This is a genomic window from Hydrogenophaga sp. (genome assembly GCF_036675665.1).
Classification (GTDB): Bacteria; Pseudomonadota; Gammaproteobacteria; order Burkholderiales; family Burkholderiaceae_C; genus Hydrogenophaga.
In genome coordinates, this window is sequence record NZ_JAKFEO010000030.1 from 1 (window position 1) to 111,257 (window position 111,257).

The window sequence follows — 111,257 nt, forward strand, 5'->3', positions numbered from 1 at the left end:
TGCGCGGTCTCAACATCAGCATCACGACGACCGCCAAGAACGACGAAGAGTGCAAGGCTCTTCTGGCTGGTTTCCGTTTCCCGTTCAAGAACTGAGGTGGCGCGTGGCTAAACAAGCACTACTGCAACGTGAACTCAAGCGCGAGAAACTCGCCGCCAAGTTCGCCAAGAAATACAACGAATTCAAAGCCGTCGCCAACGACGTCAAGAAGACCGACGAAGAGCGCGATGCGGCCCGCCTGGGGCTGCAGAAGCTGCCCCGCAACTCGAACCCGACCCGCCAGCGCAACCGCTGCGAGATCACCGGTCGTCCGCGTGGCACCTTCGCCCACTTCGGCCTGGCTCGCGCCAAGGTCCGTGAAATGGCGTTTGCCGGAGAAATCCCCGGCATCACCAAAGCCAGCTGGTAAGCCCTAGGAGAACCACAAATGAGCATGAGTGATCCTATCGCCGACATGTTGACCCGCATCCGCAACGCGCAGATGGTCGAGAAGTCCACCGTGTCGATGCCGGCCTCCAAGGTCAAAGCCGCGATTGCCCAGGTCCTGAAGGACGAGGGTTATATCGACGGATTCCAGGTCAAGAACAACGACGGCAAGAGCGAACTCGAAATCGCCTTGAAGTACTACGCTGGCCGTCCCGTGATCGAACGCATCGAGCGTGTGAGCCGTCCTGGCCTGCGCGTCTACCGCGGTCGCAACGCCATCCCCCAGGTCCAGAACGGTCTGGGTGTGGCCATCGTCACCACGCCCCAGGGCGTGATGACCGATCGCAAGGCTCGCGCCACCGGTGTCGGCGGCGAAGTCCTGTGTTACGTCGCCTGATGCGGGCATTGAGGAGCAATTAATGTCACGTATTGGAAAACTGCCGGTCTCCATCCCTGCCGGGGTCGAGATCGCCGTCAAAGACGACCTGATCAACGTCAAGGGCACGCTCGGTGCCCTGGCGCTGGCGCAAAACGCGCTGGTGAAGGTCGAAAGCAACAACGGCGCGCTGACCTTCGTTCCCGTGAACGAGTCCCGCGAAGCCAACGCCATGTCGGGCACCATGCGTCAGCTGGTCAACAACATGGTCAACGGCGTCAGCAAGGGCTTCGAGAAGAAGCTCACGCTGCTGGGCGTGGGCTACAAGGCCCAGGCACAAGGCACCAAGCTCAACCTGACGGTGGGTTACTCCCACCCGGTGGTGATGGACATGCCTGCCGGTATCAAGGTGGAAACGCCGACGCCGACCGAAATCCTGATCAAGGGTTCGGATCGTCAGCGTGTTGGTCAGATCGCTTCCGAAGTGCGGGCCGTGCGCCCCCCCGAGCCCTACAAGGGCAAGGGCATCCGCTATGCGGATGAAAAGGTCGTGATCAAGGAAACCAAGAAGAAATAAGGATCAGGATCATGTTGACCAAAAAAGAGCAACGTCTGCGCCGCGCCCGCCAAACGCGCATCCGCATTGCGCAGCAGGGCGCCGTCCGCCTGACCGTGAACCGCACCAATCTGCACATCTACGCCAGCGTCATCTCCGACGACGGCGCCAAAGTGCTGGCCTCGGCCTCCACGGCCGAAGCCGAAGTGCGTGCCCAGATCGGTGGCGCCGGCAAAGGCGGCAACGCCTCTGCTGCAGCCCTGATCGGCAAGCGCATCGCCGAGAAGGCCAAGGCCGCCGGCATTGAAAAGGTGGCGTTCGACCGTTCCGGTTTTGCCTACCACGGTCGGGTGAAAGCCCTGGCAGACGCCGCCCGCGAAGCCGGCCTGCAGTTCTGATCAAACGGAAACCACAAAATGGCTAAATTTACGGCAAACATCAAGAACGAAGCGAACGAAGACGGTTTGCGCGAAAAGATGATCGCGATCAACCGCGTGACCAAGGTGGTCAAGGGCGGTCGCATCCTCGGTTTCGCAGCACTGACCGTCGTCGGCGACGGCGATGGCCGCGTGGGCATGGGCAAGGGCAAGGCGCGTGAAGTGCCGGTGGCCGTGCAGAAGGCCATGGAAGCGGCCCGCCGCAACATGATCAAGGTGTCGCTCAAGAACGGTTCGTTGCACCACAGCGTGCATGGTGAGCACGGCGCTTCCAACGTCATGATGCTGCCCGCCTCCAAAGGTACCGGCATCATCGCCGGCGGCCCGATGCGCGCCGTGTTTGAAGTGCTCGGCATCACCGACGTCGTGGCCAAGAGCCATGGCTCGAGCAATCCCTACAACCTGGTGCGTGCCACGCTGGACGCACTGAAGAATTCAACCACCCCGTCCGACGTGGCTGCCAAGCGTGGCAAGTCCGTCGAAGACATTCTGGGTTGATTGGAGCGATCATGACCACTCAAAACACCGTCAAGGTTCAGTTGGTGCGCAGCCCCATCGGAACCAAGCAATCCCACCGCGACACCGTGCGTGGCCTGGGTTTGCGCAAACTCAACAGCACCAGCGAGCTGCAGGACACGCCTGCCGTGCGCGGCATGATCAACAAGATCAGCTACCTGGTCAAAGTACTCTGATCGGAGTCACGGACATGCAACTCAACACCATCAAGCCATCTGAAGGCTCCAAGCACGCCAAGCGCCGCGTCGGTCGCGGCATCGGCTCAGGCCTGGGCAAGACTGCCGGTCGTGGCCACAAAGGCCAGAAGTCCCGTTCGGGTGGTTACCACAAGGTGGGCTTCGAAGGCGGTCAAATGCCTCTGCAGCGCCGCTTGCCCAAGCGCGGCTTCAAGTCGACCCAGCTGCAGTTCAATGCTGAAGTGACCCTGACCGACATCAGCGCACTCAACGTCGCCGATGTGGACATGCTCGTGCTCAAGCAGGCCGGCCTGGTTCCTCATCTGACCAAGCGCGTCAAGGTCATCAAGACGGGCGAACTCACGCGCGCCGTGTCCTTCAAGGACGTGACGGCCACTGCGGGCGCCAAAGCTGCGATCGAGGCCGCTGGCGGCTCCGTCGCCTGACCGGACCCCTACGGAAACAACCTGTGGCAACTGGATCCACGTCCCTGGCCAAAACCGGCAAGTTCGGCGACCTGCGTCGTCGGCTGGTTTTCTTGCTGCTCGCCTTGGTGGTGTACCGCATTGGTGCGCACATCCCGGTGCCGGGCATCGACCCTGCGCAACTTGAGCAGCTGTTCAAGGGGCAGGCGGGTGGCATTCTCAGCCTCTTCAACATGTTCTCGGGCGGAGCGCTGTCGCGCTTCACCGTGTTCGCGTTGGGCATCATGCCGTACATCTCGGCATCGATCATCATGCAGCTCATGACTTACGTGGTTCCCACGTTCGAGCAGCTGAAAAAAGAGGGCGAGGCCGGTCGTCGCAAGATCACGCAGTACACCCGCTACGGCACATTGGGCTTGGCGATTTTTCAGTCGATGGGCATTGCGCTCGCGTTGGAGGGCTCTGCCGGCTTGGTGATCGATCCCGGTATGGGCTTTCGTCTGACGGCCGTGGTCAGTCTGGTAGCAGGCACCATGTTCCTCATGTGGCTTGGCGAGCAGATCACCGAGCGCGGACTGGGCAACGGGATCTCCATCCTGATCTTCGCCGGCATCGCCGCGGGCTTGCCCAGTGCGGTGGGTGGTTTGCTGGAACTGGTTCGCACCGGTGCCATGAACATCCTGATCGCCATCTTCATCATTGCGCTGGTGGTTCTGGTGACCTACTTCGTGGTGTTTGTGGAGCGCGGCCAACGCAAGATCCTGGTGAACTATGCGCGCCGCCAAGTGGGCAACAAGGTCTACGGTGGCCAGTCGTCGCACCTGCCGTTGAAGCTGAACATGGCCGGCGTGATTCCACCCATCTTTGCGTCGTCGATCATCCTGCTGCCCACCACCGTGGTGAGTTGGGTGAGCACTGGTGACTCCACACGTTGGTTGCGCGACATCGCTTCTGCCTTGTCGCCGGGTCAGCCGATCTACGTGGCCTTGTACGCGGCTGCCATCATTTTCTTCTGCTTCTTCTACACGGCGTTGGTGTTCAACAGCCGCGAGACCGCGGACAACCTGAAGAAGAGTGGTGCATTCATTCCCGGTATTCGCCCTGGCGACCAGACTGCGCGCTATATCGACAAGATCCTGCTGCGTCTCACGTTGGCCGGTGCCGTCTACATCACTGCGGTCTGTCTGCTGCCTGAGTTCCTGATCCTGAAATACAACGTGCCGTTCTATTTTGGCGGCACCTCTCTGTTGATCATTGTTGTGGTCACCATGGATTTCATGGCGCAGGTTCAGAACTACATGATGTCGCAGCAGTACGAATCACTGCTCAAGAAGGCAAACTTCAAGACGTCACCTGGTAGTTGAGTTTTTGTATGTCCAAGGACGACGTGATCGAGATGCAGGGCGAGGTGGTTGAAAACCTCCCCAACGCGACCTTCAGGGTCAAACTCGAAAACGGTCATGTGGTGCTGGGGCACATCAGCGGCAAGATGAGGATGCATTACATCCGCATCCTGCCTGGCGACAAGGTCAAGGTAGAGCTCACGCCCTACGACCTCACCAGGGCGCGAATCGTTTTTCGCTCGAAGTGAGTGGTTGGTTGTTGAATATTTTTGGAATATCTAGGAGAAGACTATGAGAGTTTCGGCTTCGGTCAAGAAAATGTGCCGCAACTGCAAGATCATCAAGCGGCACGGTGTTGTGCGAGTCATTTGCACCGATCCGCGTCATAAGCAGCGTCAAGGCTGATTGAAGTTTAGAGGACCATCATGGCTCGTATTGCAGGCATCAACATTCCGCCGCACAAGCACGCTGAAATCGGCTTGACGGCAATCTTCGGTATTGGTCGCACCCGCGCTCGCAAGATCTGCGAAGCATGCGGTATCGACTACACGAAGAAGATCAAGGACCTGAGCGACGCGGAACTCGAAAAAGTTCGCGATCAGGTCGGCACGTTCACGATCGAAGGCGACCTCCGCCGTGAAACGACCATGAACATCAAGCGATTGATGGACATCGGTTGCTACCGCGGTTTCCGTCACCGCCGTGGCCTGCCGCTGCGTGGTCAGCGCACGAAGACCAATGCGCGTACGCGCAAAGGTCCCCGCAAGGCAGCCCAGTCGCTGAAGAAGTAATCGGTTCGAAGGATTCCCATGGCCAAGTCACCCTCCACCAGCGCATCCGCACGCGTTCGCAAGAAAGTCCGCAAGAACATTGCCGACGGCATTGCTCACGTGCACGCCTCGTTCAACAACACCATCATCACGATCACCGATCGCCAAGGCAATGCGTTGTCCTGGGCCTCGTCCGGTGGCCAGGGCTTCAAAGGCTCGCGCAAATCCACACCGTTCGCTGCCCAGGTGGCATCGGAAGTGGCCGGTCGCGCTGCCATCGAGCAAGGCATCAAGAACCTGGATGTCGAGATCAAGGGCCCGGGTCCTGGTCGCGAATCCTCGGTGCGCGCCCTGGGCGCCCTGGGCATCCGCATCAATTCCATCTCTGACGTGACGCCTGTGCCGCACAACGGTTGCCGTCCGCAGAAACGCCGCCGCATTTAAGGCGGTACCGCGCACGCGGTATAATGGAAAGCTTTTTTTCGAGCGCCACCGCAGTCGCCTGCGGTGGCATTTTTTGCTAAGCCCACCGCCACTTCATTCGAGGAGTGGCTCCCGCAATGACATCGATTGATGTCGGTTGCGGCAGAAACACAAGGACATCAACGTGGCACGTTACCTCGGCCCCAAGGCCAAACTCTCCCGCCGTGAAGGCTCCGACCTGTTGCTCAAGAGCGCCCGCCGCTCGATCAGCGACAAGGCCAAATTCGACTCCAAGCCTGGCCAGCACGGCCGTACCTCGGGTCAGCGCACCTCCGATTTCGGCGTGCAGCTGCGCGAGAAGCAGAAAGTCAAGCGCACGTATGGCGTGCTTGAGCGTCAGTTCCGCCGCTACTTCGCAGAAGCCGACCGCCGCCGTGGCAATACCGGCGCCAACCTGCTGTTCCTGCTGGAAGCACGCCTGGACAACGTCGTGTTCCGCATGGGCTTTGCATCGACCCGCGCCGAAGCCCGCCAGATCGTGTCTCACAAGGCGATCCTGGTGAATGGCAAGTCGGTCAACATCCCGTCGTATTCCGTGAAAGCTGGCGATGTGATCGCCGTTCGCGAGAAGTCGAAGAAGCAGGGTCGCGTGCTTGAAGCCATGGAACTGGCCAAGCAGATCGGCTTCCCTGCATGGGTGGATGTGTCGGTTGAAAAGGTCGAAGGCGTGTTCAAGAAGTCGCCTGACCGCGACGAGTTCGCCTCCGACGTCAACGAATCGTTGATCGTCGAACTGTATTCCCGTTAATTTCGTTCCCGGCATGCACCTTTGCGGGTGCGGTCGGGCCATGCTCCATCTGCCTTATCGGTGTAACGAGCCGAGGGTACTGAAGGAAGTTTGAATGCTGAACAATCTGCTGAAGCCCAAAACCATCAATGTCGAGCAAACCTCGACCAACCGTGCCAAGGTCACGCTCGAGCCTTTCGAGCGTGGTTACGGCCATACGCTGGGCAACGCCCTGCGCCGGGTTTTGTTGTCTTCCATGACCGGCCATGCGCCGACCGAAGTCACCATTGCCGGTGTCGTGCACGAGTACTCGTCGATCGACGGCGTCCAGGAGGACGTGGTCAACATGCTTCTGAACCTCAAGGGCGTGGTGTTCAAGCTCCACAACCGCGACGAAGTCACGCTGAGCCTGCGCAAGGACGGCGAAGGCCTCGTGACGGCCGCTGACATCCAGACCCCGCATGACGTTGAAATCGTGAACCCCGGTCATGTCATCGCCACGTTGTCTGCGGGCGCCAAGCTGGACATGCAGATCAAGGTTGAAAAAGGTCGCGGCTATGTTCCCGGTAGCCTGCGCCGCAATGACGATCAGGCCCGCTCCATCGGCCGCATCGTTCTGGACGCGTCGTTCTCGCCGGTCAAGCGCGTGAGCTACACGGTTGAGAGCGCTCGCGTCGAGCAGCGCACCGACTTGGACAAGCTGGTGCTCGAGATCGAAACCAATGGTTCCATCGGTCCTGAAGAGGCGGTTCGCGCCTCGGCCAAGATTCTGGTCGAGCAATTGGCTGTGTTTGCACAACTCGAAGGCGCTGAGCTCAACTTCGAAGCGCCTGCACAGCGCAGCTCGCAGCAGTTTGACCCGATCCTGCTGCGCCCTGTGGATGAGCTTGAGCTCACCGTGCGTTCGGCCAACTGCCTCAAGGCGGAGAACATTTACTACATCGGTGATCTGATTCAGCGCACCGAGAATGAGCTGCTCAAGACCCCCAACCTGGGTCGCAAGTCGCTCAACGAGATCAAGGAAGTGCTCGCGTCGCGCGGCTTGACCTTGGGCATGAAGCTTGAAAACTGGCCGCCCGCCGGCTTGGACAAGCACTGAAATTCCGCAAGCTGGCATGCAGCCGGCCACGGACGAACTCGCAGTACCTGACACGGCTGCGGGCAAAACAACTGAAAGGATGAAAAATGCGTCACGGACACGGACTTAGAAAACTCAACCGCACGAGCGAACACCGCCTCGCGATGCTTCGCAACATGATGAACTCGTTGCTGACGCACGAAGTCATCAAGACCACAGTGCCCAAAGCCAAAGAGCTGCGTCGCGTCGTGGAACCCATGATCACGCTGGCCAAGGTGGCCACCGTGGCCAACCGCCGCTTGGCATTTGACCGCCTGCGTGATCGCGATGTGGTCGTGAAGCTGTTCAACGAGTTGGGCCCGCGATTCGCAGCTCGTCCCGGCGGCTACACCCGTATTCTGAAGATGGGATACCGCGTGGGTGACAACGCCCCCATGGCACTCGTCGAGTTGGTTGATCGTGCAGAAGATGCTGCACCGGCCGCCGAAGCCGACAAAGCGTGATAGAATACAAGGCTTGACGCGCGGTGGAGCAGCCTGGTAGCTCGTTGGGCTCATAACCCAAAGGTCGCAAGTTCAAATCTTGCCCGCGCAACCAACCAAATCAAGCACTTGCTTGTCATTGAAGCCCTCGGAAACGAGGGCTTTTTTGCTTGTGACGAGGTTTGTGACGAGGTCTGTGTCGTCACAAAAATCGAGACTTGCGTTTGTGACCGTTGGGCAACTTGTCGACTCACTAGTCAACACTTCTTCGTGCTGCTTCTTGCGCAACGTCCGTTGTGCAGCGGTTTCCGTCAGTCGGTATGAAGAGCCGAGCCCGCAGCGCTTGCTGCATCGCGGTCATTCAGTTCCTCCAGATCGCAGGAATCGAACATCAGCTGCCGGACGTGCTGCAGACATTGCAAGCATATGTGTGGCGCGGACACGGCGTTGTGACGCACCTAAGCGTACCGGTTGTACGCCTGCGGGTTGTTGAAACTAGGCACAGTGGGACCAGCCGACAGGAACCACCCGATGTCCGGGTCGTAGACCCGGGCATTCCTGTGGATGATGTCCAGCTCATCGAGGTGTTCGTGGCCGGTGAACCCCCGGTTGGTGCTGGTCGCATCGACGTTGCCGGTCTGGTCAAACGCCTGATTGATGTTGCGCCGCTTGCCAAACGGGTCCTAGGCCATGCGAATTCAACAGCCTGGCCATCGAGGTCAACAGCATCATGAAGATGCCCCGACGTCCTTGGACGTCGCGGGCATGGCGCAGCCGCAGTTCGCCGCCATCGTGAACGAAGACTTCAAGCGCTGGGCCGACATCATGAAGAGGGCGGGCATCAAGCCAGAGCATGCGTTCGCGGGCAGGCCTGCACCCACATGCTGGGGCGCACGCAGCGCCCCGAGCAACGCTCTCAGAAGCCACCGTCCACGCTGGACGCCAGCGTCACGGCTTCGACCAGCGCGGAGAGCTGAGCCGAATGCTGTGCCGCCAGTCGCGCCATCTTGCGCCGGGCGGCGGGCAAGAGATGCACCTCGACCTGGCGACGATCGCGTTCGCTGGGCTTTCGTCGCACCAGGCCGGACTCTTCGCAGCGTGTGACCAGCGCCACCGCGCCATGCACCTGCATCTGCAGGCGCTCTGCAATCTCGGAGATGCTGGCCCAGTTGCGGCCCTCAAAACCTTGCGTGTGCAGCATGAGCTGGTACTGCAGCGCTGTAACGCCTTCCTCGCGTGCCGCGTCCTCGCTGAAGCGCAGAAAGCAGCGCAGCATGTAACGGAAGTTGGACAGCGCTTCGTAGCGGCGCTTCTCGTCCGACTCTGTTGTCTTGGTCATGTCGCATTTCCCCCTCATGACGCCATGAGGCAGAGGGACTATATCAGCGCGCCCGGTTCTCCTAAATGATTCTTATCATCAGGGAAATTACTCATGTCATGATCTAATTTACTTCATAACATGATGCATCTGATCGGCAACCGATCCCTCTCGGACCTTCTCCCTGTGCCGGTCATGTCCCGTGAATTTCTTGCCCGTTGATGGGTGAGAGGTTTTGTCATTTCCGCTTCACCCCCACCTTCACGATGCAGATCAAGAGTCGCAAGGATTTTGTTTCCGGATTGATGTTCATGGCGATCGGCACGGCCTTCGCCGTGGGCGCAACCAACTACACGGTGGGCTCTGCAGCCCGAATGGGGCCCGCCTACTTTCCGCTGATGCTCGGCATCCTGCTGGCCTTGATGGGGACGGGTGTCGTCGCCTCTTCCATGGCCAGCGGCCGGCCCGATGGCGGACCTATCGGGCGCATCGCCTGGAAACCGCTTCTGTTCATCGTCGGCGCGAACCTCCTCTTCGGCATCTTGCTGGGCGGTGTGCAGACACTGGGCGTGCCGGCCATGGGGCTGATCGCGGCCATCCTCGCGGTGGTGGTCATTTCAAGCATGGCCGGCACCCAGTTCAGGTTGCGCAGCGCGCTGATCCTCGCGCTCATCCTCGCGGTGAGTAGCTACCTCGTTTTCGTCCTTGGCCTAGGCTTGCAGTTCCAGGTCTGGCCCACCTTCATCGGCAACTGAACCACCATGGAACTACTTGACCATCTGAGCCTCGGCTTCGGCACAGCGTTCACGTTGCAGAACCTGCTCTACGCCTTCATCGGCTGCATGCTGGGCACGCTGATCGGCGTGCTGCCGGGGGTTGGCCCGACGGCGACCATCGCGATGCTGCTTCCCGCCACGTACGGGCTGCCGCCGGTGGCCGCACTGATCATGCTCGCAGGCATTTACTACGGTTCGCAGTACGGCGGCTCCACGACCGCCATCCTGGTGAATTTGCCGGGTGAAGCGTCGTCCGTGGTGACGGTCATCGACGGCCACAAGATGGCCCAGAACGGCCGCGCGGGGGCCGCGCTGGCGGCAGCGGGCCTGGGCTCGTTTTTTGCCGGCAGCGTGGCTACGCTGGTGCTCGCGGCATTCGCGCCGCCGCTTACCGAGATCGCCCTCACATTCGGGCCCGCCGAGTATTTCTCCCTGATGATCGTTGGCCTGATCGGCGCAGTGGTGCTGGCCTCGGGCTCGCTCCTCAAGGCGCTGTGCATGGTGGTCACCGGCCTGCTGATCGGGCTGGTGGGCACGGACGTCAATTCCGGTGTGGCGCGCTTCTCGTTCGACATCCCCGAGCTCACCGACGGCATCAGCTTCATTGCGATCGCGATGGGCATCTTCGGCTACGGCGAGATCATCGCCAACCTGGCCAAGCCGGACCAGCACCGGGAAGTGTTCACCGCCAAAGTCAGCGGGCTGTGGCCAACAGCGCAGGACTTCCGCGACATGACGCCCGCGGTGCTGCGCGGCACTGCCCTGGGCTCGGCGCTGGGCATTCTTCCGGGCGGGGGCTCGCTGCTGTCGGCTTTCGCGTCGTACACGATCGAGAAGAAACTCAAACCACGGCCAGGGGAAGTGCCGTTTGGCCGCGGCAACATTCGAGGCGTGGCGGGCCCAGAAGCGGCCAACAACGCGGGCGCGCAGACCTCGTTCATTCCGCTGTTGACGCTTGGCATCCCTGGCAATGCGGTCATGGCGCTGATGGTCGGCGCGATGACCATTCACAACATCCAGCCGGGTCCGCAGGTCATGACCAGCAACCCCGAACTGTTCTGGGGGTTGATCGTCTCAATGTGGATCGGGAATCTGATGCTCGTCATCCTGAACCTGCCGCTGATTGGTCTGTGGATCAAGCTATTGACCATTCCGTACCGCTGGCTCTTCCCGGCCATCGTGCTGTTCTGCGCCATCGGCGTCTATTCCACGAACAACAACACCTTCGACGTCTGGATACTGGGGTGGTTCGGTATCGTGGGTTACATCTTCCACAAGCTGGAATGCGAACCGGCACCCTTGCTGCTGGGTCTGATTCTGGGTCCGATGATGGAGGAATACCTGCGCCGCACGCTGCTGATTTCGCGGGGCGACTGGGGCGTCTTCGTGTCACGCCCGATCTCTGCCACGTTGCTCGTTGCGGCCTTGGTACTGCTGGCTGTTGTGTTGCTTCCAACTGTGAAGAGGGGTCGCAAGGAGGCCTTTGTCGAAGAAGGCTGATGGTGCGCCTGTTGGCTTCCGTTGAAATCTGTCAGTGCGGCACAACGAAGAGCAACGGCCGCAGCATAGTCCAGCGCGAGAAAACGAAGCGCACCTTCTTCTATGCCAGACCGTTCGTTCATTGACGGACTGAGTGCGTGGTTCGTCGGACACCTGGTCTTGTGAGTGAAGCGGTCCTAGGAGGCGCCGACTGGCGTTTCATTTCGTTGCTGCCACGGCTTCCACCTCCAATGCAAAGCCGTGGTGCAACTCGGGCACCGGTACGACCGCCCGTGCGGGCATGGACTGACCAGCCCATGCCATGTACAGCTGATTGAAGACAGGCCAGTTGTCGATGTTCGTGATGTACACGCGCACCTGCACCAGTTGTGCCACGCTGCTGCCGGCGGCCTCCAGTGCGGACTGCGCGTTGGCCAGGGTTTGGCGGGTCTGCGCTTCAAAGCTGGCCTGATGGAGGCGCTCGCCCGACGGTGTGATGGGCAGTTGACCGGAGACAAACACGAGGCCGTTGGCGATCGTGGCGTGGCTGTAGTGGCCACCAGGTGGGGCCATGTCGACAGGACTGATCTGGCGAATGCTGTTGTTCATCGTGGAGTGCTACCAGCCATAAAAACGTTGCCAGATCGAAGCGGCTTCTGGCTCGCTTCCGGCGGTGGCAACCACCGTGTGGTATTCGGGGAACTGCGCGCCGGTAGCGCACGCGTGGTTGGGCAAGATGCGAAGCTGCGTACCGATGGGAAACCGGGTGCTGATGGCGTGGTCGGGTTCCGGGCCGGTGCGGCTCAGGATGCCGTGCTCCTGGTTGGCGCTGGTGAGCTGGTAGCCGTCCAGGGGCTGACCATCAGCGTTGCAGACCTGGCGTATCTGAAGGTGCACGGTGAGCCAACGCATCCGCGTGAACTCGTGTCGCACGCGACCATCTGCATCCGGGAAAACGACGAAGACGTGAGCCTGTGGCACTACCGAAAGGGCAGCACGCGCAGCGCCATACGGGTGTCGCCCACCATGGTCAGCAACGATGGGGAGGTGGCGCGCACCTGGGCGCAGGCGGGCCTTGGCGTGGTGCTGCGATCGCAATGGGATGTCGAGCACCTGGTGGCGCAGGGCAAGCTGGTGCGTTTGCTGGCCGACTGGCAGTTCGACCGCGCAGACATCGTTGCCCTGGTGCCTGGTCGACGCGGCAACACCCAGCGTGTGCAGGCCTGCGTGGAGCACCTTCGAGCGGCGTTTGCGAAGCCCGTGTGGCAGTTCAATGCGGTCCAAAAGCGATGAGCCAAGGCGTGTAGCACTCGGGTTTTCTAGAGACGATCTGCAAGACATTTGCCTGTGGTGTCGCCAACGTATGTCGGTTTCTTGGTACGGCCGCCACTCGTTGTTGAGGCGACAACTGGCTGTTTTCAACCGCAACGGTCGCTCAACGGCCCAAGGCGACGGACAGCAACCCGTCGAGGCTGTGTGAAAACTCACCGCGGTAGGCACCAGTCCGAAAGTCGACCTCCCAGATGGGCCCAGGTTGCGTTTTTGCGCATGTGCCCAGGGGCCATGGAGCCCTGAAAACGTGACTCAACGGAGTTTTCACACAGCCTCAGTCTCTCCCTGACATTCCACCGGACATCCCTTCACTCGACGGTGAGCCTCGCTGCTTGCCGGTCGGCGTCAAACACCAGCCGATTCGGCCATGCGGGCCAGTGTGTTCCCAGGAGGGCGGTGTTGGGGTCACCCTGGCGGGCGAAGGCACCGAGGCTTTGCATCATCCTTGCCGACAAGGCCAGCCGGCCGGCCGCGTTCGCCTGGCTGAACGAGATGTTGGCGTAGAGCGAAGGCCCGAAATTGCCGAAGATGAACGGCAAGTCAAAGCTGTGCGCCGCTCCATAGACCACATCAAAGGGTGGGGGCAATTCGTCCCAGTCGAAGCGGTAGTGCCACACGTCAGGCTGGCGCGACTTGAGCGCGTTGAGCACGTCGTCGCGGAAGGCGAAGAACCAGATGCGGTCGAGCTCGGCAATGCGTGCATTCAGGCCGGTGGTCGGCGCATTGACCGGCAGGTACTGCGGTGGAATCCAGTCCTCGACACGGCTGGCGGGTGGTGCGTCAGGCTTGTAGTCGTGGACCAGCTTGAACACCGCTGCGTCATCGAGCAGGCGCCCGCTGGTGCCCCCGAGTGCGGGCCGCAGCGCCAGCAGGCCAGGGAAGAGCTTGCTCTCGTCGCGCGTGTTGCCCGTCAACACCGGCACCTTGAGGTACCGACCGGCCCGGATGGCAGCGATGGGATCGGCCGGCACCACGTGTCCATCGGGAATCGGGTTGGCTGCGGCCAACCCCAGCGGTGCAAGGCGCGTGCGCACGGTGTTCAACAGGGCATTCGCCGAGATGCCACGCAGGTAGGCGGCCAGCTGCTGCGCCGTGCGCGAAGCGATGTGCGCTTCTGCGGCGGCCCGGTCGACCGCGGTGCCGTCGGCAATGAGGGAATGGATCAGCAAGGCGTTGCCGCGCGTGGCCCAGACGCTGCGGGGAAGGATGGTCGAAAGAGAACCGGGTGGCAGCGTGGCGGCCGAAGAAATGCCTCCGCTGAGCGCCACCAGCCGATGGAACAGGGGCGCGGGCCTGGCCACCACCATGGGTGAGGTGAGCAGCGCGTACACATTGACCGCACCGGCAGACTCGCCCATCAGCGTGACCCGGCCCGGATCACCGCCAAATGGGGCGATGTTGCCCTGAACGAACTCCAGCGACTTGACGATGTCGAGCAGCGCGAAATTGCCGGAGTCGGCCGCGGCGTCACCGGTTTTCAGCGGCGCGAGATCGAGGAAGCCGAACACGCCGAGCCGGTAGGCGACCGACACCACGACCGAGCCAGTGGTCCTGGCCAGCGCGGCACCGTCGTAGACGGGGTCGGCGGTGTAGCCGGTGATGTTGCTGCCGCCATGCACCCAGACGATGACCGGCCTGGGTGTGGGCGACGGCTCGGCCGGCGCCCAGATGTTGAGGTAGAGACAGTCTTCCGAACCCAGTGTCTGGCCGAGCGAGCTGCCGATGGTGGCGTCGTGCCGGTTGTTCAAGCCCGGTCCATACAGACGGCCGGTCTGCACGCAGGCGGGAGCGAACGCCGTCGCCCTGCGAGGCGCCGTCCACGCCGGCGGGTCCACCGGTGCCTGCCAGCGGCGTTGCCCCACTGGCGCTGCCGCAAAGGGAACGCCTTTCCAGCTGTGGACGCCGCTGGCAGCGGTTTCGTCGGCGCCCACAACGGGGCCGAACGTGGTCTGTCGTTGCAGGCCGTTGCGATCGAGGGGCGCGTGCGTGCAGGCGTTGAGCATCAGCAGCGTGCCGATGGCGAGAGCGAGGCAGGTCGTGGCGGCTTTCATCGAGTGCTCATTCGATCTTGATGTTGGCCTTGCGAATCACGTCGGTCCACTTGCGCGTCTGGCCGTCGATGAACTGGGCGAACTCCGCACCCGGGGCTCCGCTGGCCTCCAGACCCATGTCCAGCAGCTTTTGCTTGATGGCTGGGTCGTCCAGCGCACGCAGTGCAGCGGATTGCAGCCGCGCCATCACTTCCAGCGGTGTGGCGGAGGGCACCATGAACCCGTACCACCCGGAAGCGACCACGCCAGGGAAGCCTTGTTCGCGGATGGTGGGCGCCGACGGATACAACGGGCTGCGTGCCTCGGACGCCACGCCGATCACGCGCAGCTTGCCGGCCTCGATGTGCGGCAACGCCGAGCTGATCGCCGTCAACGTGGCATCGATGCGTCCGCCCAGCAACTCGGAATACGCCATGGCGTCGCCTCGCATGTGCACGTTCAGCCCCTCCATGCCGGCCTCCCGCAACAGCAGTTCGGCGGCCAGGTGTGGCTGTGATCCGGCACCGGGCGAGCCAAAGTTGAGTCCCCCCGGGCGTGTCTTCGAGAACGCCACGAGATCGCGCACGGTCTTGACCGGGCTCTGCGAATTGACGATCAGAAACAACGGTGCATGCATCGCCATGGCGAGGGGGCGCAGTTGTTCGCGCTGGTAGCTCAGGCCTTTTCCGTACAGCGCTTCGGCTGTGGCATAGGGCGCAGCGACATAGAGGACGGTGTAACCATCGGCAGGTGCACGCGCCACGAGTTCGGTCGCCAGCCGGGTTCCCGCCCCGGGCTTGTTCTCCACGACGATCTGCTGGCCCAGGTCCTTCGCGAGATATTCGCCCAACACGCGGGCCGAGAGGTCACTGGCCCCGCCGGCACCATATGGCGAGATCAGCCTCACCGGCCGCGAGGGCCAGTCCGACTGGGCGTGGGCGGGAAGGCCCGATCCCGAGGCCAGGCCGGCGGCGAGCGTGATGAGCACCGTGCGGCGCCGGGGTCCTGTTGGGGGAATGCTTGTCGAAGGTCGGTGGCGCAATGTCATGTCGGTCTCCTGTTTTTGGTGTGGTGAAGGCGCGCCCGTGTTACCGGCGGCGCAGGGGGGGATACGGAAACTGGAATTCGAGGTGCCGGCGCCGGGGTTGGTAGAGCCGAAGCACGACATAGAAGTCCTCTCCAGCGGGTGCGGGCAGCCAGTTGTGCGCCGGACCGGGGTCCTCGGCCTGGATCCGGATCGACAGACTGCCATCGGCCCCCGTCAGCAGACCCGGCAGGCGGTCTCCCACCGAGTAGCGGTGAATGGGATTGGCCACGAGCAGGCAATCGCTTCGCCGGTACAGCGTGAGCGACCAGAAGGCGCCAACCTCGGGTGTGGCGCCGGGCGGAAACTGCAGCTCGTAGGCGTGCGAACCATTCAGCAGCAGCCCTTCGGCGTCCACCTCCGCAGTGGGGTACATGGCCTCTTCGATGCCCAGTGCACCGATGAAATTGCGCGCGACGCGGGCGCGCATGCTCACGTCCTGACCCCAGTGAGTGCGTACCGCGACCGGCAATGCCCAGCCACCCCCCAGCGCGTGCGGCTGGGCCTTCTGGCGAAGCTCCTCGAACACCAGCGGCAGCTCGGCCGCCAGTGCGGCATCGTCCACTGGCCAGAACGAGGTCTCGCCGTGCGGCACCGGATTGCGCGCCAAGGCCTCGTCGACCGTGGCGCGGTAGATCGCGGCAGCGGGGGTGTCCACCGAGCGACCGTCCAGCCGGGTGTCCACGCGCATCGCGGCATCGCCGCCGTCCAGGCGATGCGCCGATATGCCGCGTTGCAGCGCGCCGGCCTGTTCCAGGTTGCCCGGTCTGTCGTCCACCAGGATGCGGCCGATGACCCAGACGTCGTCGCCCGGCGATGCGATCACGTTGTCCACGCCGCCGGGCACCTCGCCTGACCATGCCGGCCCGTGCACGAGCGTGCGTTGGCGCCGGTTGCCGGTGGTGCGGCGTCCCACGTAGGCAAACGGGTTCGTCCATGCGTCCAGCAGGCCCAGCGTCCAGTAGCGTTCACCCATGTCGGGCGTGTCGATCAGCACCGGCCCTTGTGACAGGTCCAGCCAGGCGTTGCTGAAGACGGTGTCGTTGTTGGGGCTGACCACTTCGCGGTCGTCCGGTCCGATCCGGCGGTGGGTGTGGGTGAACTGGTTCACCCAGCGCATGCGGGACGCGCGGTCCTCGCTGGCGAAGCCGAGAACTGCATGGCGCCGGGCCGTGGTGGCGGCGCGCATGCGCATCATCTCGAACAGCGGCAGGGTCTGCAACACGGCGGCGCGAGCGCTCTCGCCGGAAGACCTCACGGGGGTTGGCATGGTTGGGCCCATGTTCAGACCACCACGCGAGCTTCGCGCAGCGCGGCGATGTCTTTGGCCGAGTAGCCGAACTCTGCGAGCAGGTCGGCGCCGTCCGCACCGCAGACGGGCGCGGCGGCTGGCGTGGGCCTGCGGCCATTGCCGATGCGATAGGGCAATCCCACCGCCCGGTAGTGGTCGCCGTCCGCTGACGCGGCGTCCACCAGAATCCCGCTGGCGATGACGTCCGCGCTGGTCAAGACATCGCGGTAGCGGCGCACCGCGCCAGCCACGATCTGGTGCTGGTTGAGCATGGCAACGCAGGCCTCGCTGGTGTAGCCCGAGAGGCATTGATTCAACACCTCGCGCAGCTCGGCTCGGTGGGCGACGCGCCCGTCGTTGCTGGAAAAGCGCGGGTCATGCACCAGCTCTTCACGGCCGATGGCACTGCAGAAACGCTTCCAGTGGTCCTCTGCGTAAGCCGACAGCACGATGTGGCCATCGAGCGTGGCCACCACTTCGGCTGCAGGCGCGTTGTGAGGCTGCCCATGTCCGATGCGGGTGGGTTCGGGGCCGCCCCCCAGGTATTCGCACCAGGTGGCAGCCTGCAGGTGAAGTGCCGTCTCCAGCAGCGACACCTCCAGCGTCTCACCCATGCCACTGCGTTCGCGCCCGTACAGGGCCGCCAGGATGGCCTGCGCGCCCAGGTCTGCGGCGGCCGCATCGACGATGGGCACCCCCACCTTCTGCGGCGGCCGATCGGCCTCACCGGTGACGAACATGAGACCACTTTCCGCTTGCGCCGCGATGTCGTAGCCGGGACGTTCGCTGGAAGGTCCGGCGCCACCAAAGCCCGAGATGGACAGATAGATGACACGCGGATGTCTGGCCCGCACCTCCGAGGGCCCAAGGCCCAGCTTCTCGGCCGCGCCCGGGCGCAGGTTCTGCACGACGACGTCGCACTGCGCGATGAGCCGCCACGCAATCGCCCGGCCCGCCTCGCTCTTGAGATCCAGGGCGATGGATCGCTTGCCCCGGTTGTAGGCCCGCACCATGGCTTCGCCGTAGCGACCGACATGGCGGGCCTGGTCGCCGGCCAGCGGCTCGACCTTGATCACCGTGGCGCCGAGTTCCGCCAGCGTCATCGCGGCGCCGGGGCCTGCAATGTACTGACCGAAATCGATGACCTTGACCCCGGCCAGGGGAGTGGCGGGAGCGAGCGAGGCGTTTTCTTGGGGATGCGACATGGGGTGCAACGATAGTCGTCATCTCGATTCCTGAAAAATCCATAATCTTGATGACCTGATCACCATGAGTGATCACTGTCCTTTCGCATTTCTCTCTGGAGCACCCCCATGTCCTTCCACTCCGACTACCTCGTCAGGCGGCTGCGCCTTCGGCATCTGGAACTGCTGGTGGCCCTGGCCGATGCGGGAACGATGCGCGCCGCCGCCACACGACTGAACCTGAGTCAGCCCGCGCTGAGCAAGATGCTGGGCGAGATCGAGACAGGCTTTGACGCGCGCCTGTTCGAGCGAACGGCACAGGGACTGGTGGCCAACGCAGCGGGGAAAGCCGCGGTCTACAGGTCGCGGGTCATGCTGGGCGAGCTCTCGCGCAGCAAGGACGAAGTGGATGCCCTGCGAACCGGCGCTGTCGGCTTGCTGCGGCTGGGCACCTTGTCTGTCACGGCCACCGTGCCTCAAGCCGTTGCCCAGCTGCGACGGTGCTTGCCCCGAGCCAGGGTGCAAGTGCAGGAAGGCCGGGTGCGCGAGATGATCCAGCGGCTCCTCAACGGCGAGCTCGACTGCGTGTTCGGTGCCGTCACACCCGAATTGCTCACAAGCGACCAGCTCTCGCTGCTGCAACCGGAAGTGCTTCTGAAGGACGAACTCTGTGTGCTGTGCGCGGAGGGACACGTTCTCTCGCGCAGCCGGCGATTGACCTGGGCCGGTGTTCACACCCAGCCGTGGGTAGCACCTCCAAGAGACACGCTGGTGCGCCAGGCATTGATGACCGCGTTCCTCAACGCGGGCCTGGAGCCACCGGAGCCCTCCATCGAAGTGCTCTCATCCGTCACCCTCGGAAGCGTGCTGCGTCTGGATGGCGCGTTGCTGGGCGCGGTGCGATTTGAACAGGCGCGAGACGAACTCGCGCGCGGTGGCATCGTTCGCCTGCGGATCACTCCACCAGTGTTGCTGCCGTCGCTGGGCCTGTACACGCGGCGAGCCGCTGAAGGCCCGCCCCCGGTCGTGCAAGCCTTCGCCGATGCGATACGCCAGGTCAGTGCGCGCACCCGAATACAAACGCCCTCAAAAAACCGCCCGTCTTGAAGAGGTGTGTCACCCCAGCTGGCGATCAGAGACACGCGGCTCACGATCCAACATGGAGTCGATGAACGCACCCAATGCCGGCGATGGGTGGCGCCGATTCGAGTAGTACAGAAACAGCCCCGGCCGTGTGATCGACCAATCGCCGAGGACCTGGATCAACCGCCCCTGGGCGAGATGCTCATCGACTTGCTCACGGTCAAAGGCATAGGCAATGCCCAGTCCCTGCACTGCGGCTGCAACGCCGATGTCCGAGTGATTGGTGACCAGAGGCCCTTCTGCCGCGATCTCCAGTCGCTTTCCCCTCTTCTCGAACGCCCAGCGCCAAGGCACACCGTCCACCTGGAGCCGCCAGTTGATGCAGGCGTGACCATGCAGGTCGGCCGGTGCATGGGGGACGCCGTGATGCGCCAGGTAGTCCGGCGATGCCACCGCGATCATTTTCAGGTCGGACGTCAGGCGCACGGCGATCATGTCCTTCTCCAGTCGCCCACCCACGCGGATGCCGGCATCGAAACGGCCCGCGACGATATCGCTCAGCCCGTCGTCCACCACGATGTCCAGTACGACATCAGGGTGTGCACGGTGAAACTTGCCCAGCCGGGGGGCGATGATCTGTCTGGCAGCCATGCCCAGCGTATTGATGCGCAGCGTTCCGCTCGTCTGGCCCGCAGCCGCGCTGGCTTCGGCCACCGCGTCAGCCATGTCCCGGAACAGCGGTGCGATGCGGGAATACAGGTGCTCCCCGGGGGCTGTTGGCGCCACGCTGCGTGTGGTGCGGTTGAGCAACCGCGCGCCAAGGCGGTCCTCGAGTTGACGAATGGTCTGGCTGAGCGCTGAAGGCGAAAGCCCCAGATGCTCTGCAGCGCGCGCAAAGCTCGCGCGCTCGACCACCGCGACAAATGCCTTCAGTTCAGCATATTCCGATCCGCGCATTCTGTATTGATTTCTAAACAAGCCATTCAAATTCTAGGCCATTCTCTTATTTCTACCTGGGCCGCATCCTGTCGACTTCATCACAAGGAGTTCACCATGACCGACCTGACTCTTCCCGATCCGATTGCCGCCTACTTTGCGGCAGACAAACAAGCCCCCGACGACCTTGCCCAGTGCTTCACGCCACAAGCTGTGGTGAAGGACGAGGGGCACACCCACACTGGCCTGGACGCCATCAAGGCGTGGAGGGAGGAGGCTTCGGCCAAATACGCCTACACGACAGAACCGTTCGCGATGGAGCAAATGAACGGGTATTGCGTGGTCAGCAGCCATGTGGTGGGCGATTTCCCAGGCAGTCCGGTCGATCTGCGATATCGCTTTCGCCTTGAACGCGACCGCATTGCCCTGTTGGAGATCAACACATGAGCTTTGATCTTCAACTGGAAGGTCTCCGAGCGCTCGTCACGGGCGGCACCCAGGGCGTGGGTGCCGCCGTCGTACAAGGTCTGCGCGATGCCGGTGTGCAGGTGATGGCCACGGCGCGCTCCGTGCCTGCGACTTCAACCGAAGGCGTGTTCCATGTCGCCGCAGACCTCTCGACCGCCGAGGGTGCCGCCGCGGTGGCGCAGTCGGTGCTCCAGCGGTGGGGCGGCGTTGACATCCTGGTCAACGTGCTGGGAGGCTCCAGCGCGCCGGGCGGTGGCTTCGCAGCGCTGGATGATGCGCAATGGTCCACCGAGCTGAACCAGAATCTCATGCCCGCCGTGCGTCTTGACCGCGCACTGCTGCCGGCCATGCTGGCCAAAGGCTCGGGCGTCATCGTCCACGTCAGCTCGATCCAGCGCCTGCTGCCGCTGCCCGAGTCGACGACTGCCTACGCGGCGGCCAAGGCGGCCTTGTCCACCTACAGCAAGGCCTTGTCAAAAGAGGTGACACCCCAGGGCGTTCGCGTGCTGAGCGTCGCGCCTGGCTGGGTGGAAACCGATGCCGCCATGGCGCTGGCCGAGCGCGTAGCCGCCAAGGCCGGCACGGACTACGAGGGAGGCAAGCGGATCATCATGCAGTCGCTGGGCGGCATTCCGCTAGGAAGGCCCGCCAAGCCGAAGGAAGTCGCCGACCTCATCGTCTTTCTTGTGTCACCACGGGCGGCTTCGATTTCGGGCTCGGAGCACGTGATTGACGGAGGCACGGTTCCGACTGTCTAGAGGAACCGCTGCAGTCGGTCGGCCGGCAGCATGGTGCGCCGTGAGCCGAGCTGGTGTCGTTGATGGCCCCGCACGCGCCAGTCTGTTGGAGAGGAACCGGCTGGGCCTGCAACTGCTGGCTACCGCCAACGCCACGCTCGCGGCCAAAGAGCTGCTGCTCAAGAGCGCCACGGTGGTCGATGCCACGCCGCTTGCGGTACCCAGCTCGACCAGGAACAGCAGCGGTGAACGTGACCCCGAGATGCATCGCGCCGCGGCTGCCGACATCTGAAATCTCGCGCATCGACTCTCGTCGCGACGGGTATTGTGCAGACCTTCCTTGGTGGCTTGGATCCTGTCGTTGGCCAGTCCTGGTGACCCACGGCCGGCACAACTTGTTCCGCACTGCGCTCTGTGATTTAGTGCCAACTGGAAACATTGTTTCTGCCATTCGCTCCTTCAAACGTGCTCCCTAGACTTCGCTGAGACAGGCGCGCCGCACATGCGGCAGCGGCATGCACAGGAGACAGAATGAAATACGACGGATCGAGCGGGCAGCGGCGAGCCGCGCCACTGCTGCAAGTGCGAGACGTGACGCTTCACTTCGGCGGCGTGGTCGCGCTCGATGGCGTGTCGTTCGATGTCGAGCAGGGCGAGATCTGCGGTCTCATCGGTCCCAACGGCGCCGGCAAGACGACGCTCTTCAATTGCCTTTCTCGCCTGTATTCGTGCGAGGGCGAGATCCAGTTCGAAGGGCGCATTCTCGCGCAGCTGCCGCGGCACCGCATGGCGGACGTGGGCATAGGACGCACCTTCCAGAACTTGGCGCTGTTTCGCAGCCTCACGGTGCGCCAGAACATTCTGATGGGCACCCATTGCCTCCGGCGTGCGGGCTTCCTGGCGCACGCCCTGCGCCTGCCCATCGTGGCGCGTGAAGAGGCAGCGCAGGGGCAGCGTGCCGACGAACTGATCGAACTGCTGGCACTCGGCGACGTCGCACAAGTCGCGGTGGCGCAGCTGCCATTCGGCACGCAGAAGCGCGTCGAGCTGGCGCGTGCGCTGGCCGCCTCGCCCAAGCTGCTGCTGCTCGACGAACCGGCATGCGGTCTCAACCATGAGGAGGTGGAGCAGCTGGCTGCGCTGATCCGCCAGCTGCGCAAGCGCTTCGCCCTCACGGTGCTGCTGGTGGAGCACCACATGGGCCTGGTGATGGCGTTGTCGGACAAGATCGTCGCGTTGAACTTCGGCCGCAAGATCGCGGAGGGCGCGCCGCGGGATGTGCGCCGCGAGCCCGAGCTGATCAAGGCCTACCTGGGAGCACCGGCATGAGCGTCGCGCCGGGCCGTTCCCAAGCAAGCTCGCACCGCAGCCCGAAGGGCGAAGGTACACCAGTGAACGAGTTGCTGCTGGATGTGCGTGGCCTGGAAGCGGGCTACGGATCGACCCGTGCGCTGTTCGGCATTGACTTGCAGGTGAACGCAGGCTCCATCACAGCGCTGCTGGGTGCGAACGGAGCCGGCAAGACCACGACGCTGCGCGCGTTGTGCGGACTGATCCGGCGACAGGGTCATGTCACGCTGGAGGGCCGGCGCATCGACGGCATGGCGACGGAGGACATTGTGCGGCTGGGCGTCGCGCATGTGCCCGATGGGCGCGGCACCTTCACGGGGCTCACGACCGAGGAGAACCTGCGGATGGGGGCCTGCACACGGCGCGACAAGGCCGGTGTGCGTGAGGACTTCGAGCGCTTCTACGAATACTTCCCGCGACTGAAGGAGCGGCGGCACCAGCAGGCCGGCACGCTGTCTGGCGGCGAGCAGCAGATGCTGGCCATCGCACGTGCGCTGATGCTGCGGCCACGGCTGCTGCTGCTGGACGAACCGTCCTTCGGGCTGGCGCCGCTGATGGTGCAAGAGATTTTTCGCATCATGAGGCGCATACGCGAAAGCCAGAACGTCGCCATCCTGCTGGTGGAGCAAAACGCCTCGCTCGCGCTGGAACTGGCCGACACGGCCTATCTGCTGGAGACCGGCCACATCGTGCTCGCCGGAACAGCCGCGGCGGTGCGCAGCAACGACGCCGTGCGAAGCGCCTATCTGGGTGGAGATCAGACCATATGAACGCATTCATTTCGCAACTGCTGGCGGGTCTCGCCACCGGCGGCATCTACGCCAGCATGGCGCTGGCCCTGGTGATGATCTACCGCAGCACGCACCATGTGAACTTCGCGCAGGGCGAGATGGCGATGTTCTCGACGTTCTTCGCTTCCATGCTGATTCAGGTCGGCTGGCCGTACTGGGCGACCTTCTTCGCGACGGTGATGTTCGCTTTCGCGATGGGCGCGGTGATTGAAATGGCACTGATCCGGCGCCTGCGCAACGCCCCGGTGTTGTCGATCGTGGTCGTGTTCGTCGCGCTGCTGGTCATCCTGCACAGTCTGGCGGGCTGGCTGTTCGGCTACACGATCCGGCCGTTTCCGAGCCCGTTCGCGGAAACCGCGTGGTATGGCAGCACCCTGCTGTCGCCACACCAGATCGGCGCCATCGGCATCACCCTGCTGATGCTGGCACTGGTCTACGTGTTCTTCCGCTTTTCGCCGCTGGGTCTCGCGATGCGGGCCACCGCGGAGAACCCCGTGTCCAGCCGCCTTGTTGGCGTGCGAGTCAATCGCATGTTGGCCCTCGGCTGGGGACTCGCCGGTGCCATCGGCGCTGTCGCCGGGATGATGATCGCGCCGGTTGTGTTCCTGGATGTGCACATGATGTCTGGCGTTCTGATCTACGCATTCGCTGCGGCCGTGCTGGGCGGCATCGCCAGTGCGCCGGGTGCCGTTGTCGGCGGCTTCATCGTCGGGGTGCTGGAGAACTTGCTGGGCACCTACGTGGTGGGCTCGGAGCTCAAATTGTCCGTGGCGCTGGTGCTGATCATCGGCGTGCTGGTGGTGCGCCCGTCCGGCTTGTTCGGCAAAGCCGTCGTGGTGAGGGTCTGAGCATGGGACAACGAACCCTTCTGATCGCGTTGGTCGGCGCGGCCTGCGTGCTGCCTTTCGTTCTGCCCAGCTACATGGTGTTCCAGCTGACCATGGTGCTGGTCTATGCACTGGCGCTGCTGGGGCTCAACCTGCTGGTCGGGTTCAACGGCCAGATCTCGCTGGGCCACGGCGCCTTCTTCGCGCTGGGCGCCTATACGGCTGCCATGCTGATGGAACACGCGGGCTGGCCCTACTGGGCGACGATTCCTGCCGCGGCGCTGGTCGGTGGCATCGTCGGTTATCTGTTCGGCCTGCCTGCCCTGAAACTCGATGGCGTGTACCTTGCGATGGCGACCTTCGCGCTGGGTGTCGTCACGCCGCAATTGCTCAAATACAGGGGCCTGGAGACGTGGACCGGCGGCTCGCAGGGTCTGGTGCTGTTCAAGCCCGACGCTCCCTTCGGCTTGCCGCTGAACCCGGACCAATGGCTGTACTTCTTCTGCCTGGGTGTGGCAATAGCGATGTTCGTGATCGCCCACAACCTGCTGCGCGGCGCCATGGGGCTGAACCTGGTCGCGGTGCGTGACCACCCGATTGCGGCCGAGGCCATGGGCGTGAACAACGCGCGCATCAAGAGCATCACCTTCGGCATCTCGGCTCTGTACACCAGCGTGGGTGGCGCCCTCTCGGCGATCGTGGTGCAGTTCGTCGCGCCCGACAGCTTCAACGTGTTCCTGTCGATCACGCTGTTGGTCGGGGCCGTGGTCGGCGGGCTGTCCTCGCTGTCTGGCGCCCTGTTCGGCGCGGTGTTCATTCAATTCGTTCCGCGCTTCGCGGAACTGGTGTCCAAGGCCGCGCCCTGGGCCGTGTACGGCGCCATCCTGCTGGCGCTGATGCTGCTCTGGCCGAGCGGCGTGGCTGGCGGCATCGCGCGGCTGCGCACCTGGTTTTTTTCAAGGAGACAAGCATGAAGACGATCGTTCTCGCACTCACGGCGGCCCTGGCTTTGGCTTGCAGCAGCGCCTCGGCCCAGAAGAAATACGACCCCGGTGCCTCGGACACCGAAATCCGCATCGGGCAGACCATGCCCTACAGCGGGCCGGCCTCGATCTACGGTGAAGTTGGCAAGACCCAGGCGGCGTACTTCCGCATGGTCAACGACCTCGGCGGCGTCAATGGCCGCAAGATCAACTTCCTGAGTCTGGACGACGGCTACTCGCCGCCCAAGACGGTGGAGGGTGTGCGCAAGCTGGTCGAGCAGGACGAGGTGCTGCTGCTGTACGGCATGTTCGGCACGGCCACCAACAGCGCGATACATCGGTATGTCAACGCCAGGAAGGTCCCGCACCTTCTGCTGCTGACCGGTGCATCCAAATGGAACGACCCGGCGAAAAATCCCTGGAGCATGGGCTTCTACCCGGACTATCCGTCCGAGGCAAAGGTCTATGCGCGCCAGATCCTGGAGAGCAAGCCGAATGCCAGGATTGCCGTGCTGTACCAGAACGACGACTACGGGCGTGACTACCTCAAGGGATTCAAGGAAGGCTTGGGCGCCAAGGCCAGTGCAATGATCGTGGCCGAGGCTTCGTACGAACTCACCGACCCCACGGTCGACTCGCAGATCGTGCAGTTGCGCGGATCCGGCGCGGACGTGTTGGTCAGTTTCAGCACCGCCAAGGCGGCGATCCAGACGCTGCGCAAGGTGCACGACACCGGCTGGAAGCCGACCCACTACCTGGCCCAGGGTGCCGCGCTGATCGGCGCCGTGTTCAATCCCGCGGGGCCGGAGAAAGCCGCCGGTGTCATCTCCACCGCCTACTCGAAGGATCCGAACGACAAGCAGTGGGAAAACGATGCAGCTTTCCAGGAGTGGCTGGCCTTCATGAAGAAGTACCGGCCCGAGGCAGACCTGCGCCTGGGCTCTCACGTCTATGCCTACTCCAGTGCACGGCTGATGGTGGACATCCTGCGTGCCTCCGGCGACACCCTCACGCGTGAGAACGTGCTGAAGCAGGCCGCTTCCATCAAGGCCGTGCAGTTGCCCATGTTCCTGCCCGGCGTGGTGGTCAGCAGCTCGCCGGACGACTACCGCCTGATCAAGTCCCTGCAGCCCGTCGTCTTCGACGGCACGCGCTGGAACAAGCTGGGCAGCTTTGTCTCGATCAACTAGAAAACCCCCATGCATCCTTCATTCAATGCCCTGCGGCTACCGGTGATTGCCGCGCCGCTGTTCATCATCAGCACGCCGCGCCTGGTGATTGCGCAGTGCAAGGCCGGCATCGTCGGCTCGATGCCGGCACTCAATGCCCGGCCTGCCGAGCTGCTGAACGACTGGCTCGCCGAGATCACCGAAGCGCTGGCTGCGCACGACCGCGCCAACCCGGACTCGCCGGCAGCGCCGTATGCCATCAACCAGATCGTGCACAAGAGCAACGACCGGCTGGAACACGACATGGAGGTTTGCGCCAGGTACAAGGTGCCTATCGTCATCACCTCGTTGGGTGCACGGCCCGAGATCAACCAGGCGGTGCACGCGTGGGGCGGCATCGTGCTGCACGACGTGATCGATGACCGCTTCGCGCGCAAGGCCGTGGAGAAGGGCGCCGATGGCCTGATCGCCGTGGCGGCCGGCGCCGGGGGGCACGCGGGCACCATCAGCCCGTTTCCACTGGTGCAGGAAATCCGTCGCTGGTTCAAGGGGCCACTGGCCTTGAGCGGCGCCATCGCCTCGGGCGACGCCGTCCTGGCCGCGCAGGCGGCTGGCGCGGACTTCGCCTACATCGGATCGGCCTTCATCGCCACCGAGGAGGCGCGGGCTGATGAGGCCTACAAGCAGATGATCGTGGAGAGCAGCAGCCGCGACATCGTGTACAGCAACCTGTTCACCGGCGTGCACGGCAACTACCTGCGCGGGTCTGTGGTGCGGGCAGGGCTGGATCCCGATGCACTCCCGCACAGCGACGCCAGCCAGATGAACTTCGGCAGCGACCGCGTCAAGCCGTGGAAGGACATCTGGGGCTGTGGCCAGGGCGTGGGGGCGATCGAGGCGGTTTTGCCGACCGAGGATCTGGTGGCGCGGCTGCAGCGTGAATACCGCTCGGCGCGCGAACGCCTGAGCCTGGAGACACTGGCATGTACTTGACGCAGGGCCTGCACCGCACGCTGCAGCAGCGCCCGGACGCCGTGGCAACGGTGTTCGGCCGGCGCCGCAAGAGCTTCTCGGTGCTGGTGGACCGTGTCGCCCGGCTGGCCGGCGCGCTGACGAAGCTCGGCGTATCGAGCGGCGACCGCGTCGCGCTGCTGGCACAGAACAGTGACCACAATGTCGAGTGCCTGCTCGCCGCGTGGTGGCTGGGTGCGGTGGCCTGTCCGCTGAACACGCGCTGGAGCGCGCCTGAGATCGCTTACGCCCTGAACGACTGCGGAATACGCGTCCTGGTGGTTGACGACGCGTTCGTGCCGCTGGTGCCCGAACTCAAGGCACTGGCACCGGAGCTCGGCCCGGTCATTCACGCTGGCGAACAGATCGCGCCTGAGGGACTGCTGGCCTGGGAAGACCTGGTTTCCGCTGGCGAGCCGCTGGAAGACGCCCGCCCGGCCGGGGACGCGATGGCGGCCATCCTCTACACCGGTGGCACCACCGGCACGCCCAAGGGCGTGATGCTGTCGCACGCGAACTTCTGGGTTTCGTCGGTCGCGCGCATGGCCGAAGTGCCGAACTCGACACACGCCGTGACGCTGCTGGTGGCACCGCTGTTCCACGTGGCAGGCCTGGGGCGCGTGGTGTCGCAGCTCGTGACCGGATCGACCAGTGTGCTGCTGCCGGCGTTCCGCGCCGAAACCGTGCTGGCGACGCTGCAGGACGAGCAGGTCACCGATGTCGTGCTGGTGCCCAGCATGTTGCAGATGCTGCTGGACCACCCGTCCTTTCCGTCGTGCGACTTGCGCCACCTCGATCGCATCATCCACGGCGCGTCACCGATCTCGCCTGGACTGCTGGAGCGCGCCATGAAGGCGTTGCCGAATTGCGGATTCCAGAGCGCCTATGGCATGACCGAGACCGCAGCCACGGCCTGCAGCAACGGGCCGTACCGCTGGAGCGAAGGCACCACGCTGGGACCGCACCAGCTGGCGGCCGGGCGGGTGTGCTATGGCAACGAAGTGCGCGTGGTCGATGCCGACGGGCGCGAAGTGCCGCGCAACACGGTGGGCGAGATCACCATCCGCGGCGCCAACGTCATGCAGGGCTACTGGAACAAGCCGGCCGAAACCCGTGCGGCCCTGCGCGGTGGCTGGCTTTTCACGGGCGATGGTGGCTTCATGGACAACGCGGGCTATGTCCACATCGTCGACCGCGTCAAGGACATGATCATCAGCGGCGGCGAGAACGTGTATTCCGCTGAGGTCGAGGGCGCGTTGTCGCGCCATCCTGCCGTGGCTGCCTGCGCCGCCATTGGCATTCCGAGTGCCGCCTGGGGCGAGGCCGTGCATGCCGTGGTCGTGCTGCGGCCGGGCGAGTCGGCCAGTGCCGAGGCGCTTCGCGCTCATTGCCGAAGCGCTCTGGCGGGATACAAGTGCCCCAAGACGATCGAGTTCCGGGAAACGCTGCCGCTGTCGCCGGCAGGAAAGGTGCTCAAGACCGTGCTGCGCGAGCCGTTCTGGAGCGGCAACGCGCGACAGGTCAACTGACACATTGTCTTTCAGGGCTACCTGCGGCTCGTACTTCCTGCTTCCCAGTACAGCACCTGGGTGCTGGGCTGCGATCTCGGTTCCATTGTCTGGTGTGACCACGGTTCCGTCCGTGCACGATCTGGTCAGGGTTTCACACAGCCTCGCTGCGGAGCGAGCCTGTTTCAGAAGCGTCTTCCAGGCGCAGAGCCATGAGTGCCGCCAGCCAGGTCATGAACACCTGCGCTCGCATGGGCAGGTGGCGGCGATGGGGGTACACCAGAGAAACAGGCATGGAAGGCGGGCGCCAGGCCGCGAGAACTTCGACCAAGGTACCAGCAGCACAGTGCTCGCGCACGCCCACCTCGGGCACCTGGATGATGCCCAGCCCCGCCAGCGCCGCACCTTCATAGGCGATGGTGCTGTTGACCGTGAGCGCGCCCGGCATGACCACCGTGTGCAGCTTGCCTTGGGCATCGACGTATTCAAATCCGGTGGAGCGCGCGCCCAGGCTGGGCACGTAGTGCACCAGCCGATGGCGGACCAGGTCGTCCAGTGAGCGGGGCGTGCCATGGGCCGCCAGATACGCCGGACTGGCGCAGTTGACCATGCGGTATTCGCCGAGCGGGCGTGCGATCAGGCTGGAGTCGGTGAGCTTGCCCACGCGCAACACGCAGTCGAAACCCTCGGCCACCAGATCGACCCGGCGGTCGACACAGGACAGTTCGATGTCCAGTGCCGGGTGGTCGGCCAGAAAGGCGGGCAGTGCGGGCAGCACCACGTCGCGCGCGATGGCTTGCGGCATGTCCACGCGAAGGCGTCCGCGCAGCTGCGCCGGGTTGGCGCGAAACAAACCACGCAGATCGTCCAGATCGGCCAGCAGATCTTGCGCGCGTTCATACACCACCTGCCCGTCCTGCGTCATCTGCACCTGTCGCGTGGTCCGGTGCAGCAGGCGCACGCCCAGCTCCGCCTCCAGCTGGCGCACCGCCGCCGACACGCTCGCCCGTGGCAAACCCAGCTGTTCGGCGGCCGCGGTGAAGCTGCTCAGCTCGGCCACACGCACAAACACCTTCATCGCCTCCGGCAGGTTGATGCTCATGGGATTGTTCGATTTCTCTGGATGGTTTGATCAGATATTGGTGGTTTATGGATCTTATTCCGATCAATAGACTGCGTTCCTGTTCTTCAATTTCACCACCTCAGGAGTTCCTCATGAACCGCAAGATCGCCCTCATCACCGGTGCCAGCCGCGGCCTCGGCCGCAACGCCGCCCTGAAACTCGCCGCCCAAGGCACCGACCTCATCGTCACCTGGCACAGCCAGTCCATTGAAGCCGACGCCGTGGTGCAGGAAGCGCAGGCGCTCGGTGCGCACGCCGTCGCCCTGCGGCTCGACGTGGGCGACAGCACCAGCTTCGCTGCCTTTGCCACGGCGGTGCGCGAGGCCCTGCGCATGCACTGGCAACGCGAGCGTTTCGACTTCCTCTTGAACAACGCGGGTGTGGGCATGCATGCGGGCTTCGTCGACACCACCGAGGCACAACTCGACCAGATGTTTCGCGTCCACCTCAAGGGGCCGTTCTTGCTGACACAGGCGCTGGTGCCCCTGATGCAGGACGGCGGGCGCATCCTCAACGTGTCCTCTGGCCTGGCCCGTTTTTCGATGGCAGGCTATTCAGCCTATGCGGCCATGAAGGGGGGTGTTGAAGTGCTCACGCGTTACCTTGCGCTGGAACTGGGGCCGCGCCGCATCTCGGTGAACACCATTGCGCCAGGCGCCATCGCCACCGACTTCGGCGGTGGCACGGTGCGCGACAACCCCCAGATCAACAGCTTCATTGCTTCACAGACGGCGCTGGGCCGGGTGGGCGAAGCCGACGACATCGGCAAGGTGATGCGCGCGCTGCTCTCCGACGACATGGGCTGGGTGAACGGACAGCGAATGGAGGTGTCTGGCGGCATCCATCTGTGATGCGGCACTGAAACACCCGATCGCTTTGGAAGCATGACACCTGGACAACTGCCCCAGCGGTGCGATGAGCCCGTCCAGCGGCGTTCCGTGATCACCCACCCGCAGGGGCGCGGGTCGAGAATCCAGTGATGGTCGCCCACACCGCTTCAACAACCAGGCAACCCGCCCAACGCGTGGCCCTGGGCGGTGTCTTGCTGTTCTGCGCAGGTCTGTGGGCGCACCCCCCCGCGCGCAGCCAGGAGCCGGACTTTGCCCGGGCCTGCCTGCGGGTGGTGGCAGGCGGTTTGACCCTGGAGAGTTCCCCCGCGTGTGTGAACGCATTTCGCCGCCAGCCGGCCGCCCGCGCCCAATTCGTTCAGACCCTGCAGGACACCTTGGCGCAAGCCGAGGCGCTCTCTGAACCCGCCAACCCGAATGCGGCAGCGCGCTCGCTCAAACGCCTGCATGAACGCGCAACGTCCGAAGCTGGCCGCTGGGCTGGCGGCGGCACCTCCTACTACGGGGCTCACCACTGACGCAGTGAGCCGATCGCGCCCGCGCTCATGGGTGCAGGACTTCCTCACGCACTTTCAAGCCGTCCAGCAACTCGCCCCCGAGGAGTCTGACGCGTAAACTCGCTCGTCAACTCAAAGGAACATGGCCATGGGCGCGCAGTGGAAAGCAAAACACAAGGATCTGGCGGCCAACGCCAAGGGCAGGCTGTTCGGCAAGTTGGCCAAGGACATCATGATCGCCGCGCGCCACGGCGCCGACCCGGCGGCGAATTCGCGGCTGCGTCTGGTGGTGGAGCAGGCGCGCAAGGTCTCCATGCCCAAGGAGACGCTGGACCGCGCCATCAAGAAGGGTGCCGGCCTCACGGGTGAGACCGTGCACTTCGAGCACGTGGTCTACGAAGGCTTCGCGCCGCACCGCGTGCCGGTCATGGTCGAGTGCCTGACCGACAACGTGAACCGCGCCGCCTCCGACATGCGCGTGCTGTTTCGCAAGGGCCAGCTGGGCACCTCGGGCACGGTCGCGTGGGACTTCGACCACCTGGGCATCATCGAAGCCGAAGCCAGCACCAAGGGCGCAGACCCGGAGCTCGCCGCCATCGAGGCCGGTGCGCAAGACTTCCACCCCGCCGACGACGACGGCGTGGTGTTGTTCCTCACCGATCCCACCGACCTCGATCTGGTGAGCCGCGCGCTGCCGGCGCAGGGCTTCACCGTGCTGTCGGCCAAGCTGGGCTACAAGCCCAAGAACCCGATCGACCCCGCCAGCTTGAGCGCCGAACACCTGGAAGAGGTGGAGGCGTTTCTCGCCGCGCTGGACGCCAACGAAGACGTGCAGAACGTGTTCGCCGGTCTCGGCGGCTGAGGGCCCGCTCAGCCGCGCAACAAGGCTTCGTAGTCCCTGCGGGTGGCCGGTGCGACCGAGGCCACCAGTTGTGCGTAGGGTGTCTGGTGGCGCACGAGGGTGCGCGCGGAGGCAGTGGCCAGCGAGCGGCAGAACCAATGGCAGGTGTGCTGCATCAGCAGCAGCTCGGCCGACATGGTGAAGGCCTTGTCCCGCGGTGATCGGTGGAGCTCGTTGCTGGCGGTGTCCGCCAGGCCGCGAGCGTGAATGCGGAAAGCCTCCCGCACGTCGAACGTGGCCTTGGGAAACAGGCGATCGGCAAATGGCAGCGCCACGCCCAGCTTGCTCACCCGTGTCTGCGCCTCGTCGAGCTGTGAAAACTCGGTGGCGAAGCTGCCGAACTGCTGCGCCACCGACTGTTCGGCCGTGTTCAACATGTTGAGGATCTGCTCGCGCCGCGCCGGGTCGTCTTCACCCAGCGCGCGCAGATAACCTTGCGTGAGGTTCTCCATCAGCACCTCGATCTGGTACTTGCCCAGAAAACTGCCCAGCAGGGCAATGCGGCGCCGTTGTTCGCCCGAGCGCAAAAACCACACACCCACGGCCACCAGCGTCACCAGAATCAACACATCCATTGCAAGTCCATCACCATCTTGTAGGCCTTTGGTAGGCATTTTTGCGATCAGTCCCGTGCGGCCCATGGCTCACATGGCGAGGGGGAGAGTGTAGTGACGCAATCCACAACCTTGATGCGAGAATGCAAAGTCCAGCGGACAGGGCAGGCGATTCGCCTCTCCCGCGCCGGTCACACTCCTCGGAAGATACAAGTTTCACTGTCCATGCTGCGCTCCCTACCGTACATCGTCCTCACAGCCGCGAGCATCGCTGTTTGTCTGCTGGCCTTCTCCTGGCTGATGTCGGTCTGGTTGGGTCGTCACCTCGGCTGGGGCGAACTGTTGGCGGCCAGCCTGTTGCTGCTGGTGGTGTTGGGCGTCGGGCGCAGCGTCTGGCGCAGCCGCAGCCGCCGCAAGATCGAGGACATGCGCGACTCCGCGCTCTGGTGATGGGTGGGGCCGGGTGGCCTCAGGTGTGTTCCGTACCGTACATACGGGCAGGCCGTTCCTGACTACAGTCGCGTCAGCCTGATTCGACGCCCTGGCCCAGGAAACGCCGTGAGCGGGTTTCCATCCGAGGCCGTCATGTCCACCCGCCCACCGTCCAGAAGGACTGCCTCTGTCCGCACGCCCAGTCGCACGCCTGAATCAAGCACTCCGCTGCCCAACACCAGCGAAGTCAAGCTCAACGACCTGCTCTCGGCATTGCCCGACGAAGACATCAAACGCTGGCTGCCGCACCTGGAACTGGTGGACCTGCCCTTGGGCTGCGTGTTGTACGAGTCGGGCGAGGCGGAAGGGCATGCCTACTTTCCCACCTCCGGCATCGTCTCGTTGCTGTACGTGATGCAGAACGGCGACTCGGCCGAGATCGCGGTGGTGGGCAACGAAGGGCTGGTGGGTGTCTCTCTCTTCATGGGCGGCAACACGACCACCAGCCGCGCCGTGGTGCAGAGCGCGGGTCGCGGTTACCGGCTCAAGGCGCGGCACCTGATCGAGGCCTTCAAGCTCGGGGGGCCGGTCATGAACGTCTTGCTGCGCTACACGCAGGCCCTGATCACCCAGATGGCGCAAACCGCGGTGTGCAACCGCCACCATTCGCTGGACGAACAGCTCTGCCGCTGGCTCCTGCTCAGCCTGGACCGCCTGCCCGGCAACGAACTGGCCATGACGCAGGAACTGATTTCCAACATGCTGGGTGTGCGCCGCGAAGGCGTGACCGAAGCGGCGTTGAAGATCCAGGCTGCTGGGCTGATCAGCTACTCGCGCGGGCGCATCAAGGTGCTTGACCGCGCGGGCCTGGAGGACCGCTCGTGCGAGTGTTATGCGGTGGTGAAGGAGGAATACGACCGGCTGCTGCCGCACCAGATGGCGGTCTGAGGCATCGGCTCCCGGTGTCAATGCGTTGCCCCGCACACACAATGCAGACACACTCCCGGCGCACACTGAACGCTCTGGCAAGTTGGAGGTCTACATGGGTGCGCAGATTCGCATGGGGGTGTTTGCGGCGGTGCTGCTGCTGCAGTCGTTGCCGGCTCAGGCCGAGTCGCTGCGGTGCGGCGGCGGCACGGTGGAAGAGGGTGATTCGCGCGTCTCTCTGCTGCAGAAGTGCGGCCCGCCTCAGTTGCGAGACAGCTTCTGTGCGCCGGTGTTTCAGAACAAGTCCCTGGTTCCCGTGCCCGAGCCGTTTGCCAGCGACGCCGTGCCGTGCCAGCAGATCGACGACTGGTTCTACGAACGTGGCCAGGGCAAGCTGACGGCCACGGTGCGCATCCGCTCGGGCGCCGTGCAATCCATCCGCATCCAGCGCCAGCCGCGCTGACTCAGTCCACCAGCGCCGGGTCCTGGAAGCAGGCCATCGGCAGCGCATCCTCAAAGCCTGCCAGGGCGCCGCATTGCACGTGAAGCATTGCGCAGGCTGCGTTTGTGCACCGGTGGCTTTCGCCGCGACGAAAACGCCGCCTTGGCTGTCGCTTCAGTGGCTCGCCTCCCGCATCGTGCCCCGCAAAATGCCGGGGTGACGGGCCGGCTGTTCGGCCCACATGATGAAGGCATGGGCATGCAGAAGATCGAAGACGGGTCCGCGCGCGAGATCGCCGCGCGTGTGGCGCGGCGCGAGGTCAGCGCCGAGGCGGTGGCGCGGGCGTTGGTCGAGCGTGTCCAGGCGCTGGAGCCCGGCATCCTGGCGTGGCAACATTTCGACGCCGCGCAGGTGATCGCGCAGGCGCAGGCACTCGACCGTGCAGGCGCGCAGGGCGTCCTGGCCGGCGTGCCGATCGCCGTGAAGGACCTGATCGACACCGCCGACATGCCCACCACCTACGGCTCGCCGATCTACGCGGGGCACCGCCCGGTGGTGGACGCGGCCGTGGTCGCCAGCGTGCGCGAGGCCGGCGGGGTGGTCATGGGCAAGACAGTGACCACCGAGTTCGCCACCTTCAAGCCCGGTGTCACGCGCAACCCGCGCGCCAGCGCCGATGCTCCGCGCACACCGGGCGGCTCCTCCAGCGGCTCGGCCGCGGCGGTGGCCGCCGGCATGGTGCCGCTGGCCTTCGGCACCCAGACGGCTGCCTCGGTGATCCGGCCCGCGGCTTACTGCGGCGTGGTCGGCTACAAACCCACTTTCGGGCTGCTGCCGATGGCAGGTATCAAGTCGCTCTCGCCCACGCTGGACACCGCTGGCGTGTTCGCCCGCTCGGTGGACGATGCCGCGTTTTTCGTCGGCACGCTCTCGCGCATCGAGCTGGCGCTGAGCCCGGTGACGGGCTGGCGCGTGGGCATCTGCCACACCCCGCACTGGGACCTCGCATCGCCCGATGCGCGCCGCGCGTTGCAGCACGCCGCGCGGCACTTCGACAAGCTCGGTGCGCGCGCGGTCGAGGCGGTGGTGCCCGGCGCCTGGGTGGGTCTGGCGCAGGCGCAGATGGACATCATGGGTTTCGAGGCCTGGGCCGCTTTCGCGCCCGAGCGCAACAGCCATGCGAGCCTCTTCAGCCCGGCGTTTGCCGAGGTGCTGGCCAGCGGTGCGGCGGTGACCGGCGAGCGCCTGGCAGCAGCCCATGCGCTGGCCCTTCACGCGCGCGGCGAGATCGAGAACCTGCTGCAGCAGGTGGACGTGTTGATCGCGCCGAGCGCCACCGGCGAAGCCCCGCTGGGGCTGGAGGCCACCGGCAACCCGATCTTCAGCCGTCTCTGGAGCCTGCTGGGCGTGCCTTGTGTGCATGTGCCCACGGGTGTGGGCGAACACGGCATGCCGGTGGGCGTGACGGTGGTCGGGCCGCGCTGGCGCGATGCGAAGGCGCTGAGCGCGGCGCTGCATCTCGAAGCTGCCGTTCGGGGCTGAGGCTCAGACGGCGCCGGTCGGGTGCGTGGGGTCCACCCACAGCACCTGCTCGGGCTTTTCCACCGGCTCGATGTCCAGGTTCACCGCCACCGCCTGGCCGTCGCTGCGGCACAGCACGCACTCCAGCACCTCGGTGGCGCTGGCGTTGATCTCCTGGTGCGGCACGAAAGGCGGCACATAGATGAAGTCGCCTGGCCCGGCCTCGGCGGTGAATTCCAGATGCTCGCCCCATCGCATGCGCGCCCTGCCTTTGACCACATAGATCACGCTCTCCAGCGGGCCGTGGTGGTGGGCGCCGGTCTTGGCATCGGGGTGGATGGTGACGGTGCCGGCCCAGAGCTTCTGCGCCCCCACGCGCGCGAAGTTGATGGCCGCCTTGCGGTCCATGCCCGGGGTCGAGGGCACGTTGCCATCCAGCTGGTTGCCGGGCACCACGCGCACGCCGTCGTGCTTCCAGGCCGGGGCGTGTTCGTGGGGATGGTCGTGATCGTGTGACATGGCGTGTCTCCGGGGCGATGGAAGGTTCAGTGTGCCACCGCGCTCAATGCCCGAAAATCAGGGCATTGAATCGCCCCTGTTGGAGAAACCGTTTTGCCCTTGCCCCCACCCCAGCCCCGCACCCCCATGCACACCCGCCGCGTTGAATACCGCGGCTTCCATCGCGATGACGGCTTGTGGGACATCGAAGGCACGCTGCACGACAGCAAGCCGCACGACTTCGAGATCGAGGGCGAGCGCCGCTGGGCGGCGGGAGAGCCGGTGCACCACATGCACATCCGCGTCACGGTGGATGAATCGATGGTGATCCGCGAGATCGCGGTGGCCATGGACGCCCATCCGCACGGCCCGTGCCCCGAAGCCATGGTGCCCATGCAGCGCATGGTGGGTGAGGTGCTGGGCAAGGGCTGGCGCCACACCATCCAGCGCCACCTCGGCGGCATCCAGGGTTGCACCCATTTGCGCGAACTGCTGTTCAACCTGGCCACCGCCGCGTTCCAGACCCGCTCGGCCTCGTTCGCACCCCCGGCCGACGGCAGCCCGCCGCCTCACCTCGGTCAGTGCCTGGCCTGGGACTTCAACGGCCCGGTGGTGGAGAAGGTCCACCCGGTGTTCTTCCGCTGGCAGCCACCGGCACGGGCCTCGTAGCCGAGGTGACGCAAATGGGGGAGTCCCTATGCGACTTTTTGGACGTCATCGCTGACCGCCGAGATTGAGCATGACGACGCCGGCAGCCACGCAAACCAGGCCCAGCGCCTTGACAGTGCCCATGTGCTCCCCGAAAAACGCGATTCCAACCAGAGCAGTGGCTGCCGTACCGCTTGCGGCCCAGACTGCATAGGTGATTCCCATGTCGAGCTGCCGCATGGCAACAGCCATGAGCCAGATTGCAAGCGCGTAGCAAGCAGCCGCTGCGCCCGACGGGAGGAGTCTGGAGAAACCATCGGAGTACTTCAGCGCGACGGTTCCGACAACTTCTGCGATGACGCTGATTGCGACCAGCAGCCAGGCCAACAGGCTTGGGTTCATGAGGCACCTCCTCCGGACTTGCGCGTTTGTCACTTGTACCGAGTGACACGAGCAGTGCGGTGGAGCGGTACCTGCAGAAGGTTTTCAGTGTAGCAAGGCGGCGGACAGAATGGACTGGCGTCAGGCCTCCCTGCGGGCTGGCTCGCTCTGGTGCAGGAACCTGGTGCAGAGATCACGCGGCGGAACTTGAGCACTGACCCACGTTTCCGCGGTGATAGGCGCCGTGAGGCCGGCGACGTGGTTCACGTACCAGGCATCCGTTGTCGCGACATCGCTGCGCAGCTGGCTCAGCGATGGGGTCTCCTTGGTGTTGGTTGCGCCAAACTTCAGAATTTCATGTCCGGATCTGGCGAGCCAGGTTGTCCAGGTTCGCGTGAAATGCTCCCCGGCGTCCACGCAGGTGTGGCGCAAACCATGGGGAAATTGACATGAAGTTGCTGATCAATGGAATCCCGACGGCGTTCGTGCAGGGCCTTCGTGAAGGAGGGCTGGATGCGAACGGGCAAGCGCCAGTGGTTCGAACAGCCGAGGGTGCTGGCAATCCCTGCCGTCACTGTCTTGGATTGATTGCGCCGGGTGAAGACAAGCTGGTCCTTTCATACCGTCCCTTTCCGGTCGCGCAACCGTACGCGGAGACGGGTCCGATCTTTCTGCATGCGAGTGACTGCATGCGCTACGAGAGCGATCAACTGCCGTTCTGGTTCTCATACCTGCAGCCGGCCCTCGTGCGCGGATACGACCGGAACGACTGGATCGTGTACGAGACTGGCGAAGTCGTGGAGGGCACGGAGCTTGAACAACACTGCCGGAGGATTCTTGAGCGTGAAGACATCGAGTACGTTCACATCCGGTCCAAGTTCAACTGCTTTCAGTGCCAGGTGGAACGAGGCTGACGCGCCGAGAGCGCGGGACGAGAATGGCGCCGCCCGTCGTGGCGGGACTTCTGTGACGGTTAAACGAGCACGTCGCGGATGGATGCGTCCTTGTCGAACTGAGCCTTGGCGAAAGGGCAGAGCGGGACGACCTTCGTGCCTGTGGCGCGAACCCAATGGACAAGAGCGTCGAGCAGCTTTCGACCAACGCCCTGGCCGCCGAGCGAAGCATCGACCTCCGTGTGGTCAACAATGATCATGGACGGGTTGGTGCGGCTGTAGGTCATCTCGGCAAGGCACTGACCGTCCTTCTGAACATAGAAGGCGCCCTTCGCGCCGCTGTCCTGGTGTTCGATGAGGTATTCCATTGGAGTGGGTCCGGTTGAGTGGGAGGGTTGGACAACACCGTCAGTCAACGATGAAGATCTTTGCCCCAGTTTCTGTCCTGGATCGGTGAGGCTCGGCGTTGTCGGCAACCTGGTAGCTCATGCCTGGCTTGAGCGTGAAGGTTCTTCCATCTGCCAGTTCGGTGTGGAGTTCCCCGTCGGTGCACAGAAGAATGTGGCCCTTCACGCACCAGTGATCCGCCAGGTAGCCCGGCGTGTATTCGACCATTCGAACCCGGATGGATCCAAAGTGGCACGTTTGCCAGTAGGCCTTTCCAGTATCACCTGCATGTTCGGTCCGGGGGATTGAGGCCCAGTCTGTCGTTCCGAACGGGATTCCTTGCATTTCCACAGTGTGTGTCCTTTGTGCTTTCACGCCGAGACGTGCCGACGGGCCAGCGACGCCAGACAGGTGGATTGCCACGAGAACTCGGGTTCGAAGGACTCACGATCCGCCACGGCGCCATAGCCGCCTTGCCCATAGACCGCCGCATAGGCAGCGTACTCGGCGGCCTGGCATGCCTTGCCCGCGAGCGCGTTGGCCACCGCATAGGTCGCCGACACGGCGGCGTGGCCACACCCGTCAATGGACTTGGAGCCCTGATGTTGGTTTGCGAGGTGAGCGGCCTGCGCCGCGAGGTGTTCGAGGTGGGCTCGATCGACAGTGCCGTCGAGGTACTGGCCCAGACCCGAGAGGCACGCCAGGACCGCGGGCTCTTCCAGAAGATGCTTCACTCGCAGCGTGCAGGCGTAGCCAAACTCAAGTCGCAAACGCTCATGGACGGAAGAGTCGAGGTCCAGTTCCCTGGCGAGGCGATCGAGGGCTTCGTTCATGGATATCTCTGCGACGGCTGGTTGCGAGGCCAGACGTAATGTATCCCGTGGAAGGCGCAACAGCGGTGCTTGACACCGCCCCGCCCGCTCGCGTGAAATGCCGCCGTGGTTTCACCACAGGAGGCGGAACGATGAACAAGAGAACATGGCTGCGGGCGCTGCTCGCGGGACTGGGCGCGCTCGTGTTGCTGGCCGCCCTCGCGCTCGGTCTGGGCGTGCTGCTGGCCGAGCGCAAGATGCAGCGCACCGTCAGCGTGCAGGTGCCCACTGTCGCGCTGCGCGATGACGCGGCCTCGGTCGAACGCGGCAAATACCTGTTCGCGTCGCGTGGCTGCGTGGACTGCCACGGCAGCGCCGGCACCGGTCGCACCTTCGTGGACGACGGTGGTCTGGTGATTGCCGGCCCCAACATCACCACCGGGCCCGGCGGCGTCGTGGCCGCCTACCAGCCGGTGGACTGGGTGCGCGCCATCCGCCATGGCGTGAGCCCGCAAGGCCGCCCGCTGATGATCATGCCCAGCGAGGACTACAACCGCTTCACCGACGATGACCTGGCCTCGCTCGTGGCCTACGTGCGCTCGCTGCCGCCCGCCAGCGGACAAGGCGCGGTGGTGAAGCTGCCGCTGCCGGTCAGGGCGCTCTACGGGTATGGCGCCATCCTCGACGCGGCCGCGCGCATCGACCACACGCTGCCACCGCAACAACCCGTGCCCGAGGGCGTGACGCTGGCGCACGGAGCCTATGTGGCCAACATGTGCATCGGTTGCCACGGCGTGGGGCTGGTGGGGGGCAAGATTCCCGGCGGCCCACCCGACTGGCCGCCCGCCGCCCAGCTCACGCCCGGCGATGGCAGCGTGATGGGTCGGTACCTGAGCGCCGAGGCCATGATCGCGATGTTCCGCAGCGGCAAGCGGCCCGATGGCACGGCGGTGCAGGTGATGCCCTTTGAGTCGCTGCGCGAGATGAGCGAAACGGATCTGCGGGCCCTGTATCTGTATTTGAAGGCCTTGCCGGGGAAGGGGTGAGGCCAAACCCAAAGTGGACGCCCAATCGATGGATGGCTAAGCCGCACTGTTGCCCTGTCTGGGAGGGAGTTCCGTGGGGTCGCCCAGCGAGAGGTTGAGAGCAACGGCCTCATGGACCAACCGGATCACGGTTGCTCGTTCGAGGGGCGTTCCTTCAACGAGCTCGAGCGTGGCCATGGTGTATTTGCCGCCAGGACGAAGCCTCGGCTCGATGTGCCGCAGATTCTTGCCGCGCCAGAAGCCGAAGAGCACGCGGTGATCCTCGGCGCGAATGAGCAACACGGGCCCATTGACCAGATACACGAGATGACCCCACTTGACCGTCTCGGTGATCTGCGGGGCTGCGCCCACAACAGCGGCGCGCAGCGCCTCCACGTACGTGCGCTGCCAACCATCCAACGACGCGACGTACCCGTCTGGTGTGGACGCAGGAACGGACTTTTTCATGGGCGCGGCAGTTTTGAGATGAGGCTCGTCTCGGCCGAAGGCTTGGGCCTCACTCGATGCGCCACACCATGGGGAGCGCGTACCGACCGGGTGGAAGTGGGTCTTCGGCTTGGGTACTGACCGAGGCGATGCATTGGTTCAGGTGCGCCAGAGCGGCGCGGTCCAGTGTCTGATGCCCGCTCGATCGAAGAAGGCCTGGGTTCTGAATCGGCCCTGCGGCGGCAACGGTGAATGCGACGACGGTCTGTCCTTCTTGCTCGTCCCGCAGAGCTGCAACCGGGTACGCCGGCTGTCGCCTGAAGCAGGCGCCCAAGGGAGATGCCGCGACCATTCGAGCCGCGGCAGCACCTGTTGGTGTTGCCGCTTGTGAGGCATCGGCGGTTGGCGCAGAGGCCTGCCCTTGTGCTGAAGCGTGACCTGCGAGCGCAGTGACAAGAAGTGCAATCGGGATGCGTGACATCGGAACCTGTTCGTGGGGCCTGGCGAATGAAAGGGATTTCCTCTTCCCCGGCGATCCGCGAAGTTGGCGGGCACGGCAAGGCGGTTGCCTCAAGTATCGAGCGTGTAGATCTTCGCCGTGGCGCGCTCTTCGGCGCTGTACCCTGCAAACAGTCTGTCCCATTCAGCCCCCGCAGCGCCCACCGTGGGTACCCGGTCCATGATCATCGCGGTCACTTCTTCGGTATTGGCATCCAGCTCGGCGACCTGCTCCCGATCAGGAAGAAGCAGTTTGGCGATCGGACCTTCCGGCGCTGCAATGACCACCAGATACTTCGTTACCGCACGATGCTCGGCTTGCACATGGGGCGTCGGCACTTGGCCACCAAATACTTGGCTCATGACTTGTCTCCAATGCGTCGTTGGACGCTGAGTGCATTCTGCACCTCACATCCGAAAACGGCGTTGCGACTTCACCCCACCACCGCCGCATACACCAGGTTCCGCATCATTGACCGGTAATGCACCCGCTGGTTCGGCGCCTGCGCCATGAAGATGGCAAACAGCTCCTGCGCCGGGTCGACGAAGAAGTGGGTGCCGCCGATGCCGCTCCAGTGGTAGGTGCCCACCGAGCCCGGCACGGGCGCCACACCCGCCTCGGTGCGCACGGCAAAGCCCAGGCCGAAGCCGTGGCCGGGGGGCAGCAGCGGGTTGTCGGCGTGGTTGATGGCGCTGCCGAGATGGTCGGCGGTCATCCAGGCCAGGGTGTGCGGTGACAGCAGGCGCTGGCCGTTGAGTTCGCCGCCCTTGAGAAGGCATTGCAGGAAGCGCGCGTAGTCGTGCGCGGTGGACATGAGGCCGCCGCCGCCCATTTCGAGCGCGGGCACTTCGCGTGGGTCGTGCATGGCCATCTGCACGCCGCCGTCGGGGTCGTGTTCGAAGGCCTCGGCGATGCGGTGGTGCTGCGCGGGTGGCACGAAGAAGGCGGTCTCCAACATGCCCAGTGGCTGCAGGATGGTCTCGCGCAGGAAGGCGCCCAACGGCTGGCCGGTGACCACCTCGATCACGCGGCCCAGCACATCGGTGGCGCGGCTGTAGGCCCAGGCCGTGCCGGGCTGGTGCGCCAGCGGCAGTGCGGCCAGGCGCTCGCACAGTTCGGCATTCGTCTGCTGGCGGCTGCCCAGGCCGGCCTGCGCGTAGAGCTGGTTCACGTGTTCGTTGCCGGTGAACTCGTAGGTGAGGCCGGCCGTGTGGCGCAGCAGATCCTGCACGGTGCTCGGCTGCATGGCGGGCACCAGCGACACGCCCTGCGGCCCGTGCACCGCGACCTGCTGCTGCAGGAAGCCGGGCACGTACTGGCCCACCGGGTCGCTCAGCAGCAGCCGGCCCTGTTCCACCAGCATCATGGCCGCCACCGAGACGATGGGCTTGGTCATGGAGTAGATGCGGAAGACCGCGTCCGTGCCCATGGGCGCTTCGTGCGCCGGGTCGAGCCGGCCCACGGCGGTGTCGAGCACCACGCGGCCGCGCCGTGCAATCAGCACCGCCACGCCAGGCAGGCGACCACGGTTCACGTCGCGCTGCAGCACCTGCACGATGCGCTGGGTACGTTCGGGGCACAGCCCCACCTCGGCCGGCGCGGCGGTTGGCAGTCCGTGCGTGGTCATGCCGAAACCTCGGCGCAATGCGCTGCGGCGCTCATGCGCCGTAACGCTGGCGGGCGAGAGCGGCACCCTTGGCCAGCGCGTCGAGCTTGGCCATGGCCACCGCGCGGCTCATGGGCGCGAGGCCGCAGTTGGTGCAGGCGATCAGGTGCTGCTTCGGCACGTACTGCAATGCCAGGCCGATGGTGTCGGCCACCTGCTCGGGTGTTTCGATCACGTCGCTGGCCACGTCGATCACGCCGACCATCACGTCCTTGCCTTCGAGCAACTGCATCAGCTCGGGCGGCACATGCGAGTGGAAACACTCCAGGCTGACCTGCTGGATGCTGCTTCTGGCCAGCGCCGGAAACACCTGCTCATACTGGCGCCACTCTTCCCCCAGCGTCTGCTTCCAGTCCACGTTGGCCTTGATGCCGTAGCCGTAGCAGATGTGGACCGCCGTGGTGCAGGTGAGGCCGCGCGCGGCCACTTCGAGCGCGGCCACGCCCCAGTCGGACGCGTCCTGCATGTAGACGTTGAAGGCCGGTTCGTCGAACTGGATGATGTCCACGCCATCGGCCTGCAGCGCCAGCGCTTCCTGGTTGAGCAGCTCGGCGAAGGCCATGGCCATCTTGACCTTGTCACCGTAGAAGCGGTCCGCCACGGTGTCCACGATGGTCATGGGGCCGGGCAGGGTGAACTTGAGTTTCTTTTTGGTGTGCGCGCGCGCCAGTTGCGCCTCGAAGGCGTGTACACGGCCCTTCAGGCGCAAGGGTGCCACCACCTGCGGCACCTGCGCGTCGTAGCGGTTGTTGCGGATGCCCATCGTCACCTTGTGCTCGAAGTCGATGCCCTCGACCTGCTCCACGAAGCCGTGCACGAAATGCTGGCGCGCCTGCTCGCCGTCGCCGATCACGTCCAGGCCCGCGTCTTCCTGCGCCTTGATCCACAGCAGCGTGGCGTCGGCCTTGGCCTGCTGCAGCTCGGCGCCCTGCGACTTCCACTGCGGCCAGAGCTTTTCGGTTTCGGCCAGCCAGGCCGGTTTGGGCAGGCTGCCTGCGATCGCGGTGTCGAACATGGTGTCTCCGGGTGTTGTGGGTGGCTCCGGAATCTTACTCAGCCCATGGCGTTGTCGCTGTCGCGGGGGCTTGGCCCCCCCGTTGTTCTCAGCGCGGCGCCACGCGCTCGGCCAGCGCGCGCAGCGCCACCAGCTGCTCGCCGATGAACTTGGCCGTGGTCTCGTCGGTCAGTTCGCCCTCGGCGTTGAACTTGCTGCCCGCGTGGCTGATGAAGACCTCGGGCTTGTTGAGCGTGAAGGCGTTCAGGAACACCATCACCTGGCGCAGGTGGTACTGCACGCGGGCGGTGCCCACCGGGCCGGGGCTGGCGCCGAGGAGGGCCACCGGCTTGCCGTCGAACGGGGGCGCGGGGGGACGCGACATCCAGTCCAGCGTGTTCTTGAGCACGCCGGGGATGGAGAAGTTGTACTCGGGTGTGGCGATCAGCACCGCGTCGGCGGCGGCGATCTTTGCCTTGAGGGCGCTCACGGAAGCCGGTTCACCGGCCGCGCGCACGTCCTCGTTGTAGAGCGGGATGTCGGCGATGTCGACGATCTCGATCGCCATGCCTTCTGGCGCCAGGCGCTGCGCGGCGCGCAGCGCCATGGTGTTGGTGGAGCTTTTGCGAAGGCTGCCCGAGATGGCAACGACTTGAAACGTCATGGGGTGTCCTGAAAAAGAAAAAACGGGATTGGGGCCTGTGAACAGGCCCTAGTCGAGCGAGATGTTGGCCGCGCGGATCAGCGCGGTCCAGCGCTCCACATCGCGCTTGAGCATCGCAGAAGTCTGCTCCACGCCGATGGTGAGGGGTTTTCCGCCGGCCTTGGTGAAGACCTCGCGCAGTTCGGGCTCGGCGATCACCGCGGCCAGCTCGGTGCGCAGGCGCTGCAGGGCTTGGGGTGGCGTGCCGCGCGGCGCGAAGAACCCGAACCACGACTCCAGGTCCAGCCTGGCCACGCCGGTCTCGTTGAGGGTGGGCACGGTGGGTTGCAGCGCGTTGCGCTCGGCACCCGAGACGGCGAGCGGGAACACCTTGCCCGACTCGATGTGGGCGCGCGTGGTGGGCGTGAGATCGAAGAACATGTCGACCCGGCCACCGAGCAGATCGGTGTACGCGGCCTGCGCGCCGCGGTAGGGCACGTGGGTGATTTCCACGCCGGCAAGCTGCCAGAGCGCGGCGGCCAGCACGTGTTGTCCCGAGCCGTTGCCGGCCGAGGCGCAGGTCAGCTTGCCGGGGTTGGCCTTGGCGTGGGCCACCACCTCGGCCAGCGTCTTGAACGGCAGGTCGGCACGTGCGATCAGCGTGTAGCTGTAGCTCACCGCCAGACCCACGGGTTCGAAGTCGCGCAGGCTGTCGTACGAGAGCTTTTTGTACAGGCCCATGTTGAGCACCATGTTCGACACCGAACCGGTGAGCAGCGTGTAGCCGTCGGGCGCGGCCTTGGCCGCCGCGTCGGTGCCGATCAGCGTGCCCGAGCCGGTGCGGTTTTCCACCACCACCGGTTGGCCCAGGCGCCTGGCCAGGCGCTCCCCCAGCGCACGCGCCACGAAGTCAAAACCCCCGCCGGGCGGCTGCGGCACGATCACGCGCAGCGCGTGCGAAGGGAAGTCGGCCTGCGCCCAGGCCGAGGGAGTCAACGCGCTGAGCAGGCAGGCGGCGGGGAGGGCGCCCACCAGGTGGCGGCGCGAGGTCGAGAAGGTGTTGTTGTCGTGCATGTCTGTCTCCTGTCTTGTTGTGAAGCGAACCGGCGGGTGCGTGACTCAAGCAGGGTTGATCTCCCGCTCCAACGGCCCACCGGCCAGCCAGGCCGCGCCCCGGAGGTAGAGCGCCTGCACCTCGGGACCCTTGAGCATCGGCATGTCGAGCTTGACCGTGTAGCCGATGCGGGTCTGGATGTAGGCCAGGTGGCGGTAGCCCTCGGGGAAACCGGCCAGGGCCTGTTGGTCGAGCGAGAGTTGCGCCGCCGGGTCGACCGCGTCGATGCGATCCTTCTCGTAGATCGGCTGGCGGTGCAGCAGCTTCCACTGGCCATCGACCTTCACCACGAAGTCGTAGAAGCGGCCGGTGCACACCACGTCGCACAGCACCGGGCCGTGTTCACCCTCGACCATGCCGCGCTGAGAGATGGTCATCTTGGTCTGCGCGATGGCGCGGTCGCCCGCCACCTCGATGGCCGAGCCACCCAGGAAGTGCAGGATGCTCACGCCCTTGGACCAGCCCTCTTGCGTGACGCGGATGAAGTCGGCAAACGGGCCCTGGAACCAGGTGGCCATCATCACGCCCTTCGGATGCCAGACGGTGGCGAAACGGTGCCAGTCTCCAGCGTCGCGCCACACGGCCCATCGCTCCACCATCTGCCGGATCAGCAGTTGCTCGTTCAGGTCGTCGTTCATCGGGTGTCTCCTCGTGTGTGATGGGTGCATGCGGCGGCGCGCACGCAGGCCCGGACCGACGCCGGGCGTGGGCGCACTCTATGTCGATCACAACGAGGAATGAACCCCCGGGCTGGAAATCAAATTTGCAGAAACTGCAAAACCAGGGGTGCAGCGGTGGAGCGTGGGGGCACGAAGATCCGGCGCCGGGCCGCCCCAAGGCGGATCAGCCCCCTCGGGGGGCAGCGACCCGCGCAGCGGCGGAGCGTGGGGGCACGAAGATCCGGCGCCGGGCCGCCCCAAGGCGGATCAGCCCCCTCGGGGGGCAGCGACCCGCGCAGCGGCGGAGCGTGGGGGGCACGAAGATCCGGCGCCGGGCCGCCCCAAGGCGGATCAGCCCCCTCGGGGGGCAGCGACCCGCGCAGCGGCGGAGCGTGGGGGCCAGAAGCTCTTTAGACGGCGCTGGTTTCGCGGTCGCTCAGGGTCACCAGCAACTGGATGATCTCGGCACATTCTTCCTCGATGCGCGCGATGCGCTGGGACACGGCGGGCGACAGGCTTTTCTGGTCGGTGTGGCGTATCGACTCGGTCTGCTCCAGGATGGCCGACATGCGCTCGAACAGCTCCGAGGTGATGTCATCGGCGCTGGTCGCGCGCAGGACAGGGTTCGCGGGCACGACCGCAGGGACACTGACTGCGCTGGCCTTTTTGGGGAGCGGAGGGAACTCCGCGAAGATCTGCGTTTCCGCAAAACCGTTTTCCAGCTCAACCCGGGAGTGGCCGGGGGGTTTGGGACCCCTGGGGTCGGACACCTGCGCGGTCTTGCTGGTGAAGTCGCCTTGGGACGAAAAACTCAGTTCGATCGACTCAACGTCCTGGTTCAGCAGCTGATCCACCCGCTCGCGCACTTCCTCGCGGTTGATCGGCTTGTGGAAGAAGTCCACCGCACCGAGTTCCATCGCACGGCGGCGGTAGCTCTCCTCGGTGTGTGACGTGACCATGATCACCTGGGTATCGCGTGTGGCGGGGTTGTGCAGCATGCGCTGCATCACCTCGTAGCCGCTCAGGTCGGGCATGTCGACGTCGATCAGCATCAGGTCGGGCCTGTGCGCCTCGAGCTTCTTCAGGGCATCTTCACCACGCACCGAAAAGTACAACTGGGCGCAGTCCATCAGCGTGCGCGCAAGCACATGCACCATGGTCGGGTCGTCGTCGACGATCAGCACCCGGCGTCGATCGGGCATGGCTTGGGAGGTGGAAGTGTTCACTGGTTGCTCCAGTTGGGTGATGGTGTGATGTTCCGTGTTTCCGCGCCACGGCAAACCCCGGAAAAGCGGCACCGACCACCCGCAGATCCCCGCATCGGCGTCCCGATCGCCGCAACTGGCCGGTGGTGCTGCCGCTTATCAAGGGCTTGCCTGCGGGCATCGGCAAGACACTTGGGTGTCCTGCCCCTCAGAGATCGCACCCATGAACTCAGACCTGCCTCCTCCCCAGCGCACGCTGGCCAGCTTCAGCCTGACCGTGGCGATCGTGTGCCTGGGTCTGGTGGCCAGTGTCCTGGGAGCCGGGTCCCTGGCGCGCCGCGTGCAGGCCGATGCCCAGTCCGAGTTCGCGCGCAAGAGCGAGCTGATCACCACGGAGGTCACCCAGCGCCTGTCGGCCTCGGTGTACGGGCTCAAGGGCGCGCGCGGGGCCTATGCGGCCAGCGCGCAGGTGGACCGCCGGGAGTTCAAGGCGTTCGTCGATTCGATGGATCTGCAGCGCGAGTTCCCCGGCAACCGGGGCTTGGGCCTGGTGGACCGCGTGCAGCGCACGGAGCTGCCCGCCTACCTCGATCGTGTGCGTGCGGGCGATTCGCCGGGGCTGGTGTTGCGGCAGTTCGGCGACAAGCACCACGACACGCTGTACATCATTCGCTACGTCGAGCCCGAGGTGCTGAGCCCGGGCTCCATGGGCGCCGACGTGGGCAGCGATCCTCGGCCGCGGGCCGCGATCGAGCACGCCATTGCCAGTGGTGAGACCACGCTCAGCCCCGCCGTGCCCTTGGTGCGCGATGGCCAGACCTCGCCCGGCTTCTTGATGTTCTTGCCGGTCTACGCCGCTGGAAAGCTCCCCTCCACCGCGGAGGAACGGGAGGCCCAGCTGCTCGGTGTTCTGTATGCGCCGCTGATTGCCCGCGATGTGCTGTCCGGTGTCACCGCCGTCACCGAAGACCTGGTCACGTACCAGCTGTATTCGGGCAAGGGCGAGCCTGCGCAGGAGAACTGGATCGCCGGCGTCCACGTCATCGAAGGCGGCAGAGGCATCACCCGCACCAGCGAGCCCCGGCTCGCACCGCCCGCCACGTACAGCCAGCAACTGCGCTTTCAGGTGTATGGGCAGAGTTTCATCCTCCACACCAGCAGCACATACGCCTACGAACAGTCGATCACGCAGCTGCCCGCTTTCGTGGTGCTGGGCGTGGGCATTCTGCTCACCCTGGCGCTGGCCTGGATGTCGACCCAGTCGGTGCGTGCGCGTCTGAGAGCCGAGGCGCTGGCGCGCTCGATGACGATCAACCTCGAACGGTTGGCGGTGGTGGCACAACGCACGTCCAACGGGGTCGTGATCACGGACACCCAGCGCCGCATCACCTGGGTCAACGACGGCTTCGAGCGCATCACCGGCTACAGCATGGGTGAGGTGATGGGACGCCGCGCCGGCGAGTTCGTGCAATTCGAAGGGACCGATGGGCGCGAGCTGAAGCGCATCCGGGAGACCCTGGACGCGCGCCTGCCGTTTCATGGGGAACTGCTCAACCGCAGCAAGGCCGGACGCGAGTACTGGATTGAACTGGAAATCCAGCCGCTGAAATCCGACGCGGGTGAATTCATGGGATTCATGGCAATCCAGAGCGACGTCACCGAGCGCCGCCAGAACGCAGAGGCGCTGCAGTCGAGCCAGGCCTTCCTGGACCGCACCGGGCGCATCGGCGGCATCGGCGGCTGGGCCATGGACATCGCGACACGGCAGATCCGATGGACCGATCAGACCTGTCGCATCCACGACCGGGAGCCGGGACACCTGCCGACGTCGAAGGAGGCCTTGTCGTACTTTGCGCCCGAGGCCCGTCCTCTCATTGAGGCCGCTTTCAGAAGAGGTTTCGAAACCGGCGAGGCATTCGATCTGGAGTTGCCCATGGTCACCGCCAAAGGCCGCGCCATCTGGGTGCGCGCGTTGGGCGAGCTGGATGTGCGTGATGGCGTGGCACGGGGCCTGGTCGGCGCGATCCAGGACATCACCGCGGCCAAACAGTTGAAGGAAGCGATGGAGCGCAGCAACGAGCTGCTCACCAACGTGATCGAAAGCCTGCCGTGCGCGCTCAGCGTGATCGGCGCCGACGGCGTCCTGATGGTGGCCAACACCGACTTCGGCCGCCTCTTTCGCCTGCCTGCCCACCTGTGCCAGCCCGGTGTGAGCCGCTTCGAGGACATGGTTCGCTTCAGTGCCGAGCAGGGCGACTACGGCCCCGGCGATGTGGAGCAGCAGGTGCGCGAGATCATCCACGCGGCGGTCACCGCTGGCCGCAAGCAGCAGTTCGAGCGCACCATGCCGGGCGGGGAAGTGATCGAGCTGCGCCGGGGCCAGCTGGACAAGGGCGGCTTCGTGACCACCTACGTCGACATCTCCGCGCGCCGCGAAGCGGAAGCGCAAGCCCGCCGCTCCAACGAGCTCATGTCCAGCGCACTGGAAGTCACGGGCGCCGGCGTGGTGATCTTCAACGCCGACGACGAACTGGTGTTCTGCAACGACCGCTACCGCGAGCTCTACAGCGAGATCAACGACCTGCTCAAGCCGGGCGCGAAGTTTGAAACCATCGTGCGCGCCAGCCTGGCCCTGTACGAGCCGCCCGGAGCGCGTGGGCGCAACGAGGAGTGGGTCGCCGAGCGGGTGCGGGACCACCGCCAGGGCGGCGACTGGGAGCGCCGCATCCCCGACGGCCGAACGCTGCGCGTGGTCGAGCGCGCCATGCCCGACGGGCACGTGGTGAGCTTTCGCTTCGACATCACCCAGGTCATCCAGGCGGCGGAGGTGGCCGAGGCGGCTTCGCGCTCCAAGAGCCAGTTCCTGGCGAACATGAGCCATGAGATCCGCACACCGATGAACGCCATCCTGGGCATGCTCTCGCTGCTGCAGCGCACGGGGCTCACCTCGCGACAGCTCGACTACACCAGCAAGACCGAGAACGCGGCGCGCTCGCTGCTCGGCTTGCTCAACGACATCCTGGATTTCTCCAAGGTCGAGGCCGGCAAACTCACGCTGGACCCCCATCCCTTCGAGATCGATCGCCTGTTCCGCGACCTGGCGACGGTGCTCTCGGCCAGCGTGGGCGAGAAGGAAATCGAAGTGCTGTTCGACATCGACCCCACCGTGCCGCCGGTGCTGCTGGGCGATGCGTTGCGCCTGCGCCAGATCCTGGTGAACCTGGCGGGCAACGCGATCAAGTTCACCAATTTCGGCGAGGTGGTGATCTCGCTGCGGGCGCGGCGCACCAGCGCCACGCAGGTGATGCTGGACGTGGCCGTGCGCGACACCGGCATCGGCATTGCTCCGGAGAACCAGGCCCGCATCTTCGAGGGCTTCACCCAGGCCGAAGCCACCACCACACGCCGCTTTGGCGGCACCGGCCTCGGGCTGGTGATCTGCCAGCGTCTCGTGGCCCTGATGGGCGGCGAGCTGGCGCTGGACAGCGAGCTCGGTCGCGGCACGGTGTTCCGGTTTTCCGTTGCGCTGGAGGTGCCTGCGCTGCTGCAGGAGGAGCGCGACCCCAGGCCCGGTGCGCCGGCGCTGGATGTGCTGATCGTGGACGACAACGACATTGCGCGCGACACGCTCGCCGTCATGGCGAAGGCCAACGGGTGGCGGGTGGAGGTGGTGTCCAGTGGCGAAGCGGCCATCGAATGCCTGGCGCAGGCCCGCCGTGACGGGCGGCGTTTTGATGCCGTGTTCATGGACTGGCACATGCCGGGTCTGGACGGTTGGGAGTCGGCGCGCCAGCTCAAGTCGCCGCCGCTCAGCGAAGCCCTGGACCTGCTGATCATGGTCACGGCCCACGGCCGCGAACTGCTGGAGAGCAAGGACCTCACCGAAAAGAGCCTGCTCGACGGTTACCTGATCAAGCCCGTGACAGGCTCCATGCTGGTCGATGCCGTGAAGGCGGCCCGCGATGAGCGGGACGGCGTGCTGGCGCCCGCCGCCCGCGCGCAACGCCGCGGTGTGCTGGAGGGCGTTCGCATCTTGCTGGTGGAGGACAACGAGACCAACCAGCAAGTGGCCTGCGAGCTGCTCGCCGGCGAGGGCGCGCGCATCACGGTGGCGGGCAACGGCCAGATCGCGGTCGACATGCTGGCGGCCGACAGCGACGCATACGAGTTGGTGCTCATGGACGTGCAGATGCCCGTGATGGACGGCTACACCGCCACGCGCTGCATTCGCGGAGAGCTCGGCCTGAGCGCGCTGCCCGTGATCGCCATGACCGCCAACGCCATGGCCGGCGACCGCGAAGCCTGCCTGCAGGCGGGCATGAACGACCACGTGGGCAAGCCGTTTGACCTGGCCCAGTTGCTGCGGACCCTTCGACAGCACTTGCCGCACACCCTCGATCCCCAGGCGCCTGCGCTGCCGCCGCCCGGTCAGGGGCTCGCACCCGCGGCCTGCGAGGTGCCCGCTGCCGCGCAGGCGCTGGCCGACATGCAGGGTGTCGAACTGCAGGCAGCGCTCAACCGCCTGGGCGGCAGCGCCAAGGCCTACGCCCGCTTTCTGGAGCGCTTCATCGACGACCATCCCCGCCAGCTCGACGAGCTGCAGACCGGCCTGGCGGCGGGCGACTTCAAGTCGGGCGCGCGCGTGGCCCACACCCTCAAGGGGCTGGCCGGCACCTTGGGCATCACATCCCTGGTGGAGCACAGCTTCCGGGCCGAGAAGGCGCTGGCGGCCGCACGCACGGCCACCCACGTGGATGAGCCCCTGAAACCGCTGATCGAATTCAGCATGGACGGTCTGGTGGCGCTGCTCGCCGCGTTGCGCGTACCGCTGTCCGAGCCGCAGGGCGGGGAAACAACGCCGACCAGGCGGCTGGCCGCCAGCCACGCCCTGCGCGACCTGCACATCCTGGTGGTGGACGACAGCGACATCCAGCTGGCCGTGACGCGCCATCAGCTGGAGCAGCTGGGGGCACAGGCCACCTGCGCCGCTTCGGGTGAACAGGCTTTGGTGCACCTGAGGCGCTGGCCCCAGCGCTTCGACGCCGTGTTGATGGACGTGCAGATGCCCGAGATGGATGGACTGCAAACCACCCGGCGCATCCGTGACGAGCTGGCGCTGGCGCACCTGCCCGTGATCGCCTTGAGTGCCGGCACGCAGACCGAAGACCGCGACCAGGCGATGGCCGCGGGCATGAACGACTACCTCAACAAACAGCTCGACCCTGAACAGCTGCAGGGCGTGTTGCGCGAGCACATCGAACGTGCGCGCGGCACGTCGCTGGTGGTGCTGGACGATCCGGTGCCGCCAGCATCCGGGTCGGCGCCCGTGGCCGCCGCCGGGCCCTGGGATGCCGTGACCTGCGTCGATCACCGCGCCGCGCTGGAGCGCATGGGTGGTGACCAGGCGCTGTTCCTGAGCGCCTTGCGCCGCATGGTCGAGGAGTTTGGCCCGCTGCGGCACGAACCACCACCCGCCGGGCTGGACGAAGCCCGGCGCACCGCGCTGGCCTCACGCATGCACAAGCTCAAGGGCGTCGCGGGTCTGGTCGAGGCGCGGCAGGTGTACACCGTGGCGCGCGGGCTCGAAGATCTCTTGCGCGCGCAGGCGCCCGAGAGTTCGGTGGTCTTGCTGTGGCCGCCGTTGCGCGCGGCCATGGCCGAACTGGAAGACCTCACGCAGGAGCTGTGTGCCCAGGTCGTGGTGCCAACGCCGGCCGAGCACGACGTCGCGCCGATCGGTGACGAGGCGCTGGCCGCGTTCCGGTTGATGCTGCTGGGCCAGGACCTGGATGCGTTGGCGTTTTTTGCCGAGCACCAGGCCGCTCTGGCCCGGCGGCTCGGCGCGGAGGTGGTGCAACGCATGGAGAGGCTGCTGGACGCGCTGGACTTCGAGGCCGCGGCCGAACTGATCGGGCAGGCCAGCACCGTGTGATGGCTGGCCCTGCGGGGCCAGGTCTGCCGCGGGGTTGTGGCGAAACGGAACAACCCGCCGTCAGGGAAAGTCCGGGCGTGTGGGCGCCCTCGCGACGGGTCATGATCCTGCGCTTGCACGCTGCAGCGCGCCACCACCAGGAGACACCCATGACCGCCGCACCCACGCCAGAGCCGGCTTACGCCCGGGGCGCCACCACCCCCGCCCTGCTGGAACTCACCGTCGGCCAGACGCTGGCGCAAACCGCCGAGCGCTTCGGCGAGCGCGAGGCCCTGGTGGTGCCGCACCAGGGCGTGCGCTGGACCTGGAGCGAACTGCTGCGCCGCACCGACGCGCTGGCCGCCGGCCTGCTGGCGCTGGGCCTGCGACCCGGCGACCGCGTGGGCATCTGGGCGCCCAACTGCGCCGAATGGACGCTGATGCAGTTCGCCACCGCGCGCGCCGGGCTGATCCTGGTCAACATCAACCCGGCCTACCGCGCCAGCGAGCTGGTCTACGCGCTCAACAAGGTGGCCTGCACCGCGCTGGTGATGGCGCCCGCGCTCAAGACCAGCAACTACATCGACATCCTGCGCAGTCTGGCGCCCGAACTGGACAGCAGCCCGCCCGGTGAGCTGGCGTCCGCGCAACTGCCCCACCTGCGCTGGGTGGTGCGACTGGGCGACGGGCGTACGCCGGGCATGCTCAACTTCAACGACGTGGCGGTGCGGGCCGGGCCTGAACACGTGAGCCAGTTGGACGGCATCGGGCCCACGCTCTCGCCCGCCGACCCGATCAACATCCAGTTCACCTCGGGCACCACCGGTTTTCCCAAGGGTGCCACGCTCACCCATCGCAACATCCTCAACAACGGCTTCTTCGTGGGCGAGGCGATCCGCCTCACGCCGGAGGACCGGCTGTGCATTCCCGTGCCGCTGTACCACTGCTTCGGCATGGTCATGGGCAACCTGGCCTGCCTCACCCACGGCTGCACCATGGTCTACCCGTCGGAAGCGTTTGATCCGGCGGCGGTGTTGCAGGCGGTGCAGGCCGAACGCTGCACGTCGCTCTATGGTGTGCCCACCATGTTCATCGCCGTGCTCGACCACCCGCAGTTCGCCGCCACCGATCTCGGCAGCCTGCGCACCGGCATCATGGCCGGCTCACCGTGCCCGATCGAGGTGATGAAGCGCGTGGCCTCCTCCATGAACATGCGCGAGGTGACCATCGCCTACGGCATGACCGAGACCTCGCCGGTGTCCACGCAAAGCGCGGTGGACGACCCGCTTGAGCGTCGTGTGTCCACCGTCGGGCGCGTGCAGCCGCACCTGGAGGTGCAGATCGTGGACACCGATGGCCAGCGCGTGGCGCGTGGCGTGGTGGGCGAACTCTGCACGCGCGGTTATTCGGTGATGCAGGGCTACTGGGCCGACCCCGACAAGACGCGCGAAGCCATCGACGCCGAGGGCTGGATGCACACCGGCGACCTCGCCACCATGGACGACGAGGGCTATGTGAACATCGTCGGGCGTTTGAAGGACATGGTGATCCGCGGCGGCGAGAACGTGTACCCGCGCGAGATCGAGGAGTTCTATTACCGCCACCCCAAGGTGCAGGACGTGCAGGTGGTCGGCGTGCCCGATGTGCGTTATGGCGAGGTGCTGTGCGCCTGCGTGGTGCTCAAGGCCGGGCAGAGCGCCACCGCCGAGGAGCTGCAGGCCTTTGCGCAGGGGCAGATCGCGCACTACAAGGTGCCGCGCTACATCGAATTCGTCGACGCCTTTCCGATGACCATCACCGGCAAGATCCAGAAGTTCCTGTTGCGCAAGGCGATGGTGGAGAAGCTCGGGCTGCAGGAGATCGCCACGGCCTGAGCGCCGCGCGGTAGGACTTTCGACCGGTGTGGCGGGGCGCCGGGCAGGGAGTTGTGTGATCCATTACCCAAAGCGTCCCTCAAGTGGGGGGCTTCGGTTACCTTGAGTAACAGCGACGAACAACAACAACGCAAGCCCCACGAGCACCCCATGTCCTTGAACTCCAGACCACCCCCGGCCACCCGCGCCCGTTCCGTGTTGACCTGCCCGGCACCGCGCCCATGATCCGGCTGGCCCAGACCTCACACGGTGACTTTCCGGTCCGCGTGGTGGTGGGGCGCATTCTGTCGGTGGCGGAGCAACCCGCGCCGCCCGCTGCGCACACCGACGGTCTCACCGGCCTGGCCTGCACGCACCTGGTCATCGAGCACGACCACCAGGTGCGGGAACTGGCACTGGTGCATCTGCAGCCGCTGGACATCCTGCCCCACCGCAGCCTCACCATCGTCACCGGCTGCGAGGTCGAGCGTGAATGGCCGCTCTACATCTACAGCCCGAGCGACAAGAACCACCGGCGCTTCGACGAGCACATCGGGTGGTTTCTGGGCAATCAGGGCGAGGCGCCGCTCAGCGAGGCCGACCAGCGGGTGATCTGGTCGGCCATCCTGCTGCAGGTCTTGCCTGGCGGAACACGCTGATCGCGTCGAGCAAAAGAAAGGGGCCGCTCGGCCCCTTTCCTGTTGCTGCCTGGTGCGATCACGCCAGATCGAAGCGATCCAGGTTCATCACCTTGTTCCAGGCCGCCACGAAATCGCGCACGAACTTCGGCTGTGCGTCGCTGCTGGCGTAAACCTCGGCCAGGGCACGCAGCTGGGAGTTGGAGCCAAAGACGAGATCCACCACCGTGCCGGTGCCTTTGGCGGCGCCGCTCACCCGGTCGCGGCCTTCCAGCACGCCGGGCTCGGCGGCGGACTTCTGCCAGGTCGTGCCCATGTCGAGCAGGTTCACGAAGAAGTCGTTGGTCAGGGTTTCGGGCCGCTGTGTGAAGACACCGTGCGGGGTTTGCCCCACGTTGGCGTTGAGCACGCGCAGGCCGCCGATCAGCACCGTCATCTCGGGCGCGGTCAGTGTGAGCAGGTTGGCCTTGTCCAGCAGGCGCTCGGCCGTCGAGCTCTCGAATCCCTTGCGCGCGTGGTTGCGGAAGCCGTCCGTGATCGGCTCCAGCGGGGCGAACGACGCCACATCGGTCTGGGCCTGCGTGGCATCGGTGCGGCCGGGCGAGAAGGGCACCTTGACCTCATGGCCGGCCTTCTTCGCCGCGGCCTCGACCGCTGCGCAGCCGCCCAGCACGATCAGGTCGGCCAGCGAAATCTTCTTGCCGCCCGACTGCGCGCTGTTGAAGTCTTGCTGCACCGCTTCGAGCTTCGCCAGCACCTGAGCCAGTTGTGCCGGCTGGTTGACTTCCCAGTCTTTCTGCGGCGCCAGGCGGATGCGAGCGCCGTTGGCCCCACCGCGCTTGTCGGAACCGCGGAAGGTGGACGCGGAGGCCCAGGCCGTGGTGACCAGCTGGGAGATCGACAGGCCGGATGCCAGCAGCCGGGCCTTGAGGGTGGCCACGTCCTGCTCGTTGACCAGGGGATGGTCGACGGCGGGCACCGGGTCTTGCCAGATCAGCTCCTCTTTGGGCACGAGCGGACCGAGGTAGCGGGACAGCGGCCCCATGTCGCGGTGCGTCAGCTTGAACCAGGCGCGGGCGAACGCATCATGGAACGCCTGCGGGTTGGCCATGAAGTGGCGCGAGATCTTTTCATACGTCGGGTCCATGCGCATGCCCATGTCGGCCGTCGTCATGGTCGGGACCTGGCGTTTGTTCGGATCATGCGCATCGGGCGCCGTCGCTGCGTCCGCGTTCTTGGGATTCCACTGGTGGGCGCCGGCCGGGCTCTTGTTGAGCATCCATTCGTTGCCGAACAGGGTCTCAAAATAGCTGTGGTCCCACTGGGTGGGGGTGGGCGTCCATGGGCCCTCGATGCCGCTGGTGATGGCGTGCGCGCCCTTGCCGCTGCCAAAGGTATTCTTCCAGCCCAGACCTTGCTCTTCGATGCCCGCGCCCTCGGGCTCGGCACCCACGTACTGGCCCGGATTGGCCGCGCCGTGGGATTTGCCGAAGGTGTGGCCACCGGCGGTGAGCGCCACGGTCTCTTCGTCGTTCATGGCCATGCGGGCAAAGGTTTCGCGGACGTCGCGCGCCGAACCGAGTGGGTCGGGGTTGCCGTTGGGGCCTTCCGGGTTCACGTAGATCAGGCCCATCTGCACGGCGCCCAGCGGGTTCTCGAGTTCGCGGTCGCCGGTGTAGCGCTGGTCGCCCATCCACTCGGACTCGGGGCCCCAGTAGATGTCTTCCGGCTCCCAGACGTCGGCGCGGCCGCCGGCGAAGCCGAAGGTCTTGAAGCCCATCGATTCCAGGGCCACGTTGCCGGTGAGGATCATCAGATCGGCCCACGAGAGCTTGTTGCCGTACTTCTGCTTGATCGGCCACAGCAGGCGGCGTGCCTTGTCGAGGTTGCCGTTGTCCGGCCAGCTGTTGAGCGGCGCAAACCGCTGCGTGCCGGAGCCCGCGCCACCGCGGCCGTCGGCAATGCGGTAGGTGCCGGCGCTGTGCCAGGCCATGCGGATGAAGAAGGGGCCGTAGTGGCCGTAGTCAGCGGGCCACCAGTCCTGGGAGTCGGTCATCAGGGCATGCAGGTCCTGGATCACGGCATCCAGGTCGAGGCTCTTGAATGCCTCGGCATAGTTGAAGTCCTCGCCCATGGGGTCGTTGAGCGGGGAATGCTGGTTGAGCAGCTTGACGTTGAGCTGGTTGGGCCACCAGTTGGCGTTGGTGGAGGTGCCGGCCACGGCATTTTTGGGCACGCCGCTCGAGAAGGGGCATTGGGGTTCGCTGGACAAGGTATCTCCTTTGGTGGGCGTTGATGACCTTGTCGACTCTAGTGTTGGCCCCCTGATCGATCAATGCAATTTTGGCAATGAAAGCCATAGCGGCTGCCGGGCACTTGCCGGCGGTGCCTCAGCGCATGTGCAACAGCGGTCCCGCGGACAGGTCGTGTTGCGGGCCGGCTGACGCGGCTCGCATGATCGAGGACTTGCGTGACGTGAGTCCGCAGAGACGCAAGGTTTCCGGGTCCCTGGAGCCGTTGAAGAACGCCTGCAGTGCGAGGCGAAACACCAGTTCCTCGGGCGCGGCTTCACTGAACAGCGTCATGCAGGAGAAGAACTTCAGGTCGTCGGGCCCACCCAGGATCTGGCTGGCCGATTTCTGGGTGTGGCGCAGCACGGTGGTGGTGCACTCGTGCAGGCGCGGGCCGAGCACCGGGTGCTTCTGAAAGGCCCGGGCCTCGTCCAGGCATTCGATGCCATAGAACTGGGCCCTCTGGCTGCTGCCCAGACCGCGGTGCTGGGGAAAGACGAACCAGATCCAGTGGCTCTGCTTCTGGCCGGCTTTGAGTTCTTCCAGCACCTGGTCGTAGACGGGGTTCTGGGCATCGAGGAAGCGTTGAAGATTCATGGTGGCGGGCTGCGCTGAAGCGAAGTGCCAAAACTATCACGCTGTGGTGTCATCGCCCACCACAGGTGGGGGATGAACCGCCCGCCGGTCAGTCGGTGGGGTGGTCGTTGGTGCGCCATTCACCCAGGCGCCGGTAGAGCAGCCCGCGTGAGACACCGAGCTGGCGCGCCGCCCGCGACACATTGCCGCCACAGGCGGCGAGTGTGCTTTCGATCAGCGCGCGGTTGGCGTGGTGCAGGGTTGGCACGGCCGGGGCGTCGGGTGGCGCTGCGTCGGGCAGGTCGGCGGGGGGCAGGGGCGGCGTCTCGATGCCGGGGGACATCGGCGCATCGGGCCGGGCCTGGACCCACAGTGTCAGGCCGTTGGGGCATGGGCGCGGCTGCGGACGACCGTGGTGGGCGAGCGAGAGCAGGTCTTCGAGCCCGAGCCCGAGCAGCGCCTCGGCGTCGGTGGGTTGTGCGGGCACCGGCTCGCTGCCCAGCAGGCTGGCGCCGGTCTGGTTGAGCCAGACCACGCGGCCTTGCCCGTCCACGGCGGCCAGGCCTTCCAGCGGTGTGTGCAGCAGGGCCGGACTCGACTGGAAACGCAGCAGCAGCAGCGCGGCCGATTGCGCCTCGAACAAACGGTTTTCGATGGCGGTGGCGTACAGCCGCACCATGGCGGCGGCATCGAAGCGGAAGGCTTCACCCTCGATGGAGAGGTCCAGCACGCCGGCCAGATCGCCGCGCGCGTTGCGGATCGGCGCGGCGGCACACTGCATGACCGAGACGCCGGTGAAGAAGTGCTCGGCGCCTCGCACCATGCAGGCTTCACCGGTGCGCGCCACCACGCTGGGCGCGGTGGTGCCCATGTGGTTTTCATTGAGGTTGACGCCCACGCGCGCGACGTTCGGCATCAGGCCGTCTTCGGCGCGCGAGGTGGGTGTGACCTGGATCAGCACCCCGTCGGGCCCGGTGAGCAAGGCCTTGCACGGAGTGCCGGCCAGGGCCGCGTCGAGTTGTTGCAGGTCGTGGCGGGCGGCCTGCAACAGCAGGCGGTTGCGCGCCAGCGCGCTGGCGATGCGCGCCTTGGTCACCGGCTCCAGGTCGATCGGCTCGGAGGGCCGGCGGTTGGCCACCGTGCAGCGCATCCACGACTGGATCACCAGCTCGGGCACCAGACCCGAGGGGCGCTGACCCTCGTCAAAGAACATCTCGCGCGCCAACGCCACACGCTGTTCGGGCGTGGCGAAGAACAGGCCCGCCGTGCGGGGTGGCGCGGAGGGCCTGGTGGAGGCGCGGAGGTTGGGTGGGCGTTGCATGGGGCGTGGCTGTTCGACTGTGTACCGCCGTGGCACAAATGCGCGCTAGGGAAAGTACTGAGCGGCGCTTGCGCGGGGCTGGCGTCTACGATCGACCGACCGAACAAACCGCGGCACGGCGCACCCCCACACGAGCGAGACACCGACAACATGAACCACCCGCCCAGCCCATCCTCCCAGGCCTTTTTGCAGGCGCGTGATCAGCTGCTCGCCCTGCGCGGCGACCCCGCCGCGGCCAGCGCGCAGTTTCGCTGGCCCGCGCTCACGGCATTCAATTGGGCGCTGGACCACTTCGACGCCATGGCGAAGGGCAATGACGCCACCGCGCTGTGGATCGTGGACGCCGAGGGCACCGAGGAGCGGTTGTCGTTTGCGCAGCTCGCGCAGCGCTCCAGCCAGGTGGCCAACTTCCTGCGCGCGCAGGGCGTGCAGCGCGGCGAGCGCGTGCTCATGGTGCTGGGCAATGAACGCGCGCTGTGGGAGACGATGCTGGCCGCCATCAAGCTCGGCGCGGTGCTGATCCCGGCCACGGCGCTGCTCACGCCCGACGACCTGCGCGACCGCATCGACCGCGGCGATGTGAAACATGTGGTGGTGGGCGCCGTGCAGGTGCCCAAGTTTGAATCGATCACGGGCAGTTTTTCGCGCATCTGCGTGGGTACGCCACAGCCGGGCTGGGTGGATTTCGCCGCATCGAACGACGCGCCAACCACGTTCGATCCGCAGGGCACGACGCTGGCCACCGACCCGATGCTGCTGTACTTCACCTCGGGCACCACCTCGCAGCCCAAGCTGGTGCTGCACACCCACCAGAGTTACCCGGTGGGCCATCTCTCCACCATGTACTGGCTCGGCCTGAAGGCCGGCGACATGCACCTCAACATCTCATCACCGGGCTGGGCCAAGCACGCCTGGAGCTGTTTCTACGCGCCGTGGAACGCGGGCGCCTGCGTCTTCATCTACAACACGCCGCGCTTCAGTTCGCAGGGCCTGCTGGCCGTGCTGGAACGCTGCCGCGTCACCAGCCTGTGCGCGCCGCCCACGGTGTGGCGCATGCTGATCCAGGAAGATCTGGCCGCCTGGCAAGGGCGGCTGGCGCTGCGCGAGGTGATTGGCGCGGGCGAACCGCTGAACCCGGAAATCATCGAGCGGATCCGCCAGGCCTGGGGCCTCACGCTGCGCGACGGTTACGGCCAGACCGAGACCACCGCACAGGTGGGCAATGCGCCGGGCCTGCCCCTCAAACCCGGCTCCATGGGCCTGCCGCTGCCGGGCTACAAGATCCGCTTGCTCGACGCCGACGGGCACGAAGCCGATGAGGGCGAGGTCTGCATCGACCTGAGCGAGCGCCCGCTGGGGCTGATGGTGGGTTACCTCGACAGCCCGGAGAAAAACGCCGAGGTCATGCGCGATGGCCACTACCACACGGGCGACACCGCCGCGCGCGATGCCGACGGCTACCTCACCTTCGTGGGCCGCGCCGACGACGTGTTCAAGGCCTCGGGCTACCGCATCAGCCCGTTCGAGCTGGAGAGCGCGCTCATCGAGCACGAAGCGGTGGTGGAGGTGGCGGTGGTGCCGTGCCCGGACCCGGTGCGCACGGCCGTGCCCAAGGCTTATCTGATCCTCGCACCCGGCGCCGTGCCGGGACCCGAGCTGGCCGAAGCGATCTTTGCGTTTGCGCGCCAGCAGCTCGCACCCTACAAGCGCGTGCGCCGCATCGAGTTCGTGGGTGAGTTGCCCAAGACCATCTCGGGAAAGATCCGCCGCGTGCAGCTGCGCGCGCAGGAGGTGGAGCGGCAGGCGAGCGGCGCGCGCGGCGCTGGCGAACATCTGGAAAGCGATTTTCCGAATCTGCGCCAGGACGATTGAGGCAGGTTCCCCCAAGCGTGCAGAACGGGCCGGCGAGCCCACTTTTCAAAGGTGGTGCGGAGGATCAGAATTTCCGCCCCCATGTTGAAAAGGAGGTCGGCCATGAAACGAAAAATCCATGCCTTGGGCCTGGCCGTGGCGGCCAGTGTGGCGGCGTGCGGCGGTGGCGAGTTGCTGGCGGTGCTGCAGATCGTCACGCCACTGGGTGGCGCCTGGAGCAACGCCGGTTTCACCACCACCATCCAGTTCACCTCGCCGTCGCCGTTGGTCCAGGTCTTTGCCACGAAGCTCGACGTCACGGCCACCGTCGACTCCGACGATGGGGTGTGCGGGGCCACACCGGGCAACCCGGTGGATCTGGTGGGCACCCTGGAGAACGGCGCCGTGGTGCTGCGCCCGGCGGCGCCAGCGAACGCACCCATCTGCATCCAGGGCACCTTCTCCGATCTGCGCAAGCTCGACACGGTGGCCCTGGGCGCACAGCCCGCGCGCAGCTACACCAACAGCCGCGTCGATGTGCAGATGCAGGCCGGCCTGTGGATCAGCGAAAGCGGCACGCTCACCCTGAAGTTCAACGAGCCGTCCTCGGTGGACAACTTCACCGGTGCCAACACCGAGCCCGTGACCGGCTGTGACGTGACCGTCCCCGCCGCCAAGGTCAACTTCGAAGGTGAGATGCGCGGCTTTGTCGTGGCCTCCCTGAGCCGTCCCCTGATTCCGGAGCTGGTCAACCCGTTGAACGCCGCGCAGAAACTGTTCACCCAGGTCGAGTTCGTCGACGGTGCCACCTTGCGCCTGCTCAACGCCGGGGGCGTGCTCGTGACGCTCAAGCGCCAGCCCAACCCGGGCAACGTGAGCTGCTGAGTCAGGGCAGGGCCGGCAGAAAGTGCGAGCGGCGCAGCACCACCGGCGCCTGCGATCCGGCCTGCACCTCGATCTCGTCGCGCGCCTGTGCACGCGCCCACAGCGCGCGCAGCGCACCGCTCGCCGGGCCGTTCACCCAGTGGTGCACCACGTCGCCTTCGCGCAGGCCGGCCAGCGCGGCTGGACCCCCGGGCAAAACGGTCTCGATGACCACCGCCTCGCCCTGTTGAACCAGCGACAGTCCGAAGCCTCCCGGCACCGCCAGACGGCGGGGCTCGACGCAGGCGTGTCGCCGGTCCAGGTCGATCCACCAGCGCGTGCCGTCGAGCAGCGCGGTGCCGGCCAGTCCCTGAACGTCGGGTGCCAGCGCGCGGTGCAGCGCGGGCGCGCTCAGCCGCACCACCGGTACCTGGGTGCGCTGCAAGGCACCCACGCTCACGCTGGCCGCCCACGCCAGGCCGGGCACCGCGGCGCGGGCCGGCGTGGCTTCAACGCGCACCACCGCCGCCGGGTTGCCCGTGTCCAGCATCAGGGATTCGGCGGCGGCGTCGTTCACGCGAACCGTGATCACCGGCAGGCCGCGGTAGACACCGAGATCGAATGCCTGCATGCCTTCGGGGCACCGGGTGGTGTCGGTGGCGCTGGGCGCCAGGGCCAGTGTCCAGTTCCTCAGGTCCAGATCGAGCGTGTGGCCCCGGAGCAGCGGCAGGCCCAGAATGCCCTCGATGCCCTCGCCCGCGGGACCCAGCACACCGCCGAGGTCGTCGATGCGCACGGCGTTCTGGTCCGCCAGACGCCAGGCGCCGATGTGCAGCGCGGGCAAGCTCACTTCGGTGCCATTCACCGCGCCCAGCGCCGTCTCGACCCGCACGCTGGCGCCAGTGGCCAGTCCATGGCGCTCGGCAAAGTGGCGCGAGACGATGTGGCGGGTGCTGCCGGTGTCGATGATCCAGCGCCCCGGCCGGCCCTCCACCTGCACCACCACCTCGATCCACCCGCCCACATCGCCCAGACTCAGGCGCTGCAGGGGCACGCGCTCGGCGCGGGCCTGCGCCCCGGCCAGCAGCAACGCGCCCGCCAGCAGCCAGGGTGCGCCACGCTGCAGCCAGCCATTCATGGCCGCAACGTGTCCACGTAGTCGGCGGTTCGCTCCACCAGTTCGGCCATCACCGGCTCCAGCGCCGTCACGCGTGTTTCCCGCCGGGCATCGGCGCTGGCCAACGCGCTTGCGTCCCGGCTCAGCACGGTGTCGAAAGCGTTGATCGACTCGATCACGTCGTTGAGCGCGAACGCCGCACCGTGGTAGACCTCGTTGCGGATGAAGGTCATGAGTCGGGCGAATCCCTTTTGCGCCGCGCCGCCGAAGCGCCATCGGATCTCGGCGTCCAGGCCCACCAGGCGCGGAATGAACTGCTCGGTGAACAGGTTGTAGGCGTCCTTCACCCGCACCAGGTGCGCCACCGCGTCGTCTTTCACCAGCGTGGCCAGCGGCCAGGCCAGTGCTGCCTTCACTGCGTACAGGCGCGTCTGGAATTCCACCAGGTCGCGCTCCAGCGTGTCGACGAAGCGGCGGTTGCTGTCGCCCTTGGGCTCCATGCGGTCGAGCCAGTCGCTGGCCCAATGAAACAGCGTCTGTGCGATGGCCGCGCGGGCTTTGTCGATGCCGCTGTCGCTGCGGTCGCTGGCGTCGATGAAGAGCCGCTGCGCAAACTGCTGAAACGGCGGCGCACTGGCCGCCAGATCGATGCCCGCTTCGATGACGACGGGCAGGACGAACACGCGGTCCTTCTGCGCCTCGCGCGCCATGGCCCAGTTCACCTCCTGCGCCACCCAGGCCTTGGCCAGCGACATGCGGCTGATCAGCACGATGAAAACATGGCTGTCTTCAATGGCCGTGATGATGGTCGGGTCCAGCTTCTCGCCACCGAGCAACTCCCGCACATCGACCCAGGCGTCGATGAAGTCGGGCAGCTGGGCCAGCGAAAGTGCCAGTGGCTTGTCCTCCCAGGCGTGGCTGATGAAAACGCGCATCGTCGTGCTCCATCCGGTCGTGGCGCCACTGTCGGTGCACCACCGGAGCATGTCAACCCATGGCCAGCGCCGCTTGTCCCGATGAGCGGTTGACTGGGTGGACCAAGTGCTCTCCTGTAGGGTACGGGGGTGGGTAGCATCAAGAGTGCCGAATCCCCGCAATGCCCCCTGGAAGCCCCCACCCATGAAGAACCGCCCCACTGCCGTCTCTGGAATGTCCCGCCGCACGTTCAGCGGGCTCATGGCCGGCGCCGCTGTGCTCGGCGTGCCCAGCTTGCGCGCGCAGTCGGGCAACCGCATCGTGCTGGGCCAGTCGGCCGCGTTCACGGGTGCCGCCGCGCAACTGGGCATCCAGTTTCATGCGGGTTCCAAGCTGTTCTTCGATCAGCTCAATGCCCAGGGCGGGGTGAATCAGCAGCGTGTGGAGATCTTGCAGCTGGACGACGGCTACGAGCCGGACCGCTGCGTCGACAACACCAACAAGCTCATCTCGGCCGACGTGTTCGCGCTGTTCGGCTACATCGGCACGCCCACCAGCGTGGCCGCGTTGCCGCTGGCTTTCAAGGCCGACGTGCCGTTCTTCGCGCCGTTCACCGGTGCCATGGGCCTGCGCCAGCCTTTCAACCGGCTCGCGTTCCACTTGCGCGCCTCGTACAACGACGAGACCGAGCTCATCGTGCGCCAGCTCACCAACCTGGGCCTGAAGAAGATCGCGGTGTTCCACCAGAACGATGCCTACGGCAAGGCCGGCCTCGACGGCACGGTGCTGGCGCTGAAATCGCGCAACCTGGAACCGGTGGCCACCGCCACGGTGGAGCGCAATTCGGTCGAGGTGGCGAAGGCGGTGGAGACGATCAACGCGGCCAGGCCCGACGCGGTGGTGCAGATCAGTGCCTACAAGTCGTGCGCGGCATACATCCGCGCGGCCAAGGCGGCCGGTTACGGGGGCACGTTCTACAACGTGTCGTTCGTGGGCACGCAGGCATTGGCCGACGAGCTGGGCAAGGACGGCGCGGGTGTGGTGGTGTCACAGGTGATGCCCACGCCCTACGCGGCTTCCAAGCCGATCTCGCGCGAATTTCAGGAAGCGATTGCCAAAGGTGGCAACAAGGTGCAGGCCAACTTCTCCAGCATGGAGGGCTTCATGGCCGCCAAGCTCTTCGCCGAAGGACTGCGCCGCGCGGGCTCGCGCATCACGCGCGATGGCCTCATCAGCGGGTTGGAGTCGATCGGCACCACCTCCTTCGGAGGCTATTCGGTGTCGCTCAGCCCGACCAACCACGTGGCCTCGCGTTACGCGGAGCTGTCCATGCTCACAGGCGACGGACGCGTGCGGACCTGAGGGGTCAGCGCCACGAAAACGCCTGCATGCCGGATCAGCCCTGCTGACAAAGGGCGCTCGGCTGCTCCCAGCCCGAGCCGTTGCGCGGCCACTCGACGAGCACGCCTTCATCGGTCTGGGCCACGACGCGGCCGTCGGTGCGGTCCAGGCTGCCCTGGTGCAGGCGGTTGACACGAACGCCGACCGGGAAACGGGGTGTCTGGAAAAAGGTCTGAAAAAACTTCAACATGGCAACGATCCTAGGGTTAACCCTTATTTTAGGTGTTTGAAGCGTAAAGCGGCTGTTTCATCAGAATTGCTAATGAAACATCAAGGGTGACTCCCCAAGCCCGGGTCGCTCGATCGGTTTGCGTTTTCGCGGCTGCCCTGATGAGCGTCGGCAGGCCTGAGCGCGCCGCCGGGACTTGACAAAAAGTCGCACCATCGCGCCGGCTTTTGGCCGATACTGAAATCCAGAACCGCAGCCGCAGACCCTGGGTGGTTGGCTGGCGCGGTCGCTGATCGCCCTCCCTGTGTCCCTTCCCGAATGAGACGCCATGGACAACACGTCAGCCACTCCCCGACTCTCCACCAGCGTTTGCGCCCTGTATGACCGGGTGCCCTGCGGACTCGTCTCCATCGACGCGGAGCTGCGCGTGGTCCACATCAACCGCACGCTGGTCGACTGGCTGGCCCTGGATGCCCGCGGCTTCGAGGAGGGCCGACCCACCCAGCCCACGGATTTCCTGAGCCTCGTGGGCCTGACCGATGCGCACTCCCGTGCCTTGCTGGGTTCGTACCTGGCCATGCTCGCGCGCGGGGGCCTGGGTGCTCCGCTGGAGCTGGACATCGCGGGCCCGAGCGACAAGGTGTTCAGGGTGGAGGTCGGCATCGACCCGGTGCTGGATGCCGATGGGCACTTTCTGTGCGCCAGCGCGGTGGTGCTGGATGCCACCGCGCGCAGCCAGGCCGAACACCAGGTGGCCCAGCTCCGGCGCGACCTGGAGCAACGCGTGAGCCGGCGCACCAACCAGTTGATGGCTGCGAACAAGGACATCGACGTGTTCTCGCACAGCGTCTCGCACGATCTGCGTGCGCCGCTGCGCCACATTTCCAGCTTCGTGGCGCTGGCGCAGGAGCGCCTGGGCACCGGCGGTGACAGCCAGCTGCTGCAATACCTGACTTCCATCGCCAAGTCCAGCAAGCGCATGGGTCTGATGATCGAAGGCTTGCTGGAGTACGCGCGCATGGGGCGCGTGTCGCTGGCGCGCCAGCAGGTGCCTTTGAGCCCGCTGGTGCACGGTGTGGTGCGGCACCTCCAGGTCGAGCATCCGGCGCGTTCGATCGAGTGGGTGATCGACGACGATCTGCCCCAGGTGCGGGGTGACGCGATCCTGTTGGCCGAGGTGCTGCGCAACCTGCTGGAGAACGCGGTGAACTTCACGCGCACGCGGCCCGCGGCCCGCATCGAGGTCGGCCAGTGGACCGACAGCACCGGTGAGCGGGTGGTGTTCGTGCGGGACAACGGCGTGGGCTTTGACCTGGAGCATGCGCCCAACCTGTTTGCCCTGTTCCAGCGGCAACACCACTCGATGGACTACGAGGGCATCGGCACCGGTCTGGCCCTGACGCAGCGCATCGTCCAGCGCCACGGCGGGCGCATCTGGTGCGAGGCGGCCTCCAGCGCTGGATGCACCTTTGCCATCAGCCTGCCGGCGCAGGTGATCGATCCGGAGAGCGAGTTCGGCCGGCTGCCGGCCTGAGCGGGCAGCGCGGCCTTCGTTCAGAAGCGCCGCGTGAGCTCGACCCCGGCCGAGAGCGAACGGCCCTGACCAGGTTCGAAGAAGCGGTTGTTGCCATCGTTGACGATCACCGAGCCCACGTGCTTCCTGTCGGTGAGGTTGTCGATGCGCACGAACTCGCGCCACGTCCACGCGCCGGTGGTCTGCTCGAAGCGCGCGCCGATGCCCAGCAAGGTGTGCTTTTCCGCCAGCGCGGTGGTGCGGGTGTTGGCGTCGTTCGCAAACACGCTGCCGGTGTGCCGGGCCTCCAGCGTGAAGACGCCGCCGATGCCCGAGACCATTGCCGGTGACCACGCCAGTTGTGCGAAGAGCTGGTGTTCGGGCAGACCCGGCATGCGGTTGCCGGCGGGAATGCTGGCGGTGCCGCTGCCGTAGCGCGCGCGCAGGTAGGTGTAGGCGCTGCTCAGCGTGACGTTGCCCATGCCGTACTCGGCCGAGAGTTCCAGGCCCTGGCGTTTTGTGCTGCCGCCGTTGGCGAAGGTCGCGCGCCCATCGATCGTGCCGGCCGAGACGATCTCGTCGCGGGTGCGGATGTCGAACAGCGTGGCGTTCCACAGGCCCGCCGCGTTGCGACCGCGCAGGCCGAGCTCGGCGCTGGTGCTGCGTGATGCATTGAGGGCCGTGTTGAGGCCGGCGCCGCCATCGCTGCGGTACGCGGCCTCGTTGAGCGTGGGCGTTTCCAGGCCCCGCCCCACGGCGGCGAAGGCCTGCAGCTGCGGCGCGAGTTGCCAGCGCACCCCGACCACCGGCAGGTAGCCGCTGAAGTTCACGCCGCCGCTCTGGTCACCGTTGGACAGAAAGGTGTCGGAGGACGCGTACCGCGCGTTGACCCGGCGCAGCCCGCCTTCGAGTGTCCAGTCTTCTTTCTGCCACGACGCGCGCACGTAGGGATCGAGCGTGGTGGCGCGGTTGGTCTCGTCGCGCCGCAGCGCTCCGGGCACGCCCAGCGCGGTCGGTGTGGCGGCCGGCCCGGTGAAGTTCTGATAGCCGCGACGCAGGTCGGTTTGCCGATCGCCGGCCAGGCCGGCGCTCAGGTCCAGTTGGCCTCCTTGCCACGCGCGCTGCAGGCGCCAGCGGGCGTTGAAGCCCCAGTAGTCGCGGTCGAGGTCGATCACACCGCCCGAGTTGCCGGGACTGGTGACGGGGTTCTGGTTGCCCGGCGGGATCGACTGGAACTGGATCACCCGGCGCTGGCCGGCGTAGCCCATGAGTTCGACCTTGTGTCCGTTGCCCAGCGCCTGGTCCCAGGCCAGGCCAGCCTGTGTCTGCGAGACCGACTTGCGCGTGTTGAAGAGGATGGGTTGGGGCGCAGTCTGCTCGGGGTTGGCATCGAACTGCGCGCGGCTCAAGCCCTGCGGATCGCGTGCGAACGCGCTCTGCCGATTGAAGACCAGGGTGGTGCGCCCACCGTCGTGGGCGCGCGAGAGTCGGGCGTTGGCGGTGCTGCGGTGAGCTGCCGACTGCGCTCGCGCGCCGTCGGTGGCGAACTTGCCCACGTCCAGCGTGTACGACCAGCCCGGTGCCTCGGTCGTGCCGGTCTTGCCGGTTGCCTGGGTCGAGAAACGCCACAAGCCGTTGGCGCCTGCGGCCACACCCGCGCGGATCTCGCCCGGGCGGCCACCGTCTTCGGTGTACAGCAGGATGGCCCCGCCACTGGAGGCGCCATACAGCGCCGAGAACGGCCCACGCACGACCTCGATGCGCTCGGCGCTGCCCAGCGGGAAGTTGGCCGCCTGGCCCGAGCCGTCGGGCGCGCTCGCGGGAATGCCGTCGACAAACAGGCGCACGCCGCGCACACCAAAGGTGCTGCGCGCGCCATGGCCGCGGATGGAGACCTGCAGGTCCTGTGCGTAGTTCTCGCGGTTGCGGATGACCAGGCCCGGCACGCGCGCCAGACCCTCGGACAGGTTGATCTGCAGCTGGCCGTCGCGCAGTTCGGGGCCGTCGACCACGTCCACCGTGGCGCTGCCGCGCCAGCGCCGCTCGGCCGAGCTGCTGCCGGTGATGACGATCGGCGCCAGGGCGCCGCCATCGGCTTCGGGCGGTTGGGGCATGGTCTGGGCATGCAGCCAGGCGGGCAGCACGGCCAGGGGAAAAAGAACCAGGGAGCGCACTTGCATGGTGGGGATGGGGCTTGGATGTCAGGGAACTTGAACGCTGATCTGCAGCGACGAATACCAGGCGGCGAGATCCTCGATCTCGGCGTCGGTCAGGGGTTTGGCGATCACGCCCATCACTTCGTGGGGGCGCTTGCCACTGCGGTAGTTCTTGAGCTGTTCGACCAGGTAGATGGTGGGTTGACCCGCCAGGTGGGGAGCGTTGGGCGCCATGGACATGCCGTTGGGACCGTGGCAGACCGCGCAGGCCGCGTTGGCCTTGGCTCGGCCCACCACGGGATCGGCTGCGTGGGCAGCGCCGACGCTCAGGGCGGCGACCAGGAGGATGGGGATTCGCATGGGAAAGAGATCCGTTCGAACATGAAGGGGCGCCAGGCAACCCGCGTGGGTCGCCTGGCGCCAGGGACCGGGTGCCCGATCAGTTTGGTGAGTAGGTGACGCGGTAGATCGCGCCGACGTAGTCGTCCGAGATCAGCAGCGAGCCATCCTTCATCGGCGCCACGTCCACCGGGCGGCCCTTGTACACGCCATTGCCGTCCAGCCAGCCCTCGGCGAACACCTCGGCCTTGCCGGCGGTGCCGTCGGCGTTGAGGGGGACGAAGTTGATCAACGCGCCGGTGGCCTGGCTGCGGTTCCACGAGCCGTGCGCGGCCACGAAGATGCCGCCCTGGTACCTGGCCGGAAACTGCTTGCCGTTGTAGAAGGTCATGCCCAGCTGGGCCTGGTGGGCCGGGAACTCCACCTGCGGGAAGACCGCGTTGGCGGGTTCCTTCATGTCCTTGAGGTCGATGGCGGCGGGCGAACCGGCCACCTTGTACTTGCCGTTCCAGTAGGGGTAGCCGAAGTGTTCACCGACCTTGGTGGCGCGGTTGAGTTCGCCCGGCGGCACGTCGTCACCCAGGCCGTCGGTCTGGTTGTCGGTCCACCACACCGACTTGTCCTTGGGGTTGATGTCCATGCCGACCGAGTTGCGCATGCCGCGCGAGAACACCTCGCGCTTGGAACCGTCGAACGCGTTCATGCGCACCACACCGCCAATGCCGAGCTTGTCGTACAGCTCGACCTTGCCCGCCGGCTGCACGTTGTGCGGCTGGCCCAGGGTGATGTAGAGCGTGCCGTCATCGGCCACGCGGCAGGTGCGAGCGCCGTGGTTGAACGACTCCTCCTCCACCGGGATCAGGCCGCCCTGGGGCACCACCTCGATCACGGCCACGTCCGGGCCTTCGTAGAAGAACTCGGCGGCCGGGAAGTTGAGCACGCGGTTGTGCTCGACCACGATCAGGAAACCGTCCTTGGTCCAGCACACGCCGTTGGGCACCTTGAAGTTGAGCGACGGCGCGAAGGGTTTCACCTCGTCGGCCGCGCCGTCACCGTTGCGGTCGGTCACGGCCCAGACACGGGTCTTGCGCGTGCCCACGAAGAGCATGTTGGTGGAGGGTGCCACCGCCATGTGACGCGCGTCGGGCACCACGGCGTAGAGGTCGATCTTGAAGCCGGGGGGCAGCTTCACGGCTTTGAGGTTGGCGCGGATCGCATCGGCGTTCTTGCCCTCCTGCGGAACCGGCGGAATGTTGAGGTCGACGCCTGACACCTTCATCTGCTTGAGTGTGGCCAGGTTGTCCTTGCCAGCCTGGGCCAGTGCGCCCGTGGCCAAGCCGCAGGCCATCAGCGCCAGCAGCAGCTTCTTGCTTGTCATGTTGGTCTCCTCTGTGTGATTCGAAGTCTCGAAAACCACTTCTCGAGAAAATCATTCTGGAGGGAAACCGGGGCCGGGTGCAAGCCACATGCGTGGTGTGGGATTGGCTGTCGCGCCGCTCAAACGCCTCAGGGGAGTCAGTCGGGCACCACCGCCGTCACTTCGATCTCCACCTTGGCCCGCGCTTCGACCAGCGCGCTGACCTCCACGCAGGTCATGGCGGGGAAGTGTTTGCCCATCACCTCGCGGTAGGCCGCGCCGAGTTCGCGCAGGCGGTTGTTGTACTCCACCCGGTCGGTGATGTACCAGGTCATGCGCACCATGTGCTGCGGTGCCGCGTCGGCACAGGCCAGCACGTCGCGGATGTTGAGCAGCGCCTGGCGCGTCTGCGCGATGAAGTCGTCGCTCTCGAAGGTCTGGCTGGCGTTCCAGCCGATCTGGCCGCCGACGAAGACATGGGTGCCGCGCGCGGCGATGCCGTTGGCGTAGCCCTTGGGGGTGGCCCAGCCGGGCGGTTGCAGGTGTTTCATGTGAGAGCCGTCATTCAAAGAAAAAAGCAAAGGGCGTGGACACCGCCAGCCAACCCGCGAGCGCCACAGCCCAACCCAGGGACACCGAGGGTCCGGCTCCGACGGCCCCAGGTGTCGCCCCCCTCCAAGCCGAAGGCGCCAGAGAGGGGGGTGGCGCCGTGAGGCGACGCGGGGGGGGGTCATGTGCTGGCTTGCTGGCGCAGGGCAAAACGTTGCAGCTTGCCGGTTTCGGTGCGCGGAAGCTGGGTCACGAAGACCACTTCGCGCGGGTATTTGTAGGGTGCGAGGCTGTGCTTCACGTGGTCCTGCAGCGCCTTCACCTGCGCTGCGTCGGCGGTTTCGCCGGGCTTGAGCACCACGTAGGCCAGCACGATCTGGCCGCGATCGTCGTCGGGCTTGCCCACCACGCCGCACTCGGCCACGGCCGGGTGTTCCAGCAGGGCGGCTTCCACCTCGGGGCCGGCCACGTTGTAGCCGGCGGTGATGATCATGTCGTCGGTGCGCGCCTGGTAGAAGAAGTAGCCGTCCGCATCCATGCGGAAGGCGTCGCCAGGGTGATTCCAGCCGCCCTTGACGTAGTTCGTCTGGCGCGCATCGTCGAGGTAGCGGCAACCGGTGGGGCCGATCACCGCGAGCTTGCCCACCTCACCCACCGGCAGCGGCTCACCCGCGTCGTTCACCACGCGCGCCTCGTAGCCCGGCACCACCTGGCCGATGGCGCCGCGGCGCACCGACTCGGGCGGCGAGGAGATGAAGATGTGGAACATCTCGGTGGCGCCGATGCCGTCGAGCATCTCCAGCCCCGTGGCTTGCTTCCAGAGCTGGCGCGTGGCATCGGGCAGGCCCTCGCCCGCGCTCACGCTGATGCGCAGCCGGCCGATGCCGTGCACTTTGGCGAACGCGGCCATCTGTCGGTAGAAGGTAGGCGCGGTGTAGCAGATGGTGGCGCCCACGCGGGCGATCAGCTGCACCATGGCTTCGGGCGTGTAGGGAATGGAGGGGAAGTACACCGAGGCGCCGGCCCACATGGGAAACACCAGCAGACCGCCCAGGCCGAAGGTGAAGGCCAGTGGCGGCGAGCCCACGACGATGTCGTCGGGCGTGGCGCGCAGCACGTGGCGCGGCCAGGTCTCGCAGGCGGCGAGCACGTCGCGGTGGGTGTGCACGGCGGCCTTGGGCGTGCCGGTGGTGCCCGAGGTGAAGGCGAGCAGGGCGATGTCGGTGGCGGCCGTGGGGCAGGGCGTGCTGTGCGCGCACTGGCGAGCCGCCATGGCTTCGAGCGAATGCGGCAGCTCCGCGTCACCGGTGTTGAACACCAGCAGCGTCATGCCGGCGGTGGTGGGATCGGCCGCCAGTGCCGCTTTGAGTTCGTCCTGCAGTTTCACGTCGCACAGCGCCAGCACGGGCTGCGCCTTGGCGATGATGGCGCCGAGCTCCTTGGCGCGCAGCAGCGGCATGGTGGCCACCGCGACCAGCCCGGCCTGCACCGTGGCGAGCCAGGCCAGCGCCATGGCCACCGAATTGCCGCCGCGCAGCAGCACGCGGTTGCCGGGCACCAGACCCAGCTCCACCGTGAGCGCGTTGGCGATGCGGTTCACTTCGGTCTGCGCCTGTGCGTAGCTCAGCGTGCGCTCGTCACTGCGAAACAGCGCTCGGTCGGCATGGCCGGCGGCGATGGCCCGCTCGAACAGCGCTTGCACCGCGTTGACCTGTGCGGGCAGTTGCAACTCGGGCCGGTCGAAGCGCAGCTCGGGCCACTGCTCCGGCGGCGGCAGGTGGTCGTGCACGAAGTGGTCGGCTTGCGCGCTGGGAACGAGGCGTGTGGACATGGTGGTGGTGTGTTCAGGCGCGCAGCGCGGCTTTACCGAGGATGAGCAGTTGCACTTCGCTCGCGCCTTCGTAGATGCGCAGCGAGCGGATGTCGCGGTACAGGCTCTCGATCTTCTGGCCCACCTGCACGCCGCACCCACCGAACATCTGCAGCGCCATGTCGATCACGCGCTGCGCGTTCTCGGTGGCGGTGAGCTTGGCGGTGGCCGCGGCCGTGGTGTAGGCCAGCGTGCCCGCACCCTGGGTGGCGCTGCAGTCGCGCTGCCAGGCGGCGCGGTAGGTGAGCAGGGCGGCGGCGTCGATGAGTGCGCTCATCTCGCCCAGGCGGGCCTGCGTGAGCTGGAAGTCGGCCAGCGTCTGGCCGAACATCTTGCGGTGCCTGGCCTGCGCCACCGCTTCGGCGAACGCACGGCGCGCCATGCCGAGCGCGGCCGCAGCCACCGAGGCGCGGAAGATGTCCAGTGTCTGCATGGCGAGCTTGAAGCCGCCGTGCAGCGGGCCGACCATCGCGTCGCTGGCGATGGCGCAGCCCTTGAACCGCAGCGTGGCAAGCGGGTGCGGCGCCATCACGTGGAGGTGCTCACTGCTGTCCAGGCCGGGTTGTTGTGCATCGACGATGAAGGCGCTGATGCCGCGCGCACCGGCCTGCGGGTCGGTCTTGGCGAACACCACGTAGAAGTCGGCCAGGTCGCCATTGCTGATCCAGGTCTTGGTGCCGTTCAGTGTCCAGCCGCTGGTGGTCTGCACGGCCTGCGTGGCCATGGCGGCGACGTCGGAGCCGGCCTCGGGCTCGCTCAGCGCGAAGGCCGCGATCTTCTGGCCGCTGGCCACGGCGTTCAGGTACTTCGCTTGCTGCTTGGGCGTGCCGGCGAGCGTGATGGCGCCGCTGCCCAGGCCCTGCATCGCAAACGCGAAATCGGCCAAGGGCGAATGGAAAGCCAACGTTTCGCGCAGGATCACCAGCGAACGCGAATCGAGCGCGGGCAGGGCGCCGCCGTGCGCGGCCGGCACGCAGTAGCGCAGCCAGCCGTCGCGCCCCAGGCGCGCCACCCAGTCCTTGCAGGCGGCGCGATCGTCGCTCTCGTTCACGTCTTGCAGCGCGGCCCAGTCGGCCAGGCGCGGCGCCATGCCGCGGTGGTGCGCGTCGAAGAAGGGCAGTTCCCACTGCGATTGCGGTGGGTGCATGCCGTGGGGGTGTTCGAAGGCGACCATCTCAATCACCTTGGAACTGTGGCCGCTGCTTCGCAGCGAAGGCCTCGTAGGCGCGTTTGAAATCCTGCGTCTGCATGCAGATCGCCTGCGCCTGCGCTTCGGCCTCGATCGCCTGGTCCAGCGTCATGGCCCATTCCTGGTGCAGCATGGTCTTGGTCATGCCGTGCGCGAAGGTCGGGCCCTGCGCGAGTTGCGTGGCGAGCTTGTGCGCGGCGGGCAGCAGCGCGGCGCTCTCGTGCAGCGCGTTGAAGAAACCCCAGGCGTGGCCCTCTTGCGCGTTCATGGCGCGGCCGGTGAACAGCAACTCGCTGGCGCGGCCCTGGCCGATCATGCGCGGCAGCAGGGCGCAGGCGCCCATGTCGGCACCGGCCAGGCCCACGCGGGTGAACAGGAAGGCCACCGTGGCCTGCGGCGTGCCCAGGCGCAGGTCCGAGGCCAGGGCCATCATGGCGCCCGCGCCGGCGCACACGCCGTCGAGTGCGGCCACGATGGGCTGTGGGCAGGCACGCATGGCGCTCACCAGCGCACCAGTCATGCGGGTGAAGGCCAGCAACTCGGGCATGGTCATCTTCGTGAGCGGGCCGATGATCTCGTGCACGTCGCCGCCCGAGCAGAAGTTGTTCCCCGCGCCGGTGAGCACCACGGCGCGGATGTCGGTGCTTTTCTGCAGCGCCAGGAACCAGTCGCGCAGTTCGGCGTACGACTCGAAGGTCAGCGGGTTCTTGCGCTCGGGCCGGTTGAGCGTGACGGTGGCCACCCCGTCGTTCACGCTGAGTGCGAAGTGGCTGGGGCGTGCATCGGCCATGGCGGTGTACTGGCCGCGCATGGGGTTGTGGTCGGGGATGGGGTGTTTCATGTTTCGATGCGCGTGTTGATGTCCAGCTGATGCTGTTTGACCTTGCCCAGCAGCTTGTGCAGGCTTTCCAGATCGCGTGGGCTCAGGCCCTGGAAGGCGTCCACGATCCATTCCTCGTGCTGGCGCGCCATCTCGGTGAAGGTGGTGCGGCCGTGCTCGGTGAGCGCCACGCGAAACGCGCGGCGGTCACCGTCCACGTCCAGCCGCTCCACCAGGCCTTCGTTCACCAACTGGTCGGTGATGCCGGTGACGTTGCCGCCGGTGACCATGAGCCGGTGCGAGAGCTCCTTCATCTTCAAACCCTCGGGGTGGCGCTCCAGTTGGGCCATGAGGTCGAAGCGCGGCAACGTGGTGTCGAACTGCTCGCGCAGGCCGGTGCGCACCCGTTTTTCGATCAGCTGCGAGCAGGTGAGCAGACGCAGCCACAAACGCAACTCGTGCGCGTGTTCGCTGTGTGCTCTCGCTTCCAGATCCAGAGGTGAATCGTTCATGGGGTGTTGTCTTTCAAGGCTTGCTGGCGCGCGGTTTCTCGATACAGCTGGTCGCGGCCGCTCTCGTATGGGCGTGGCCATTGCAGGGCACGCGTTTGCAGCTTGGCGGCCTCGTGCAGCGTCCAGGCCGGGTCGGCCAGGTGAGGGCGGGCCACCGCGCAGAGGTCGGCGCGGCCGGCGGCGATGATGCTGTTGGCGTGGTCCGCTTCGCTGATCGCGCCCACCGCCATGGTCAGGATGCCGGCCTCGTTGCGCACGCGGTCGGCGAACGGCGTCTGGTACATGCGGCCATACACCGGCTTGGCCGCGCGCGTGGTCTGGCCCGAGGACACGTCGATCACGTCGCAACCGGCGGCCTTGAACAGGCGCGCGATTTCCACCGCGTCGTCGGGCGTGTTGCCGCCGGGCGCCCAGTCGTGCGCGGAGATGCGCACGCTCATGGGCCGGTCCTGTGGCCACACGGCGCGCATGGCGGAAAACACCTCCAGCGGGTAGCGGCAGCGGTTCTCCAGTGAGCCGCCGTATTCGTCGGTGCGCTGATTGGTCAGCGGGCAGATGAAGGCCGAGAGCAGGTAGCCGTGCGCGGCGTGCAGTTCGAGCCAGTCGAAGCCGGCGGCGGCGGCGCGGCGGGTGGACTCGACGAAGGCGGCGGTGAGCGCATCCATGTCGGCACGGGTCATCGCGCGCGGCACCTGGTTCTGCGGGCCGTAGGGCACGGCGCTGGCCGACATCACGGACCAGTTGCCGGACTCCAGCGGTTCGTCGATGCGCTCCCAACCCAGCTGCGTGGAGCCCTTGGGTCCACTGTGGCCGAGCTGGATGCCGATGTGCGCGTGGCTGCCGTGCGTGAAGTGCACGATGCGCTCAAAGGCGGCTTGCTGCACATCGTTCCACAGACCGGGGCAACCGGGCGTGATGCGGCCTTCGGGCGTGGGGCTGGTCATCTCCACCATCACCAGCGCCGCGCCACCGAGCGCGCGCGCGCCCAGGTGCACCAGGTGGTAGTCGCCCACCGCGCCGTCCACCGCGCTGTACTGCGCCATCGGCGAAACGACGATGCGGTTTTTGAGCGTGAGGCCGCGCACGGTGAGTGGCAGCAGCATCGGTGGTGTCGGGTGTTTTTTTACCGGCGTGCCGGGCTGAGCTTGGTTCTGCAACCAGGCCTCATAGCCTTCAAGCCACGTTGCATCGCGCAGTCGCAAGTTCTCGTGGCTGATGCGCTGGCTGCGCGTGAGCAGCGAGTAGGCAAACTGCTCCACCTCCATGCCGGTGTAGCGGTCCACGTTCTCGAACCACTCGGTCGAGTTGCGCGCGGCGTTCTGGATCTTGAGCACCTCCACGCTGCGGCGCGCTTCGTAACCCTGCAGCACCTCGGCCACATCGGCGTTGGCGTGGCGCGTGAATTCATTGGCCAGGTCGATCGCGTCTTCAAGTGCGAGCTTGGTGCCGCTGCCGATGGAGAAGTGGGCGGTGTGGGCGGCGTCGCCCATGAGCACGATCGGTGTGCGCCGCGCCGCGCGATCCGGCGCCGGGCCGCCCCAAGCCGGATCAGCCCCCTCGGGGGGCAGCGACCCGCGCAGCGGCGGAGCATGGGGGCGAACATCCTGCCAGTGCACCCAGGTCTTGCAGATCACGCGTGGGAAGCGGATCCAGTTGGCCGAGCCACGCAGGTGCTGCGCATTGCTGATGAGCGCGTGGCCTTCCAGCCGATCGGCGAAGAGCTTCTCGCAGAACGCCACGCCTTCGGCCTGTTCCATCTGGTCGATGCCGTGCGCCTTCCACACCGCTTCGGGTGTTTCCACGATGAAGGTCGAGGTTTCGCCGTCGAATTTGTAGGCATGCGCCTGGAACCAGCCGTGCTCGGTCTGCACAAAGTCGAACGTGAAGGCGTCGAAGGTCTTCTTGGTGCCGAGCCAGACGAAGCGGCATTCGCGCGTGTCGATGTCGGGCTGGAAGGTCTCGGCGTAGCGGGTGCGGATGCGGCTGTTGAGGCCGTCGCTGGCGATCACCAGATCGGCGTTGTACTGGGCGGCCAGCGCCTGGTCGTCGGTCACGTCGGTCTCGAACACCAGGTGGACACCCAATGCCAGGCAACGGTCCTGCAGGATGTTGAGCAGCTTCTTGCGCCCGATGCCGCAGAACCCATGACCGCCCGAACGCACGCGGCCACCCTTGTAGAAGACCTCGATGTCGTCCCAGTGGTTGAACGCCTCGCCAATGAGCGTGGCCGACTCCGGATCGGCCGCGCGCAGATTGCCGAGCGTCTGATCCGACAGCACCACGCCCCAGCCGAAGGTGTCGAACGGCCGGTTGCGTTCGACCACCGTCACAGTGAGCGATGGATCACGCCGCTTCATCAGCAAGGCGAAGTACAGGCCGGCGGGGCCACCGCCGATGCACAGGATCCGTTGAAGCGGCGAGTCTGAAGTGTTCATGTCTAATTAGTTTAGACTTGAATTATTCAGTTTCAATCGGGTTTACCCCAACCTTGCCTGTACCGATGCCCGTATGGAGTACTTTGGTGCAACAATGAAACGCAGCCCAAGGAGGTTCCTTTATGTCCGTGTACCGATTCAAATCCCGCGAAACCGGCGACCTGGTGATGCTGAAGCAGCACGGCAAGCGCTTGTTGGAAATTCTCGGCAAAGACCCCTCGGGGCCAGGGGTCGTGATGCATCAGCAGATGCCGGCCGCCATCCAGGCCATCCGCGATGCCATCGTGCTTGAAGAGGCTGAACAGAAGAGGCTTCGCGAAGAAGCCGCTGCGCGCGGAGACGTACCGCCGGAGTTCGATCAGGTCAGCCTGCGCATGCGCAGCGCGCCATTCATCGAGATGATGCAGCGCTGCGAAAAAGCGGGCGTGGACATCGTTTGGGGGGTCTAGAGAAGCCACCCCCCGCGCGGCTTCGCCGCTCCCCCCTCTGCTGCGCGAGGGGGGAGCACCCTGCGGCCCGGCGGAGCCGGTTCCGTGGGTGCCCTGGGGTAAAGGCACGTGCTCCGGAGAGACTGCCTCGGCTATCTCCGGAGCGAGACGATCCCACCCAGAGATGCCACGGAACCGGCTCCGCCGGGCCGTAGGCATCGCCCCCTTGAGGGGGTCGCGCAAAGCGCGGCGGGGGTGCTCCTCTTTCGGGGGTCAATCAACCTTGGCGCCAGAGGCCTTCACCACCGGCGCCCACTTCGCAATTTCGGCTTCGATCAGCTTGGCAAACTCCTGGGGCGTGTTGCCGCTGGGGATGGCGCCTTGCGCCACGAGCCGCTCTTTCACCGCGGGCAGGCCCAGCGCCTTGGCGGTTTCCTGTTGCAGGCGGTTCACCACCTCGGGCGGGGTGCCGGCGGGTGCCAGCAGGCCGAACCAGGAGCTGGCTTCGAAGCCCGGCAGTGAACCGGCTTCGGCCACCGTGGGCGTGTCGGGCAGCGCGCTGGAGCGCACCGCGCTGGTCACGGCAAAGGCTTTCAGGCCGCCGGCCTGGATGTGCGGCATGGCCGAAGGCAGGTTGTCGAACATCACGTCCATGGCGCCGCCGAGCATGTCGGTCATGGCCGGACCCGATCCGCGGTAGGGGATGTGCGTCATGAAGATGCCGGTGCGCGACTTGAACAGCTCGCCCGCCAGGTGGATCGAGGTGCCGTTGCCGCTGGACGCCATGTTGAGCCGACCGGGGCGGGACTTGGCGTACTTCACGAAGTCGGCCACGCTGTTGATGCCGAGCTCCTGCGCGCGTTTGGTGTTCATCACCATCACGTTGGGCACGCCGGCCACCAGCGTGATGGGGGCGAAGTCTTTCTGCGGGTCGTAGGGCAGTTTCGAGTAGAGCGATTTGTTGATGCCGTGCGTGCCCACCGTGCCCATGAGCAGGGTGTAGCCGTCGTTCGGTGCTTTGGCCACCAGGTCGGCGCCGATGTTGCCTCCGGCGCCTGCGCGGTTTTCCACCACCACCGGCTGGCCGAGTGCCTTGGTGAGTTCGGGCGCCAGCGTGCGCGCCAGGATGTCGGTGGTGCCACCCGGTGCAAAAGGCACCACGATGCGGATGGGCTTGCTCGGCCAGGCTGTCTGGGCGGCCACCAGGCCAGGAAGGGTGGTGGCGGCAACGGCCAGTGCGACCAGGGTGCGACGGGAAAGATTCATGGTTGTCTCCGGCTCAGGTTGTCTATTTGCGGTTGCAGGCGCTCCTGGGTGCGGATGCCCAAGGCTTGCGCCGCGGCGTTGGCATGGCTGACCACACCATGGGCCAATGTACTGGCTGCTTGTCCGATGCACGCACTCGTGTGCGACACCGTGCAGGCCGCGAGGTTGTGCGTTTGCAGAAATTCCAGGCCCGCGATGCCGGCAGCGTCCCGACCCACACCCGCGTCGCTGAAGACCGAGAGCAGCGGCCGGACCGCCAGCGCATAGCGCGCCGAACTCAAGCCCCCGTGCGAGCCGCTCAAAGCAATGCAGCCCGCATCAGCGGGCTGCAGTTCGGTGATGGAGTCGATGACGCGGATGGCGATCACGAGGTGCCTCCACTCAGAGACACCGAGGGTCCGGCTCCGCCGGCCCAAGGTGTCGTCCCCTTGAGGGGACGGCGCAGAGCGCCGCAGGGGTGTTCAACAGTTCAGTCGGCGAACTGGCCGGCTGCGTCGATGACGGTCTTGAGCTTGGTGATCTCGTTGGCCACGAAAGCCTTGTGACCAGCGGGGGTGACGCGGTTGTCGTTCACCACGAGGGCGCCCAGGTCTTCCTGGCTCTTGATGAACTCGGGGTCCTTCAGGGCCACCTGCAGTGCGTCGTTGAGCTTCTTGGTCACGTCGGCTGGCGTGCCCTTGGGCGCGTACAGACCGTGCCAGATGGTCAGGTTGAAGTCCTTGAGCCCCATTTCCTGCAGCGACGGGTAGTCCTTGAGCAGCTTGTGCTTGGACAGCGGCTTGGCCGTGGTCACGGCGAAGGCCTTCACGCGGCCGGCTTCGATCTGCGCGGTGGTGTTGGTGGTCTGGTCACACATCACGTCCACCTGCCCGCCGATCAGGTCGTTCATGGCCGGGCCCGTACCGCGGTAGGCGATGGTGGTCATGGACTTGTCGAGCTTCACGGCCGACTGCCACATCAGGCCGCAGATGTGGGAGGCTGAACCCAGCCCGGCGTGGGCCAGGTTGAGCTTGCCGCCGTTGGCGCGGATGTACGACTCGAAGTCGCGGTAGGTGTTGGCATTGAGCTTGTTGGTGCCCAGCAGGGTCATGGGCACGTCGTTGATCAAGCCCAGGTACTCGAAGTCTTCGAGTGGCTTGAACTGCTGTTTGCGGTACAGGCTGGTGGTGGCTGCCATGCCGATGTGCCAGACCAGCAGGGTGTAGCCGTCCGGGTTGGCGCGGGCCACCTTGGTGCCGGCGATGGTGCCGCCTGCACCAGCGGCGTTTTCCACCACGATGTTGGCGCCGCCCAGGGGCTTGCGCATGGCTTCGGCCAGACGGCGGGCCACCAGGTCGGTGGGGCCGCCGGCGGCGAAAGGCACCACGAACGTGATGGGTTTCGCGGGGAAGGCCTGCGCAAATGCGCCGGCAGATACGGTGGCAGCCAAAGCGACAACAAGCAGTTTTTTCATGGAGATCTCCATCTGGGTTAAGTGAACCCCCGGATGGTATCCCTCACATCACAGCAGGAAATCGCGGAAATTACTTAGCTGAGCGCCTGGGAAAACCCTCTGCTGCGCTGCAGCCAGGGCCACCGCGCGACCGATGGGCCTTCGGCCATCACTGGTAGCTGCGCGCGTCCTCGATCACCTTGCCGTCGTTGGGCAGGCTGCCGGGTGGCACGAGCTGCACATCGCCGCGCAGTTTGGTGACATCGCGCACCGCGACCGCGATCAGCTCGCGCAGCGTGTCGTCGGCCTCGGTGGCCTCGACCTTCAGGCACATCTGGTCGTTGGCCATCTCCCCGCTGATCACCAGGCGCGCCTTGTTGACCTGCGGAAAACGCCGGGCAATGTCGGCCACCTGGGAGGCGTGCACGAACATGCCCCGCACCTTGGTGGTCTGGTCGGCCCGGCCCATCCAGCCCTTGATGCGCTGGGCGGTGCGGCCCGTGGGGCAATGGCCGGGCAGGATGGCCGAGAGATCACCCGTGCCGAACCGGATCAGCGGGTAGGCCGCGTTGAGCGTGGTCACCACGAGTTCACCCACCTCGCCATCGGGCACGGGATCGCCCGTGCCGGGCCGAACGATCTCGACGATCACCCCTTCGTCGAGCACCAGACCCTGGCGGGCCTGCGTTTCGTAGGCCACCAGACCCAGGTCGGCCGTGGCGTAGGTCTGGTACACGTCCAGGCCCTGTTCCTTGAACCAGGCGGTCAGGCTGGGCGGACAGGCCTCACCGCCGACCGATGCCTTGGTGAGGCTGCGGATGTCGACGCCGGCATCCCGGGCTTTCTCCAGCAGGATGCGCAGGAAACTCGGTGTGCCGGTGTAGGCGGCGGGCTTGAGGTCCACCATGGCGTCCAGCTGTTGCTCGGTCTGGCCGGTGCCGGCCGGGAACACGGTGCAACCCACCGCGTGTGCGCCCGATTCCAGGATGAAGGCCCCGGGTGTCATGTGGTAGCTGAAGCTGTTGTGCACCAGTTCGCCGGCACGAAAACCCGCGGCGAACAACGCTCGGCCGGCGCGCCAGTAGTCGCGCCCCGCGCCTTCGGGTTCGTAGATCGGCCCGGGGCTGGCGAACACGCGCGACATGGCCGGGCCACGCACCAGCGCGGCAAAGCCACCAAAGGCGTCGCCGCCTTGTGCACGCGATGCCTTCTGGCGCTCCAGCAGCTCGCTCTTGCGCGTGACCGGCAAGCGGGCGAGTGCTTCGCGGCTGGTCACGGCCGCTGCGTCGACGCCGCGCAAGATCTCGGCAAACGCCGGGCTGTGGCGTTGCGCGTGCGCGATCTGCAAAGGCAGCGAGGCCATCTGCTCGGCCTCGCGCTGATCGGAGGACCGCGTTTCAAGAGCGTCGAAAAACTCGTTCATCGCCATTCCAGTTGAGAGAAGTGTCTGTTTCAGAGACACCGCGGATCCGGCTTTGCCGGTCCGCAGGTGTTGCCCCCTTGAGGGGGTGACGCGCCGACGGCGCGGCGCGGGGGTGGGCCATTCAGGCCAACCACCGCTTCCTGCGCTTGTAGCTTTTCACGTCCTTGAAGTTCTTGCGCTCGCCACCGCCCATGCCGAGGTAGAACTCTTTCACGTCCTCGTTGTTGCGCAGCTCGCTGGCCAGACCGTCCATCACGATGCGCCCGCTCTCCATGATGTAGCCATAGTCGGCGTACTTCAGCGCCATGTTGGTGTTCTGCTCGGCCAGCAGGAAGGTGACCTTCTCCTTCTGGTTCAGGTCTTTCACGATCTCGAACACCTCCTCGACGATCTGCGGTGCCAGGCCCATGGAGGGCTCGTCGAGCAGCATCACGCTGGGGTTGGTCATGAGGGCGCGGCCGATGGCGCACATCTGCTGTTCACCGCCCGAGGTGTAGGCGGCCTGGCTGGTGCGCCGGGTTTTGAGGCGCGGGAAGTAGGTGTAGACCTTCTCCAGGTTGCGCGCGATCTCGCCCTTGTCCTTGCGGGTGTAGGAGCCGGTCATCAGGTTCTCTTCGATGGTGAGGTGGGCGAAGCAGTGCCGACCTTCCATGACCTGCACCACACCGCGGTGGACCAGGTCGGAGGTGCTCAGGTTCTCGATGCGCTCGCCGCGCAGCTCGATGCTGCCCTTGGTGACTTCGCCGCGCTCGGCCTTGAGCAGGTTGGAGATGGCGCGCAAGGTGGTGGTCTTGCCCGCGCCGTTGCCCCCGAGCACGGCGGCGATCTTGCCTTCGGGCACGTTGAGCGAAACGCCCTTGAGCACCAGGATCACGTGGTTGTAGATGACCTCGATGCCGTTGACGTTGAGGACGGTGTTGGGTGTCGTCATGGTGTGTTCCTTGGAAGCCATTTGAAAGACGCGGCACGCCGGTCTTTCAGATGGCGGCTGGCAAGCCAGCCGCGAGAGATCAACACCCGCCGCGACTGCGGTGCCTCCTTCCAGAGACACCGCGGGTCCGGCTCCGCCGGCCCCAGGTGTCGCCCCCCTCCCGCCGAAGGCGAGAGAGGGGGGGAGGCGCCGAAGGCGACGCGGGGGGTGATTCCGATCAGCTCTGGCAGTCCGCGCCGGTGCGGCGGGTCAGCTTTTTCTCGGCTGCGTACTTGTCGGCCGCGGCCTTGACCATGGGTTTGATGATCTGCTCATCGGCCTGGTACCAGTCGCTGGTGAAGCCCCACTTGGTGCCGTCCCAGGTGTGGATGCGGGCCCAGGCAGCGCCCATGTGGTCCTGGCAGCTGGTGGAGATCGGGCGCATCACGCCTTTGAAGCCCAGCGCGTCGAGCTTGGCTTGCGTGAGGTTCAGGTTCTCGTAACCCCAGCGGGCCTGTTCGCCCGTCATGACCTTGCCCTTGCCGTACTTCTCCTGGGCCTGGCGCACGCCCTCGACCGCGAACATGGAGCTCATCAGGCCGCGCATGTAGAGCACGTCGCCGACCTCATCCTTCGGTCCGGTGCCCTGGCCCTTGGCGTGCACCTTTTCCAGGATTTCCTTGACCACGGCGGCGCCCTTCTCGGTGCCATGCTGCATGGTGATGGCGTTGTAGCCCTTGGCACCCGCGCCCACGTCCTTCACGTCGGGCTCCGCACCGGCCCACCACACGCCGTACATCTGCTCGCGCGGATAACCCGTGGCCTGGGCTTCCTTCAGTGCAGTGGAGTTCATGACACCCCAGCCCCAGTTGAGCACGTAGTCAGGCTTGTCGCGGCGAATCTGCAGCCAGGTGGCCTTTTGTTCCACGCCCGGGTGGGTCACGGGCAGCAGGCTCAGCGAGAAGCCGTGCATGGACGCACGTTCCTGCAGCAGGGGAATGGGTTCCTTGCCGTAGGGGCTGTCGTGATAGACCAGTGCAATCTTCTTGCCCTTGAGCTTGTCGTAGCCGCCTTCCTTCTTGGCGATGTGCTGGATCAGCACGTCGGCCGCCACCCAGTAGGTGCCTGCGATCGGGAAGTTCCACTTGAACACGCCGCCGTCGGCGGATTCGCTGCGGCCATAGCCCGCTGTGATCAGCGGGATCTTGTCGCCAGGGGCTTTTTCGGTCAGGGCGAAGGTGATGCCGGTGGACAGCGGCTGGAACACGGTCGCGCCACCGTTCTTGCCTTTGAGGCGCTCGTAGCACTCCACGCCGCGGTCGGTGGCGTAGCCGGTTTCGCATTCTTCAAACGAGACCTTCACGCCGTTGATGCCGCCGCGCGCATTGACCAGCTTGAGGTAGTCGGCAAAGCCGTTGGCAAAGGGCACGCCGTTGGGCGCGTAGGCGCCGGTGCGGTACACCAGCGAGGGGAAGAATTGTTCCTTGTCTTGCGCCATGGCGCTCGGTGCTACCAGCGCAGCGGACACACCCGCGCAAGCGATGGACACGGACAGAATCAGATTTCGCATTTTCATTTCGTTGTCTCCTAATAAAAATCAAACACACACCAACACAAAACCCATGATGACCTTTGAATGCCGGACGGCCCGCGCCGTTCCGAACTCAGTGCGGGAAAGGCCAGAGCCGCAACTTCTGTTTGGCGATGCTCCAGAGCTTGGCCAGGCCGTGGGGCTCGACGATGAGGAACCAGACGATGAGGGCGCCGAAGACCATGAATTCGGTGTGTGAGACGGCCGCGGTGGAGATCTCCACGCCCACCAGGGCGCCCAGGGCGGGCAGGAACTGGTTGAGGAAGATGGGCAGCACGACGATGAAGGCCGCGCCGAAGAAGCTGCCCATGATCGAGCCCATGCCGCCGATGATCACCATGAAGAGCAACTGGAAGCTGCGGTCGATGGAGAAGGCCGCGGGCTCCCAGGAGCCCAGGTGCACGAAGCCCCACAGGCCACCGGCCACGCCGATGATGAAGGAGCTCACGGCGAAGGCGCTGAGCTTGGCGTACATGGGACGGATGCCGATGACGGCGGCGGCCACGTCCATGTCGCGGATGGCCATCCACTCGCGCCCGATCGCCGAGCGCACCAGGTTCTTGGCCAGCAAGGCGAAGACCACCAGGAAGCCCAGGCAGAAAAGGTACTTCTCCATGGGCGTGTTGATGGTCCAGCCCAGCACGTTGAGGTTGGAGACCGAGACCGAGCCGGAGGCGGTGTTGTTGGTGAACCAGCCGATGCGCAGGAACGCCCAGTCGCAGAAGAACTGCGCGGCCAGTGTGGCCACGGCGAGGTACAGCCCTTTGACGCGCAGGCTGGGGATGCCGAAGAAGATGCCCACCAGCGTGGCGAAGAAGCCCCCCGAGAGCAGGGCGATGATCACGGGCATGCCCTCGATGCGCACGTAGGTGTTGTAGGCCATGTAGGCGCCCACGGCCATGAAGGCGCCCGAGCCCAGGCTGATCTGCCCGCAGTAGCCCACCAGGATGTTCACCCCCAGCGCGGCCAGCGCCAGGATCAGGAAGGGGATGAGGATGGCGCGGAACATGTACTCATCGACCAGCAGCGGCACGCCGATGAAGGCAAAGGCGATGAAGGCCAGGATGACCCAGCGGTCCTGCGCGATCGGGAAGATCTGCTGGTCGGCGCGGTAGGAGGTCTTGAATTGACCGTTTTCACGATAGAACATGGCGGGCTTTCTTCTTGTTCTGTTTCAGACGCGGTCAATGATTTTTTCGCCGAACAAGCCCTGCGGCCTGAACAGGAGAAACACCAGCGCGAGCACATACGCGAACCAGATCTCGATACCGCCGCCCACATAGGGGCCCAGATACACCTCGGAGAGCTTCTCGCCCACGCCGATGATCAGGCCGCCGATGATGGCGCCGGGCACCGAGGTCAGGCCGCCCAGGATGATCACGGGCAGGGCGCGCAGGGCCACCGTGGTGAGCGAGAACTGCACACCCAGCTTGGAGCCCCAGATGATCCCGGCCACGAGCGCCGTGATGCCGGCGACGAACCAGACGATGACCCAGATGCGGTTGAGCGGGATGCCGATGGATTGGGCGGCCTGGTGGTCGTCGGCCACCGCGCGCAGCGCGCGCCCGGTGCTGGTCTTCTGGAAGAACAGCGAGAGCACGGCCACCAGCAGGGCGGCCACGCAGGCCGCGTACACGTCTTCGAGGTTGACCAGCACGCCGCCTTCGAAGGTGCCCTCGAACAGGAAGACCGGGTCCTTGGGCATGCCCACGTCGATCTGGTAGATGTCCGAGCCGAAGATGGTCTGGCCCAGGCCGTCGAGGAAGTAGGTGATGCCCAGCGTGGCCATCAGGAGCGTGACACCTTCCTGGTTGACCAGGTGGCGCAGCACCAGGCGCTCGATCAGCCAGGCCAGCACGAACATGAGCGCACCGGCCATGACGAAGGCGATCAGGTTGCCCAGGAACTTGTCTTCGATGCCCAGCCAGCCCGGCACCCAGCCCGAGAAGCGCGCCATGGCCAGCGCTGCGAACAGCACCATGGCGCCTTGCGCGAAGTTGAACACGCCCGAGGCCTTGAAGATCAGCACGAACCCCAGCGCCACCAGCGAATACAGCATGCCGGCCATCAGGCCGCCGAGCAATGCTTCCAGGAAAAATGCCATGACTATCTCCCCCCCGTTGCTTGCTCACTGCGTGTAGCCGCATCCCCCCTCCAGGGGGCGATGTCTGTGGCCCGGCAAAGCCGGTTCCATGACATCCTGTGCTGGGGCTTCTTCATGCGATGGTTTGTGGTGTTCTGCTGCATGGTTGTGGAGTCCATCAATGTGAAGTGCCGAGGTAGGCGCTGATGACTTCTTCGTTGGAGCGCACCTCTTCGGGCGTGCCGTCGCCGATCTTCTTGCCGTAGTCCAGCACCACCACGCGGTCGGAGATGTCCATCACCACGCCCATGTCGTGCTCGATCAGCACGATGGTGGTGCCGAACTCGTCGTTCACATCCAGGATGAAGCGGCTCATGTCCTGCTTCTCCTCCAGGTTCATGCCGGCCATGGGTTCGTCCAGCAGCAGCACCTGCGGCTCCATGGCCAGGGCGCGCCCCAGGTCCACGCGCTTTTGCAGGCCGTAGGGCAACTGGCCCACCGGGGTCTTGCGGTGCGCCTGGATCTCCAGGAAGTCGATGATGTGTTCGACGAACTCGCGGTTCGCCTCTTCTTCCTTCTGCGCCCCACCGATGCCGAAGGGGTTGCGAAACGCCTGCGCAAAGAGGTTGCTTTTGATGCGCAGGTTGCGCCCGGTCATGATGTTGTCGATCACGCTCATGCCCTTGAAGAGCGCGAGGTTCTGGAAGGTGCGCGCGATCCCCATCTCGGCCACCTGGCGGCTGTTCATGTGCTTGAAGGTCTGGCCCCGAAAGCTGATCGAACCCTCCTGCGGCTGGTACACGCCGTTGATGCAGTTGAGCATGGAGCTCTTGCCCGCGCCGTTGGGCCCGATGATGGCGCGCACCTCGTGCTCGCGCACGTCAAAGCTGATGTCGGTGAGCGCCTTGACGCCACCGAAGCGCAGGCTGATGTTGTGCACGTCCAGGATGACGTCGCCGATTTTTTTGCTCATGGGTGGTCTGTGTGGTGCTTCAGGCGGCGGCTTTCACCGGGGCAAAGGTCTTGGCGTCACCCAGCTTGAGCGTGGCGTTGACCGAGCCGCTGCGCCCGTCCTCGAACTTCACCTGGGTCTCGATGTACTGCTCGGTCTTGCCGCTGTAGAGCGCATCGACCAGCGCGGCGTAGCGCTCGCTGATGAAGCCGCGGCGCACCTTGTTCGTGCGGGTGAGCTCACCGTCGTCGGCGTCCAGTTCCTTGTGCAGCACCAGGAAACGGCTGATCTGGCTGCCCGCGAGCAGCTCGTCGCGCGAGAGGTCGGCGTTGACCTTCTCCACGCAGTCGCGGATGAGTTCGTAGACCTCGGGCTTTTGCGCCAGGTCGGTGTAGCCGGCGTACGAGAGGTTGCGCCGCTCGGCCCAGTTGCCCACCGCCTCGAAGTCGATGTTGAGCATCACGCAGACCCGATCGCGCTTGTCGCCCAGGGCCACGGCCTCCTTGATGTACGAGAAGAACTTGAGTTTGTTCTCCACGTACTTGGGCGCGAACATGGCGCCATCAAAAGCGCCACCCAGCAGGCGGCCCACGTCCTTCACGCGGTCGATGATCTTCAGGTGCCCCGAGGCGTCGATGAAGCCGGCATCACTCGTGTGGTACCAGCCGTCCGCGCTGAGCACCTCGGCCGTGGCGCTCGGGTTCTTGTAGTAGCCCTTCAAGAGGCCGGGCGACTTCACCAGGATCTCGCCGCTCTCGCTGAGCTTGATCTCCACGCCTTCGCAAGGCACGCCAACGGTGTCGGCGCGCGCTTCGTGGTCGGGCTGCAGGCAGACGAAGACGGCGGTCTCGGTGGAGCCATAGAGTTGCTTGAGGTTGACGCCGATGGAGCGGTAGAAGGAGAAGAGGTCGGGCCCGATGGCCTCACCCGCGGTGTAGGCCACGCGCACGCGGCTCATGCCGAGGTTGTTGCGCAGCGGGCCATAGACGAGCCAGTCGCCCAGTTGGTACTTGATCGAATCCACCAGACCGATGGCCTTGCCGTCCATGCGGGTGGGGCCCACGCGGCGCGCCACGTCCATGAAGTAATGGAACATGCCGCGCTTCAAGGCCCCCGCGTCTTCCATGCGGATCATCACGCTCGTCAAGAGCCCTTCGAACACGCGTGGCGGCGCGAAGTAGTAGGTCGGGCCCACTTCCTTCAGGTCGATGGTGACCGTGGCACCGGACTCCGGGCAGTTCACCACGTAGCCAGCCACCAGCCACTGGGCGTAAGAAAAGATGTTCTGCCCGACCCAGGCCGGTGGCAGGTAGGCCAGCACCTCGTCAGCGGGGGTGAGCTTGTCGAAGCGCGCGCCCACATCGGCGCGGTTGATCAGCGAGTGGTGGGTGTGCACCACACCCTTGGGGTTGCCGGTGGTGCCGCTGGTGAAGAACATGGCGGCCACGTCGTCGGGCTGGCCGGCGGCCACTTGCTCGCGAAACAGCTGCGGGTGCGCCTGGGCGTGCGCCTGGCCCGCGGCGATCAGCTCTTCCATGCCACCGAGGCCGGGCTGGCTGTAGTTGCGCAGGCCACGTGGGTCGTCGTAATAGATGTGAGAGAGCTGCGGGCACTGCTCGCGGATCTCCAGCATCTTGTCGACCTGTTCCTGGTCTTCCACCACGCAGAAACGCACCTCGGCGTTGTTGATCGGAAAGACACACTCGCCGCCCACCGCGTCCTGGTACAGCGGGACGGGAATGGCGCCCAGCGACTGCGCGGCCAGCATGGTGGCGTAGAGCCGGGGGCGGTTGGCACCGATCACGACCATGTGTTCGCCGCGCTGCAGGCCGGCCTGATGCAACCCGCAGGCAAGGGCTTCGACCAGCCGGGCCATGTTGCTCCAGCTGGTGGTCTGCCAGATGCCGTATTCCTTCTCGCGCATCGCCGGCGCGTCGGGGCGGCGCTGGGCGTGGTCCAGCAGCAGCTGGGGGAACGTCGTGTGCATGTGTGTCTCCTGGGCCGGTCCGGGCCGCCGGCATTTGACTGTCCTTCTTGGGACACTCATTGATGAAGCGGATCGTATGACTTCGTTTGACGTCATGTTGTCGGTACGACGACAATTGCGGGTCATCCCTCCTAGGACTTTCCCCTATGGGATGCCGCCTTTCACACCGCCATGAACCCCTTCGCCCCCCACCGTTCCGGCAACGATCTGCGGGACCGCGCGCGCGCCCCCACCGAGGCAGAGCTGGCCGAAATTCCCTGGCTGCAGCGCCTGACGCCCATTGAGCGGGCGCGTGCCGTGGACGCACTGGTGGTGGGTGAAGCCGACGCGGGCGACATCATCTGCCGCTTTGGCCGGCCGGTGACGTACTGGTTTGGTCTGGTGGATGGCCTGCTCAAGATGAGCAACGACGATTCCCAAGGCCCGGTGGTCACCTTCACCGGTGTGGCGCCCGGTGGCTGGTTTGGCGAGGGCACGGTGCTCAAGCACGAGCAGTACCGCTACAACATCCAGGCGCTGCGCAAGAGCCGCGTGGCCGGCCTGCCGGTGGAGACGTTCGATTGGCTGCTCGACCACTCGATCGGCTTCAACCGTTTCGTGATGTACCAGCTCAACGAGCGCCTGGGCCAGTTCATCGCCGCGCGCGAGATCGACCGCCTGGGCAGCCCCGACCTGCGCGTGGCACGCAACCTGGCCGCGCTGTTCCACCCGCTGCTCTCGCCCAACGTGGGCGGCATCCTGCGCATCACGCAGCAGGAACTGGCGTACCTGGTGGGCCTGTCGCGCCAGCGCACCAACGAAGCCCTGACCACGCTGGCAGCCAAGGGCTGGATCCGGGTGGAATACGGCGGCCTGCGCGTGCTCGATCTTGCCGCTCTCAGGTCCGGGCAATTGGATGAAGGATGATCGACCCATGACGACCGACAAACCCGCCCGCACGCTCAAGCTCAACCCGGGCGCAGCCAACAAGCCACCCGCCGATCCACGCGCGCCGCGCCGAGCGCCGGTGCGCCCACCCGGGCCGGCCCGCGCCAAGACCGTTTCGGCCTCGGCGCCCAAGCCGCCCCGTGAGCCGTCGCCGGGCTACGGCGCAAAGCGCGCCGGCCCCGAACGCGATCGCACCGAGCGCCCACGCTACGGGGCAGATGGACCACGCTCGGGCCCCGCAAACGCCCCGCGCGGTGATGACCGCGGCTGGAACGAGCGACCGGCGCCGCGCCGCACGGAGGAGCGCTTCGGACCCACTGATCGTCCGCAGCGCAGCCCCTCCGCCGCACCGCGCCCGCCCCAGCCCCACCGGCCCGATCTCGCCCGCGTGGGCAATGTGCGCGGTGAGGTGCGCCTCAACAAACGCATGGCCGACCTCGGCTTGTGCTCGCGCCGCGAGGCCGACGAGTGGATCGCGCGCGGCTGGGTGCTGGTCAATGGCGAGCCCGCCGTGATGGGCATGCCCGTGGCGCCCGATGCGCAGGTGGAGGTGCTGCCTCAGGCGCGACATCAACAGGCCGGGCAGGTCACGATCCTGCTGAACAAGCCGGTGGGTTACGTGAGTGGCCAGCCCGAAGACGGGCACGAGGCCGCGGCCACGCTGATCGGTGCACCGAGCCAGTGGCGCGGCGACGCCAAGACGCCGGCCGATGGCCGTCGCTTCGCGCCCGAGCACACGCGCGGCCTGGCCCCGGCCGGCCGACTCGACATCGACTCCACCGGCCTGCTGGTGCTCACGCAGGACGGCCGCGTGGCGCGCACGCTGATCGGCGAGAGCAGCGGCGTGGAGAAGGAATACCTGGTGCGCGTGCAGTTCGCGCCCAACGGTCCGCAGGGCGCGGGCGTGGTCGCTGAAAACGTGCAGGCGATTTTTCCGCCACACCAGTTGGCCCTGCTGCGCCACGGCCTGAGCCTGGAGGGCCAGGCCCTCAAGCCCGCGCAGGTGGAATGGCAAAACCCCGAGCAGTTGCGCTTTGTGCTGATCGAAGGCAAGAAACGCCAGATTCGCCGCATGTGCGAGCAGGTGGGCCTGCACGTGGTGGGCCTCAAGCGTGTGCGCATCGGCCAGGTGGTGCTGGGGAATCTGCCGGTGGGGCAGTGGCGGTATTTGGGGGCGGGGGAGGTGTTTTGAGTCCGTGCCGCAGACCAGTGGCCGGCATTGTGTAACAAAGCCGCCGGGAGGATACTGCGACTGTAAAAGATGAAACGGTACGCCACAGAGTCGCAAGGGTGAGGTCCGAGCTTTCGAGGTCGATGCCCATCAAACCGTGCTGAGGAGACTGCTCATGCTTGAGATGAAGGCACGCCTGCTGGTGAAGGGCCGCGCAAAGCATGACGATCGAATGGTGGAACACCTGGCTCGTGGCATCGCTGCGATCAGCTTGGCGCCTGGCTTGTTGCTGTGGCCGCTGCTGGATGCCATGGCGGACGACGCCGGCAGGCACGAATCGTCGGAGCGTCCGACGATGGATGTTGCCGGCATGGACATCGTGGACCTGGTCAACGTCAGGGTGTCCCCCTTCGAGGTTTCCACGCACCTGGACCAGGGCTACCGCGCCTCGAATTCGGTGTCCGGCTCTCGCTTCGACGCGCCGATCCGGGATTTGCCGTTCGCCATCCAGGCGTTCACCGAGTCCTTCATCCAGGACCAGAAGCCGCAAAACCTCTTCGACATCGCGCGCTACTCGCCGGGCGTCACCTACCGCAGCAACGACTTCAACGAGGGCAACGCCAACCTCGCCATCCGCGGCTTCGCCGTCAGCGCCACGCCGGGCAACGTTCAGGTTTTGCGCGATGGCTTCCATGGCCCCTCGATCTTCGATTTCACCAACATCTCGCGTGTGGAGGTCGTCAAGGGGCCGGCTTCGTTTCTCTATGGGCAAGTGGCTCCCGGTGGCATCGTCAATGTCATCACCAAAACCCCGCAGCGGACGTTCGCCGCCACCGCCGAAGCGCGCACGGGTTCCTACGGTCAATACCGGTTCGATGCCGACGTCACCGGGCCGGTAACGGAAACGCTGTTCTACCGGATCGCGGCTTCCCACGAGCAGGACATCGATTACTGGAAGCCCTACGACGCGCATTCCCGGAACTTCTCGCCCTCGCTGCTCTGGCGGCCCAGCGGCAGCGTCAGTGTTTCGCTCAAGTACGAAGCATTCGACAAGATCGAAACGCCGCAGGTCATGCAGAAGCCCGGCTACAACACCCAGGCCGGCATTGTGCCGACCGCGGCCGACCCCAATCTTTCCGGCGTCGACGTGCCCGGCCTGCCGGACAACTGGAACAGCATGTCCTACGCGGACTACCGTCGCAGCAAGACCAGAGCCCTGAGTTCATGGCTGGATTTCAAGGCGGATGATCACTGGAACCTGCGCGCTGGCTACTCCCGCCAGTCGTACGAGATCGATGCGCTTTTCTCCGGCAACCTCGGCATGGCCAACAACTCCACGCTCATGCAGGGCCGCCGCTTCAGGGGCCAGACCTACACCAATGTCGACGACACCTATGGGGCTCATGCCGTCGGCAAATACCAATTGGGCGAGACCAGCCTGCGCCTGCTTTTTGGCGGGCAATACAGCCGCCGCAGGTTCGACAACTGGGCCGCGCAGGCGCCCAACGACCCGGCGCTCGGCAGCGTTCCCACGGCGTCGCCGCTGCCGCTCTGGGACCTGAGCGATCCCGCCACCTGGAACCGCCATGTCGCGATCCCGCGCTCCGCGCTGACTGAAAACGCGACCGACACCACCACCGACTATGTGGACAGGTCGGTCTATGGTGGTTCAACCTTCGGCTTCTTCGGCGACAGCCTGCTCGTGCTCGCAGGATGGCGCAGAACCGCCACGGAAAGCCAGCTCGTCAATCACCTGACAGGCCTGTCCCAGGAAAAAATCAGCGCCAGCGCGGTCACCCCCCAATATGGCGTGCTGTACAAGTTCACGCCGGGTCTCGCGGTGTTCGCCTCCTACGCCGAGTCCTTCGTTCCCGGTACGCAAATCCTCAACAACCCCGATGGGACAAGCACGGCGGCCGAACCCACCCAGGGGCGCGGCTACGACATCGGTCTCAAGGCCGACCTGTTCGAGGGCCGTCTCTCCGGCACGCTCACCTTCTTCGACATCCGCAACAAGAACATCGTCAATGACCTGGCCGTCACGGATGCACTGGGCAATGTGGTCATCTACAACGTCCAGAGCGGCGAACAGCGCTCGCGCGGCTTCGAACTGGACACGACGGCCGCGCTGACCCAGAACTGGCAGCTGTATCTCTCCTACAGCCGCATGAAGGCCCGCATCACCGAGTTCAGCGGCAACGACGCGGCCATTCTTGCGCAGGACCCGACGACGCTCGATGCCTCCGGGCAGGCGAACTACAAGAACGTGCTGCGCTTCCACAACGCGCCCTTGCAGATGAGCGCGCCACATCTCGCCAACCTCTGGACGCGCTACAACTTCACGCAGAAGGGCCTGCATGGGCTCTATGTCGTCGGCGGCGCCAACTTCGTGCGCGACCAGACGATCCTGCCGGACGGGCCGGCTTCGTCCCGCCAGACCTACACGCTCATCAACGCCGGCATCGGCTACGCGTGGCGGTCGTTTGGCCGGCGGATGAGTGTCGACCTCATGGGCAGGAACCTCACCGACGAGAAGTACCGGCCCTCGCAAAGCACGCGCGGACGCCCGCGCGAGTTCCTGCTCACATTTGTTGCACGGTTCTGATGGCGACGCCGAATCCATGAGAACCCTTTTCGCTCCGTGGGTCATCGCACTGCTGTGCATGCTGCATCTGCCTGGTCTGGTCGCCAGCCAGGAGTTGGCGCCGGCCAACCCGAACCGGGTCAAGGCGGCATTCCTGCGCAATTTCGCCCACTACGTCCGCTGGCCGGCCGAGGCGTTTCCTCACAGCAGCACGCCCTGGCACATCTGTGTCCTGGGGCCGGATCCTTTTGGCGACATTCTGGAAACGAGCTTGCAGGGCCGCAAGGAGCAGGGACGCTCATTTGAAGTCTTTCGCGCCGAAGCACTGGATCAACTGCCGTCGTGCCAGATTGTTTTTCTCGCCTACAAGGACGATGCCCGGCGTCGTGCCGTCCTCGACAAGTTGAAGAACAAGCCGGTCCTGACCGTGGGCGACGCACCGGAGTTTCTGCGCGAAGGGGGAACCATCCGCTTTCAGGTCGACGACAGGGTGCGCCTGGGCATCAACCTTGACCAGGCCCGGGTCGCGGAGTTGGTCATCCAGACACGCATGCTGGAGGTCTCCAGCGAGGTGCTCGACAACGGCGTTGTCCGGAAGATGAGGTAACCCATGTTTCGCCATCTGAGCATTCACAACCGACTCGCGTTGGTACTCTGGGGAACGGCCCTGTTGGCGTTCGTCGCGGCGGGCGCCGGGTCGCTGCTCTATCAAACCCTGACCCTGGAATCTCGCGCCCGGCAGATCATGGAACCCTATGCGCAAATGGTCGCCGTCGGTACAGACGCCGCCGTCGCCTTCGCAGACCCCGTGCGGGCGCAGGAAATACTTGATACCTTGCGTGCCAATCCACAGATTCGGGAGGCGGAAATCATCCTGGACGACGGGCGCCGTCTGGCCAGCTTCGGCCGTGCCCCGGATGCCGGGCCGCAGCCGTTGTCAGAAAAGCCGGACGGCATCTACCTCGGCTCCAATGCCGCCCAACTGCTGCAAGGTCTGCCGAAAGGAGGGCGCCTGCGCATCAGCATGGGCCTGGAGCAACTCAATGCGCAGACGCATCAGGCCATGTGGGTGTTTGGCGCCGGCATGCTCGTTTTGCTCGTCGCCACGCTGGTCCAGATGGCGGTGCTGCGGCGAACGATCGTGCGTCCCATCGCGTCGCTCACCGAAGCGACCGAACGGGTCCGCGCCCGGGCGGATTACATGCACCGCATCCCGGTCGCTGGCACCGACGAGCTTGCACGCCTCGGTCAGAGCTTCAACGCCATGCTCGACGGCATCCAGCAGCGGGAAGACGACTTGCGCCGACTGGCTGCCTTCCAGCGCACCATTCTGGCCAACGCGGCCTACGGCATCATCTCGGTCACCCCCGATGGCATCGTCACCAGCTTCAACCCGGCCGCCGAGCGTTTGCTGGGTTACACCGTTGACGAGGTGGCCGGAAAGCAGACGCCTGCGCTTTGGCACGATCCACAAGAGGTGGCGCAGCGTGCCCGGGAGTTGTCCACGGAACTGGGCGAGACGATTGCGCCAGAATTCGAGGTGTTTGCCGCCCGCCCGCGCCGCGGCCTGCCCGAAGAAGGGGAGTGGACCGTCACGCGCAAGGACGGGACTCGCGTGCCGGCGAACCTTTCCGTCACCGCATTGCGAGACCAGGGCGGCCGCATCACGGGATTCGTGGGTCTGATCTACGATCTCACCGAGCGCAAACAGGTGGAAGAAGAAGTCCACAAACTCAACCAGGAGCTTGAACAGCGCGTCGCAGAACGCACGGCCCAGCTGACAGAGGCCAACAAGGAACTGGAAGCCTTCGCTTACTCCGTTTCTCACGATCTGCGCTCGCCGCTGCGGCACATCGACGGATTTCTCGGCTTGCTTCGGGAGCGATCGGACGTCACATTCGATGCGCAGAGCCAGCATTACATGGACACCATAGCCAAGGCCGTCAAACGCATGGGTGAATTGATCGACGATCTGCTTTCTTTCTCGCGCATGGGCCGCCAGGCAATGACGATGGCGCCCGTCGATCTGGACGCCGTGGTGAAGGACGTCATCCACGAATTCGAGCCGGAAGCCAAGGACCGGGCCATCCATTGGCGCATCGGGGAATTGCCGGTGGTCGTCGGCGACGGCGCCATGCTGCGGGTCGTGCTGGCCAATCTGATTTCAAACGCCCTGAAATTCACCCAGACGCGTGAGCAGACGGTCATCGAGATCGGCTGCTTGCCTGACAAGTCCGGTCACGACAACGAAACGGTCGTCTTTGTGCGGGACAACGGCGTCGGCTTCGACATGCGATACGCCAACAAGCTGTTCGGCGTCTTCGAACGCCTGCACAGTCTCAATGAATTCGAGGGCACAGGCATCGGCCTGGCCAACGTGCACCGCGTCATTTCACGAAACGGTGGAACGACATGGGCCGAAGGCAAGGTCGACGGGGGCGCGACCTTTTTCTTTTCGCTCCCACGGGACAAACCCATGGCGGCACAGATCGCCCCGGGCAAGTCCACAGCGTCTCAAACATCTCCCCCGCGCGAGGGCTTGGTTGCACCAGTCGGAAGTGAGACGAGATGACCCGCGCCAAACCCTCCGCCACCCGACAGGCCGTGCTGCGCCACCTGCGGCCCAGTGACCTGCAAGCTGCGGTGCGGCTGGCCACCCAGGCCACCACTGGCGTGATCGGCATTGCCGAAGGCGTGCACCAGTCGGTGCGCCGCAAGATGGGCCTGTCGGCGGGCACCGAACTGGATCGCACCGGCGGCCTCACGGGCCAGATCTACCGCGGTATCCGCAGCGTGACGGCGATGGTCGGCCACGGGCTGGACGGCGCCCTCTCGACCCTGCTGCCACTGCTGGACGACCCTTCAACCCACCCCGAGCCGTCGCCCGGGCGCGAAGCGGTGCTGGCCGCGCTCAACGGCGTGATGGGGGACCGCCTGCTGGCGCAGAACAATCCGCTGGCCCAACGCATGGAATTGAGGCTGGCCGGGCAGGCCCTGCCCATGGACCGGCCCACCCATCTGCGACAAAGGCTGGCGGGGGCCTCGCCCCACCTGCTGCTGCTGGTGCATGGCCTGTGCATGAACGACACGCAATGGCAACGCGGCGGCCACGACCACGGTGCCTTCCTGGCGCAAAAACTGGGCTGCACGCCGGTGTACGTGCGCTACAACAGCGGCCTTCACACGTCCATCAATGGCCGCGAGCTCGCCGGTCAACTCGAACGCCTGGTGGCGCAGTGGCCGGTGATCGAATCCATCACTGTGCTCGGCCACAGCATGGGCGGGCTGCTGGCGCGCGCGGCCGTGTTCCACGGCCGACAGATGGGCCACCACTGGCCAGCGCACCTCAAGCACCTGATTTTTCTGGGCACACCGCACCACGGCGCGCCGTTGGAACGCGCCGGGCATGGCGTGGATGTGCTGCTCGCCGCCTCACCCTTCACCCTGCCGTTCACCCAGCTGGGCATGCTGCGCAGCGCCGGCATCACCGACTTGCGCCACGGCCACGTGCTGGACGCCGACTGGCAGGGGCGCGGCCGCTTTGAATCGGCCGCCGACCACCGCACGCCCCTGCCCCTGCCCGAAGGCGTGGCCTGCTTCACCGTGGCCGCCACACTCGCCCCACAGCGCGGCCTGCTGGCCGACCGGCTCACCGGCGACGGCCTGGTGCCGCTGCGCAGCGCGCTCGGCCAGCACGATGAAGCCGCGCGCCGGCTGGTGTTTGCCAAAGACAGCCAGCGCACGGTCTACCGCACCGGCCACCTGGAGCTGCTCTCCAGCCCGGTGGTGGCGCAGCAGCTGGTGCAGTGGCTGGCGCCATCGCCCTGAGGGGTGGCCGCGCAAGGCAGGGCCCGGCCGGTCTGCGTCAGAAGGTGACGACGATCTTTCCGAAGGCGCCACGGGCCAGATGGTCCAGCGCGGCGGACAGGTCGCTGGACGCATAGGTGGCGGCGATGGTGGGCGTGAGCCGGTTCACGTCGATGGCGCGCACCAGGTCTTCCAAGGCGCGACGGTGACCCACGCTGATGCCTTGCAGCACGGTCTGGTGGCGGATGAGCGGGTAGGCGGATGTGCTCATGCGGTCGCCATCCAGCACGCCAATGACCGACAGCCGCCCGCCCGGCGCCAGGGCCTGCACCGAGCGCTCCACGTTGGCGCCGCCGACCAGCTCCAGCACGTGGTCGGCACCTTGGCCGCGGGTCAGTTCGTGCAGTTCGGCAACCCAGTCGCCATCACGCGCCAGCGCATGGGTGGCGCCCAACGCCAGCACCTGCGCACGCTTGCCGGCGTCGCCTGACACCACTACCGTGCGCGCGCCGTGCAGGCGCGCCAGTTGCAGGCCAAACAGCGCGACGCCGCCGGTGCCGTGAATCAGCACGGTCTGGCCTGCGCGCAGGGCACCTTGTTCAATCAGGGCAAACCAGGCGGTCAGAGCCGCGCAGGGCAAGGTGCTGGCCTGCGCGGGGCTCAGCGTGGCGGGCGCCGCCGTGACCCATTGGGCGTCCAGCAGCATGTGGGTGGCCAGCACGCCTGGGCCGGGTCCGCCCAGGGGAAAGACGTCGGGCGAGGGCTTGCCGTCGCTCCAGCCGGCGAAAAAGGTGCTGATCACCTCGTCGCCCGCGCGCCAGCGCTTCACACCGTCGCCCACGGCCAGCACGCGCCCCGCCATGTCGGAGCCGGGCGTCCAGGGTGCGGTGAAGGGCATGCCCATGCCGTTGTCGATCATCAACAGATCGCGGTAGTTGAGCGAAGCGGCGGCCACCTGCACCAGGATCTGGCCCGCCCCGGGGGTGGGCATGGGTTCCTGGACGAGCGTCAGGTGTTGGCGGCCATAGGCGTTGAGTTGCCAGCGAGAAAGGGTGGGAGGCGTGTCGGTCATGAGGGATGGATTGAAGGATCTGGAACCAGCGATCGATGCTATTGGTTCCAGTTGTGACCGTGTGGTGGATAATTTTCCGAACAATGTTGAGCGGAGGTCGCCAATGAGCGAACGGTTTCGGGGCGTGGAAGAGTTCGTGGCGGCCGTGGAGGCGGGCAGCTTTGCGCAGGCGGCGCAGCGCCTGCACATCACGCGCTCGGCGGTGGCCAAGAGCATTTCGGTGATGGAGTCGCGCCTGGGTGTGCGGCTGTTCCACCGCACCACCCGCAGCCAGAGCCTGACCGACGAAGGCGCCGCCTGCTTTGAGCGTTGCCGTCGTGCCTTGCAGGAACTGGAGGCCGCACGGCAGGAAATCGACGCGGGCCGGCTGGTGCCCACCGGGCGGGTGCGCGTGTCCCTGCCCGACGTGGTGGGGCGCCGGTGTGTGGTGCCATTGCTGCTGGAGCTGGCGCAACAGCACCCCGAACTGGTGCTGGAGGTGTCGCTGAATGACCGGCGTGTCGACCTGGTGGAAGACGGGGTGGACGTGGCGCTGCGCAGCGGCGCACTGCCTGACAGCGCGGTGCTGTCCGCGCGCCCGGTCGGGTACCAGTGGATGGGGCTGTATGCGGCGCCGGTCTATCTGGCGGCCAGGGGCCGGCCCACGGGTCTGGCAGATCTGCGCGCCCAACAGCCGACGCACCGATTCATCGTGTATGGCCGCGCCGGCGCCACCGGTTTGTGGCGGTTCGGACAAGGTGAACGGGCTGAAGACACGCTGCACATTCCCGCACCGGCCATGGTGTTCGACAGCATCGAGGCCATGTGCGCGGCGGGCGTGGCCGGGCTGGGCCTGGTGCGCCTGCCGAAATGGCTGGTGGCGCAGGCCGTGGCATCCGGGCAATTGCTGCAGGTGTTCGACGAGCCGGAGCCGTTCGGCTTTCCCTTGCACCTGCTGTGGCCACACAGCCGGCGCCTGCCCTTGAAGACCCGGGTGGTGCTGGACCTGCTCGGGCAACGCTTGCCCGCGCTGCTGGCGGCCCCTTGAAACCGTGCTGGCCATCGCCATCTGAATGCCGCCCTGGAGATGTCGACATGTCCGGGGTCCGCGTGCCGGTGCCAGAATGCCGGTCCGCGCGATGCGCTATTCGATCCGGTGTCAGCCGGTCAGTCGTTCCCCAGCCAAAAATGAAATCATGAGCAAACAAACCCTGTCGTTCCAGGCCGAAGTGGCACAGCTGCTGCACCTGGTCACCCATTCGCTGTACTCCAACCCCGACATCTTTCTGCGCGAGCTGGTTTCCAACGCATCGGATGCCTGCGACAAGCTGCGGTTCGAAGGCCTGAACAACGCCGCGCTGTTCGAAGACGCGCCCAACCTCGATGTGCGCGTGGCTTTCGACACCGATGCCCGCACCATCACCATCACCGACAACGGCATCGGCATGAGCCAGGCCGAAGCGGTGGATCACCTGGGCACCATCGCCAAGAGCGGCACCAAGGATTTCATGAGCCACCTCAGTGGCGACCAGAAGCAGGACGCGCAGCTCATCGGCCAGTTCGGCGTGGGCTTCTACTCCGGCTTCATCGTGGCCGACAGGATCACGGTGGAAAGCCGCCGCGCCGGGCTGCCGGCGGTCGAGGGCGTGCGCTGGACCAGCGCCGGCACGGGCGACTTTGAAGTCGAGACCATCGAGCGCGCCGCGCGCGGCACCAGCGTGATCCTGCACCTGCGCGAAGATGCTGGCGACTACCTCGACCGCTGGAAGCTCAAGTCCATCATCGCCAAGTACTCCGACCACATCAGCCTGCCCATCCTGATGCAGAAGGAAGAGTGGGACGCCGAGAAGAGCGCCTACGTGAAGCAGGACGAGTGGGAAGCGGTGAACTCGGCCAATGCGCTGTGGGCGCGCAGCAAGAAGGACATCAGCGACGAGCAGTACGCCGAGTTCTACAAGAACCTGAGCTACGACACCCAGGCCCCGCTGGCCTGGAGCCACAACCGGGTCGAAGGCAGCACCGAGTACACGCAGCTGCTCTACATCCCGGCCAAGGCGCCGCAAGACCTCTGGAACCGCGACCGCAAGGCCGGCATCAAGCTGTATGTGAAACGTGTCTTCATCATGGATGAGGCCGAAGCGCTGATGCCGGCCTACCTGCGCTGGGTCAAAGGTGTGGTGGATTCGGCCGATCTGCCGCTCAACGTGAGCCGCGAGTTGCTGCAGGAGAGTCGCGACGTGAAGGCGATCCGCGAGGGCAACACGCGCCGCGTGCTGGCCATGCTGGACGACATGAGCAAGGACGCCGGGAAGTACACCGCCTTCTACGCCGAGTTCGGCGCGGTGCTCAAGGAAGGCCTGGGCGAAGATTTCGCCAACCGCGACAAGCTCGCCAAGCTGCTGCGCTTTGCCAGCACCGCAGGCACCGAGCTGACGTCACTGGCCGACTACAAGGCCCGCATGAAGGAAGGCCAGGCCACGATCTACTACATCACCGCCGACAACCTTGCCGCCGCGAAGAACAGTCCGCAGCTGGAGGTGTTCCGCAAGAAGGGCATCGAGGTGCTCTTGATGACCGACCGGGTGGACGAGTGGGCGCTCTCCTTCCTCACCGAGTTCGAGGGCACACCGCTGCAAAGCGTGGCCAAGGGCGCGGTGGACCTGGGCTCGTTGCAGGATGAAGACGAGAAGAAAGCCGCCGAGGCCGCAGCCGAGGTCTTCAAGCCCGTGCTGGAGCGCCTGAAGGAAAGCCTGAAGGACAAGGCCAAGGACGTGCGCGTGACCTCGCGTCTGGTGGATTCGCCGGCCTGCCTGGTGGTGGAAGACGGCGATCTGTCGACCCAGCTGGCGCGCATGCTCAAGCAGGCCGGCCAGCCGGCGCCCGATGTGAAGCCCATCCTGGAAGTGAACGCCGAACATGCGCTGGTGAAGAAGCTGGAGGGCAGCGAACACTTCGACGATCTGGCCCACATCCTGTTTGACCAGGCCTTGCTGGCCGAAGGCGGTCTGCCCGATGATCCGGCGGCGTATGTCAAGCGTGTGAATGCCCTGTTGATCTGATGGAAAGATCGTGGTGCGCAAGTCGCGCGTGCGGTTGACTACACTGTGCCCCGGGGGGTTTCCTCGGGAACAGGGCAATGCACCTGTTCCCCCACGCACTCAAACACTCATACCGTGTACCTTCAGCGCCCATTCGACCACGTCGTCACCTTTCGCAACAGCCAGGGAGAGAGTGCCCGCGGCACCCTGACCAGCCTGCAGCGCCGCTCGCTGGTGATGGAGATCTACAACCCGTACTCCATCGTGCAGGTCAGCGAGGTGCTCAGCGAGCTGACCATCCGCTCGGGTGACCGCATCATCTACAAGGGCAAGGCGGTGGTGGTGAGCCTGCTCAACACCGGCCTCATGGCGGTGGTGTCGGTGGCGCTGATTGACGAATGGTCCGATCTGAACGCCATCCGGGGCGACGTGCGCCAGGTGCGCGACGAGGCGAGCCGCTTCGTCGCCGACTGGGAATCGCGCTTCAAGATCAAGCAGAGCTACCAGGTCACCATCAGCGAGTTCCGGGCCTTCCTGGCGGAGACCGCGCGCTGGATCGACCAGGCCGACATGGTCGACTCGCTCCCGCGCGACAGCAGCGGGCGCCTGACCGACGACGTGTTCGAGGCCATCGCCGAGCCCCTGATGATCAAGGGCAAGGAGTTCCTGGTGCGGCTGGAAGACGAGGCCTCGCAACTGCCCGTCGAAGACTCGCTGCTGCACCGCGCCTATGCCCAGACCGCGCTGCATCCCCTGCTGTTGCGCGCGCCCTTTGTGTACCGCACCTTCGCCAAGCCGCTCGGCTACGCGGGCGACTACGAGATGGTCAACCAGATCCTGGGCGACCCGCGACAGGGCAGCAGCACCTACATCCAGCTGGTCAACGCGATGTTCCTGAAGGCGGCGGTGGCCGTGGCGCACCGCAACCGCATCGACATCCTGGTGGATTTCCTGAAGAAGGCGGCGGACAACGCGGCCGCGCAGGAGCGCGTCATCCGGGTGCTCAACGTGGGCTGTGGCCCCGGTGTGGAAATCCAGAAGCTGATCGCCAGCGGTGCGGACCTCTCGCGCCTGAAGTTCACCCTGATCGACTTCAGCCTGGAGACACTGAAGTACACGCAGCAGAAGATCGAAGAGGCCGCGGCCGCGCACCGGGTGAAGGTCGATGTGACCTATGTGCAGGAGTCGGTGCACGAACTGCTCAAGCGCGCCACGCGCGACACCGCACCGGCGGATGGTGAAGGTTTCGACACCATCTACTGCGCCGGCCTGTTCGACTATTTGTCGGACAAGGTGTGCTCGCGCCTGATCCGCTACTTCATGTCGCGCAGCAACCCCGGCGCCCACCTGCTGGTGACCAACGTGCATTCGGACAACCCGGAGCGCTTTGGCATGGAGCATCTGCTGGAGTGGCACCTGATCTACCGCGACGAGGCGCAGATGCGCGTCGTGCTGGAAGAGGTCGATGCACCGGTGACGCTCTACACCGATCCCACCGGGGTGAACATCTTTGCGGAGCTGGTGGTCAACGCGCGCCTGAAAGCGATGGCGCTTGAAAATGGTTAGCCGGCCGAGTTCGCCCTACGAGCAGCAGCTCTCGGACTTCCGGCTCACCTACAGCAAGGCGGGGAGCATCACCTCCATCGTGCTGGTGCTGGCCGGCTTCGGTCTTGACTATTTTTCGTACCCGGACCGGCTGCTGGAGTTTTCGCTGCTGCGCGTCCTGGTGGCGGTGCTCACCCTGGGTGTGTTCGGGGTGCTGTTCACGCCTTTCGGACGCATACACGTACGTGGCCTTACCATGCTGTGGCTGCTGCTGCCACAGATCATGATCGCCTTCATGATCTTCGACACCGATGGAGCCCAGTCGATCTACTTCGTGGGACTTCACCTGGCGCTCTACGCGGTGGGCATCATCCTGCCCATCAGCTTCTTCGAGGGTGTGGGCTTCGGGGCACTCACGCTGGGCCTGTATGTGGCGGCCTGTGTGATGCACCCCGGGGCCAGCGAGGACTCCTCTCGGCTGGTGACGAACTCGCTGTTCATCCTGTTCTCTGCCGCCGCCAGCGCGGTGTGCACCTGGTTCAACGAGAAGGCCCGCATCCGTTTGTTCTCCCTTCAGCACGAGGTGTCGGAAAAAAACGCCTCGCTGCGCGAGATCAACACCACGTTGGCCGAAGTCAAGGGCCAGCTGATCCAGCGCGAGAAGATGGCCGCCATCGGCACGCTCTCGGCCGGCCTGCTGCACGAGCTCAACAACCCGGTGAACTACAGCCTGATGGCGATCGACATGGGCCTGACCTGCCCGGGCGTGGAGAGCGACGCCATGCTCAAGGAAAGCCTGGGCGATGCGCGCGAGGGCATGCAGCGCATCCAGAACATCGTCTCCGACCTCAAGACCTTCGCTTACCAGAAGCCGGGCCAGGACGCCCAGCGCCCCTTCCTGCTGGGCAATGCGTTGCGCTCGGCCCTGCGGCTGGCTGGCTACGAACTCAAGGGCATCGACGTGCCGCTGGAGTTGCCGCAGGACACGCACGTGCTGGGCGATGAGCCCGCCATCATCGGTGTGTTGATCAACCTGCTGAGCAATGCCGCGCATGCCCTGCAGGCGGCGCGGCGCGAACAGCCGCAGATCGCCGTGACCGTGGTCTCGCGCGAGCAGCGCCTGTTTGTTTCGGTGCGCGACAACGGTACGGGCATTGCGCCCGACAACCTGGGACGTGTGTTCGAGCCGTTCTTCACCACGCGCGATGTGGGCGCTGGCCTCGGACTGGGCTTGAGTGTGAGCTACGGCATCGTGCAGCGCCACGGCGGCATCCTGGCGGTGGAGAGCGAGCTGGGCGCCTGGACCGAATTCACCTTTGATTTGCCGAGGCCCTCATGAGCATGCAAGACCCCGGTGCGGTGCGAGTTCCCCAGGGACCGCACGCCATCCTGATGGTGGACGACGAGCCGCAGGCCTGCAAATGGTTTGCCCGCCTGTACGGAACGGAATTCACTGTGTTGACCGCCGCCAGCGTGGACGAGGCGCTGGCCTTGCTGGGCGAGCGCAGCCACGAGGTGGCGGTGCTGCTCACCGACTACGCGATGCCGGCGCGCGACGGCGTGGCTTTGCTCAGCGAGGTGCGGCGGCTCTATCCGCACGTGGCGCGCTTGTTGGTGTCCGCCTATGCCGACAAGGATGTGGCCATGTCGGCCGTGAACCAGGGCCATGTGGAGAAGATTCTGGAGAAACCCCTGGATGACGCGATCACCCGCCAGGCCTTGCGTGAGGCGCTGGAGTCCAGCGTGCGCCGCACGCGCGACCAGTCGCTGATCGCGCGGCGCGAGTCGGCCTTGCGCGAGACCTTGGGCTTTCTGGCCCACGAGGTCACTTCGCCACTGGCCACGGTGCGTGGTTATCTGTCGGCCATGCGCGAGAACCACCGTGCCAGCCCCGAGAACACCGAGGGCATGGCCTACATCGCCCAGCAGAAGCCGGGTGACGTGCTGTTCATGATCGAGGCCGCGCAGCGGCGCGCAGAGTACGCGCAGTCACTGGTGTCCACCTTCGTGCAGACCGCGCGAGACGCCAGCCGGGGTGATGCCTCGGCCAGCCTGCGCGCCAGCGAGCTGGTGCGTGCGGTGCAGGAGGAGTACCCGTTTGAAGCCGGCGAGGCCGACTGGCTGTCGGCGGAACTGGCGCCCGATTTCACCTTGCCCGGTCGACGCGACCTGCTCTACCTGGTGCTGTGCACACTCGTCAAGAACGCCTTGATCGCCCTGCGCGCCCAGCCGCCGCAGCGACCCGAGGTGCGCATTGCACTGGACCGTGTGGCCATGCTGCCTGGCCTGAGCCCGCAGGCGGCCTTGCGCGTGAGCGACAACGGCCCCGGCATCCCGCCCGAGGTGCTCAATCGCCTCACGCGCGAGCCCGTGACCACGCGCGCCGAGAGTGGCGGCAGCGGCATGGGCCTGCTGTTCTGCCAGCGTGTGATGACCACCCTGGGCGGTGACATCGCCGTGCAATCCACCCTGGGCCAGGGCACGACCGTGACCCTTTATTTCCCACCGTCGCCTGACGACACCTTGGTCGAGGAGACCTGATGACACCAACAAAAATTCTGTATGTGGACGACGAAGCCATGGCGCTGAAGTATTTCGAGCGCCTGGTCAGCCCGTTGGCGCCTGTGTTGACCGCCGGGTCGGTGGAAGAAGGCCGCGCTGTCCTGCTGGCGCACGGTGCCGACGTGGCCGTGCTGGTGTGCGACCAGCGCATGCCCGGCGAGCGCGGCAACGAGCTGCTGCGCCACGCACGCGAGTACTACCCCGGCATCGTGCGCATGTTGACCACCGCCTATTCGGAGCTGGGGGATGCCATCGAGGCGATCAACACCGGCGAGATCTACCGCTACATCAACAAGCCCTGGGAGCTGGAGAGCCTGCGCGCCGACCTGAAGAACGCACTGGAGCTTGCGGTCCTGCGCAGCGAACGCGACAGCCTGATGCGCGACCGGCTGCTGGCCCAACAGAGCCGCCTGCTGGCGAACCGCCTCGCCGCTTTGCTCATGGTGGGCTCGGCCGTGTACGCCGACGGTCATGAGCAGGCGCTCTACCGCTACGCCGAAGCGGTGCGGGTGGTGGGTGGGACTGAACCCATGGTGGACTGGAACCGCTGGGACCACGCGGATCTGCTGCAGGCCGAGGCACTGCGCGGCGCGGCCATCGCGGCGCACCTGCGCGATGCCCTGCTGGTGCTTGGCCCCCGGGGCGATGAGGGCGAGGCCCTGTCGGCGCTGGCGCGCTCGATCGGTGGCGAGGTCAGTGGCGACGGGGTGCTGGTGGCCAACGCCACCGTGTTCACCGCGCTGCTGGTGTCGCCCGCGGGTGAGGCGCCCACCGCGCCGCAATGCGCCTGGCTGGCGTGGTTGCTGTGGCAGGGCGGGCAGGCCCGTGTGACGCCCGCGCAAGGCGGCTGGATGGTGCGCCCGGCCGCGCCGGATGTGCTGCGCGAGGACTGGCTGGCCGATGCGATGGAGCGGCTGGGGAAAGACCGGGCTTGAGATCGGTTCGTCGGAACGGCGGAACCGCGGTGAACGGCATGGGTCATTCAGGCAGCGTTGAAGTACCCTTGCTCTTGAATCTTCTGGGGATCCCATGACGAACCTTGCCCATACCTTCCGCCAGCGGCTCTTGCATGCGTCCCGACTGGCCACCTGGCTGTGTGCTGGCGCCTTGCTCACCGGTTGCGCGGCGGGCGTGGGTGTGGGCATTCCGGTTGGCCCGTTTTCCATCGGTGTGGGCGTGGGGTCCGGTGGGGTGAATGCCGGCGTCAGCACCGGTGTCGGCCCTGTGGGGGTGGGCGTGGGGGTGAATCAGCGCGGTGCGGTGAGCGTCGGTGCCGGCGTGGGCACGAGCAAGCAGATCGGCAACAGCAATGCGCGCGTCGGGGTGGGTGTGGGTACCAGCACGGTGATCCACGATCCGCATGAGCGCAACTGAAGCCACGGGCAATGCCCGTGCGACGCAAAAGGCCCACCCGGCGTGAACCGGGTGGGCCTTTTTGCTGGCGCGGGCGGTATTACACCAGCGTGATGGTCACGTCGATGTTGCCGCGGGTGGCATTGGAGTACGGGCACACCTGGTGCGCGGTGTCCAACAGGTCTTGCGCCACGGCGCGGTCCATGCCGGGCAGGCTCACGTTCAGGCGGGCAGCGATGCCGAAACCGGCCGGAATCGGGCCGATGTCGACTTCAGCGTCGATCGACGCGTCGGCTGGCACAGCCACTTTTTTCATGCCGGCCACGTGTTTCATGGCGCCCATGAAGCAGGCGGAGTAACCGGCGGCGAACAGCTGCTCGGGGTTGGTGGCAGCGCCCGAGCCGCCCATGGCTTTGGGAGGCGAAAGCTTGACGTCGAGCATGCCGTCGTCGGAGCGGGAAGTGCCTTCGCGACCGCCGGTGGTGTGGGCGCGGGCGGTGTAGACGACTTTGTCGAGGGAAGTGGGCATGGTGTGGCTCCTGGGGTTGAATCGCTTGCGAAAAGCGGGGGTTGAAACGGGAAGGGAACTGGGATCAGGCAGAGAGGCGATCGCGCAGGGTCTGCACCTGCCGGGTGAGCGCAAGGACTTCGGCCACGTCGCACTGCGTGGCTTGCAGCACGCAGCCCGGAATGCGCGCGGCCCGGGTCTTGAGCTTGCGGCCGGCAGCGGTCAGGCGGATCAACACGCGGCGCTCGTCCTGCACGTCGCGCAGGCGGGTCACGAGTTCGGCAGCCTCCAGACGTTTGAGCAACGGGGTGAGGGTGCCCGAGTCGAGGTGCACGCGCTCACCGAGTTCGGAGACGGCCACGCCGTCGTGCTCCCACAGCACCAGCATGGCCAGGTACTGCGGGTAGGTCAGGCCGATCTCGTCCAGCAGCGGCTTGTACAGCTTGGTCATGGCCAGCGAGGCCGAGTACAGCGCAAAGCAGAGCTGGTGGTCGAGCTGCAGGGCCTGGTCGCTGGAGAGGCGTGGGGTGTTCATGGGGTGTTAATGTAGCGAGCAATTAAATTGTGTGCAATGTAATTCCGAACAACCACAAGCCGAATGAGGTCATCGCCGGCCCCGTCGACCGGGTTCAGGCCATCAATGGCTCGGCCTGCATTTCCTCGATCTGCTCCACCAGCATGTCGACCTGGCCCTGCCAGTAATCGCGGCTGCCGAACCAGGGGA

At 65.8% G+C, this 111,257-nt stretch carries 110 protein-coding genes, 1 tRNA gene and 5 pseudogenes (1 of these 116 running past the window's edge); 62 read left to right on the forward strand and 54 right to left on the reverse strand.

The features are described from left to right. The 17 genes and pseudogenes from V6M63_RS10350 to V6M63_RS10430 all read left to right on the forward strand — a co-directional run. Positions 1-95, forward strand: a pseudogene (locus tag V6M63_RS10350) (50S ribosomal protein L5); the annotation flags it as partial. Positions 96-103: 8 nt separating this feature from the next. Beyond that, entirely contained in the window at positions 104-409 is a 306-nt protein-coding gene (gene rpsN / locus V6M63_RS10355; RefSeq protein WP_159603318.1) for a 30S ribosomal protein S14, read from the forward strand. 18 nt (positions 410-427) lie between these two features. Beyond that, complete coding sequence (gene rpsH / locus V6M63_RS10360) at positions 428-823, forward strand: 30S ribosomal protein S8 (protein ID WP_056268992.1); 396 nt, start codon at positions 428-430, stop codon at positions 821-823. Positions 824-845: 22 nt separating this feature from the next. Next, positions 846-1,379 carry a 50S ribosomal protein L6 gene (gene rplF / locus V6M63_RS10365; protein WP_056268989.1) on the forward strand — a complete coding sequence of 178 codons (534 nt, stop codon included), beginning with the start codon at positions 846-848 and terminating at the stop codon, positions 1,377-1,379. An 11-nt stretch (positions 1,380-1,390) separates the two neighbouring features. Continuing rightward, complete coding sequence (rplR, locus tag V6M63_RS10370) at positions 1,391-1,756, forward strand: 50S ribosomal protein L18 (RefSeq protein WP_056268986.1); 366 nt, start codon at positions 1,391-1,393, stop codon at positions 1,754-1,756. A gap of 18 nt (positions 1,757-1,774) precedes the next feature. Next, on the forward strand, positions 1,775-2,293 hold the full coding sequence (rpsE, locus tag V6M63_RS10375) for a 30S ribosomal protein S5 (protein ID WP_056268984.1): 519 nt from the start codon (positions 1,775-1,777) through the stop codon (positions 2,291-2,293). Between the two features lie 11 nt (positions 2,294-2,304). After that, positions 2,305-2,487, forward strand: a complete 183-nt coding sequence (gene rpmD, locus V6M63_RS10380) for a 50S ribosomal protein L30 (RefSeq protein WP_056268982.1) — start codon at positions 2,305-2,307, stop codon at positions 2,485-2,487. A 14-nt stretch (positions 2,488-2,501) separates the two neighbouring features. After that, entirely contained in the window at positions 2,502-2,933 is a 432-nt protein-coding gene (gene rplO / locus V6M63_RS10385; RefSeq protein WP_332741512.1) for a 50S ribosomal protein L15, read from the forward strand. Between the two features lie 23 nt (positions 2,934-2,956). Further along, positions 2,957-4,276, forward strand: coding sequence for a preprotein translocase subunit SecY (gene secY / locus V6M63_RS10390; protein WP_056268977.1), 1,320 nt, complete (start codon positions 2,957-2,959; stop codon positions 4,274-4,276). 8 nt (positions 4,277-4,284) lie between these two features. After that, positions 4,285-4,503 (forward strand): translation initiation factor IF-1, encoded by a 219-nt coding sequence (infA, locus tag V6M63_RS10395; protein WP_029461331.1) that lies wholly within the window; start codon positions 4,285-4,287, stop codon positions 4,501-4,503. Between the two features lie 43 nt (positions 4,504-4,546). Then, a complete protein-coding gene (gene rpmJ / locus V6M63_RS10400; protein WP_009514917.1) occupies positions 4,547-4,660 on the forward strand; it encodes a 50S ribosomal protein L36 in 114 nt (37 codons plus the stop codon). 20 nt (positions 4,661-4,680) lie between these two features. Beyond that, positions 4,681-5,046 carry a 30S ribosomal protein S13 gene (gene rpsM / locus V6M63_RS10405; RefSeq protein WP_056268975.1) on the forward strand — a complete coding sequence of 122 codons (366 nt, stop codon included), beginning with the start codon at positions 4,681-4,683 and terminating at the stop codon, positions 5,044-5,046. A gap of 18 nt (positions 5,047-5,064) precedes the next feature. Then, positions 5,065-5,469, forward strand: a complete 405-nt coding sequence (gene rpsK / locus V6M63_RS10410; RefSeq protein ID WP_056268973.1) for a 30S ribosomal protein S11 — start codon at positions 5,065-5,067, stop codon at positions 5,467-5,469. Positions 5,470-5,632: 163 nt separating this feature from the next. Further along, a complete protein-coding gene (gene rpsD, locus V6M63_RS10415; RefSeq protein ID WP_056269099.1) occupies positions 5,633-6,256 on the forward strand; it encodes a 30S ribosomal protein S4 in 624 nt (207 codons plus the stop codon). A gap of 94 nt (positions 6,257-6,350) precedes the next feature. Further along, positions 6,351-7,334 (forward strand): DNA-directed RNA polymerase subunit alpha, encoded by a 984-nt coding sequence (locus tag V6M63_RS10420; RefSeq protein ID WP_056268971.1) that lies wholly within the window; start codon positions 6,351-6,353, stop codon positions 7,332-7,334. Between the two features lie 86 nt (positions 7,335-7,420). Continuing rightward, the gene (gene rplQ / locus V6M63_RS10425) at positions 7,421-7,816 is read left to right on the forward strand and encodes a 50S ribosomal protein L17 (RefSeq protein WP_291085285.1); all 396 of its coding nucleotides are present in this window, start codon (positions 7,421-7,423) and stop codon (positions 7,814-7,816) included. Between the two features lie 17 nt (positions 7,817-7,833). After that, positions 7,834-7,910: transfer RNA gene (locus V6M63_RS10430), tRNA-Met, on the forward strand. Positions 7,911-8,253: 343 nt separating this feature from the next. On the opposite strand, the pseudogene V6M63_RS24555 reads toward V6M63_RS10430, so the two are convergent. Continuing rightward, positions 8,254-8,463 (reverse strand): annotated as a pseudogene (locus tag V6M63_RS24555) (RHS repeat-associated core domain-containing protein); the annotation flags it as partial. Between the two features lie 248 nt (positions 8,464-8,711). Next, the gene (locus V6M63_RS10435; protein WP_332741534.1) at positions 8,712-9,134 is read right to left on the reverse strand and encodes a MarR family winged helix-turn-helix transcriptional regulator; all 423 of its coding nucleotides are present in this window, start codon (positions 9,132-9,134) and stop codon (positions 8,712-8,714) included. A 245-nt stretch (positions 9,135-9,379) separates the two neighbouring features. On the opposite strand from V6M63_RS10435, the gene V6M63_RS10440 reads away from it, so the two are divergent. Both V6M63_RS10440 and V6M63_RS10445 read left to right on the forward strand, forming a co-directional pair. Further along, positions 9,380-9,868 carry a tripartite tricarboxylate transporter TctB family protein gene (locus tag V6M63_RS10440; protein ID WP_332741535.1) on the forward strand — a complete coding sequence of 163 codons (489 nt, stop codon included), beginning with the start codon at positions 9,380-9,382 and terminating at the stop codon, positions 9,866-9,868. 6 nt (positions 9,869-9,874) lie between these two features. Continuing rightward, positions 9,875-11,389, forward strand: a complete 1,515-nt coding sequence (locus V6M63_RS10445; RefSeq protein WP_332741536.1) for a tripartite tricarboxylate transporter permease — start codon at positions 9,875-9,877, stop codon at positions 11,387-11,389. Between the two features lie 198 nt (positions 11,390-11,587). Here V6M63_RS10445 and V6M63_RS10450 read toward each other — a convergent pair whose 3' ends face one another. Both V6M63_RS10450 and V6M63_RS10455 read right to left on the reverse strand, forming a co-directional pair. Then, positions 11,588-11,977, reverse strand: a complete 390-nt coding sequence (locus V6M63_RS10450; protein WP_332741538.1) for a RidA family protein — start codon at positions 11,975-11,977, stop codon at positions 11,588-11,590. 9 nt (positions 11,978-11,986) lie between these two features. Further along, positions 11,987-12,244, reverse strand: a pseudogene (locus tag V6M63_RS10455) (DSD1 family PLP-dependent enzyme); the annotation flags it as partial. Positions 12,245-12,292: 48 nt separating this feature from the next. Here V6M63_RS10455 and V6M63_RS10460 point away from each other — a divergent pair. After that, positions 12,293-12,661 (forward strand): LysR substrate-binding domain-containing protein, encoded by a 369-nt coding sequence (locus V6M63_RS10460; protein WP_332741540.1) that lies wholly within the window; start codon positions 12,293-12,295, stop codon positions 12,659-12,661. Positions 12,662-13,008: 347 nt separating this feature from the next. Here V6M63_RS10460 and V6M63_RS10465 read toward each other — a convergent pair whose 3' ends face one another. The 4 genes from V6M63_RS10465 to V6M63_RS10480 are packed head-to-tail and all read right to left on the reverse strand — an operon-like array spanning position 13,009 to position 18,310. Continuing rightward, positions 13,009-14,751, reverse strand: a complete 1,743-nt coding sequence (locus V6M63_RS10465; protein ID WP_332741542.1) for a carboxylesterase/lipase family protein — start codon at positions 14,749-14,751, stop codon at positions 13,009-13,011. A gap of 7 nt (positions 14,752-14,758) precedes the next feature. Beyond that, positions 14,759-15,778 carry a Bug family tripartite tricarboxylate transporter substrate binding protein gene (locus tag V6M63_RS10470; RefSeq protein ID WP_332741544.1) on the reverse strand — a complete coding sequence of 340 codons (1,020 nt, stop codon included), beginning with the start codon at positions 15,776-15,778 and terminating at the stop codon, positions 14,759-14,761. Between the two features lie 40 nt (positions 15,779-15,818). Continuing rightward, positions 15,819-17,084: a DUF1254 domain-containing protein gene (locus V6M63_RS10475; RefSeq protein WP_332741546.1), complete on the reverse strand. Its 1,266-nt coding sequence runs from the start codon at positions 17,082-17,084 to the stop codon at positions 15,819-15,821. A 14-nt stretch (positions 17,085-17,098) separates the two neighbouring features. Then, positions 17,099-18,310: a CaiB/BaiF CoA transferase family protein gene (locus tag V6M63_RS10480; RefSeq protein ID WP_332741548.1), complete on the reverse strand. Its 1,212-nt coding sequence runs from the start codon at positions 18,308-18,310 to the stop codon at positions 17,099-17,101. Between the two features lie 108 nt (positions 18,311-18,418). Between V6M63_RS10480 and V6M63_RS10485 the strand changes: the two genes are divergently transcribed. Then, complete coding sequence (locus V6M63_RS10485) at positions 18,419-19,396, forward strand: LysR family transcriptional regulator (RefSeq protein ID WP_332741550.1); 978 nt, start codon at positions 18,419-18,421, stop codon at positions 19,394-19,396. Positions 19,397-19,405: 9 nt separating this feature from the next. Here the strand turns inward: V6M63_RS10485 and V6M63_RS10490 are convergent, their stop codons facing one another. Beyond that, a complete protein-coding gene (locus tag V6M63_RS10490) occupies positions 19,406-20,329 on the reverse strand; it encodes a LysR family transcriptional regulator (protein WP_332741906.1) in 924 nt (307 codons plus the stop codon). Between the two features lie 96 nt (positions 20,330-20,425). Here V6M63_RS10490 and V6M63_RS10495 point away from each other — a divergent pair, with 96 nt between their 5' ends. The 10 genes and pseudogenes from V6M63_RS10495 to V6M63_RS10540 all read left to right on the forward strand — a co-directional run bounded on the left by V6M63_RS10495 (position 20,426) and on the right by V6M63_RS10540 (position 29,173). Then, positions 20,426-20,755 carry a nuclear transport factor 2 family protein gene (locus tag V6M63_RS10495; RefSeq protein WP_332741552.1) on the forward strand — a complete coding sequence of 110 codons (330 nt, stop codon included), beginning with the start codon at positions 20,426-20,428 and terminating at the stop codon, positions 20,753-20,755. Further along, on the forward strand, positions 20,752-21,534 hold the full coding sequence (locus V6M63_RS10500; protein WP_332741554.1) for an SDR family oxidoreductase: 783 nt from the start codon (positions 20,752-20,754) through the stop codon (positions 21,532-21,534). The genes V6M63_RS10495 and V6M63_RS10500 overlap by 4 nt, the downstream gene beginning before the upstream one ends. Positions 21,535-21,616: 82 nt before the next feature. Further along, a pseudogene (locus V6M63_RS10505) lies at positions 21,617-21,784 on the forward strand (IS5/IS1182 family transposase); the annotation flags it as partial. Positions 21,785-22,044: 260 nt separating this feature from the next. Further along, complete coding sequence (locus V6M63_RS10510; protein WP_332741556.1) at positions 22,045-22,842, forward strand: ABC transporter ATP-binding protein; 798 nt, start codon at positions 22,045-22,047, stop codon at positions 22,840-22,842. Continuing rightward, on the forward strand, positions 22,839-23,633 hold the full coding sequence (locus V6M63_RS10515) for an ABC transporter ATP-binding protein (protein WP_442909571.1): 795 nt from the start codon (positions 22,839-22,841) through the stop codon (positions 23,631-23,633). Before V6M63_RS10510 ends, V6M63_RS10515 begins: the two co-directional genes overlap by 4 nt. Then, positions 23,630-24,502: a branched-chain amino acid ABC transporter permease gene (locus tag V6M63_RS10520; protein WP_332741558.1), complete on the forward strand. Its 873-nt coding sequence runs from the start codon at positions 23,630-23,632 to the stop codon at positions 24,500-24,502. The genes V6M63_RS10515 and V6M63_RS10520 overlap by 4 nt, the downstream gene beginning before the upstream one ends. A gap of 2 nt (positions 24,503-24,504) precedes the next feature. Next, positions 24,505-25,455 (forward strand): branched-chain amino acid ABC transporter permease, encoded by a 951-nt coding sequence (locus V6M63_RS10525; protein WP_332741559.1) that lies wholly within the window; start codon positions 24,505-24,507, stop codon positions 25,453-25,455. Beyond that, positions 25,452-26,654, forward strand: coding sequence for an ABC transporter substrate-binding protein (locus V6M63_RS10530; protein ID WP_332741560.1), 1,203 nt, complete (start codon positions 25,452-25,454; stop codon positions 26,652-26,654). The genes V6M63_RS10525 and V6M63_RS10530 overlap by 4 nt, the downstream gene beginning before the upstream one ends. 9 nt (positions 26,655-26,663) lie before the next feature. Continuing rightward, positions 26,664-27,626, forward strand: a complete 963-nt coding sequence (locus tag V6M63_RS10535; RefSeq protein ID WP_332741561.1) for an NAD(P)H-dependent flavin oxidoreductase — start codon at positions 26,664-26,666, stop codon at positions 27,624-27,626. After that, positions 27,617-29,173 (forward strand): long-chain-fatty-acid--CoA ligase, encoded by a 1,557-nt coding sequence (locus V6M63_RS10540; protein WP_332741563.1) that lies wholly within the window; start codon positions 27,617-27,619, stop codon positions 29,171-29,173. Before V6M63_RS10535 ends, V6M63_RS10540 begins: the two co-directional genes overlap by 10 nt. Positions 29,174-29,306: 133 nt before the next feature. Here the strand turns inward: V6M63_RS10540 and V6M63_RS10545 are convergent, their stop codons facing one another. Beyond that, entirely contained in the window at positions 29,307-30,254 is a 948-nt protein-coding gene (locus tag V6M63_RS10545; protein WP_332741564.1) for a LysR family transcriptional regulator, read from the reverse strand. A 113-nt stretch (positions 30,255-30,367) separates the two neighbouring features. Here V6M63_RS10545 and V6M63_RS10550 point away from each other — a divergent pair, with 113 nt between their 5' ends. The 3 genes from V6M63_RS10550 to V6M63_RS10560 all read left to right on the forward strand — a co-directional run bounded on the left by V6M63_RS10550 (position 30,368) and on the right by V6M63_RS10560 (position 32,482). Next, positions 30,368-31,126 carry an SDR family NAD(P)-dependent oxidoreductase gene (locus V6M63_RS10550; protein ID WP_332741565.1) on the forward strand — a complete coding sequence of 253 codons (759 nt, stop codon included), beginning with the start codon at positions 30,368-30,370 and terminating at the stop codon, positions 31,124-31,126. 128 nt (positions 31,127-31,254) lie between these two features. Further along, complete coding sequence (locus V6M63_RS10555) at positions 31,255-31,641, forward strand: hypothetical protein (RefSeq protein WP_332741567.1); 387 nt, start codon at positions 31,255-31,257, stop codon at positions 31,639-31,641. Positions 31,642-31,768: 127 nt separating this feature from the next. Continuing rightward, on the forward strand, positions 31,769-32,482 hold the full coding sequence (locus V6M63_RS10560; RefSeq protein WP_332741569.1) for a YebC/PmpR family DNA-binding transcriptional regulator: 714 nt from the start codon (positions 31,769-31,771) through the stop codon (positions 32,480-32,482). An 8-nt stretch (positions 32,483-32,490) separates the two neighbouring features. Here the strand turns inward: V6M63_RS10560 and V6M63_RS10565 are convergent, their stop codons facing one another. Next, a complete protein-coding gene (locus tag V6M63_RS10565) occupies positions 32,491-33,096 on the reverse strand; it encodes a hypothetical protein (protein ID WP_332741571.1) in 606 nt (201 codons plus the stop codon). 204 nt (positions 33,097-33,300) lie between these two features. Here V6M63_RS10565 and V6M63_RS10570 point away from each other — a divergent pair, with 204 nt between their 5' ends. The 4 genes from V6M63_RS10570 to V6M63_RS10585 all read left to right on the forward strand — a co-directional run bounded on the left by V6M63_RS10570 (position 33,301) and on the right by V6M63_RS10585 (position 36,418). Then, entirely contained in the window at positions 33,301-33,525 is a 225-nt protein-coding gene (locus V6M63_RS10570) for a hypothetical protein (RefSeq protein ID WP_332741573.1), read from the forward strand. A gap of 135 nt (positions 33,526-33,660) precedes the next feature. Continuing rightward, complete coding sequence (locus V6M63_RS10575) at positions 33,661-34,455, forward strand: Crp/Fnr family transcriptional regulator (RefSeq protein ID WP_442909572.1); 795 nt, start codon at positions 33,661-33,663, stop codon at positions 34,453-34,455. Positions 34,456-34,549: 94 nt separating this feature from the next. Continuing rightward, positions 34,550-34,897, forward strand: coding sequence for a DUF2845 domain-containing protein (locus V6M63_RS10580; protein WP_332741575.1), 348 nt, complete (start codon positions 34,550-34,552; stop codon positions 34,895-34,897). 237 nt (positions 34,898-35,134) lie between these two features. Then, the gene (locus V6M63_RS10585) at positions 35,135-36,418 is read left to right on the forward strand and encodes an amidase (protein ID WP_332741577.1); all 1,284 of its coding nucleotides are present in this window, start codon (positions 35,135-35,137) and stop codon (positions 36,416-36,418) included. 3 nt (positions 36,419-36,421) lie between these two features. On the opposite strand, the gene V6M63_RS10590 is transcribed toward V6M63_RS10585, so the two are convergent. Next, entirely contained in the window at positions 36,422-36,916 is a 495-nt protein-coding gene (locus V6M63_RS10590) for a cupin domain-containing protein (protein WP_332741579.1), read from the reverse strand. A gap of 126 nt (positions 36,917-37,042) precedes the next feature. Between V6M63_RS10590 and V6M63_RS10595 the strand changes: the two genes are divergently transcribed. Then, the gene (locus V6M63_RS10595) at positions 37,043-37,564 is read left to right on the forward strand and encodes a DUF2889 domain-containing protein (protein ID WP_332741581.1); all 522 of its coding nucleotides are present in this window, start codon (positions 37,043-37,045) and stop codon (positions 37,562-37,564) included. A 45-nt stretch (positions 37,565-37,609) separates the two neighbouring features. On the opposite strand, the gene V6M63_RS10600 is transcribed toward V6M63_RS10595, so the two are convergent. Next, positions 37,610-37,945 (reverse strand): DMT family transporter, encoded by a 336-nt coding sequence (locus V6M63_RS10600; protein WP_332741583.1) that lies wholly within the window; start codon positions 37,943-37,945, stop codon positions 37,610-37,612. A 428-nt stretch (positions 37,946-38,373) separates the two neighbouring features. Between V6M63_RS10600 and V6M63_RS10605 the strand changes: the two genes are divergently transcribed. Next, a complete protein-coding gene (locus tag V6M63_RS10605; RefSeq protein ID WP_332741585.1) occupies positions 38,374-38,838 on the forward strand; it encodes a DUF1203 domain-containing protein in 465 nt (154 codons plus the stop codon). A 59-nt stretch (positions 38,839-38,897) separates the two neighbouring features. Here V6M63_RS10605 and V6M63_RS10610 read toward each other — a convergent pair whose 3' ends face one another. From V6M63_RS10610 to V6M63_RS10620, 3 genes are read right to left on the reverse strand one after another with little or no spacing between them, the layout of a single operon-like run. Then, entirely contained in the window at positions 38,898-39,185 is a 288-nt protein-coding gene (locus V6M63_RS10610; RefSeq protein WP_332741587.1) for a GNAT family N-acetyltransferase, read from the reverse strand. 40 nt (positions 39,186-39,225) lie between these two features. Next, the gene (locus V6M63_RS10615; RefSeq protein ID WP_332741589.1) at positions 39,226-39,555 is read right to left on the reverse strand and encodes a DHCW motif cupin fold protein; all 330 of its coding nucleotides are present in this window, start codon (positions 39,553-39,555) and stop codon (positions 39,226-39,228) included. A gap of 20 nt (positions 39,556-39,575) precedes the next feature. Next, positions 39,576-40,037 (reverse strand): hypothetical protein, encoded by a 462-nt coding sequence (locus V6M63_RS10620; protein ID WP_332741591.1) that lies wholly within the window; start codon positions 40,035-40,037, stop codon positions 39,576-39,578. Between the two features lie 131 nt (positions 40,038-40,168). Between V6M63_RS10620 and V6M63_RS10625 the strand changes: the two genes are divergently transcribed. Next, a complete protein-coding gene (locus V6M63_RS10625; RefSeq protein ID WP_332741593.1) occupies positions 40,169-41,062 on the forward strand; it encodes a c-type cytochrome in 894 nt (297 codons plus the stop codon). Positions 41,063-41,098: 36 nt separating this feature from the next. Here V6M63_RS10625 and V6M63_RS10630 read toward each other — a convergent pair whose 3' ends face one another. The 9 genes from V6M63_RS10630 to V6M63_RS10665 all read right to left on the reverse strand — a co-directional run bounded on the left by V6M63_RS10630 (position 41,099) and on the right by V6M63_RS10665 (position 48,289). Beyond that, the gene (locus tag V6M63_RS10630) at positions 41,099-41,509 is read right to left on the reverse strand and encodes a DUF1801 domain-containing protein (protein WP_332741595.1); all 411 of its coding nucleotides are present in this window, start codon (positions 41,507-41,509) and stop codon (positions 41,099-41,101) included. A 49-nt stretch (positions 41,510-41,558) separates the two neighbouring features. Further along, complete coding sequence (locus V6M63_RS24560) at positions 41,559-42,131, reverse strand: TonB family protein (protein WP_442909573.1); 573 nt, start codon at positions 42,129-42,131, stop codon at positions 41,559-41,561. Next, entirely contained in the window at positions 42,059-42,349 is a 291-nt protein-coding gene (locus V6M63_RS10635; protein ID WP_332741597.1) for a hypothetical protein, read from the reverse strand. The genes V6M63_RS24560 and V6M63_RS10635 overlap by 73 nt, the downstream gene beginning before the upstream one ends. A 71-nt stretch (positions 42,350-42,420) precedes the next feature. Then, the gene (locus V6M63_RS10640; RefSeq protein WP_332741599.1) at positions 42,421-43,614 is read right to left on the reverse strand and encodes a serine hydrolase domain-containing protein; all 1,194 of its coding nucleotides are present in this window, start codon (positions 43,612-43,614) and stop codon (positions 42,421-42,423) included. A 31-nt stretch (positions 43,615-43,645) separates the two neighbouring features. Continuing rightward, positions 43,646-44,668 carry a methionine synthase gene (locus V6M63_RS10645; RefSeq protein ID WP_332741601.1) on the reverse strand — a complete coding sequence of 341 codons (1,023 nt, stop codon included), beginning with the start codon at positions 44,666-44,668 and terminating at the stop codon, positions 43,646-43,648. An 88-nt stretch (positions 44,669-44,756) separates the two neighbouring features. After that, positions 44,757-45,311 carry an NADPH-dependent FMN reductase gene (locus V6M63_RS10650; RefSeq protein ID WP_332741603.1) on the reverse strand — a complete coding sequence of 185 codons (555 nt, stop codon included), beginning with the start codon at positions 45,309-45,311 and terminating at the stop codon, positions 44,757-44,759. 48 nt (positions 45,312-45,359) lie between these two features. Then, positions 45,360-46,364, reverse strand: coding sequence for a Bug family tripartite tricarboxylate transporter substrate binding protein (locus V6M63_RS10655; protein ID WP_332741605.1), 1,005 nt, complete (start codon positions 46,362-46,364; stop codon positions 45,360-45,362). Positions 46,365-46,409: 45 nt separating this feature from the next. After that, a complete protein-coding gene (locus V6M63_RS10660; protein ID WP_332741607.1) occupies positions 46,410-47,042 on the reverse strand; it encodes a nuclear transport factor 2 family protein in 633 nt (210 codons plus the stop codon). A gap of 431 nt (positions 47,043-47,473) precedes the next feature. Continuing rightward, on the reverse strand, positions 47,474-48,289 hold the full coding sequence (locus tag V6M63_RS10665; protein ID WP_332741609.1) for a response regulator: 816 nt from the start codon (positions 48,287-48,289) through the stop codon (positions 47,474-47,476). A 202-nt stretch (positions 48,290-48,491) separates the two neighbouring features. On the opposite strand from V6M63_RS10665, the gene V6M63_RS10670 reads away from it, so the two are divergent. The 3 genes from V6M63_RS10670 to V6M63_RS10680 all read left to right on the forward strand — a co-directional run bounded on the left by V6M63_RS10670 (position 48,492) and on the right by V6M63_RS10680 (position 56,691). Then, positions 48,492-54,200 (forward strand): response regulator, encoded by a 5,709-nt coding sequence (locus V6M63_RS10670; protein ID WP_332741610.1) that lies wholly within the window; start codon positions 48,492-48,494, stop codon positions 54,198-54,200. Positions 54,201-54,349: 149 nt separating this feature from the next. Continuing rightward, entirely contained in the window at positions 54,350-56,053 is a 1,704-nt protein-coding gene (locus V6M63_RS10675) for an AMP-binding protein (protein ID WP_332741612.1), read from the forward strand. A gap of 221 nt (positions 56,054-56,274) precedes the next feature. Continuing rightward, positions 56,275-56,691, forward strand: a complete 417-nt coding sequence (locus V6M63_RS10680) for a hypothetical protein (protein ID WP_332741614.1) — start codon at positions 56,275-56,277, stop codon at positions 56,689-56,691. Between the two features lie 58 nt (positions 56,692-56,749). On the opposite strand, the gene katG is transcribed toward V6M63_RS10680, so the two are convergent. The 3 genes from katG to V6M63_RS10695 form a co-directional block, all read right to left on the reverse strand. Further along, positions 56,750-58,942 (reverse strand): catalase/peroxidase HPI, encoded by a 2,193-nt coding sequence (katG, locus tag V6M63_RS10685; protein ID WP_332741616.1) that lies wholly within the window; start codon positions 58,940-58,942, stop codon positions 56,750-56,752. A gap of 118 nt (positions 58,943-59,060) precedes the next feature. Beyond that, positions 59,061-59,558 (reverse strand): DUF1810 domain-containing protein, encoded by a 498-nt coding sequence (locus V6M63_RS10690; protein ID WP_332741618.1) that lies wholly within the window; start codon positions 59,556-59,558, stop codon positions 59,061-59,063. An 88-nt stretch (positions 59,559-59,646) separates the two neighbouring features. Further along, entirely contained in the window at positions 59,647-60,858 is a 1,212-nt protein-coding gene (locus V6M63_RS10695) for a helix-turn-helix domain-containing protein (protein WP_332741620.1), read from the reverse strand. Between the two features lie 150 nt (positions 60,859-61,008). Between V6M63_RS10695 and V6M63_RS10700 the strand changes: the two genes are divergently transcribed. Then, on the forward strand, positions 61,009-62,730 hold the full coding sequence (locus V6M63_RS10700) for an AMP-binding protein (RefSeq protein WP_332741621.1): 1,722 nt from the start codon (positions 61,009-61,011) through the stop codon (positions 62,728-62,730). 102 nt (positions 62,731-62,832) lie between these two features. Next, the gene (locus tag V6M63_RS10705) at positions 62,833-63,594 is read left to right on the forward strand and encodes a hypothetical protein (RefSeq protein WP_332741623.1); all 762 of its coding nucleotides are present in this window, start codon (positions 62,833-62,835) and stop codon (positions 63,592-63,594) included. Position 63,595: 1 nt separating this feature from the next. Here V6M63_RS10705 and V6M63_RS10710 read toward each other — a convergent pair whose 3' ends face one another. Next, positions 63,596-64,711 carry an aspartyl protease family protein gene (locus V6M63_RS10710; RefSeq protein ID WP_332741625.1) on the reverse strand — a complete coding sequence of 372 codons (1,116 nt, stop codon included), beginning with the start codon at positions 64,709-64,711 and terminating at the stop codon, positions 63,596-63,598. Next, on the reverse strand, positions 64,708-65,625 hold the full coding sequence (locus V6M63_RS10715; protein ID WP_332741627.1) for a toll/interleukin-1 receptor domain-containing protein: 918 nt from the start codon (positions 65,623-65,625) through the stop codon (positions 64,708-64,710). Before V6M63_RS10715 ends, V6M63_RS10710 begins: the two co-directional genes overlap by 4 nt. A gap of 214 nt (positions 65,626-65,839) precedes the next feature. Here V6M63_RS10715 and V6M63_RS10720 point away from each other — a divergent pair, with 214 nt between their 5' ends. After that, positions 65,840-66,967 (forward strand): ABC transporter substrate-binding protein, encoded by a 1,128-nt coding sequence (locus V6M63_RS10720; RefSeq protein WP_332741629.1) that lies wholly within the window; start codon positions 65,840-65,842, stop codon positions 66,965-66,967. Positions 66,968-67,001: 34 nt separating this feature from the next. Here V6M63_RS10720 and V6M63_RS10725 read toward each other — a convergent pair whose 3' ends face one another. Continuing rightward, positions 67,002-67,196 carry a hypothetical protein gene (locus V6M63_RS10725; protein WP_332741631.1) on the reverse strand — a complete coding sequence of 65 codons (195 nt, stop codon included), beginning with the start codon at positions 67,194-67,196 and terminating at the stop codon, positions 67,002-67,004. Between the two features lie 307 nt (positions 67,197-67,503). Between V6M63_RS10725 and V6M63_RS10730 the strand changes: the two genes are divergently transcribed. Beyond that, positions 67,504-68,709, forward strand: a complete 1,206-nt coding sequence (locus tag V6M63_RS10730; RefSeq protein ID WP_332741633.1) for a sensor histidine kinase — start codon at positions 67,504-67,506, stop codon at positions 68,707-68,709. A gap of 20 nt (positions 68,710-68,729) precedes the next feature. On the opposite strand, the gene V6M63_RS10735 is transcribed toward V6M63_RS10730, so the two are convergent. From V6M63_RS10735 to V6M63_RS10775, 9 genes are all read right to left on the reverse strand, one after another. Next, the gene (locus V6M63_RS10735) at positions 68,730-70,868 is read right to left on the reverse strand and encodes a TonB-dependent receptor family protein (protein ID WP_332741635.1); all 2,139 of its coding nucleotides are present in this window, start codon (positions 70,866-70,868) and stop codon (positions 68,730-68,732) included. Positions 70,869-70,889: 21 nt separating this feature from the next. Beyond that, positions 70,890-71,204 carry a c-type cytochrome gene (locus V6M63_RS10740; protein ID WP_332741637.1) on the reverse strand — a complete coding sequence of 105 codons (315 nt, stop codon included), beginning with the start codon at positions 71,202-71,204 and terminating at the stop codon, positions 70,890-70,892. A 79-nt stretch (positions 71,205-71,283) separates the two neighbouring features. Further along, a complete protein-coding gene (locus V6M63_RS10745) occupies positions 71,284-72,561 on the reverse strand; it encodes a PQQ-dependent sugar dehydrogenase (RefSeq protein WP_332741638.1) in 1,278 nt (425 codons plus the stop codon). Positions 72,562-72,698: 137 nt separating this feature from the next. Beyond that, complete coding sequence (locus tag V6M63_RS10750; protein WP_332741640.1) at positions 72,699-73,091, reverse strand: RidA family protein; 393 nt, start codon at positions 73,089-73,091, stop codon at positions 72,699-72,701. Positions 73,092-73,270: 179 nt separating this feature from the next. Then, entirely contained in the window at positions 73,271-74,920 is a 1,650-nt protein-coding gene (locus tag V6M63_RS10755) for an AMP-binding protein (protein WP_332741641.1), read from the reverse strand. A gap of 13 nt (positions 74,921-74,933) precedes the next feature. Next, positions 74,934-76,133: an acyl-CoA dehydrogenase family protein gene (locus V6M63_RS10760; RefSeq protein ID WP_332741643.1), complete on the reverse strand. Its 1,200-nt coding sequence runs from the start codon at positions 76,131-76,133 to the stop codon at positions 74,934-74,936. A 1-nt stretch (position 76,134) separates the two neighbouring features. Then, positions 76,135-76,989, reverse strand: a complete 855-nt coding sequence (locus V6M63_RS10765) for an enoyl-CoA hydratase family protein (protein ID WP_332741645.1) — start codon at positions 76,987-76,989, stop codon at positions 76,135-76,137. Further along, a complete protein-coding gene (locus tag V6M63_RS10770) occupies positions 76,986-77,465 on the reverse strand; it encodes a MarR family winged helix-turn-helix transcriptional regulator (RefSeq protein WP_332741911.1) in 480 nt (159 codons plus the stop codon). The genes V6M63_RS10765 and V6M63_RS10770 overlap by 4 nt, the downstream gene beginning before the upstream one ends. Positions 77,466-77,476: 11 nt before the next feature. Beyond that, a complete protein-coding gene (locus V6M63_RS10775) occupies positions 77,477-79,915 on the reverse strand; it encodes a bifunctional salicylyl-CoA 5-hydroxylase/oxidoreductase (protein ID WP_332741646.1) in 2,439 nt (812 codons plus the stop codon). 122 nt (positions 79,916-80,037) lie between these two features. Here V6M63_RS10775 and V6M63_RS10780 point away from each other — a divergent pair, with 122 nt between their 5' ends. Further along, a complete protein-coding gene (locus V6M63_RS10780) occupies positions 80,038-80,364 on the forward strand; it encodes a DUF1840 domain-containing protein (RefSeq protein WP_332741647.1) in 327 nt (108 codons plus the stop codon). Positions 80,365-80,616: 252 nt separating this feature from the next. Here V6M63_RS10780 and V6M63_RS10785 read toward each other — a convergent pair whose 3' ends face one another. The 10 genes from V6M63_RS10785 to V6M63_RS10830 form a co-directional block, all read right to left on the reverse strand. Then, entirely contained in the window at positions 80,617-81,609 is a 993-nt protein-coding gene (locus V6M63_RS10785; RefSeq protein WP_332741649.1) for a Bug family tripartite tricarboxylate transporter substrate binding protein, read from the reverse strand. Next, the gene (locus V6M63_RS10790) at positions 81,606-81,977 is read right to left on the reverse strand and encodes a hypothetical protein (protein WP_332741651.1); all 372 of its coding nucleotides are present in this window, start codon (positions 81,975-81,977) and stop codon (positions 81,606-81,608) included. Before V6M63_RS10790 ends, V6M63_RS10785 begins: the two co-directional genes overlap by 4 nt. A 101-nt stretch (positions 81,978-82,078) precedes the next feature. After that, positions 82,079-83,062 carry a tripartite tricarboxylate transporter substrate-binding protein gene (locus tag V6M63_RS10795; protein ID WP_332741652.1) on the reverse strand — a complete coding sequence of 328 codons (984 nt, stop codon included), beginning with the start codon at positions 83,060-83,062 and terminating at the stop codon, positions 82,079-82,081. A 148-nt stretch (positions 83,063-83,210) separates the two neighbouring features. Continuing rightward, positions 83,211-84,464 (reverse strand): phenylacetate--CoA ligase family protein, encoded by a 1,254-nt coding sequence (locus V6M63_RS10800; RefSeq protein WP_332741654.1) that lies wholly within the window; start codon positions 84,462-84,464, stop codon positions 83,211-83,213. A gap of 121 nt (positions 84,465-84,585) precedes the next feature. After that, positions 84,586-85,395, reverse strand: a complete 810-nt coding sequence (locus V6M63_RS10805; RefSeq protein WP_332741656.1) for an ABC transporter ATP-binding protein — start codon at positions 85,393-85,395, stop codon at positions 84,586-84,588. A 217-nt stretch (positions 85,396-85,612) separates the two neighbouring features. Next, the gene (locus tag V6M63_RS10810; protein WP_332741658.1) at positions 85,613-86,950 is read right to left on the reverse strand and encodes an ABC transporter substrate-binding protein; all 1,338 of its coding nucleotides are present in this window, start codon (positions 86,948-86,950) and stop codon (positions 85,613-85,615) included. Positions 86,951-87,038: 88 nt separating this feature from the next. Then, positions 87,039-88,115 (reverse strand): branched-chain amino acid ABC transporter permease, encoded by a 1,077-nt coding sequence (locus tag V6M63_RS10815; RefSeq protein WP_332741659.1) that lies wholly within the window; start codon positions 88,113-88,115, stop codon positions 87,039-87,041. Between the two features lie 24 nt (positions 88,116-88,139). Further along, positions 88,140-89,069: a branched-chain amino acid ABC transporter permease gene (locus V6M63_RS10820; protein WP_332741661.1), complete on the reverse strand. Its 930-nt coding sequence runs from the start codon at positions 89,067-89,069 to the stop codon at positions 88,140-88,142. A 157-nt stretch (positions 89,070-89,226) separates the two neighbouring features. Continuing rightward, complete coding sequence (locus V6M63_RS10825; RefSeq protein ID WP_332741663.1) at positions 89,227-90,021, reverse strand: ABC transporter ATP-binding protein; 795 nt, start codon at positions 90,019-90,021, stop codon at positions 89,227-89,229. 19 nt (positions 90,022-90,040) lie between these two features. Further along, positions 90,041-91,987 carry an AMP-dependent synthetase/ligase gene (locus V6M63_RS10830; protein WP_332741665.1) on the reverse strand — a complete coding sequence of 649 codons (1,947 nt, stop codon included), beginning with the start codon at positions 91,985-91,987 and terminating at the stop codon, positions 90,041-90,043. 171 nt (positions 91,988-92,158) lie between these two features. Here V6M63_RS10830 and V6M63_RS10835 point away from each other — a divergent pair, with 171 nt between their 5' ends. The 6 genes from V6M63_RS10835 to V6M63_RS10860 all read left to right on the forward strand — a co-directional run bounded on the left by V6M63_RS10835 (position 92,159) and on the right by V6M63_RS10860 (position 100,497). After that, the gene (locus V6M63_RS10835) at positions 92,159-92,893 is read left to right on the forward strand and encodes a Crp/Fnr family transcriptional regulator (RefSeq protein ID WP_332741667.1); all 735 of its coding nucleotides are present in this window, start codon (positions 92,159-92,161) and stop codon (positions 92,891-92,893) included. A gap of 7 nt (positions 92,894-92,900) precedes the next feature. Beyond that, positions 92,901-94,106 (forward strand): pseudouridine synthase, encoded by a 1,206-nt coding sequence (locus V6M63_RS10840; protein ID WP_442909574.1) that lies wholly within the window; start codon positions 92,901-92,903, stop codon positions 94,104-94,106. A gap of 154 nt (positions 94,107-94,260) precedes the next feature. After that, a complete protein-coding gene (locus tag V6M63_RS10845; RefSeq protein WP_332741669.1) occupies positions 94,261-96,690 on the forward strand; it encodes a TonB-dependent siderophore receptor in 2,430 nt (809 codons plus the stop codon). Positions 96,691-96,706: 16 nt separating this feature from the next. After that, entirely contained in the window at positions 96,707-97,276 is a 570-nt protein-coding gene (locus V6M63_RS10850; RefSeq protein ID WP_332741671.1) for a YfiR family protein, read from the forward strand. A gap of 3 nt (positions 97,277-97,279) precedes the next feature. Further along, complete coding sequence (locus V6M63_RS10855) at positions 97,280-99,241, forward strand: PAS domain S-box protein (protein WP_332741673.1); 1,962 nt, start codon at positions 97,280-97,282, stop codon at positions 99,239-99,241. Continuing rightward, complete coding sequence (locus tag V6M63_RS10860) at positions 99,238-100,497, forward strand: esterase/lipase family protein (RefSeq protein ID WP_332741675.1); 1,260 nt, start codon at positions 99,238-99,240, stop codon at positions 100,495-100,497. The genes V6M63_RS10855 and V6M63_RS10860 overlap by 4 nt, the downstream gene beginning before the upstream one ends. 37 nt (positions 100,498-100,534) lie before the next feature. Here the strand turns inward: V6M63_RS10860 and V6M63_RS10865 are convergent, their stop codons facing one another. Continuing rightward, positions 100,535-101,548: a zinc-dependent alcohol dehydrogenase family protein gene (locus V6M63_RS10865; protein ID WP_332741677.1), complete on the reverse strand. Its 1,014-nt coding sequence runs from the start codon at positions 101,546-101,548 to the stop codon at positions 100,535-100,537. Positions 101,549-101,651: 103 nt separating this feature from the next. On the opposite strand from V6M63_RS10865, the gene V6M63_RS10870 reads away from it, so the two are divergent. From V6M63_RS10870 to V6M63_RS10900, 7 genes and pseudogenes are all read left to right on the forward strand, one after another. Next, on the forward strand, positions 101,652-102,575 hold the full coding sequence (locus V6M63_RS10870; protein ID WP_332741679.1) for a LysR family transcriptional regulator: 924 nt from the start codon (positions 101,652-101,654) through the stop codon (positions 102,573-102,575). Between the two features lie 148 nt (positions 102,576-102,723). Continuing rightward, positions 102,724-104,586: a molecular chaperone HtpG gene (gene htpG, locus V6M63_RS10875; protein WP_332741680.1), complete on the forward strand. Its 1,863-nt coding sequence runs from the start codon at positions 102,724-102,726 to the stop codon at positions 104,584-104,586. Between the two features lie 114 nt (positions 104,587-104,700). Beyond that, on the forward strand, positions 104,701-106,131 hold the full coding sequence (locus tag V6M63_RS10880; protein ID WP_332741681.1) for a class I SAM-dependent methyltransferase: 1,431 nt from the start codon (positions 104,701-104,703) through the stop codon (positions 106,129-106,131). Next, positions 106,124-107,449 (forward strand): sensor histidine kinase, encoded by a 1,326-nt coding sequence (locus V6M63_RS10885; RefSeq protein ID WP_332741682.1) that lies wholly within the window; start codon positions 106,124-106,126, stop codon positions 107,447-107,449. Before V6M63_RS10880 ends, V6M63_RS10885 begins: the two co-directional genes overlap by 8 nt. Continuing rightward, positions 107,446-108,651 (forward strand): hybrid sensor histidine kinase/response regulator, encoded by a 1,206-nt coding sequence (locus V6M63_RS10890; protein WP_332741684.1) that lies wholly within the window; start codon positions 107,446-107,448, stop codon positions 108,649-108,651. The genes V6M63_RS10885 and V6M63_RS10890 overlap by 4 nt, the downstream gene beginning before the upstream one ends. Next, a complete protein-coding gene (locus V6M63_RS10895) occupies positions 108,651-109,607 on the forward strand; it encodes a response regulator (protein WP_332741685.1) in 957 nt (318 codons plus the stop codon). The genes V6M63_RS10890 and V6M63_RS10895 overlap by 1 nt, the downstream gene beginning before the upstream one ends. 94 nt (positions 109,608-109,701) lie before the next feature. After that, positions 109,702-110,034, forward strand: a pseudogene (locus V6M63_RS10900) (hypothetical protein); the annotation flags it as partial. Between the two features lie 91 nt (positions 110,035-110,125). Here the strand turns inward: V6M63_RS10900 and V6M63_RS10905 are convergent. From V6M63_RS10905 to V6M63_RS10915, 3 genes are all read right to left on the reverse strand, one after another. Beyond that, positions 110,126-110,554: an organic hydroperoxide resistance protein gene (locus V6M63_RS10905; RefSeq protein ID WP_332741686.1), complete on the reverse strand. Its 429-nt coding sequence runs from the start codon at positions 110,552-110,554 to the stop codon at positions 110,126-110,128. 64 nt (positions 110,555-110,618) lie between these two features. Next, positions 110,619-111,068 (reverse strand): MarR family winged helix-turn-helix transcriptional regulator, encoded by a 450-nt coding sequence (locus V6M63_RS10910; protein WP_332741688.1) that lies wholly within the window; start codon positions 111,066-111,068, stop codon positions 110,619-110,621. A gap of 94 nt (positions 111,069-111,162) precedes the next feature. Then, positions 111,163-111,257, reverse strand: the 3' portion of a protein-coding gene (locus V6M63_RS10915; protein ID WP_332741690.1) for a serine/threonine protein kinase. Its footprint extends 964 nt past the window's final position; the window shows 95 of its 1,059 coding nt (coding positions 965-1,059); its start codon lies beyond the right edge, outside the window — the gene reads right to left on this strand; it ends in the stop codon at positions 111,163-111,165.

Bases quoted from the DNA above. Each gene is read 5' to 3' on its own strand.
- rplF (WP_056268989.1), top strand. From the start codon at position 846: ATGTCACGTATTGGAAAACTGCCGGTCTCCATCCCTGCCGGGGTCGAG.
- V6M63_RS10675 (WP_332741612.1), top strand. From the start codon at position 54,350: ATGACCGCCGCACCCACGCCAGAGCCGGCTTACGCCCGGGGCGCCACC.
- V6M63_RS10595 (WP_332741581.1), top strand. From the start codon at position 37,043: ATGCACACCCGCCGCGTTGAATACCGCGGCTTCCATCGCGATGACGGC.
- V6M63_RS10735 (WP_332741635.1), bottom strand. From the start codon at position 70,868: ATGCAAGTGCGCTCCCTGGTTCTTTTTCCCCTGGCCGTGCTGCCCGCC.
- V6M63_RS10590 (WP_332741579.1), bottom strand. From the start codon at position 36,916: ATGTCACACGATCACGACCATCCCCACGAACACGCCCCGGCCTGGAAG.
- V6M63_RS10450 (WP_332741538.1), bottom strand. From the start codon at position 11,977: ATGAACAACAGCATTCGCCAGATCAGTCCTGTCGACATGGCCCCACCT.
- V6M63_RS10495 (WP_332741552.1), top strand. From the start codon at position 20,426: ATGACCGACCTGACTCTTCCCGATCCGATTGCCGCCTACTTTGCGGCA.
- V6M63_RS10605 (WP_332741585.1), top strand. From the start codon at position 38,374: ATGAAGTTGCTGATCAATGGAATCCCGACGGCGTTCGTGCAGGGCCTT.
- rplR (WP_056268986.1), top strand. From the start codon at position 1,391: ATGTTGACCAAAAAAGAGCAACGTCTGCGCCGCGCCCGCCAAACGCGC.
- V6M63_RS10470 (WP_332741544.1), bottom strand. From the start codon at position 15,778: ATGACATTGCGCCACCGACCTTCGACAAGCATTCCCCCAACAGGACCC.
- V6M63_RS10530 (WP_332741560.1), top strand. From the start codon at position 25,452: ATGAAGACGATCGTTCTCGCACTCACGGCGGCCCTGGCTTTGGCTTGC.
- V6M63_RS10440 (WP_332741535.1), top strand. From the start codon at position 9,380: ATGCAGATCAAGAGTCGCAAGGATTTTGTTTCCGGATTGATGTTCATG.
- V6M63_RS10705 (WP_332741623.1), top strand. From the start codon at position 62,833: ATGAAACGAAAAATCCATGCCTTGGGCCTGGCCGTGGCGGCCAGTGTG.
- V6M63_RS10890 (WP_332741684.1), top strand. From the start codon at position 107,446: ATGAGCATGCAAGACCCCGGTGCGGTGCGAGTTCCCCAGGGACCGCAC.
- V6M63_RS10910 (WP_332741688.1), bottom strand. From the start codon at position 111,068: ATGAACACCCCACGCCTCTCCAGCGACCAGGCCCTGCAGCTCGACCAC.
- V6M63_RS10630 (WP_332741595.1), bottom strand. From the start codon at position 41,509: ATGAAAAAGTCCGTTCCTGCGTCCACACCAGACGGGTACGTCGCGTCG.
- V6M63_RS10625 (WP_332741593.1), top strand. From the start codon at position 40,169: ATGAACAAGAGAACATGGCTGCGGGCGCTGCTCGCGGGACTGGGCGCG.
- V6M63_RS10730 (WP_332741633.1), top strand. From the start codon at position 67,504: ATGGACAACACGTCAGCCACTCCCCGACTCTCCACCAGCGTTTGCGCC.
- V6M63_RS10750 (WP_332741640.1), bottom strand. From the start codon at position 73,091: ATGAAACACCTGCAACCGCCCGGCTGGGCCACCCCCAAGGGCTACGCC.
- V6M63_RS10715 (WP_332741627.1), bottom strand. From the start codon at position 65,625: ATGCGCGTTTTCATCAGCCACGCCTGGGAGGACAAGCCACTGGCACTT.
- V6M63_RS10580 (WP_332741575.1), top strand. From the start codon at position 34,550: ATGGGTGCGCAGATTCGCATGGGGGTGTTTGCGGCGGTGCTGCTGCTG.
- V6M63_RS10775 (WP_332741646.1), bottom strand. From the start codon at position 79,915: ATGAACACTTCAGACTCGCCGCTTCAACGGATCCTGTGCATCGGCGGT.
- V6M63_RS10680 (WP_332741614.1), top strand. From the start codon at position 56,275: ATGATCCGGCTGGCCCAGACCTCACACGGTGACTTTCCGGTCCGCGTG.
- V6M63_RS10805 (WP_332741656.1), bottom strand. From the start codon at position 85,395: ATGACGACACCCAACACCGTCCTCAACGTCAACGGCATCGAGGTCATC.
- V6M63_RS10855 (WP_332741673.1), top strand. From the start codon at position 97,280: ATGTTTCGCCATCTGAGCATTCACAACCGACTCGCGTTGGTACTCTGG.
- V6M63_RS10865 (WP_332741677.1), bottom strand. From the start codon at position 101,548: ATGACCGACACGCCTCCCACCCTTTCTCGCTGGCAACTCAACGCCTAT.
- V6M63_RS10825 (WP_332741663.1), bottom strand. From the start codon at position 90,021: ATGAGCAAAAAAATCGGCGACGTCATCCTGGACGTGCACAACATCAGC.
- V6M63_RS10480 (WP_332741548.1), bottom strand. From the start codon at position 18,310: ATGTCGCATCCCCAAGAAAACGCCTCGCTCGCTCCCGCCACTCCCCTG.
- V6M63_RS10645 (WP_332741601.1), bottom strand. From the start codon at position 44,668: ATGTTCGACACCGCGATCGCAGGCAGCCTGCCCAAACCGGCCTGGCTG.
- V6M63_RS10690 (WP_332741618.1), bottom strand. From the start codon at position 59,558: ATGAATCTTCAACGCTTCCTCGATGCCCAGAACCCCGTCTACGACCAG.
- V6M63_RS10610 (WP_332741587.1), bottom strand. From the start codon at position 39,185: ATGGAATACCTCATCGAACACCAGGACAGCGGCGCGAAGGGCGCCTTC.
- V6M63_RS10445 (WP_332741536.1), top strand. From the start codon at position 9,875: ATGGAACTACTTGACCATCTGAGCCTCGGCTTCGGCACAGCGTTCACG.
- V6M63_RS10550 (WP_332741565.1), top strand. From the start codon at position 30,368: ATGAACCGCAAGATCGCCCTCATCACCGGTGCCAGCCGCGGCCTCGGC.
- V6M63_RS10785 (WP_332741649.1), bottom strand. From the start codon at position 81,609: ATGAATCTTTCCCGTCGCACCCTGGTCGCACTGGCCGTTGCCGCCACC.
- V6M63_RS10740 (WP_332741637.1), bottom strand. From the start codon at position 71,204: ATGCGAATCCCCATCCTCCTGGTCGCCGCCCTGAGCGTCGGCGCTGCC.
- V6M63_RS10745 (WP_332741638.1), bottom strand. From the start codon at position 72,561: ATGACAAGCAAGAAGCTGCTGCTGGCGCTGATGGCCTGCGGCTTGGCC.
- V6M63_RS10760 (WP_332741643.1), bottom strand. From the start codon at position 76,133: ATGGTCGCCTTCGAACACCCCCACGGCATGCACCCACCGCAATCGCAG.
- V6M63_RS10710 (WP_332741625.1), bottom strand. From the start codon at position 64,711: ATGAATGGCTGGCTGCAGCGTGGCGCACCCTGGCTGCTGGCGGGCGCG.
- infA (WP_029461331.1), top strand. From the start codon at position 4,285: ATGTCCAAGGACGACGTGATCGAGATGCAGGGCGAGGTGGTTGAAAAC.
- V6M63_RS10800 (WP_332741654.1), bottom strand. From the start codon at position 84,464: ATGAACGAGTTTTTCGACGCTCTTGAAACGCGGTCCTCCGATCAGCGC.
- V6M63_RS10640 (WP_332741599.1), bottom strand. From the start codon at position 43,614: ATGACCACGCACGGACTGCCAACCGCCGCGCCGGCCGAGGTGGGGCTG.
- V6M63_RS10465 (WP_332741542.1), bottom strand. From the start codon at position 14,751: ATGAAAGCCGCCACGACCTGCCTCGCTCTCGCCATCGGCACGCTGCTG.
- V6M63_RS10545 (WP_332741564.1), bottom strand. From the start codon at position 30,254: ATGAGCATCAACCTGCCGGAGGCGATGAAGGTGTTTGTGCGTGTGGCC.
- V6M63_RS10795 (WP_332741652.1), bottom strand. From the start codon at position 83,062: ATGAAAAAACTGCTTGTTGTCGCTTTGGCTGCCACCGTATCTGCCGGC.
- V6M63_RS10485 (WP_332741550.1), top strand. From the start codon at position 18,419: ATGTCCTTCCACTCCGACTACCTCGTCAGGCGGCTGCGCCTTCGGCAT.
- V6M63_RS10810 (WP_332741658.1), bottom strand. From the start codon at position 86,950: ATGAAAATGCGAAATCTGATTCTGTCCGTGTCCATCGCTTGCGCGGGT.
- V6M63_RS10695 (WP_332741620.1), bottom strand. From the start codon at position 60,858: ATGCAACGCCCACCCAACCTCCGCGCCTCCACCAGGCCCTCCGCGCCA.
- V6M63_RS10420 (WP_056268971.1), top strand. From the start codon at position 6,351: ATGCTGAACAATCTGCTGAAGCCCAAAACCATCAATGTCGAGCAAACC.
- V6M63_RS10885 (WP_332741682.1), top strand. From the start codon at position 106,124: ATGGTTAGCCGGCCGAGTTCGCCCTACGAGCAGCAGCTCTCGGACTTC.
- V6M63_RS10575 (WP_442909572.1), top strand. From the start codon at position 33,661: ATGTCCACCCGCCCACCGTCCAGAAGGACTGCCTCTGTCCGCACGCCC.
- V6M63_RS10895 (WP_332741685.1), top strand. From the start codon at position 108,651: ATGACACCAACAAAAATTCTGTATGTGGACGACGAAGCCATGGCGCTG.
- V6M63_RS10475 (WP_332741546.1), bottom strand. From the start codon at position 17,084: ATGCCAACCCCCGTGAGGTCTTCCGGCGAGAGCGCTCGCGCCGCCGTG.
- V6M63_RS10490 (WP_332741906.1), bottom strand. From the start codon at position 20,329: ATGCGCGGATCGGAATATGCTGAACTGAAGGCATTTGTCGCGGTGGTC.
- V6M63_RS10835 (WP_332741667.1), top strand. From the start codon at position 92,159: ATGAACCCCTTCGCCCCCCACCGTTCCGGCAACGATCTGCGGGACCGC.
- V6M63_RS10555 (WP_332741567.1), top strand. From the start codon at position 31,255: ATGGTCGCCCACACCGCTTCAACAACCAGGCAACCCGCCCAACGCGTG.
- V6M63_RS10520 (WP_332741558.1), top strand. From the start codon at position 23,630: ATGAACGCATTCATTTCGCAACTGCTGGCGGGTCTCGCCACCGGCGGC.
- V6M63_RS10600 (WP_332741583.1), bottom strand. From the start codon at position 37,945: ATGAACCCAAGCCTGTTGGCCTGGCTGCTGGTCGCAATCAGCGTCATC.
- rplO (WP_332741512.1), top strand. From the start codon at position 2,502: ATGCAACTCAACACCATCAAGCCATCTGAAGGCTCCAAGCACGCCAAG.
- V6M63_RS10765 (WP_332741645.1), bottom strand. From the start codon at position 76,989: ATGAAACACCCCATCCCCGACCACAACCCCATGCGCGGCCAGTACACC.
- htpG (WP_332741680.1), top strand. From the start codon at position 102,724: ATGAGCAAACAAACCCTGTCGTTCCAGGCCGAAGTGGCACAGCTGCTG.
- V6M63_RS10570 (WP_332741573.1), top strand. From the start codon at position 33,301: ATGCTGCGCTCCCTACCGTACATCGTCCTCACAGCCGCGAGCATCGCT.
- V6M63_RS10500 (WP_332741554.1), top strand. From the start codon at position 20,752: ATGAGCTTTGATCTTCAACTGGAAGGTCTCCGAGCGCTCGTCACGGGC.
- V6M63_RS10635 (WP_332741597.1), bottom strand. From the start codon at position 42,349: ATGAGCCAAGTATTTGGTGGCCAAGTGCCGACGCCCCATGTGCAAGCC.
- V6M63_RS10830 (WP_332741665.1), bottom strand. From the start codon at position 91,987: ATGCACACGACGTTCCCCCAGCTGCTGCTGGACCACGCCCAGCGCCGC.
- V6M63_RS10515 (WP_442909571.1), top strand. From the start codon at position 22,839: ATGAGCGTCGCGCCGGGCCGTTCCCAAGCAAGCTCGCACCGCAGCCCG.
- V6M63_RS10870 (WP_332741679.1), top strand. From the start codon at position 101,652: ATGAGCGAACGGTTTCGGGGCGTGGAAGAGTTCGTGGCGGCCGTGGAG.
- V6M63_RS10655 (WP_332741605.1), bottom strand. From the start codon at position 46,364: ATGCACGACAACAACACCTTCTCGACCTCGCGCCGCCACCTGGTGGGC.
- rpmJ (WP_009514917.1), top strand. From the start codon at position 4,547: ATGAGAGTTTCGGCTTCGGTCAAGAAAATGTGCCGCAACTGCAAGATC.
- rpsH (WP_056268992.1), top strand. From the start codon at position 428: ATGAGCATGAGTGATCCTATCGCCGACATGTTGACCCGCATCCGCAAC.
- V6M63_RS10525 (WP_332741559.1), top strand. From the start codon at position 24,505: ATGGGACAACGAACCCTTCTGATCGCGTTGGTCGGCGCGGCCTGCGTG.
- V6M63_RS10660 (WP_332741607.1), bottom strand. From the start codon at position 47,042: ATGAACGACGACCTGAACGAGCAACTGCTGATCCGGCAGATGGTGGAG.
- V6M63_RS10510 (WP_332741556.1), top strand. From the start codon at position 22,045: ATGAAATACGACGGATCGAGCGGGCAGCGGCGAGCCGCGCCACTGCTG.
- V6M63_RS10815 (WP_332741659.1), bottom strand. From the start codon at position 88,115: ATGTTCTATCGTGAAAACGGTCAATTCAAGACCTCCTACCGCGCCGAC.
- V6M63_RS10725 (WP_332741631.1), bottom strand. From the start codon at position 67,196: ATGTTGAAGTTTTTTCAGACCTTTTTCCAGACACCCCGTTTCCCGGTC.
- V6M63_RS24560 (WP_442909573.1), bottom strand. From the start codon at position 42,131: ATGGGACAGACTGTTTGCAGGGTACAGCGCCGAAGAGCGCGCCACGGC.
- V6M63_RS10845 (WP_332741669.1), top strand. From the start codon at position 94,261: ATGCTTGAGATGAAGGCACGCCTGCTGGTGAAGGGCCGCGCAAAGCAT.
- V6M63_RS10565 (WP_332741571.1), bottom strand. From the start codon at position 33,096: ATGGATGTGTTGATTCTGGTGACGCTGGTGGCCGTGGGTGTGTGGTTT.
- V6M63_RS10670 (WP_332741610.1), top strand. From the start codon at position 48,492: ATGAACTCAGACCTGCCTCCTCCCCAGCGCACGCTGGCCAGCTTCAGC.
- V6M63_RS10700 (WP_332741621.1), top strand. From the start codon at position 61,009: ATGAACCACCCGCCCAGCCCATCCTCCCAGGCCTTTTTGCAGGCGCGT.
- V6M63_RS10435 (WP_332741534.1), bottom strand. From the start codon at position 9,134: ATGACCAAGACAACAGAGTCGGACGAGAAGCGCCGCTACGAAGCGCTG.
- rpsK (WP_056268973.1), top strand. From the start codon at position 5,065: ATGGCCAAGTCACCCTCCACCAGCGCATCCGCACGCGTTCGCAAGAAA.
- rpsE (WP_056268984.1), top strand. From the start codon at position 1,775: ATGGCTAAATTTACGGCAAACATCAAGAACGAAGCGAACGAAGACGGT.
- V6M63_RS10650 (WP_332741603.1), bottom strand. From the start codon at position 45,311: ATGACGTTTCAAGTCGTTGCCATCTCGGGCAGCCTTCGCAAAAGCTCC.
- V6M63_RS10620 (WP_332741591.1), bottom strand. From the start codon at position 40,037: ATGAACGAAGCCCTCGATCGCCTCGCCAGGGAACTGGACCTCGACTCT.
- rpmD (WP_056268982.1), top strand. From the start codon at position 2,305: ATGACCACTCAAAACACCGTCAAGGTTCAGTTGGTGCGCAGCCCCATC.
- V6M63_RS10720 (WP_332741629.1), top strand. From the start codon at position 65,840: ATGTCCCGCCGCACGTTCAGCGGGCTCATGGCCGGCGCCGCTGTGCTC.
- V6M63_RS10850 (WP_332741671.1), top strand. From the start codon at position 96,707: ATGAGAACCCTTTTCGCTCCGTGGGTCATCGCACTGCTGTGCATGCTG.
- V6M63_RS10585 (WP_332741577.1), top strand. From the start codon at position 35,135: ATGCAGAAGATCGAAGACGGGTCCGCGCGCGAGATCGCCGCGCGTGTG.
- V6M63_RS10840 (WP_442909574.1), top strand. From the start codon at position 92,901: ATGACGACCGACAAACCCGCCCGCACGCTCAAGCTCAACCCGGGCGCA.
- V6M63_RS10780 (WP_332741647.1), top strand. From the start codon at position 80,038: ATGTCCGTGTACCGATTCAAATCCCGCGAAACCGGCGACCTGGTGATG.
- V6M63_RS10755 (WP_332741641.1), bottom strand. From the start codon at position 74,920: ATGTCCACACGCCTCGTTCCCAGCGCGCAAGCCGACCACTTCGTGCAC.
- rpsM (WP_056268975.1), top strand. From the start codon at position 4,681: ATGGCTCGTATTGCAGGCATCAACATTCCGCCGCACAAGCACGCTGAA.
- V6M63_RS10535 (WP_332741561.1), top strand. From the start codon at position 26,664: ATGCATCCTTCATTCAATGCCCTGCGGCTACCGGTGATTGCCGCGCCG.
- rplQ (WP_291085285.1), top strand. From the start codon at position 7,421: ATGCGTCACGGACACGGACTTAGAAAACTCAACCGCACGAGCGAACAC.
- V6M63_RS10540 (WP_332741563.1), top strand. From the start codon at position 27,617: ATGTACTTGACGCAGGGCCTGCACCGCACGCTGCAGCAGCGCCCGGAC.
- V6M63_RS10560 (WP_332741569.1), top strand. From the start codon at position 31,769: ATGGGCGCGCAGTGGAAAGCAAAACACAAGGATCTGGCGGCCAACGCC.
- V6M63_RS10860 (WP_332741675.1), top strand. From the start codon at position 99,238: ATGACCCGCGCCAAACCCTCCGCCACCCGACAGGCCGTGCTGCGCCAC.
- V6M63_RS10905 (WP_332741686.1), bottom strand. From the start codon at position 110,554: ATGCCCACTTCCCTCGACAAAGTCGTCTACACCGCCCGCGCCCACACC.
- V6M63_RS10820 (WP_332741661.1), bottom strand. From the start codon at position 89,069: ATGGCATTTTTCCTGGAAGCATTGCTCGGCGGCCTGATGGCCGGCATG.